The sequence below is a fragment of the Candidatus Symbiopectobacterium sp. NZEC135 genome, from assembly GCF_025962695.1.
Window position 1 is genome coordinate 57,672 of the sequence record NZ_JAGFPF010000002.1, and the last position, 115,343, is coordinate 173,014.

Sequence of the window (115,343 nt, forward strand, 5' to 3'; positions counted from 1 at the left end):
TGGGACAGAGCAAAACCATTCGCCATATTCTCGCCCGCCATGAGCAAGGGGCCGGGTTTATCGCGCAGGGCATGGCGCGCGCCAGTGGCAAAGCCGCCGTTTGTCTGGCCTCCAGCGGTCCAGGAGCCACTAACCTGCTGACCGCGATTGCTGATGCGAAACTCGATTCCATCCCACTGGTATGCATTACCGGTCAGGTCCCTTCGACCATGATCGGCACCGATGCCTTTCAGGAAGTGGATACCTATGGCATTTCCATCCCCGTCACCAAACATAACTATTTGGTGCGGGACATCAACGAACTGCCGCGCGTGATTTCAGACGCGTTTCGCATCGCGCAATCAGGGCGCCCCGGCCCGGTGTGGATCGACATTCCGAAGGATATTCAAACCGCTACCATAGAATTGTCCGAACTGCCTGCCATTGCTGAATCCGATCTCACGCCCGCCATCGATACACAAGCCATCGCACAGGCCGCCGCGATGATCAATGCGGCCGAGCGCCCAATCCTCTATCTGGGCGGTGGCATCATCAGCGCCGAGGCCCATAAACAGGCGATTGAACTCGCCGAGCGCGCCAATCTGCCGACCACCATGACACTGATGGCGCTTGGCGCCATGCCGACCGATCACCCGCTGTCACTCGGCATGTTAGGCATGCATGCTGCCCGCTCCACGAACCTGATTTTGCAGCAGTCAGACTTGCTTATCGTACTGGGCGCACGCTTTGACGATCGCGCAATCGGTAAAGCGGAGCAGTTCTGCCCGGATGCCAGCATCATCCATATCGATATCGATGCGGCGGAACTGGGAAAAATTCGTCAGGCACACGTTGGGCTGCATGCCGATGTGGGTGAAGCGCTGACACAGCTGTTGCCGTTGATTGAACCGCAAAAGCGGGAGAAATGGCATCAGACGGTATCCGCGTTACAGCACACCTATCCGTTCCGCATGCCGGGTGCAGACGATCCGCTGAGTCACTATGGGCTGGTACAAGCCACAGCGCAGGCGCTGACGGACGATGCCATCATCGCTACCGATGTGGGCCAGCATCAGATGTGGGTGGCACAGAGCTATCCGCTGCGCCGACCGCGCCAGTGGCTGACCTCCGGCGGCCTCGGCACCATGGGATTTGGCCTGCCCGCTGCAATGGGTGCCGCGCTGGCAGAACCCGACAAAATTGTGGTGTGTTTTTCCGGCGACGGCAGCATCATGATGAACATTCAAGAGATGGCGACGGCGGCCGAAGAAGGGCTCAACGTTAAAGTCATCCTGATGAACAATCAGGCATTGGGGCTGGTGCACCAGCAGCAAGACTTGTTCTATGGGCAGCGCATCTTCGCCGCTGACTACCGCTATCAAACCGATTTTATCAGCATCGCACGTGGCTTTGGCTTCGCCGCGTATGACCTGAATAACGCAGACGATCCGGCCGCCATGCTGGCAGATGCCCTGCACACGCCGGGTCCGGCGCTGATTCATGCGGCCATTGATGCCAACGAAAAAGTATACCCGATGGTACCGCCGGGCGGGGCCAACATCGATATGATTGGAGACTGACACCATGCAAAATCAATCAACTTCGTCTCACGTAACGCTGGAACTGGCGGTACGCAACCACCCAGGCGTCATGTCGCATGTGTGCGGACTGTTCGCCCGTCGCGCTTATAACGTAGAAGGTATTCTGTGTATGCCACTCGCCGGGGGAAAAGAGAGCCGCATCTGGCTTCTGGTGCAGGAAGACAGCCGACTACCGCAAATGATAAGTCAGGTGGAAAAGCTGGAAGATGTGCTACAGGTGCGCCGCCACGGTGCCGACATGCGCATTTTTGATCAGGTGGCTGAGTTTTATCGTTAACGCCTTACCGACGGCTTCGATGAGCAGGATGCGTGAGTCATCCTGCGAAAAATTACTCAGTAATCACTTGCAGAGTTCCTGACCTTCCACCATGAAATCCAGGGTAGACATCTGATATCCCTGCAATTGTGGGTGGGGTTTGGTAACGGCTTTGGTATCCAATATCGCTGCGCCGCCGAGTTCACGGCCAACGAAGGCATTTGCCATGCCATTAAGCGCATACACTTTGCCGTCTTTACTGTTTTTCACCACCACGGCCGAGCCAGACAAACAGGCAAGTTCCCCTTTGACAAACGTGAACGGCCACTTGTCACCGTAGTCTTTTTCGGTAACCGTTTTCGTTTTATTCCCAGCGGCATAGGCCCCTGCGCTCATCAACAGCACCAGTGCCGTAATCACGATCTTTTTCATTGTTTTTCCATCCATTGGTTATGGTATTAACGTGAACAACAGCAATCCGGTGGACTGCCGCCGCCTTCACGCGGGGATGATAGTAAAACAACGTTTCAAACAGATCTAGTTTCGTGACACATCAGCAGGTGAATTAACCCCGCAACACCACTTTTCCGAGTAGGTGGCTGTACACCGGCATCATCGGGTGTTGAAGTAACATCACCACCCCCGCGACGGCAGCCGTCATGGTCAACGGGGCCAACCAGCGTAAACGCGCCACGGTTAACCATATCAAGCGTTTACGGCTTTTGGTTTGCTTGCGGCTGTTCCACCAGTGCCAGCCTAGCCATCCAGCAAGCCACACCAGTATTGCTACCCCCAGCAACAACCAGCGGAATGACGCACTGTTACCACCGGACGGAATGTCATACGCGACGCCCGCCAGAATGCCCGGCATAAAATAGACCGGCGGCCAGACAACGCAACCGATGATATTCGGCAGCGCAAAGCGTGCGGGGGGAAGCGCCAGCATCCCCGCCACCATCGGGATCAGAGGGCGGGTTGGGCCCACGAAGCGCCCGATGATGATCGTGGGCATCGGATGTTGGTGCAGGGCGTGCTCCGTGCGACGTAGTAAAGTCTGGTGTCTGTTTAAAAACGACCAGTTGTGCAGCGGCGTTTTGAATTTCCAGCCGATGAAATAGGATATCCAATCGCCGAGCAGGCAGCCCACCAACCCGGCACCCCACGCAGCGTACAGGCTCAGTTGCCCGCTACCGATGAGCGCGCCCAGTGTCGCCATCATCACTGTGCCGGGCAGCAACAGCCCTACCAGCGCCAGCGATTCCAAAAAAGCCACTAACATCACCGCAATCAGCGAATAGGTGACAGATTGGGTCACAAAATGATCCAGCCACGCTTCCATAAAGTCCTACCGGGTTATCAACGGCACCTTTGGTTTACTAAACAGTATGTTCGATAAACAGGACGTTGGAGAAAAGGGAGAGCATTGTCAGGATCATAGCAGACGGCGTCAATGGCGGGTTTTTCTATACCTACAATTATGTGAGAGCGCATGATTTCCGCTCACGCGGAAATCATGCGTAAAAGGGCTCTCGTGCGGGATCATCCCCCGAGATACATCCGTTTCACCTCAGGGTTAGCGAGAATATCCGCCGCCGCACCGTGCAGCACGATGTTACCATTCTCCAACACATAGGCACGATCGGCGATTTTCAATGCCGCCGTCGCGTTCTGTTCCACCAGCAGAATGGTCATGTTCTCCTTCTGCAACTGCTTGATGATGTTGAACACCTCACCCACAATCTTCGGTGCCAAGCCGAGGCTGGGTTCATCCAGCATCAGCAAGACAGGCTCGCTCATCAGGGCGCGCGCAATCGCCAACATCTGCTGCTCGCCGCCGCTCATGGTGCCCGCCATCTGATGACGGCGCTCTTTTAAGCGTGGAAACAGGGCGTACATCTTTTCGCACAGATAATGAAAATTGACCGGGTTGTTGTACGCCCCCATTTTCAGGTTTTCTTCAATCGTCAGGTTGGTGAACACCTTGCGCCCTTCCGGCACCAGCGCCAGCCCTTTACGCACAATTTGGTGCGTTTGGCTGTGCGTAACCTCTTCATTGAGAAAGGTCACCGTGCCCGACGATTTCACCATGTTCAGGATGCCGCTCAGCGCCGAGGTTTTACCTGCGCCGTTACTGCCGATAAGCGTAACGATTTCGCTGTTGTTGACCTCGATATCGATGCCTTTCAGTCCCTGAATCAACCCGTAAAATACCTGTAGATTTTCGGCCTTAAGCATAGTCGATGTCCCCCAGATAGGCGGCGATCACCGTTTTGTCGTTGATCGCATCCTGCGTCTTTCCGCTAAACAATGGCTTGCCGTAGTCCAGCACCATGACGCGCTCACACAACGTATTCACAAATGACATGTCATGTTCGATCAACAACACCGTCAGTTTGAAGTCATCGCGCATTTTGAAAATCAGCTGTGCCAGTTCGCTGGTTTCTTTTGGGTTCATGCCGGCGGCGGGCTCATCCAACAGCAGCAATGATGGTGACGTCGCCAATGCACGGGCGATCTCTACCTTGCGCTGATTCCCGTAGCTGAGGTTAGTGGCCAGGGCATTAGCATGCTGGGCAATACCGATGTACTCCAGAATCTTCATCGCGTCTTCTTTGGCTTTGCGTTCTGCCGAAAAGAAACGCCCCATATGCAGTGCCGCTTCAATAAATGAGTAGTGAATCGCGCGATCGAAACCGATCAGGACGTTCTCCAGCACGGTCATGGAACCGAACAGGCGGATATTTTGAAACGTGCGCGCAATCCCCTTGTTAACCACTACATTAGGTTTAAGCCCAGTGATGGTGGTATCCCCTAAACTGACGCAGCCCGAGGTCGGGTTATAGTTCGAGGTGATCACGTTGAACAGGGTGGTTTTGCCCGCACCATTCGGGCCGATAAGCCCAAAAATCTCGGCTTCATTGATGCTGAAACTGACGCCATCAATCGCGCGTAGCCCGCCAAACTGCATCACAATGTTGTCGACGTTAAGAACCGTTTTATTTTCCATGACGGCGCTTCCTGTTGATTTCCCAAATCTCTTGTTTTCCCAGCAGCCCTTCGCGGGCAAACAGCATGATGACCAGCAGCACCAAGGAGAACACCACCATACGTAAGCCGGGGTGTGAGCCCAGATCCTGACCGAACAGGTTCAGCGGCTGATCGAGGAAGCGCAGCCATTCACCGCTACCTACCACAATGATGGTGCCAAGGATCGCCCCGGTGGTGCTGCCCAAACCACCCAGCACGATGATGATCAGCAGTTGGAACGTCAGCATGAAGTCAAACAGGTCGGGCGAAATAATGGTCAGCAGCGATGCCAGCAGGCCACCGCCGATACCTTCGAAAAAGGCGCTGGTGGCAAAGGCATAGGTTTTCATGCGAAAGGTGTTGATGCCCATGGCAATCGCCGCATCTTCATCATCACGCACTGCTTTCATGGCGCGGCCGTATTTGGAATACACCACCTGCAACACCAGCACGATGGCGGCCAGCGCCACCAATCCACACCAGAACAACATATTGCTGGCCTGAGGGATCTCGTTGATGCCGATAGCACCGTTGGTGATTTGCGGGTTATTGATCGCCAGGATTTTGATAATAAAGCCAAAACCCAAGGTCACAATTGCCAGGTAGTCGCCGCGCACCCGGAACACCGGGAACGAGAGACACACCGCCAACACGGCAGCACACAGGCCGCTGATCAACAGAGCCGGTAAAAACGAAGTATGGATAGCCAAAATGAACGGGCTGGGCGCGGCCATTTCGTACATGTTGGTTTTGGCATCGGCGGTTAACAGCAAAATCGCCGTCACGTAGGCCCCTACCGCAACAAAGCCGTTTGGTTCCAGAGAGAGCTGCCCGGTGACGCCGTTAATCAGGTTATAGCTCACCGCCAATATCATAAAAATGAATATGTTGCAGATAATGCGGATGATGTAGTCGTTAAACAGGTTCTGGAAAACGCTCAGCATCAACACACTGACCACCAGCAGCGCTGCATAACAAAAAAGCTGAGAGAGAGACGTGGCTGGCATTTTCATCAGAAGCGACTCCTTTCCAACCGTTCGTCGCCCATGATGCCGACCGGTCTGAATAACAAAACCAAAATCAAAAACATAAATGCAAAGGCGTCTTTATAGCCCCCCAACTCCGGCACAGCGGCAACTGCCACCACTTCGGTGAACCCCAAAATAAAACCGCCGATCACTGCGCCTGTGACGCTGCCGATCCCGCCGAGTACTGCTGCGGCAAAGGCTTTCAGACCGATCAATACCCCCATTAGCGGATCGATGGTGGGGTAGCTGGTGGCGTAGAAAATCCCGCCGAGCGCCGCCAACGAGCTGCCGAGCGCAAACACGAAGGCGATGATATGGTTGGCATCGATCCCCATCAGGCGCACGGTGTTGACATCGAAGGCCACGGCGCGGATCGCCATGCCTTGTCGGGTGCGGTAGAGAATGAACAAGATCCCGGCCAGCAATACCAACGTCACCAGCGGCACAATCCAGGCCACGTTGGTAATGATGATGCTGCCGAACGTGATAGTACGGTTGAAAAACGGCGGCGTTTCAAAGAAACGCGGGCTACCGCCGAACAGCACGTTGAACAGGTTTTCCAAAAAGAAGCTGACACCGATGGCGGTGATCAGCATGGAGATTTTTGACGCGCCGCGCAGTGGTCGGTAGGCAATCTGATCGATACAGACCCCGAGCAGCGCAGAAAACAGCACGGCAAACAAAATTGCTGCCCCGAAGGGCAGCGCAAAATAGGTGGTACCAAACAGGGCAAGAAATGCCCCCACCATCATGATATCGGCATGGGCAAAGTTGATCAGACGCAGTACGCCATACACCATGGTATAACCGATGGCGATCAGCGCGTACATACTGCCCAAACTCATGCCGTTAACGACCTGTTGGAAGAAAATGGCTGCATCCATTTTTTAATCCTTATTTTCCCGCGATTACGGGTTTACCACCGTTTTGAACGCCAGTTCGCCGTTTTTCACTTCGTTGATCACCGCGCTGCGGATAGCGTCGCCATCTTTCAGCGTCAGCGTGCCGGTGATGCCGGTGAAGCCGCTGGTAGCACGGATTTTGTCATTGACGCAGACACGATCTTTCGGGTTATCACACTGGTTCATGGCATTGATGATCATCTTGTAGGCATCGGCCGTCATCGCGCCCCAGGTGTGGGTCGGTTCGCTGTATTTTTCCGTCCAGGCTTTGATGAATTTCTCCCCTTCCGGCGTTTGCTCTTTGGCATTCGGTGAGTAGTAATCGGTGGTCATGTAACCTTCTACCGCATCCTGACCCAGTTTAAAGAACACCGGATCCGCAGCCAGACCGTCACCGCCCACGACCGGCACCTTCAAGCCCAACTGCTTGGCTTGAACCGCAATCAGCGCCCCTTCGGTGTAGTAGATCGGCATGTAAATCATGTCGACATTTTTGGCTTTGACCGAGGAGAGTTGGGCTTTGAAATCTTTGCTGCCGCCCGGTGCCTGCACTTCGATAGGAATAGTGCCGCCGTTTTTCAGGAATTGAGTACGGAAGGCTTTGGCGAGGCCAACGGAGTAGTCGTTGCTGCTGTCATACATAATCGCCGCGGTTTTGGCACCCAGATCGCGTGAGGCCAGGTTAGCGCCGACAATCCCCTGGAAGCTGTCAGAGAAGCACACGCGGCTCACATATTGACGGCCACGGGTGACGCGGTCGTTGGTAGCGGTGGGAGAAACCAGCGGCGTTTTGGTGTCTTCCGCCATTTTGGTCATCGCCAGCGTGTTGGTAGAGGTGACTTCGCCGATCACCGCATCGACTTTATCGCTCGAGACCAGACGTTGCATGGCGTTAGCCGCTTCTACCTTGTCGCTTTTGTCATCGATAATGATCAGTTTGACGGTATCGCCATTTTTCAGCGTCGGCTCCATGCTGTTTACCAGCTCAACGCCTTTCTGAGAGGGCTGACCATATCCGCTGAGCGGGCCGCTTAACGGTAACACTACGCCGATTTTAATTTCTTCCGCCATGACGTTGGCGGCACCCATGACAGAGGAAACCAATGCTGCTGCTACCGTCAGTTTGACCAGTTTGTGATTCATATCATCGCCTCATCAGTAATAAGAGATTACGTCCCTTTAGTAGAATGGAGCCACAGAGTTGGCCCAGTGCGTCGATCAGTTAGCGTGCCACAGGGATATATTCTGTTAGCGAAGAAAGAATCAGCAACAAATGTGCCAGAAGTAAAAAGCAGCAATCAATTGATTGATTATCATGGATAAAACAAGAGAAGGAATGCGAGATAATGGGCAATTAAAAAAGCACCGTTGAGTCGGTTGCACCAATTCGATTCGTGCATGCCAGCTAAAAGTGCAGCCAGCCAAAATATAACTTTTTATTAAAAATCAATTAACCTTTTTGTCAGTCATCGTCCTTATTCTTATTTTCGATACCGATGAATGCTGATCCCATGCTAATTCGTTATCACGTTTATATTTCAACATGGGCAGTATTCATCGGGTTGTTAAATGCTACAAAAATACCATTAGTCCCTATTTTTATTTTCTGCCTCATGACGCCACTGTAAGGTTGCGGGCAAATAACGTTGCAACGCGCTGGGCTCTTCATCATTGACTAACTGCGTAATCATTTCGAAGCAGTGATAGGCCAGTTGGCGGCAATCCTGTTGCACGGTATCGATACGAATAGACAGCGAATCATACAGATAATGATCGTCGAAACTCGCCAAATGAATATCACTATTAAGCAGGTTGTGTTGGCTCATATAGCGCAGTACCCCTTCGAGCAAACCACAGGCGGCGGTAAACAAGGCCTTGGGTGGGCGCCCGAGCCGTGCGCATAATGAAGCGAACATCTCATAGCCGCTGCTGGGGTGGTAATTGCCATGAATAATCCATTCCGGTTTCAGCTCAACACCGGCACGTGCCAAACCCTGTCGAAACCCTTCCAACCGATCTCGCGTAGGTGACAGGCGGGATTGCCCACCAAGAAAATAAAATTCGTCAGGGTGCTGGCGCGCAATACGCTCAACCAATTGGGCGGTAGGCGTGATGGAATCCGTGATCACCAGCGGCAGCGTGGTGTCATTCATGTGCCTGTCGAACAGCACCACCGGCAGTTGCTCATTGAGCTTGATATAATCACTGTCACTCAACATGCTGGATGCCACAATCAGCCCATCCACCTGACGTGCGACCAGATTGTTCACCACCACCGTTTCCTGACCGGGGTTCTCATCGGTACAGGAGATCAGTAGCTGTAGCCCCGCTTCCCGACACAAGTTCTCCAGTTCGTGAGAAAAAACCGCAAACCCATAGTTGGTGATTTCTGGCACCACCAGCCCCAGCGTATGACTGCGGTTATCGCGCAGCAGCCGCGCATGAATACTGGGTTGATAATGCTGCTGCTGAGCAATAGTCAGGACGCGTTCGCGCGTTTCCTGCGCGACACGCAGCTCTTTACCGCGCCCGTTAAGCACCAGACTGGCGGTTGCCTTGGAGACGCCTGCCAGCGCGGCGATATCACTAATGGTGATGCGTTTGGTTTTTCTCACAACAATGCGTCAGTTAGTAAAATAATCCCTTATTCTACCATGCATGATCGCAACGACCAGTAGCGCGCTCGCAGATTCGTACCACCGCTCAACACCAGAGTGGCAGGATGCGCAGGGAAATAGCGGCTGCTCATCACCCCTTCCCCGCCGTTAATAAAGATTTCTACGCTGGAGCGATCGCACAAGATGTGCAATTCGCGCACGTCTCCCGGCCAATAGCGGTATTGCCACTCGCCGGTCATGCGGCTAAGCCTTGCCAGACGCAGGCCATCGGGTTGCCACGTCAGTATCAACGTGTCGGCAAAATTGAGCATGACCGGCCCTTGACCAGCAAGCTCCAACTCCAGAGCCTGTGCATCCAGCACCGGAGCGTCATCAGCCAACCCCTGCCAGTGTTGCTCATCCTCACGCAGCCCTTGTAATTCACGTATTGGACGTTGGTAAAGCTTGCCATGGCGTTGCGACAGCTCGCGCACGCAGGTCATCTGGTGGATCCAGCCGTACGCGGTGGTAGGTTGGGACATCTCTTCACCATCCGGCACGCCCATCCATCCCACCAGCAAACGTCGCCCGTCTGCGCTCTGCGTCGTTTGCGGAGCGTAAAACTCAAACCCGGCATCCATCTCCACCAGCGGGCCATGGTGGTATGTGGCACTGTCATAATCGAGCGCACCGCACACATAGGCGCTCGGGTAACTGTTGAGAAAACGCTTCTCTTCCCGCGCCACGCCCTGCGGGCAGACAATCAGAAAATCGTTATCCCCCAGAGTGAAAAAGTCAGGGCACTCCCACATGAATCCGGCATCGCCAAGCCCGCCGATGCCGCTACCGGCTATCTCACCCAACCGTTGCCACTGCATGAGATCGTCAGAGCGTAGGAGCAACACCTTTCCCTGTTTTTGCTGGTCCTGCGCCCCCAGCACCATGTACCACTGCTGCTGGTGATACCACACTTTCGGATCGCGCACGTGACCGGTGTAGCCTTCCGGCAGTGGGATAACCGGCCCCCGCTTATCGAAACCGCCGTTGGCATTTTGTACCGCCAGACACTGCCAGGCCGTGCGCTCACCGTTATCAAACTTGACGTTGCCGGTGTAGCACAGCGTCAGCATGCCGTGATTGTCCACCGCGCAGCCGGAGTAACAGCCGCTGCGATCGTACTCACTGTCCGGCATCAGCGCGATAGGCTCATGCTGCCAGTGCAGCAGGTCGGGAGAACTCCAATGCCCCCAGCATTTATTGGCATGCTGGCAGCCCAGGGGATTCCATTGATAAAACAGGTGATAACGCCCCTGGAAGTGAATAAAGCCATTGGGATCGTTCAGTAATCCGGTCACCGGCGCCAAATGCCAGCCGGGATAGTGACTGTCTTGTTGAGCCCGTAATTGACCTTTCATCACTGCCTGCAAAATGGCAGGCAACAGAGGCTGTCGCGTCATTACTCTGAATCCGTTTTATATTTGAGCAGATAAGAGACAACAAAGGCCGTCCCGAAAGCGATGACCATCCCGATGATATAATTCATCAACGAATTGGCCTGTACGATAGCCATGCCCGGTATGCCGGTTAATCCCACGGCCGTCATGTACACATGCACAGAAACCACCCAGGCACCGCCTGCCGCCCCCCCGATCAATGCCGCAATAAACGGCTTCATAAAGCGCAGATTGATACCGAAAATGGCCGCCTCCGTAATCCCCAGCAGTGCGGAAAATGCGGAAGGCAGCGCAATCGCTTTGATTTTCACGTCACGGGTTTTAAACCATACCGCCAGGCAAGCCCCGCCCTGTGCCACGTTCGCCATTGCCCAGATAGGCAACAAAAAGTTGACACCAATCGACGGATTGCCGAGCAGCCCGGCTTCAATGGCATGGAAACTGTGGTGCACCCCGGTAATCACAATAGCGGAATAAAGCCCACCAAACAGCAATCCTGCCAGCCAACCGGCGTGCGCGATCAGGGTGCTGAGCACAAACGAGATGCCATCTCCCAGCGCGCGGCCCGCAGGCCCGATGATCAGCAAGGCAACAAACCCGGAGATAATCACCGTGAGGAAAGGCGTCAGGATAAGATCGAGTGCATCAGGAATCACCCGGCGCAGTTGCCGCTCCACGATACTCATAAACCACACTGCCAGCAGAACGGGAAAGACCGTGCCCTGATAGCCAATCATCGCCACTTCAATGCCGAAAAAGTTCATAGTATGGAAGCCAGCAGCCACTCCCCAGGCGTTCGTGAGCGCAGGGTGCGTCAAAATCCCGCCAAGCGTAGCACCGAGATAGGGGTTACCGCCAAACTCACGCGCTGCGGTAAAGCCGATCAAAATAGGCAGAATGATAAACGCGGCGGAACTGCACATATCCAGCATGATGTAGAGGGCATTATCGGCACTCACCCACCCATAGGTTTTCACCATGCCAAGCAGGCCCATCAGCAAACCGGAGGCAACGATGGCAGGGATAATCGGCACAAAAATATTAGAAAGCAATCGGGCCACACGCTGGAGCGGATTCAGTTTGCGCGCAGCCATTTTCGCGGCGTCGGCTTTGCTGGTTTCCCCCATCCCCGTAACCTGAATCAGTGCGGCATAGACCTTGTTAACAATTCCGGTACCGAAAATAACCTGCAGCTGTCCGGCATTACGAAAACATCCCTTAACCCCGTCGACTTTACCGATAGCCGTAATATCCGCCTTGGCATCTTCCACCAGGACCAGGCGCAGGCGCGTCGCGCAGTGCGCGGCGCTGGCAATGTTCTCTTTTCCGCCCAGTAACGGCAACAATGACCGGGCAATCTGTTCAAAGTCCATAGCAACCTCTGTGTTTTCGTTATTGTCGTTGTCAGTACCCTGGCGAAGTCGCCTTCGCCAGGGTGATGTCAATCAGAACCAGGTTTCCATCTGTACGCCAAAATTCCACTCGCCGCCGGCGACAAAACCATTGCTGCCAAAGCTATCGCTTTTGGCATAGTTATCCAGCCGGTGATCCCAATCCATCCAGGTAGCAAACAGACGGATCTCGGGACGCTTGAGGAATTCGCCAATGTCTCCGGCTTTTAGCGTCGGTGCGACGGTAAGCTTGTAGAAATTACCGTTTACCGCATTGCGACTGTTGTAGCCCTGCGGCCGCAAATCCATATATTGATAGCTGCCTTCATATTGCATTTCAAAGTTACTGGTGATTTCTTGAATCAGCCTCAGGTTGAGGGTTGCCCATTCGTAGCTATCCCCTTTTACGTAGCGATCCTTGCTGGTCTGCGCCAGCAGCGCGGGGGCGATGTGCCAGCCGCCGCCGAGGGGAGTGATACCGTAGCTCGCCAGCCGCCAGGTATTCGCGTCTGGCAGCAGGGCACCGTCAGAGCCTATCGACTTCACCTCAGCCCCCAACCCGTGCCCGTACAGCAACGCGGTTTTTGAGCTCCCTTCGCGCACGCCATAGAAACTCTCATTGTGCAATCCCAGCAGCGCGTGGACCCCATTGTTAGCAGCATCATGTTTCACCAGATGATTATCCAGATCGCGTCGCTCATCGTTATCCTTGGCACGCATACCACTAACCATCAGTTGAACCGGTCCCTGGAAGTGATTGAGGCTAAGAATGTAATTCTGCGCCGTATTTTCGCGGTTCTCGATGTCCCCAAAGGTACGGCCATAAACCGAGAAATTGCTACGCGCGTTATCATCCCAACGCATATCGTAGATACCGGCACCGGTTCCTGCGAGGAATACCACATCGGAATCAATCCAATGGATATCGAAGTTATCGCGATCGAAGCGTTTCCCCGCCCACACCGTACTGTCTTTAAATGCCCCGGTGAACGTCGGCAAATGACCCAGTTCAGTAAACGCCTGACGCAGGTTGAGATCGCTGCTGGAGGCTGTCCAGTCGTTATAACTGCGCTGTCCATCGGCCAGCATCACCTTGAAACGGGTCGTGGCGCCACTTGCCAATGTCTGTTTATGTTCAAGATTTAATTCAACGTAGGTATCCGGTTCATTGCCCAGACGTCCGACATGACCACCGGTTTCTCCCGCAGGCGTCACCGAGGGGCCGCCCTGTGTTTTTGCCGCTGAATTGTTCATCAACAGGCCGGAGCGTGCATAGCCATGGAACTCGAAACCGCCCTTGTCGCTGGCCTTCTGCTCTAGCTTCGCCGTGCGCTGCTCAACCTGCGCCGTGGTGGTTTGCGTTTTCTGCTGCACGGCAGCCAGCTCACGTGCCTGCTTTTCCGCCGCATCAGCCCGGTTTTCAGCCATGCTCGCGCGCTGCTCTGCGGCCTGAAGCCGCTGCTCCAGGGCCATCAGGCGCGCTTCAATACTGCTCTTGCCGGAATCTGCAAGGGCAGTACCTGAGCCCATTAACAAGCCGAGGGTGAGAGTAAGAGTACTTTTTTTCATTATTGTGTCTCCCTAAGGAAGCATAAGTATCGGTGCATTAACTGGCTAAACCGGTTTAGGTGGAAATCATAGACAGGGTTATTTTTTCCGCGCAATGAAATTTGCTAAACCGGTTTAGTCATTGTGAAGCAAGTCGCAAAATGCCGATCGAATGCGAGGTTCCTCAGGGAAGCTGTTGCTGAAGTTGTTCAAGATAAGGCAGCGCAGTCATTGCGCCTTTTGCTGTGGTTGCCAGTGCACCGCAGAGCTGTGCGTAGCGAAGGTGTTTGGCGAGCGCGCTCACATCGTGTGGCAAACCGTGTTCAGCCAATCCCCACAGCAGCCCGGCGACAAAAGCATCTCCAGCGCCCGTGGTATCCACACTCTCCACGGGGAACGAGGGATAATGGTGAATTTCACCGTTAAACCACGCGAGCACGCCAGACCTACCCTGAGTGACCAATAACAGTCCGATGCCATTTTCCTGCGCAAGCCTGGCCATACTATGCGGTACGTCCTCACTGCCGGATATAAACAACCGTTCCTCCTCCGACAGCTTCACCACATCAGCCAGAGGCAGCGCCTGGCGCAGACACGCTCTCAGTAACGTTTTGTCTGGCCAGAGATCTTCACGGATATTCGGATCGAAACTGACGAAACCACCCTGAGCGCGCATCCGCGCCATTGCGGTATAGGTTGCCGTACGCGATGGCTCGGCAGACAGGGCTATCGAACAGGCATGCAGCCATTCGCCGGTCTGAAAAGCAGGTAAATCCGCAGTTTCAAGAAACAGATCGGCACTCGGGCGCACCATAAAGGTAAATGAGCGCTCCCCCTGTTCGTCCAGTGCAACAATCACGGTTGAGGTACGGTGCGCAGAATCGCCACACAGAAAGCGGATATCAACCCCCTCTTCGTGTAATGTTTGCCGCATAAAATGACCAAAGGGATCGTCCCCCACGCGGCCAATAAAACTGCTACATCCCTTCAGCCGCGCAATGCCCACGGCCACATTGGCAGGCGCACCGCCGGGGCACTGTAACAGCCGGCCCTGGCCTTCAGGGAGTAAGTCCACCACCGCATCGCCCAGCACCCACACTCTTGCCGTCATGATTGTCTCCTAATAAACCGCAAGCTAAACATTAATTAAAACGGTTTAGCTATGCAATAGACATTCAGTGCGCCTCGGCAAAATCAGCATCCAATATTGTGATACCGGTCACAATAAATGCATAAAATATTCATGCTGTTATTATAATAACGAGATGCATATCACAATCATTTTTTAATACAACACCGTGATTATCTCTATTATTTTCACTTCTGCCGTATTCGAAAAGTGTTATGTTTGTTACTAATAAATGACGCATTTGCACCATTTTTTCTTTTCTAAGAAAAATTCGATTAATGAGATTCTAATTATTTCCTATCTGACAGATTTTAAATAAAAAATCGCATCAAAACCTGCGTTATCGAAACACATTGGCGGCAAAGTAAAACAGCAATAATACGGCCATCTTGGAAAAGATGAAGGTATACATAATAGTCAACACCCCTTATCATGAATAACCTTTTTCGCTAGGCTCTTTGTCCCTATTTATGTCTTTTAGCGTATTTCACCATATCGGATTACGCCGTTTAATCCTGCTATTGGCGGTAATGAGCGCCCTGATCACGCTTGCGAATAGCTTTTATGCTACCTATCGCGTACAACGCGAGTTGTTGATTACTAATACGCTGGAATCAAATCGTGTTTACGCCAGCAAGTTAGCCGCCGAAACGCAGACCTTTTTTGAGAATGCGCAACAGCAGTTGGCCTACAGCGCCACCCTCCTGGCAGAAGACTTTAACAACAGGGCTAATCTGGTACAAGAAGCCGATCGGTTACGTTTGCAAACCCACAGTTTTAATTCCGTGCTGGTGGCGGATGCCAAAGGCGTGGTGCGCGCCACGTCTCCGGATACTTTCCAGCTTATCGGGCAGAAACTGACGACCGAGGGCGCGCTGGCTGCGCTTAAAGCGCGCGTGCCGCTGATCAGCCAGCCCTATATCTCTGCGGCGGAAAACCTGATTGTCATGATATCCAGCCCTATTTTCGATCGTTCCGGGCGTTACCTGGGATTTGTCGGTGGGTCTATCTATCTGAAAAAAACCAGCATCCTGAATACGCTGCTTGGGCAACACTACTACCGTGACGGCTCCTATATTTATGTCACCGACGGCCAGCGGCGTATGCTCTATCACAAAGACAACGGGCGTATCGGACAAACCGAAACCAATAACCTGATGGTTCCTCATCAAGGCCCGACGAACGGCAGCCAACAGATGGTGAATTACGTCGGCGAAAAGATGCTGGCGGGCTTTGCCGTCGTTCCCGCTACGGGTTGGGAAGTTGTCGCCCTGCGGCCAACGTTAGAGACGCTGAAGCCACTCGAGGGGCTGATGCTTAACGTTCTTCGTCATACACTGCCGATGGCGCTACTGACCATTTTGTGCGTGTGGCTGCTGGCACGTCTGATTGCCCAACCGCTGTGGCTGCTGGCGCGCAGCGCCAATAAGATGGATGCCAACGACATTTCCGAGGACATCAACAAGATCTCATCCTGGTATTTTGAGGCCACACAGCTCAAACAGGCCATGCTGATTGGCATTAATCTGTTACAGCAAAAGATTGGCAAGCTGCGTTTCGAAGCGCAAACCGACCCCATGACCGGCCTGTACAACCGTCGTGGGCTGGATACCATTCTCAAGTATTGGCACACCCTGCACCGGGATTTCGCCATTGTCGCGCTGGATATCGACCACTTTAAACGCGTTAACGACACTTTCGGTCATGACACCGGTGACACAGTCATCAAATTTATCGCAGAACAGTTAAGAGCCGGTTCGCGCGATAGCGATATTCTGTGCCGCAGCGGCGGCGAGGAATTTTTAGTGCTGCTCCCGGAAACGTCGCAGGAAATGGCTGAGCAGATCGCTGAGCGGCTGCGTATCAACACGGAGGCAATGGCATCGCCTGCGGGTAATATCACCATTTCACTGGGTGTGTCCCTATGGCGCGCGGAAAAAAACGGTGACTTTTCCATCGACCAGGCGCTCAAGCTGGCCGACAAAGCGCTTTATCGCGCCAAGCAGGAAGGCCGTAATCGCGTTGTGCTGGCGCCAGGCGCTTGAAGATAACGGGCGCGAAGATAACACTAGACTATAACTGTATATATAACCATACTTAATACTTCTCTCTTGGCTGAGGTATTTAAGCGTGGCGCAGGCGTCTCAGGGGTTTATTCTTACCCGCCACTGGCATGACACCCCCGCAGGCATTCAGATTGATCTCTGGCTCGCTACCGACGGCGGTCCGGTGCTGGTTGCTTTGCCACCTCAACAGGCGGTGGCCTTCATTCCCGCGCAGCAGCAGGCGCGCGCTGAAGCGCTGCTGAATACCGAGACCTCGGCGCCCCGTAAGCAGCGTCCCCCTTCGCTGCGCCCCTTGACGTTGCACGATTTTCACCATCAACCGCTGCTGGGTCTCTATTGCACTCATTATCGCCAACTGCTGGCGCTGGAAAAGCGATTACAGGAAGCGGGCATTACCGTTTATGAAGCGGACATCCGCCCCCCCGACCGTTATCTGATGGAGCGTTTTATCACCGCACCTGTGTGGTTCAGCGGCCAACCTGCTGGGCCAAATGCGGTGGTTAACGCGCAGATGAAGCCCTGCCCTGACTATCGCCCCAGATTAAAGCTGGTGTCGCTGGATATCGAAACCAGCCGCCACGGAGAGCTTTACTGCATCGGACTGGAAGGGTGTGGTCAGCGCCAAGTGTATATGCTGGGCCCAGAGCCCGATGATGCGCCGCCTGCGCCCGAATTTGCACTGGAATATGTCAACAGCCGTCCGCAATTGCTGGAGAAACTCAACGCCTGGTTTGCAGAGCACGATCCCGATGTGATCATCGGTTGGAATCTAGTGCAATTTGACCTGCGCATCCTGCAAAAACATGCCGAGCGTTATCGTATCCCGCTGCGCTTGGGACGGGGTAATCAGGAACTGGAGTGGCGCGAGCACGGTTTCAAACAGGGGCATTTCTTTGCCAGTACGCCAGGGCGATTGATCGTAGACGGCATTGAAGCCTTGAAATCCGCTACCTGGAATTTTCCCTCGTTTAGTCTGGAGTACGTGTCTCAGACGCTGCTGGGCGAAGGCAAACTGTCAGATAATCCCTACCAGCGCATGGATGAAATCGAGCAACGTTTTGCGCACGACAAACCGGCCCTCGCCCGCTATAACCTTCAGGATTGTGAGCTGGTCACTCGCATTTTTGAAAAAACCGAGCTGATGCCGTTTCTTCTGGAACGCGCCACCGTCACCGGATTGGCGGCAGATCGCAGCGGCGGGTCGGTTGCCGCATTCAGCCACCTGTATCTGCCGCGCATGCATCGTCTTGGCTACGTAGCGCCCAATCTGGGCGACGTTGCCGTGGAGGCGAGCCCCGGCGGCTTTGTGATGGATTCAGCACCGGGACTGTACGACTCGGTGTTGGTGCTCGATTATAAAAGCCTGTACCCCTCAATCATCCGTACCTTTCTTATCGACCCGGTGGGGTTGATTTGCGGCATGCAGCAACCGGATGACGAGGCATCAGTGCCCGGCTTTCGTGGTGCTCGCTTCTCGCGCCAGCAGCACTGCCTGCCCGCCATCGTCGAGCAGATTTGGCAGGGGCGCGATGCCGCCAAGCGCGCCGGGAATAAACCGCTGTCGCAGGCGCTGAAAATCATCATGAACGCGTTCTATGGCGTGCTGGGTGCCAGCGGCTGCCGTTTCTTCGATCCACGTTTGGCCTCCTCTATCACTCTGCGCGGCCACGAGATTATGCAGCAAACCCGTGCCTTGATTGAGGCACAAGGCTATCAGGTGATCTACGGTGATACCGACTCCACCTTCGTCTGGCTTAAACGTGCGCACGATAATGATGAAGCCATCGAGATAGGTCGTAGGCTGGCCCAGTTGGTTAATCACTGGTGGCAAAACCATCTGCAACAAACCTTAGGGCTAACCAGCGCGCTCGAACTGCAATTTGAAACCCACTACTGCCGTTTTCTGATGCCCACCATTCGCGGTGCAGAACAGGGCAGCAAGAAACGCTATGCGGGAATGGCGCAGACGCCTGACGGGGAAAAAATTGTTTACAAAGGGCTGGAAACGGTACGCACCGATTGGACACCGCTGGCGCAACAGTTTCAGCAACAGCTTTATGCGCGGATTTTTCGCCAGCAGCCGTATCAAGACTGGCTGCGAGAATATGTCGAAAAAACCCTGAACGGCGAATTTGACGATCTGCTTGTCTACCGTAAACGACTGCGTCGCCCACTGAGTGATTACCAGAAAAACGTACCGCCGCACGTGCGTGCCGCCCGACTCGCTGATGACTACAACCGCCAGATAGGTCGCCCGCTGCAATACCAGAATGGCGGTTGGATCAGCTATGTGATGACGCAGAGCGGCCCGGAGCCGTTGGAAACCCGGCATGCGACGCTGGACTATACTCACTACGTCGAGCGCCAACTGCAACCGGTGGCTGATGCTATTCTGCCGTTTTTACAGGATGATTTTTCCAGCCTGATTACCGGCCAGATGGGATTATTTTAAGCGTTGAATGGATGACGAATGCCGCGCCTTCCATTACCATACACCCCTTTCTATGCCCTAAATATGCAGCACCACGACTAATCATTCATCTCCAAAGGGATTAACGACAGGCTTTGCCCTGTCCGACATGCCCGACAATGACAAATATCGAGCTACGAATTTATGCTTTTTACACTTGGTCAACGCTGGATCAGCGATACGGAAAGCGAGCTGGGACTGGGCACGGTTGTTGCTCTGGATGTACGCATGGTCACACTGCTTTTTCCTGCAAGCGGAGAAAATCGCCTCTATTCACGAAGCGATGCTCCAATCACCCGTGTCATGTTTAATTCTGGCGATACCGTCACCAGCCACGAAGGCTGGCAGCTCAGCGTCACTGAAACCCGCGACGAAAACGGGCTGATCGTTTATATCGGCGAACGCCTTGATGACGGTACACCGGCAGAGCTGCGCGAAGTGATGCTGGACAGCAAGTTGACCTTTAACAAGCCGCAAGATCGCCTGTTTGCCGGGCAGATCGATCGTATGGATCGCTTTGCGCTGCGCTATCGCACGCGTTTGCACCAACAGGCTCAAGCGTTGCAGCCTTGGGGCGGCCTGCGCGGCATGCGTGCCAGTCTGATTCCCCACCAGTTGCACATTGCGCGCGAAGTGGGTCAGCGCCACGCGCCGCGCGTACTGCTTGCCGATGAAGTGGGCCTGGGCAAGACCATTGAAGCCGGGATGGTGATTCATCAACAACTGTTGGCCGGGCGTGCTGAACGCGTGCTGATTGTGGTGCCGGAAACCCTGCAACATCAGTGGCTGGTGGAGATGCTGCGCCGCTTTAACCTGCTGTTCTCCCTGTTTGATGATGAGCGCTATGCCGAGGCACGACTCGACAGCAGCAACCCGTTTGAAACCGAACAACTGATCATCTGCTCCCTGGGTTTTGTACAGAAAAATGCGGCGCGCTTTGAACAACTGCTGGCGGCACACTGGGATTTGCTGGTGGTCGATGAAGCGCACCATCTCGCCTGGAGCGAAGCCGCCCCCAGCCCTGAATATCAGGCGATTGAACAGCTGGCGCAGCGCATTCCTGCCGTGCTGCTGCTGACGGCAACCCCTGAGCAGCTCGGCCAAGAGAGCCACTTTGCGCGCTTGCGGCTGTTAGATCCGAACCGTTTCCACGACTACCGCGAATTCGTTAACGAGCAACAGCAGTATCGTCCGGTGGCGGATGCCGTGGCACTCCTGCTTGCCGATGAAAACCTCAGCAAAGATGAGATGAACCTGCTCACCGAATTGCTGAGCGAGCAAGACTGCGAACCGCTGCTCAAGGCTATCAATAGCGACACCGCTGATCGCCACACCGCGCGACAAGAACTGATTGCCATGCTGATGGACAGACACGGCACCAGCCGCGTGCTGTTCCGCAATACGCGCCAAGGTGTAAAAGGCTTCCCGCAGCGTGTGTTGCACCAGATTAAGTTACCGCTGCCCGCGCAGTACCAAACGGCCATTAAGGTCTCGGGCATCATGAGCGCCAGTAAAACGCCGGAAGCGCGCGCGCGTGACATGCTGTACCCAGAGCAGATTTACCAAATGCTGGAAGGGGATGATGCCACCTGGTGGAACTTCGATCCGCGCGTGGAATGGCTGCTCGGTTACCTGACCGCCCATCGCGACAAAAAGATATTGGTGATTTGCGCCAAAGCCGCCACGGCCTTGCAGCTTGAGCAGGTATTGCGCACGCGTGAAGCGATCCGCGCCGCCGTATTCCACGAAGGGTTATCTATCCTTGAGCGCGATCGCGCGGCGGCCTACTTTGCCTCGGAAGAGGATGGCGCACAGGTGCTGATCTGCTCGGAGATCGGTTCCGAAGGGCGTAACTTCCAGTTCGCCAGCCACCTGATCATGTTCGATCTGCCGTTTAATCCGGATCTGCTGGAGCAGCGTATCGGACGTCTGGATCGTATCGGACAGACGCAAGAAATTCAGGTGCTGGTGCCCTATCTGGAGAACACCGCGCAGGCGCTGCTGGTACGTTGGTATCACGAAGGGCTCGATGCCTTCGAACATACCTGCCCAACGGGCCGTACCATTTATGATGCCCATTACGGCACGCTGATTGAGCGCCTGAGCGTTCCTACAGAGAGTGATGGGCTGGATGACTTTATCCGTACCTGCCGTCAACAGCACGATGCGCTGAAAGCGCAGCTCGAACTCGGCCGCGATCGCCTGCTGGAAATGCACTCCAACGGCGGTGAAGCCGCGCAGACGCTAGCGCAATCCATCGAGGAACAGGACAACGACGTCAATCTGGTCACGTTCGCCCTGAATCTGTTCGATATCGTCGGCGTGAATCAGGAAGATCGCAGCGATAATCTGATTATTCTGACACCCTCCGATCATATGCTGGTGCCGGATTTCCCGGGGTTGCCGCAGGATGGCTGCACCATCACCTTCGAACGCGAGCAGGCGCTGTCGCGGGAAGATGCCCAGTTTGTCAGTTGGGAACATCCACTGATTCGCAACGGCATGGATCTGATTTTGTCCGGTGATACCGGTAGCTGTGCCGTGTCATTGCTGAAAAACAAAGCGCTGCCCGTGGGAACGCTGCTGGCGGAGTTGGTCTACGTGGTGGAAGCACAAGCACCGAAACAGTTGCAGTTGACCCGCTTCCTGCCGCCAACGCCGTTGCGTTTATTGATGGATCGCACCGGTAAAAACCTGGCTCCGCAGGTGGAGTTTGAAAGCTTTAACCGCCAGCTCAACGCGGTGAACCGCCATACCTCCAGCAAATTAGTGAATGCGGTACAAGCCGATGTTCACAATATGTTGCAACAGGCCGAACCGCTAGTGGCGGCTCAGGCACAGCAGTTGATTATCGACGCGCAACAGCAGGCCGATCTGCAACTGCGCCGCGAACGGGAACGGCTGGAAGCGCTAAAAGCGGTTAACCCGAACATCCGTGACGATGAACTGCTGGCGCTGGAAACGCAGCGGGAGCAGGTGCTGCTCAATCTGCATCAGGCCAACTGGCGACTGGATGCCATTCGTTTGGTGGTGGTCTCTCACCAGTAGTCAATAATGCCGGCGGCAACAGTCTCTGCGTTGCCGCCGCAGGAGCCATCATGGAACCCTATAATCCCCCCCTCGATCCCTGGCTGCACGTGTTGTATCAGGATCAACATCTTATTGTGGTCAACAAGCCCAGCGGCTTGCTCTCCGTGCCCGGCAGAGCGCCTGAGCACCATGACAGCACAATGAGCCGTATTCAGCGGGATTTTCCTCAGGCAGAACCCGTCCATCGTCTCGATATGGCTACCAGCGGTGTGATTGCCGTCGCGTTGACCAAAGCGGCCGAAAGAGAGCTGAAACGCCAATTTCGCGAACGCGAACCAAAAAAATCCTATATCGCACGGGTATGGGGGTGGTTGGAACACGATGAAGGATTGATCGATCTGCCACTGATTTGCGACTGGCCCAATCGTCCAAAGCAGAAGGTCTGTTTTGAACAGGGAAAACCGGCGCAAACTCAGTATCAGGTGCTGGCACGCGAGGCCGATGGCACCACGCGCGTGAAGCTGATGCCCATTACCGGTCGCTCACACCAACTGCGCGTGCACCTGCTCGCCCTCGGGCACCCGATCCTGGGTGACGGTTTTTACGCCCACCCTGAAGCCAAAGCCTTGGCACCGCGTCTGCTGCTGCACGCACAGGAACTGGCTATCACGCACCCCGCGTTTGGTACGCCGATGCACTTTCGCTGTGAGCCTGATTTCTGATTGTTAAGGTGATCGTCAAGAAAAACGTGGGAAAACGGGAGAAGGGTTACTTAGCGACGTGACTGCTTTTCAAAAACTCATAGGCGGCCTGAATGTCTTGCGCCTTGCGTTTTGCCATGTCCATCATGCGCGGAGAGAGCCCCTTACCCGCCAGTTTGTCAGGATGGTGCTCGTTCATGAGTTTACGATAAGCGCGTTTTACCGTCGCCGCATCATCGCTGGTGCGCACGCCCAGCGTACGGCAGGCACTCTCAAGCGTTGGTCCCCGCGTATAAGGCGGCTGTTGACGCTGCCCGCCTTGCGATTGTCCGCCATACGACTGGCCACCATAAGATTGGTTGCGCCGCTGGTAGGATTTGCCATTCTGCCTTGACTGGTGTTGCTTCGATTGCCCCTGTTGCTGAGACTGGCGCTGCTGCCCTTCCATATTACGCATGAAAAATTCGAACTGTTCACGCGTCACGCCCAGCTCATCCGCAAATACGTACAATAACCGCCGTTCGTTCGGGTGCAACGCGCCGTCGTTAAACGCAACCTGAAGCTGGATATCGAGAAACATTCTGATCATATCGAAGCGGCCCAGGCAGGCATCGCGCAGCTTACGCAATTTGGTGCGTACCGGGAACGCATTTGATTTCCCTTCGCGGAAAGCCTGCTGCGCCGCCTGACGCGCCTCACCGAATAGCTCCAGCCGGTCCATCATCAAGGTGGCCGCCTGAATATCCGCTTCGGTGACGCGCCCTTTGGATTTGGTCAGGTGCCCCATGGCCTGAAACGTGGTGAGAAAAAACAGCGACTGTCGGGTAGACTGTGCGGAAAAATAATCACGGCGACGCGCAGCCCTGGCTCTATCAACCATATGGCCCATCAGCACGCCCGTAATCACACCCCACACGCCGCCGCCGGACATAATACCCAGTATCAAGCCCAGCAACTTGCCCCAATAGCGCATATACTTCCTCAAATCCTCATGCCGTCGACCAAAAATTGCTTTATCATACCCGTCATTTAGCGTTGCACCTAACGGCAGAGCAGAGAAACAGTGGGGAATTTACACTGGCGCAACGTAAGCCAGTGATATAGTCTCTGACCGTTTGCCGGCATGATGCCCTTGATGACGGAACACCGATACCGCGTATGAAAAAATGTTTTCCAACTCTGCTGGCCACCTTGATTGGGTCGGCGCTCTACAGCCAACACGCGTTGGCCGATCTTGCCGCTCAGTGCCGGCTTGGCGTTCCTACGTTCACTCGGCCGCTGGTCACCGGTGAGCCCAATACGCTCCCGGTACATATTCAGGCGGACAAAAGTGAAGCCAACTATCCGGATAACGCCCGTTTCCTGGGTAACGTCAACATAGAGCAAGGCAACAGTCGCTTGCAGGCCGATCAGGTTGAACTGCGCCAGGCCGGCACTGACGCCGCGGGCACCCCAGTGCGCACCATCACTGCCACCGGTAATGTCAATTATGATGACAACCTGGTCATCCTGAAAGGCCCCAAAGCCTGGTCTAACCTGAATACGCGAGATACCGACGTGTTTCAGGGCGATTACCAAATGGTTGACCGTCAGGGCCGTGGCGATGCCGATAAAATGCAAATGCGCGGTGACAATCGCTACACCATTCTGGAAAACGGTTCCTTCACGACGTGCCTGCCGGGTGATGATAGCTGGAGTGTCGTCGGTTCGGAAGTGATCCATGACAGGGATGAGCAAGTTGCTGAAATTTGGAATGCGCGCGTCAAAATTGGCGACGTTCCGGTTTTCTACAGCCCTTACCTGCAACTGCCCGTGGGTGACAAACGCCGCTCCGGCTTTTTGATTCCCAACGCCCGCTACAGCGGCAGCAGCGGCTTTGAACTGATCACCCCCTACTACTGGAATATCGCACCCAACATGGATGCGACCATTACGCCGCACGTCCTGAGCAAGCGCGGCGTGCAGTTGCAAAACGAGTTCCGTTATCTTGCCACGCCGGGCACCGGTACGGTGCAGTTGGACTGGCTGCCGAATGACAGAGCCTATCGTCGTGACAATCCAGACGACAAAGATACGCGCTGGCTCCTTCATTGGCAGCACGACGGTATCATGGATCAGGTGTGGCGCTTTAACAGCGATTACACCAAGGTCAGCGATATCAACTATTTCAAAGACCTCGATTCTACTTACGGCTCCACGACCAGCGGCTACGTGAACCAAAAATTCAGCGTCGGCTATGCTAACCAGAATTGGGACGCTACGTTATCCAATAAACAGTTCCAATTGCTGGCGGCTAACACCAACAATGATGTTTACCGCGCCGAGCCTCAACTCGACCTCAACTACTACCGAGAGGATATCGGCCCGTTCGATATGCATCTTTATGGGCAGGCGGTAAAATTTACCAACATGAACAACAACCGCCCCGAAGCGACGCGTTTTCATGCTGAGCCAACGGTCAGTCTACCATTGACCAACCAGTGGGGTAGCCTGAACACCGAAGCCAAGCTGATGGCGACCCATTATCAACAAACCAATCTGGAACGCTTCCGTGCCGATCCCAATCCGCAAATCAGCAACATCAAGCGCGATGCGCTGAAGGATTCTGCCAATCGCGTTTTGCCGCAGTACAAAGTTGACGGCAAACTGGTGTTTGAACGCGAAATGGATTGGTCCAACGCCTTTACCCAAACGCTGGAACCGCGCGTACAGTACCTGTATGTGCCTTACCGCGATCAAAGCAGCATTTACACCTATGACTCTACGCTGCTGCAAAACGACTATACCGGCCTGTTTCGCGACCGCAGTTACAGCGGGCTGGATCGCATCGCGTCAGCAAATCAGATTGCAACCGGTTTGACTACCCGCGTTTATGATCAAAACCTGGTGGAACGTTTTAATGCTTCCGTCGGTCAAATCTATTACTTCGATCGCCCCAGAACCGGGGATAGCACCACGGTAATGGATAAAAACGACGATAACGGCAGCCTGGTATGGGCCGGCGACAGCTATTGGAAGATTAACGATCTGTGGGGCATGCGCGGCGGTTTGCAATATGATACGCGCCTTGAGAGCATATCGCAGGGCAACGCAGTGCTGGAATATCGCCAAGATAGCGAGAAACTGGTGCAGTTGAACTACCGCTACGCCAGCAGGGAATATATTCAAAACTCCGTACAGAATCTGTTGGCAAGCCGGGCTTATCAGCAGGGTATTTCGCAAGTGGGGCTCACCGCGGCATGGCCGATTGCCGACCGTTGGTCCGTGGTTGGGGCGTATTACTACGACACCAAAGCGAATCAAACCGCCAACCAGCGTATCGGCTTTCAGTACAATACCTGCTGCTGGGCCGTCAATATGGGCTACGAGCGGAAAATTACCGACTGGAACCTCAATCGGCAGTCCAGTGAGTATGACAACAAGTTCTCGATCAACATCGAGCTACGGGGTTTAAGCAGCAATGAAACGCTGGGTGCGCAAAAAATGCTGCGCTCAGGTATTCTGCCTTATCAGCGCGCCTTCTGATGCGGTCATACGCGCGTGGAATGAACGGTAACACATCAACTTTTAATCCGCCTTGCGGGTGAAACTAACGGGAAAGGTATGAAGAACTGGAAAACGCTTATCCTCGGGCTGGCCCTCAGCGCCAATGCAGTTTTTGCTGCGCCACAGGTTGTTGATAAAGTCGCCGCCGTCGTGGACAACAGCGTCGTGCTTGAAAGTGATGTCAGCACGCTTTTACAGTCCGTGAAGATGAATGCGCAGCAAGCGGGACAACAGTTACCGGATGAGAGTACGTTGCGCCACCAGATCCTCGATCGTCTGATTATGGATAACATCATTTTGCAAATGGCAAAAAAGATGAATATCCAGATCGGTGAGGCACAGTTGGATCAGGCCATCAACAATATTGCGGCACAAAACCGCATGACGCTCGACCAACTGAAAAGCCAGTTGGCTTATGAGAATCTGACCTACAGCGCCTATCGCAACCAGATTCGCAAAGAGATGACCATTGCCGAAGTCCGTAATAACGAAGTGCGTCGCCGCATCACCGTCCTGCCGCAGGAAGTTGACGCGCTGGCGAAACAGATCGCCAACCAGACCGGTGAAGACGCTGAACTGAATCTCAGCCACATTCTGATCCCGTTGGGAGAAAATCCGTCGCAGCAGCAGGTGGACGATGCAGAAAACCTGGCTAACTCTTTGGTTCAACAGCTGAAAGGTGGAGCCGACTTCGCCAAGCTGGCGATCGCTCACTCGGCGGATTCACAGGCGCTGAAAGGTGGTCAAATGGGCTGGGGCAAACTTCAGGAGATCCCGTCTCTGTTCGCTGAACGCCTGACACAAGCCCAAAAAGGCCAGGTGGTCGGCCCGATTCGTTCCGGCGTGGGTTTCCATATTTTGCGCGTTAACGATATTCGCGGCGGCGACAAATCCGTTTCCGTTACCGAAATGCATGCACGCCACATTCTGTTGAAACCGTCAGTCGTCATGAATGACAGTCAGGCGCAGGCAAAACTGGAGGAAGTGGCACAGCAGGTCAAACAGGGGACGACCGATTTTGCGACTCAGGCAAAACAGCTTTCGCAAGATCCCGGCTCGGCCAATCAGGGCGGCGATCTGGGGTGGGCAACGCCGGATATGTACGACCCGTCATTCCGCGATGCGCTGATGAAACTGCGCAAAGGGGAAATCAGCGTCCCGATCCACTCTTCATTTGGCTGGCACTTGATTCAACTGTTAGACACCCGTCAGGTCGACAAAACCGACGCGGCGCAGAAAGATCGTGCTTACCGCATGCTGTTTAACCGTAAATTCTCTGAAGAGGCGCAAACCTGGATGCAGGAACAACGTGCAGCCGCTTACGTGAAGGTAGTCAACGGCAGCGACAGCAGCTCAGCACAATGACCATAACCACGTCTCGTATCGTCATCACGCCCGGCGAGCCCGCCGGGATTGGTCCGGACCTCATCATTCAATTGGCCCAGCGTGACTGGCCAGTTGAGCTGGTGGTGTGCGCCGACCCGGTGTTGCTGCGCAGTCGAGCAACGTTGCTGGGTCTGTCGCTAACCCTGCGAGACTACCAACCCGAAACCCCTGCAAGCGCGCAACGTGCAGGTTCGCTGACGATATTACCGGTTGCCTTATCCGCAGAGGCTTCCCCCGGCGAACTTAACGTCGATAACGGCCTGTACGTAGTCAACACGCTGGCGCGCGCCTGTGATGGCTGCTTGAGCGGAGAGTTCGCCGCACTCGTGACCGGCCCCGTGCATAAAGGCATCATCAATGATGCCGGTGTGCCTTTTAGCGGGCACACCGAATTTTTCGCCGAACGCAGCGGCTGCGAAAAAGTGGTGATGATGCTGGCGACTGAGGAACTACGCGTCGCGTTAGCAACCACGCACCTGCCGCTGGCCGACGTTTCCCGTGCCGTTACCCGCGACTGTCTGCATGAGGTGATTGCGATTTTGCAGCGCGATCTCCAGCAGAAGTTTGGGTTGGCCCGGCCGTGCATTTACGTGTGTGGACTTAATCCCCATGCGGGCGAAGGCGGTCATATGGGGCGTGAGGAGTTGGATATCATCATTCCTGCGCTGGATGAACTGCGCGCGCAGGGGATAAATCTGGTGGGCCCGTTGCCCGCAGATACGCTATTCCAACCCAAATACCTGAAAGAAGCAGACGCCGTACTGGCGATGTATCACGATCAAGGGCTGCCGGTATTGAAATACCAGGGGTTTGGCCGAGCGGTTAACATTACGCTAGGCTTACCCTTTATCCGAACCTCTGTCGATCACGGCACCGCCCTCTCCCTCGCGGGAACGGGTGACGCAGAACCGGGCAGCTTTATCACGGCATTGCAGCTTGCCATCAACATGACTCAACACCATAACGAAACACCGTAATGAATAATCGCGTCCATCAAGGCCACTTCGCCCGTAAACGTTTCGGGCAGAATTTTTTAAACGATCAGTTCGTGATCGAGAGTATTGTCTCCGCCATTCATCCCCAAGCCGATCACGCTATGGTGGAGATTGGCCCCGGCCTCGGTGCATTAACGCTGCCCGTTGCCGAGCACCTTACCCAGTTTACCGTTGTCGAACTGGACCGCGATCTGGCGGCTCGCTTAACGGTGCATCCGCAACTCAAAGATAAACTCACTGTTATTCAGCAAGATGCCATGACGGTGAATTTCGCCGAGCTGTCGCAACAGATTGGCCAGCCGTTACGTGTGTTTGGCAACTTACCTTACAACATATCAACGCCGTTGATGTTCCATCTGTTTAGCTATACTCACGCTATTCGCGATATGCACTTTATGTTGCAAAAGGAAGTGGTGAACCGCCTTGTTGCTGGCCCGAACAGCAAAGCCTATGGTCGGTTAAGCGTGATGGCACAATATTACTGCCAGGTGATCCCGGTACTTGAAGTGCCGCCTACCGCTTTTACACCACCACCCAAAGTGGATTCTGCTGTCGTACGTCTTGTTCCTCATGCCGTACAGCCTTATCCTGTTGCTGATGTCCGCGTGCTGAGCCGTATTACTACCGCCGCCTTTAACCAGCGCCGTAAAACATTGCGCAACAGCCTGGGTAATGTGTTCAGCGTCGAGCAGCTTATCGCGTTAGAGATTGATCCCGCGGCCCGTGCGGAAAATGTCTCTGTAGAGCAATACTGCCGGCTAGCCAACTGGCTGTCTGAGCATCCGCCAACGCAGGAATAACAGGAAGTGTCGCGATGATTAATATGCCCCGTGTTTGTGTTCAGGTTCAGAGTTTCTATGTTGAAGCGCAGTCCGAGCCCGATGAGAGCCGCTTTGTCTTTGCTTACACCATCACAATCCGCAATCTGGGGCGTAATCCTGTCCAACTTATTGGGCGTTACTGGATGATCACCAACGCCAACGGGCGTCAAACGGAAGTTCAGGGCGAAGGCGTGGTCGGTGAGCAACCGGTCATCGAACCTGGCAGTGAATTTCAGTACACCAGCGGTACGGTGCTGGAAACGCCGCTGGGCACCATGGAAGGCCATTACCATATGATCGATCATCAGGGCGATACCTTTCAGGTCCCTATTTCTGTTTTTCGTTTAGCGATCCCCTCACTGATACATTGATGATGTCTACCTACTTAATTGGCGATGTGCACGGCTGCTTTGACGAGCTAATGGCGTTGTTGGCGCAGGTTTCTTTCAATCCGGAACACGACAGGCTGTGGTTTACCGGCGATCTGGTGGCACGCGGTCCGGCCTCATTGGAGGTGTTGCGTTATGTGCGTTCGTTAGGCCCTGCTGCACAGATGGTGCTGGGTAACCACGATCTTCATTTGCTGGCGGTTTATGCGGGTATCAGCAGGAACAAGCCGAAAGATCGTCTCAACGATCTGCTGAACGCACGGGATGTCGATACCCTGATCAACTGGCTGCGCCGCCAACCGGTAATGCTGGTTGATGACGACCTTAAACTGGTGATGGCCCATGCCGGTGTAACGCCGCAGTGGGATCTGGCGACCGCGCAACTGTGTGCTCGTGAAGTGGAAGCCATACTCAGCAGTGACAGCTATCCGCTGTTTTTGGATGCGATGTACGGTGATATGCCCAATCACTGGAGCCCGGAACTGAGTGGTTTGCCGCGTCTGCGCTTTAGCACTAACGTATTTACCCGCATGCGTTACTGCTTCTCCGGCGGGCAGCTAGACATGATATGCAAAGAGGCACCGTCACAGGCACCTTCGCTGCTTAAGCCGTGGTTCTACTTGCCAAGCCCTATCGTAGAAGGGAATGCAGAAACGCCAGGCTATGCCATCGCCTTCGGGCACTGGGCTTCACTGGAAGGAAAAGGGACGCCTGATAACATTTATGCGTTGGATACGGGGTGCTGCTGGGGAGGCGAACTGACAATGTTGCGCTGGGAGGATAAGCAGGTCTTTACTCAGCCGTCATTGGTGCAAGGCATGGCAGTCGTCGGTGCAGAATAAGTAAAATACGCGCGGCCTGATTGCACCGCGCGTATGTCTATCCTGTTAACGCCGTTCGAGAATCTCAAAGCAATAGCTGTGCGAATTCTTTTCATCCGCATCATGAAACTCGCTGAACACCGATGACCACGCATCCGGCTCATACTCTGGGAAATGGGTATCCCCCTCCACTTCTGCATCAATGTGCGTCAGATACAGACGTGAAGCCTGAGGCAGCATTTGCTGATAAATACTGCCGCCACCGATAACCATCACCTCTTCTGCGCCTGAAGCAGCCTCCAGCGCCGCTTCTAAGGTCGACACCCAGGTCACACGCTCATCGTCGCCAACGCGGCTGCTGACAACAATATTTTTTCTCCCCGGCAATGGCTGGCCGATAGAACGAAACGTGTTACGCCCCATAATAATGGGCTTATTTAACGTCTGGCGCTTAAACCACGCCAGATCTGCCGGCAAATGCCACGGCATGGAGTTTTCCATGCCGATAACACGATCCACCGCCAGTGCTGCAATCAAACTAATCACCATGGTAAAGCCCTATAGCTCAAAAATTGCAGACACTATACGGAAAGGTGATGGGTACGTCGATACGGCGATTTTCTGATGGGCAAAATAAGCAAAATCTTAATGCCACTACACGCCCGGACGTTTGCGATACAACCAAATCCCCGGCAGAGACAACCCTATCGACAGCGCGCCGACAATAAAAGAGGCCTTGAGGAAATGCGTGATCAGCACGCGCATCAACGCTTCGCTGTATCCCTGATGGGAAAGCTCCACCAGCGAAATCATCGCCGTATACGCTGAAATACCCGGGAACATCGGGATCACCGCCGCTACGGTAAACACTTTCGGGTGCGCCAACAGCCAGCGCGACCAGCGAATCCCAATGATACCGATCAATATGGCCGCCAAAAACGATCCCCATTCAACAGGCATGCCCATCTGAACGCACAGGAAACGCACTCCGTGGCCTACGCCGCCCAGCAGCGCACAATAAGGCAGCGCCTTGACGGGCACATTGAACACCATCGCAAAGCCCAGCGCAGGCACTGCCGCCAGCAGGACATCCTGCAACAGCCCCCACAGCAGCATTAAGCCCATGTGCGTAACCCCCATATTGCCATTGCAGCCACGACGCCAATACAAGTTGCCAGCGTCAACAGGCTGGCAACCGCCCAGCGCGCCAGACCGGTATTCACATGCCCTTTGAACATATCCGCTACCGCGTTAATCAGCGGAAACCCGGGCACCAGCAGCAGCACACTGGCCGCCATCGCCACCGTCGAGGTTTGATGAAACGCGGGAACGCGCAGCAACAGCCCGGACACCGACGTGGCGACAAAGGCGGTAATACAGAAGTTGATCAAAGGATTGAGATGGCGCGAGGTCAATACCTGACGCACATACATGGCTACACCGCTGGCAAGCATGGTGACCACAAAGGCATCCCAACCGCCGCCGTTAAGCTTACTAAAACAACCGCATGAGAGCGCGACAATGGTCACCACCAGCCAGCGCGGATAGCGCAACGGCTTGATGCCCGTCAGGCGTTTTTCAACGCCAGCCACATCCAGCAGCTTGTGCTCGGTCATGATCACGACATGCTGCACTTCGGTCACCACATGCATATTGATGCCGCGATCGACGTTCTTGCGCGTCGAGGTCAGACAGTGTCCATTCATGATGGTGGTAAGGACGATGGCATTGGCAGAAATGGAGCTTTCTACGCTATCCACCCCGAGCGCCAGCCCCAGGCGCGAAGAGAGTTGCTCAACTACTGTGCTCTCCGCACCGTGCTGCAATAGCATCAGTGCGCATTGGATACACAGCCGGGTGATTTCCCGCTGCTGTGGTGTTTCGCTGACCATACGAATACCCTGACTGATAAAAGTAAGACACGCAAATAAGTAGAAATGAAAACGGATATAACCATAAATAAAGCAAGGAGACTTGTTAACACAACGCGCTCTGATTGCCAAGATTGCTGATAAGAATAAAATCTTATGAGTGCATCACACGCGTTACCGCGCTAAGATCGCCCGCATATCCTTTTTCTGCTCTGTCACCCATTTGGATGCTGTTGATGCTTGAAACCTCACTGTTTGTCGCCACCATCGCAACGCTGGGTATGCTCTCGCCCGGCCCCGACTTCTTTCTAGTGATTAAAAACGCCGCACGCTATGCGCGTCTGCCAGCCATGATGACGGCGTTGGGCGTTATCTCCGGTGTCGCGACGCATATGGCCTATTGCGTCGCCGGATTAGCGGTGGTGATCACCACCACACCGTGGCTGTTTAACATTTTAAAATATGCGGGTGCGCTTTACTTGATCGCGATCGGTATTCAGGCATTACTTTCTCGGGGCGGCAGCAAGCTGAATGTCGCTTCACTACCGCGCCAGGACGTCAGCTTGAAAAAGGCCTTCCTGCAAGGCTACCTGTGCAATCTGCTTAACCCAAAAGCTACACTGTTCTTTCTTGCCATGTTCACTCAGGTGCTAAGCACCCACTCGAGCGTGGGAGAAAAACTGTGGTATGCCTTTATTATCTGGGGGCTGGCAGTGGTATGGTGGCCCCTGCTGGTTCTGCTGTTCCAAAGCGGACCGGTACGTCGCGCATTGGAAAAAGCGCAAAAGCTGGTGGATAAACTGCTGGGTACGGTATTGATTGCACTCGGTATTAAGGTGGCACTGGGGTAACGCGTTCCCGACACCCGTCAGAGATAAAAAAGCCAGCGCACTCGCGCTGGCTTTTTCTTGGTTAGCGCAGATTAACCTTTAATTTGCGCATGCATTTCCTGCACCGAGGTTACCTTCTCGGTTGGATCTGCATTGAGCGCCATCGCCGTGGCAAAGCCACCGTTCATGGTCGTATCGTAGTGCACCTTGTACTGCAACGCGCTGCGGCGAATCAGCTTGGAGTCTTCAATCGCCTGACGCCCTGCGGTGGTGTTGACGATATACGTGTACTCGCCGTTTTTGATACGGTCCTGAATGTGCGGACGTCCTTCATGCACCTTGTTAACCAGACGCGGGTTAATGCCCGCTTCACCCAGCTCAATGGCGGTGCCGTGAGTCGCGTCCAGCTCAAAGCCGTGTTTCAACAGCTTGGCCGCCAAATCGACAACCCGTGCTTTATCGCCTTCACGAACCGAGAGCAGGGCACGTCCTGATTTCTTCATCGGTGAGTTGCTGCCCAGCATCGCCTTGGCGAACGCTTCGGCAAAGGTACGGCCCACCCCCATGACTTCGCCGGTAGAGCGCATTTCTGGCCCTAAAATCGGGTCAACGCCGGGGAACTTGTTGAACGGCAGCACCACTTCCTTCACGGAGTAATACGGTGGGATAACCTCTTTGGTGACACCTTGCTCTGTGAGCGTCTTGCCTGCCATCACACGCGCGGCTACTTTCGCCAACGGTACACCGGTCGCCTTGGAGACAAACGGCACGGTACGCGCAGCACGCGGGTTCACTTCAATCAGGTAGACTTCGTTGTTCTTCACAGCGAACTGTACGTTCATCAATCCACGCACGCTCAGTTCGAAGGCCAGTTTTTCTACCTGCTGGCGCATCACATCCTGAATTTCTTTGCTCAGCGTATAAGCCGGCAATGAACAGGCAGAGTCACCGGAGTGCACGCCCGCTTGTTCGATGTGTTCCATAATGCCGCCAATCAGCACGCGCTCGCCGTCACAGATAGCGTCCACGTCCACTTCAATGGCATCATCGAGGAAACGGTCCAGCAGCACTGGCGCATCGTTGGACACGCTGACCGCGTTCTGGAAGTAACGGCGCAAATCGACTTCGTCGTAAACGATTTCCATCGCACGACCGCCCAGCACGTAAGAAGGACGAACCACCAGCGGATAACCGATGCCGCGCGCCTTTTCCACCGCTTGTTCGATGGAGGTGACGGTGGCGTTTTCCGGCTGTTTCAGGCCCAGACGATTCACCGCCTGTTGGAAACGCTCGCGGTCTTCTGCACGGTCGATAGCATCCGGGCTGGTGCCAATGACCGGCACACCCGCTGCCTCCAGTGCACGCGACAGTTTCAGCGGCGTTTGACCACCATACTGCACGATAACGCCTTTCGGTTTCTCAATACGGACGATTTCCAGCACGTCTTCCAGCGTTACCGGCTCGAAGTAGAGGCGGTCAGAGGTGTCGTAATCGGTTGAAACCGTTTCCGGGTTACAGTTGACCATGATGGTTTCATAACCGTCTTCACGCAGCGCCAGCGCCGCATGCACACAGCAGTAGTCAAACTCGATGCCCTGTCCGATACGGTTCGGTCCGCCACCCAACACCATGATCTTGTCACGATCCTGATTCGGATTCGCTTCGCACTCTTCATCGTAAGTGGAGTACATATACGCGGTATCGGTCGCAAATTCTGCGGCACAGGTGTCCACACGTTTGTAGACCGGGTGCAGATCATATTTGTCGCGCAATTTGCGAATTTCGTTTTCAGACACACCGGCCAGCTTCGCCAGACGCGCATCGGCAAAGCCTTTACGTTTCAGGGTACGCAGGAAATCAGCCGTCAGCGCCGTCGCGCCCTTCTCAGCCACCTGCTCTTCCAGACGCACCAGCTCTTCAATTTGCACCAAGAACCAACGATCGATATTGGTCAGGTTAAACACGCCGTCCACAGACATGCCTGCGCGGAAGGCATCCGCGACGTACCAGATACGCTCAGCGCCCGCGTCTTTCAACTCGCGGCGGATTTTGGTCAACGCTTCCGGATCGTCCAGATCCACTTTCGGATCAAAGCCCGTTGCACCCACTTCCAGACCGCGCAGCGCTTTTTGCAGCGACTCTTGCTGGGTGCGGCCAATCGCCATCACTTCACCGACCGATTTCATTTGGGTGGTCAGGCGATCGTTGGCACCGGCAAATTTTTCGAAGTTAAAGCGCGGGATCTTGGTAACAACATAGTCAATGGACGGCTCGAACGACGCCGGAGTACGGCCGCCGGTGATGTCGTTCATCAGCTCATCCAGCGTGTAGCCCACCGCCAGCTTGGCGGCAATCTTGGCAATCGGGAAGCCCGTCGCTTTGGAAGCCAGCGCCGAGGAGCGCGATACACGCGGGTTCATTTCGATAATGATCAGGCGACCGGTTTTCGGGTTAACCGCAAACTGCACGTTGGAGCCGCCGGTTTCTACCCCGATTTCACGCAGTACCGCCATGGAGGCGTTACGCATGATTTGGTATTCCTTGTCCGTCAGGGTTTGCGCAGGCGCAACGGTAATGGAGTCACCGGTGTGGATACCCATGGCATCCAGGTTTTCGATGGAACAGACAATGATGCAGTTGTCTTTCTTATCGCGCACCACTTCCATTTCGTACTCTTTCCAACCGATGAGGGATTCATCAATCAGCAGCTCTTTGGTCGGTGACAGATCCAGACCGCGCGCGCAAATTTCTTCAAACTCTTCCCGGTTATACGCGATGCCGCCACCGCTACCGCCCATGGTAAAGGACGGACGGATAATGCAGGGGTAACCCACATCGGCAGCCACACCCAGCGCTTCTTCCATGGTATGCGCGATACCGGAACGCGCGGTTTCCAAGCCAATTTTCTTCATGGCGATATCGAAGCGGCGGCGATCTTCCGCTTTATCGATAGCATCGGCAGTCGCACCGATCATGGTGACGCCAAACTCCGCCAGCACGCCTTGGCGCTCAAGCTCGAGCGCACAGTTCAGCGCCGTCTGGCCGCCCATGGTCGGCAGTACCGCATCAGGACGCTCTTTTTCGATGATTTTACGCACCACTTCCCAGTGGATCGGCTCGATATACGTCGCATCAGCCATTTCCGGGTCGGTCATGATGGTCGCCGGGTTGGAGTTCACCAGAATGACGCGATAACCCTCTTCACGTAACGCTTTACACGCCTGCGCACCGGAGTAGTCGAATTCACAGGCCTGACCGATAACGATCGGGCCAGCACCAAGGATCAGGATGCTTTTAATATCAGTACGTTTTGCCATTTTTCTGCTCCCGATTATTTACCATTGGCACGAAAAGATTGAATCAGCTCGATAAAGTGATCGAACAAAGGGGCCGCGTCGTGCGGACCCGGGCTTGCTTCCGGGTGTCCCTGGAAACTGAATGCCGCTTTATCCGTGCGATGAATCCCTTGCAGGGAGCCGTCAAACAGCGATTTATGCGTCGGGCGCAGCGTCGCAGGCAGCGAGTTTTCATCCACCGCGAAACCGTGGTTCTGCGCGGTGATCATCACACAGTCGGCATCCAGATCTTTCACCGGGTGGTTACCACCGTGGTGACCAAATTTCATTTTGACCGTTTTAGCACCGCTTGCCAGCGCCAGCAGTTGGTGACCCAGGCAGATGCCAAATACCGGAATGTCGGTCTCCAGGAAGGTTTTGATTGCCTTGATGGCGTAGTCGCATGGCTCCGGGTCGCCAGGGCCGTTGGAGAGGAAAATACCGTCCGGATTCAGTTTGAGCACGTCTTCAGCAGATGTCTGGGCAGGCACAACCGTCAGACGGCAGCCACGATCGACCAGCATACGCAGAATGTTGCGTTTCACACCGTAGTCGTAAGCCACAACATGGTAAGGCAGTTCGCTTTCCGTTTTGGCAGCAGGCAGGTCGCCGGTCAACGTCCAGCTACCTTGCGTCCAACCGTAACGTTCCTGCGTCGTCACTTCTTTTGCCAGATCCATGCCCTTCAGGCCAGGGAACGCTTTGGCTTTTTCCAATGCCAGTGCCGCATCCGGCGAATCCCCGGCAATAATGCAGCCATTCTGCGCGCCTTTCTCACGCAGCAAGCGCGTCAGCTTACGCGTATCGATATCGGCGATGGCAACGATGTTATTGCGTTTCAGATAATCCGAGAGGTTCTCTTCATTACGGTAGTTGCTGGCAATCAGAGGCAGATCGCGAATGACCAGACCTTGAGCATGAACAGAGGGGGATTCTTCGTCGCTGGCGTTAGTGCCGACATTACCAATATGGGGATAAGTGAGAGTGACAATCTGGCGGGAATAGGAAGGATCAGTGAGGATTTCTTGATAACCGGTCATCGACGTATTGAAGACCACTTCCCCCACTGCCGCTCCCTCTGCCCCGATGGCACGACCGTGGAATTGGGTTCCGTCTTCCAGAACCAATAGCGCTGACTTAATCAAAACACCCTCCAAGGAATAAACAATCATGTTATCTGCATATTAATTCAGATTAACCACTCCAAATCAATGCAAAAATTACCTTTTTGGTAAACTTTTGGCAAATTGCGCGCATTTTAATGATGGTCGTTCAACTTGTCCACTCTAACCGCTATTTTTCTCCATTTTTTATGGCTTACGGCCTCACTAACTTACCACAGCCACAAAAACAGCCATCAAACAGGCAAAGTAAACGGTTGCCTGGTGACATTATTAGCCAGAAGGACATATTTGACCAGTAGATGCCTGACACGGCAATGGGCGGTTAAAAAAACGTCAGCGAACACTCTAAAATGAAGGGAAAACACAAACTTATACCAGTTATGATTTAATAAAAAATAAAACAACATTAAAAAGAAAAAGGATGGCAGATAAGCCACCCAATTCAATAAGTTATAAAACAAATAAAATCAAAGATCATTGAGAGAAAGCACATCCCTCATATCGAAAAGACCTAATTTTTTATCTTTCAACCAAATTGCAGCACGAACCGCACCATTAGCGAAGGTCATACGGCTGGAGGCCTTGTGGCTAATCTCAATACGCTCACCAACATCGGCAAACATGGCAGTGTGCTCACCGACGATATCTCCGGCACGCAAGCTGGCAAAACCAATGCTGTTTGGCACACGTTCACCGGTGTGGCCTTCACGCGCGTAGACCGCACAGGTTTTCAGATCGCGACCTAACGCTCCCGCAATGGCTTCACCCATCGCTAACGCCGTCCCTGACGGGGCATCCACTTTATGGCGGTGGTGCGCTTCCAGAATCTCGATATCCGTGTAGTCGCCCATCACCGTGGCCGCTTTCTCCAGCAATTTCAGCATCACGTTGACACCCACGCTAAAGTTGGCGGCAAACACAATGCCAATCTCTTGGGCAGCTGCGCTGATGGCTGCTTTGCCTGCATCATCAAACCCTGTAGTACCGATAATCATGCCCTTGCCATGTTGGCGGCAGAATGCCAGATGCGCCAATGTGCCTTCTGGGCGCGTGAAATCGATGAAGATATCAAAATCATCACGTACTGCATCCAGCGAATCTTGTACGGTAACGCCCAGGGTACCCAGCCCTGCCAGCTCTCCGGCATCAACCCCAACCAGTGATGAGCCCTCGCGCTCTAGCGCGGCGCCGAGCACAGCGCCTTCCATCTGCGAAACCGCCTGGATCAGTTGACGCCCCATTCGACCACCGGCACCGGCAATCGCTACACGTATTGCATCCTTCATCGTTATCTCTCTTTTTTCACTTGCGCCGTAAAAACGTTCTCAGGTTAGCGGGCCAGCGCGATGGCTGCCAGCAGATTTCATACAGGATTAGAAATTTCTGACAAAAAGGAGGAATAATCAGTAAAAGCTATCCCTCGGAAGGCGTTCGAAGCGCAGGGGCCGGAAAATTCAACCCAATATGCAAAATAGGTAATGACGCATAATCATGCAGTTTTTATGCATTCGAAAAAGGTGAAAATTCAGGCAAAAAAATAGCAGGGATATTACCCTGCTAGTTTCACCCGTCTCATTCCCGTATCAATCGATCTGCTTCACGTCCACACGCAGCTCTTTCGGTACTTCAAAGACAATGTTCTCTTCACGGCCTTCCAGCTCGAGCGCGACTTTTCCCCCGAAGGATTTAAGGCGTTCAATCACCTGCTGAACCAGAATGTCCGGCGCAGAAGCGCCCGCCGTCACCCCCACGCATGTCGCATCGCTGAGCCAACGTTCCTGAATATCATTCGCTGAGTCGATAAGGTAAGCGGGGATGCCCGCTCGCTGGGACAGCTCAGCCAACCGGTTGGAGTTGGACGAGTTTTTCGACCCCACCACCAGCACAACGTTGGCGCGTTCCGCCAGATAACGCACCGCTTCCTGACGGTTCGTGGTGGCGTAGCAGATATCGTCTTTACGCGGGCCGATAATTTTTGGGAAACGCTCACGCAGTGCATCGATCACCGCAGAGGTGTCATCTACTGACAGCGTGGTTTGCGTCATAAAGCAGAGGTTACCCTCATCTTTAACCTGCAAATTCCACACATCTTCCGGCGACTCTACCAGATACATGCCACCATCGTCGTTACTGTACTGCCCCATGGTGCCTTCTACTTCAGGGTGGCCCGCATGACCGATCAGGATAGCTTCCACCCCTTTACGGCTGGCACGCGCCACTTCCATATGGACCTTGGTCACCAATGGGCAGGTGGCATCAAAGACGGTCAGATCGCGATTCTTCGCCTCCGCCCGTACTGCCTGGGACACGCCGTGCGCAGAAAAAATCAGGATCGCGCCATCAGGCACTTCGCCAATCTCTTCAATAAAGATCGCACCGCGGTCACGCAAGCCATCGACCACATAGCGGTTATGCACCACTTCGTGGCGCACATAAATCGGCGTGCCATAAATTTCCAGCGCACGCTCGACAATGCTGATTGCGCGATCGACGCCCGCGCAAAAACCACGCGGATTAGCCAGTAAGATTTGCACGCTCAACCTCCTGCGCAACAGGGTCGATATCCATCACCTCAACATCAAAACTTACGTGATGACCCGCCAGCGGATGATTGAAATCGACCGTAATCGATTCTTCCGCCACTTCACGAATCACGCCGGGCATGTCATTTCCCGCCACGCCGCTGAACAGCATGATGGTGCCCACGTCCGGTACGCCGGTTTCGGCAAAATCGCGGCGTAGGAAGAACTGAATCAAATCTGGGTTGGACGGCCCGAAGGCCGATTCCGGTGGCAACGTGAAACGGTGTTTATCTCCCCGGCGCAAGCCGAGGAGTTGCTGTTCCAGTGCCGGAGACAGGCTTTCATCGCCCAGGCGAAACAGCGCGGGCTTACCCCGTTCACGGGTCGATTCCGCAACGCTGCCATCTTCCAGCGTCAGCACAAAATGCAGCAGTACGGCGCTGGTATTCTGTACGCTTTGCGTCATACCTGCCCCTTCGGCTTGGCCGAGGCATCATGAGGTGCCAGAAAGCCTTCCAGCACCACCAGACCTGCCCCGATACAGATAGCCGTATCCGCCAGATTGAACGTCGCGAAGTGCCAGTCACCGACATAGAAGTCAATGTAATCGACCACAAAACCGTGCCAGGTTCTGTCGAACAGGTTCCCCAGCGCACCGCCGATAATCAGCGCATAGGCAATATTACTCAGCTTCTGATCGGCGCGGTTGCGGTACATCATCACCAACAGCGCCACCACGATCATGATGGCAACACCGGCAAAGAACCAGCGCTGCCAGCCGCCTTTATCTGCCAGGAAGCTAAACGCTGCACCGTAGTTACGGGCATAGTGCAGGTTCAACGAGGGGAACAGCGCCCAGGTTTCACCCAGTTCAAAATTCGCCAGCACCCAGTATTTGACGCCAAGATCCACCGCTAACACTACCAGCACCAGCCACAGCCAGCGCAACCCGCTTGAACAGATCGATTTATTCATCAGACAAATTTACGCTCTTCGCCATTACCGCCCACATTCGTGGCACAGCGTCCGCATACCTCTGGGTGTGCAGCATCCACACCGATATCGGACTCATAGTGCCAGCAACGCGGGCACTTGTGCCCATCCGCTTTGCTTAAGGCAATTTTCAGGCCAGAGAGTTCACTCGCCTGCGCATCCGCCGGGGCATCTTCATAGCGTTCAACCCGAGCCTTGGAGGTCAGCAATGCAAAATGCAGTTCCTGTTGCAAACGGCCCAGCTTCTCGGACAGCGCTGCATCGGCATACAACGTTACCGCCGCTTCCAGCGAACCACCAATACGCTTGTCGTTACGCGCTTGCTCAATCACCTTGTTCACTTCGGCACGCACTTTCAGCATGTCAGCCCAGAACGCATCGTTCAGGGTTTCTTCTTCAGCCAGCCCGAACAGACCGTCATACCACTCTTCGGTAAACACGTATTGTGCGCGTTCGCCCGGCAGGTAGCCCCAGACTTCATCGGCGGTGAAGGACATGATCGGCGCCATCCAGCGGACCAACGCTTCCACAATATGGAACAGCGCAGTCTGGCAGCTACGGCGCGCCACGCTGTCATGCTTGGCGGTGTATTGGCGATCCTTGATGATGTCCAGATAGAACGAGCCCATTTCGATGGAGCAGAACTGCATCAGGCGTTGCACCACACGGTGGAAATCGTAGCTTTCATAGGCTTCAACAATCTCTTGCTGTGCGGCTTGTGCGCAACCTACGGCCCAACGATCCAGCACCACCATCTCTTCCGGTTTCACACTGTGCAATTCCGGGTCGAACCCGTTCAGGTTCGCCAGCAGGAAACGCGCGGTATTGCGGATACGACGATAGGCATCAGCAGAGCGTTTGAGGATTTCATCGGACACCGCGATCTCACCAGAATAGTCGGTGGAACCGATCCACAGACGCAGAATATCCGCACCCAGCTTGTCCATCACATCCTGCGGCGCAATGGTGTTGCCGATGGATTTAGACATTTTGCGGCCCTGACCATCGACGGTGAAGCCGTGAGTCAGCACCTGACGATACGGGGCTTTACCCTTGATCGCCGTAGAGATCATCAGCGAGGACATGAACCAGCCGCGATGCTGGTCAGATCCTTCCAGATACATATCGGCAGCATGCCCAGCAAATTCCGGGCGCACATCCACCACTGAAGCGTGGGTTGATCCGGAATCGAACCACACATCGAGCGTGTCCGGCACTTTGACATAATTGGCAGCATCAGCGCCCAGCAGATCGGCCGGATCGAGATCCCACCATGCCTGAATGCCGTCCTGCTCAACGCGTTTAGCCACCGCTTCGATCAGCTCCGGTGTGCGCGGGTGCAGTTCTTCAGTCTCTTTATGTACAAACAGCGACATCGGCACGCCCCAGGTACGCTGGCGTGAGATACACCAGTCTGGGCGGTTGGCAACCATGGCCTCGATGCGCGCCTGACCCCAATCAGGGATCCACTGTACGCCTTTGATTTCAGACAGCGACTGCTGACGCAGCCCTTTTTGGTCCATGCTGACGAACCACTGTGGCGTGGCACGGAAGATGATCGGCGACTTGTGACGCCAGCAGCACGGATAGCTGTGTTGCAGTTTTTCCACATGCAGCAACGCGCCGCTTTCACGCAGCATATCAACGATGAGGTCATTGGCTTTGAAGACGAACTTGCCGTCCAGATTCGGGTGCGTACCCGGCAGATAGCAACCGTTCGGTCCCACCGGGTTGGCGATTTCGAGCTGGTATTTCTGGCTGATGACGTAGTCATCCGGGCCATGGCCGCCCGCAGTATGCACCGCACCGGTACCGGCATCCAGCGTGACGTGGTCGCCCAGAATCGCAGGCACATCGAAATTCAGGAACGGGTGGTTGAAACGCAACAGTTCAAGACTGGAACCCTTGCACTCGCCCAGCACGGTCCAGCGTGTTACGCCCAAGCGCGCCATCACGCTTTCCACCAGATCGGCGGCCAGAATCAGCGCTTTACCTTCGATTTGCACGAGTTGGTAAACGAAATCCGCATTCAGTGAGATCGCGCGGTTTGCGGGCAGCGTCCACGGGGTGGTGGTCCAGATAACCAGTGCAATCGGGCCTGCAACAGAAGCGACACCGAATTTCGCCGCCACAGCTGCCGCATCGACGGCAGTAAAAGCGACATCAATAGACGGGGAGGTTTTGTCGTAATACTCCACCTCGGCTTCCGCCAGTGCAGAACCGCAATCGGCACACCAGTGCACCGGTTTAGCCCCTTTGTGTAGATGCCCGTTGTCGATGATCTTGCCGAGGGCGCGAATGATATTCGCCTCGGTGTTGAAATCCATGGTCAGGTACGGGCGATCCCAGTCGCCCAGCACACCGAGGCGGATGAAGTCTTTCTTTTGCCCTTCCACCTGCTCCGCCGCATACTTGCGGCAGGCCTGACGAAATTCAGCCGCGCTCACCTTCTCGCCCGGCTTGCCAATCAGTTGTTCGACTTTCAGTTCAATTGGCAGACCGTGGCAGTCCCATCCCGGTACGTACGGCGAATCATAGCCAGCCAGCCCTTTGGATTTGACAATAATATCTTTCAGAATCTTGTTAACTGAGTGACCAATGTGAATGTTGCCATTCGCATACGGAGGGCCGTCATGCAGAATGAAGGTTTTCTTGCCCTTTTTCGCCTGACGAATAATTCCGTACAAATCCTGTTCATACCAACGTTTCAGCATGTCAGGTTCACGCTTGGCCAGATCGCCACGCATCGGGAACCCTGTTTCCGGCAAATTCAGGGTAGTTTTGTAGTCACTCATTAGATTCTCGATTTAGTTTCGGCCATACCTTGGGGTATGAATATTACACCGGTGCTGCTAACCCGAAAAACGTCCGGGCCGTCACCACATCCTCGGCGATTTGCTGCGTCAATGCCTCTAGCGACGCAAACCGCTGCTCATTTCGTATTTTCTTACACAACGCCACTTCTATATGACGCCCGTACAGATCCATGGCGACATCCAGCAGGTGCACTTCCAACTGCTGGCGTTTATCGCCGTCTACCGTTGGTCGGGTACCAATATTGGCGACGCCGGGAAACGGCGTCGGGCCCAGGCCGTAGACTTCAACGGCATACACGCCACTGACCGGCGATACCTGGCGTTTCATCGGCAGATTCGCGGTCGGAAACCCCAACGTTCGGCCCAGCGCTTTACCGTGCACCACGCGCCCGGAAATACTGTAGGGGTGGCCCAACAATTCCTGCGCCAGAGGCAGATCGTCATGCAGCAAAGCGTCACGCACTGCGGTACTGCTTACGCGCCTACCGCCATTGCAGAACGTCGCCGTGCTGATAACCTCGAAGCCATGGGCACGCCCTGCCTCCTGTAATAACAGGAAATCACCGCTGCGACCAGCCCCGAAACGGAAGTCATCCCCGACAACGAGGAATTTCACACCCAGTTTTTCCACCAGAAGGTGACGCACAAAGTCTTGCGCATCGTGCGCAGCGAACGCCGCATCAAACTTCACGCACAATAGCGCGTCAACGCCTGCGCGCGCCAGATAGTTCACCTTGTCACGCAGTCGGGTAAGCCGTGCAGGCGCCTGATCGGCTGCAAACAGTTCGAGCGGCTGCGGCTCGAAAGTCATCACCATCACCGGCAGACCACGCGCCATCCCCTCCTGCTTGAGTCGCTCAAGCAGCATTTGATGCCCACGGTGTACACCGTCAAAATTGCCGATGGTGAGCACACAACCATAATGGCGTGCCCGGAGATTGTGTATACCGCGGATTAGCTGCATGGCGACTCAGGAACAGTTTGGTTAACGATATGGAAATCGGCGGATTATACCTTGTACAGCGGTTAAGGTTAAGGCGCGATTCACGCCTTTTGTCACGCAATTGCTCGGTAGAGCCTACCGCGCTCTCCCCGCATTGCCCCGACGGCGTTGCTTCGCGTGAGCAAAAATTCCTCTTTCTTATCAAAAGTTCGTCAGGTAAACGCGAATTTCTGTCGGGAAACGCTGTATTCCCGAGCGCGAAGCTGTTAAAATCCTGCGCCATCACAACGTAACAAGCGTCGGCGTACAAACGGCGCTTATTTGCACAAATCCATTGACAAACGAAGGCTAAACGGGCATATTCCTCGGCCTTTGAATTGTCCTCGATAGAATATATTTGGGAGTTGGACCTTGGCTAATATCAAATCAGCTAAGAAACGCGCCGTACAGTCTGAGAAGCGTCGCAAGCACAACGCTAGCCGTCGTTCCATGATGCGTACTTTCATCAAGAAAGTATACGCCGCGATCGCTACTGGCGATAAAGAAGCTGCACAAAAAGCGTTTAACGACATGCAACCGATTGTGGATCGTCAGGCTAGCAAAGGTCTGATCCACAAGAACAAAGCATCTCGTCATAAATCCAACCTGGCTGCTCAGATCAACGCACTGTAATCATTACTTGCGTAGACATCTGTCTTCCTCGTTGTAAGAAAAAACCGGCTCTGGCCGGTTTTTTTGTTTCTACGCATTCAAAGCATATCCCGCATGTTTCCCCTAGCGTTACCTCGCCCTTACCCTCTCCTTATGATGATTCAATCTGTAAGGCGCTTTTTTTATAGTCGAAATTAACCGCTACTTTATGCTGGCGCGCATACAGCATCCAGAATTCATGAGGTTCTCTATGGTAGCGCCAGTAGCCAAAAAATCTTCCCCCATCATTTTGACAAACCATGAGCCAAAAACACAACAAGCGGCACTGATAACATCACAAAGCCCCCCTGGGTTAAACGCCTTGAACGGGCTTGGCAACAGAGCACAACTCGCCAACGTGCCGAGCGGCAAACCTGCTACAGACGGGGTGATACCGCAGCCCAAAAATAACGCGTTAGTACAGTTTATCAACCCCTTCACGCAGTGTATCAATGTGCGTGCGATGGCTATGTTTAATCAGTCAAAACAGGCCGCAGCTGCGTCTCAACCCCCGGGTACAGGGCAACAGGCTCGCGCAGCAAAACCAACCCATGCGCATTCCGCTCGACAAAAAATCATGGCTACCCTCGCACGCGAAGCTGAGCAGCAGATCAATAAGAGTCATTTACGGAAACTGGACACAGGAAAACGATTGACCCGACAGGCCATCTCGGGGCCGATTATGGGTCGACCACCCACGCAGCATACGGCAACCGCACTGGTAACCAACACCATCAGCCGGGAAGCACTGACAAAAGCCAAAACCCTTGTCGATAGCGCCGTAACGGAATTTGGGATTGTTGAAAAGGGCATGGCAGATAGCCACTATGCCAGCCAGGCAATCGACTCAGCCCTGTGCGCTATCTATAGCAACCATAAAGACAACTTCTTAAAGCGTCTGGAACACAGCGCCAAACCCGTTCAGAGCCAACTGCTCAATACCCTTCCCGCTGATGCGCAACAGGAAATTCGGCAGGCGCACTCCCATGCTCAAACATCGCAGCCACAGCAAGCCCAGACAAAAGTCACCGGTGCGTTGGACAAGCTAGAAAAAATAAAAGACAAACCGATGGTGAAAGCGTTTGGCATGAGCCACATCGTCACGCTGTTGCAGAAAGGGATAGTCAAAATGGCGGGTCGCAGTTTGCTCAGGAACAGTCTGCAAGATACGGTTGCCACGGCCTATCAGAAGGGATGCAATGTCAGTCTGGCCACGGGATCGCTACAGGCTCTTGATGCCGTAACGCAAAAAATTACTCAGCATCAACGGGGTTCCGCTGACGCACGCGCAAATAATATGCCGTATCCACACACGGAGCTTGAAATCGTTAGCCACGAAGCGGTGCTGAATCATCTGTTAAAAACCAAAGGCCACGCACGCCATGATGGAAACGTTCTCTCAGCCGCTGCGCAAATTGCCTACCATAAAGGATTGTGTGACGGCATTCGTAATGCCTACCTACATACCATAGGCAGCGCCGCACAGGACGCAGGGCTTTCAGGCAACGCTCCACAGCGTGATAAAGCCTTCACGCCGACGGGCGCTGGCGCGAATCCGTATATCAGACCAATGCTAGACGCAGTAACTCGACACTATCCCGATGCCTTGATGAACCCGGAAATTAAAGACCAACTGTCAAAACATGCGCACAATCGGCTAATGGCAGAAATAGAGACGTTATCAAAGCATTTAAAACCCAAGCTTGAGAGCTTTCCATCCTCGGATAGGGATAACGACTCGGCGTTGAAAGTTAAATTACAAAACTTAGTGAAATATTCTCCCGACAATTTCGACGATAGTCTGGTGAAGATATCTGAACGTTTTGAAGGGGGCATCGCTTATTAACGCTATGGATTCAGCGGATTATTAAAGCGGTACAATTTTCACTCAATTAATATTTCATTTAATTTTTAAAAATTAATCTCGCTTTTAGGAGGCCATATGCGAGCCATATCAAGTAACATTGGCACATTGATGAAAAAGTTCATGCCCCCCTTACCGCCAGCATCGACAAAAAACACGTCTACTGGCAGTATAAAACATGATTTTCAAAAAGCGTCAAACATTGCAATAAAGTTTATACCTTCAGACAGTTTCGTGAGAAAACACGGTAAACTCCTACAGGATCTGAATAGCCGTTTAGCAGCAGGTCGCCCTTTGCCGATTAAAAAGCCTCTCATTGCCACACCTGCGCCAACATCTGTCTCGCTGAGCACATTCACGCCGCCAGCGCCGATAAAACCGGGTCAAATGGGGATGCCGCCGCCACCGCCGCCGATGCCACCCGCATCGTATGTACCGCCAAGAATCATTCAGACGGATACTGTAAGTACAGCCCCAGTGGTACGTGAAAAGAAAGGTATAAAACCTGAAACGACACCACAATATAACTCAGTCATGGATGAACTCAAAAAGAGACTGGAAGCTTCATCCCTTAAAATGCAGACCGTAAACCACTAAACTTCATCAAGAAATAAATATGGCGCGAAATCTCGCGCCATTGTTGAGAAAGACCATTACCTGGAAAAAATAGCGTTATTGCTTCCTTAGCAATATAGTATCCATCAAGATAACCATCGCGGCCCCTATTTCCATATTCACCTTCATAAGATAGGTGTCTGGCAACAATGTAATCCTTACCCTTATATTTTATATAATAAGGATGCACCAAGCCTTCAACGGGCAATATTCTTGTCGTCGTTTTCTTTTCGATATCGGTTTTCCAAACGCAGGCAACACCACCATCATTATCAAAATAGAACGAATTTTTATCCCCCCACGTATAACGACGATCGTAAGCCCATTGCGATGATTTATTATCATTTGGATCTAATTGAGGAAGAAAAACATCAACACCGAGATCGGGCCGTTCTGATGGGAAATAGTAAATACTGTCCGTTGCCGCAATACGCCATTTTCCATCGGGAGAACCACCTCGGCTGGTGCAGGTGTCAATACCACAATATCCCGTCCACGCCCCCCCCCCTTCCTCATCGTAATCTCTGACGGTGGTTGCAGGGACTTATTTAGGGGCTGATAGCCCTTTATCAGATACTTCTATCTCAAATTGCTTTTCATAATGGTAATCACCGCGACCGTAACTGATGGAATAGCTAAGGATATTGTCGTCCGTGACATGATAGCTCACCACCGGGGTATATACGGTGCTCATCTTGTAATCAAAAAGCGCAACCAGCGTTAAGTCATTGCGGTGAGGTGCCGCATCGGTGTACATGTAGATTTTGGTATTGGTCGAATTCGCCACCGCAAAAAATATGGCTAAATCACCATTGATAATCCGATGCGTTAACAGACGCCAGTAACCATCATTACTTTTATCATACTGCCGTACCTCACCGTGAAAACGAAACAGCCTTTTTATCTTCCACGGCGCTTCCTCAATGGCGAACCCCGACGCGGTTTTCATCCCTTTTTCTAACGGTTTATCCAGCCATTTGCCAAATAAATTTTGGACAGAGGAAAATGGATGAACCATTTCAAGATAGCGAATCTGCTGCTGGTATTCAGATTTTATGCAGTCAACGTTAGTGCCGCACGCATTTCTTTGTGCCAGCCATTCGCGTTGTTCCCTCATTAGAGAACCTTTAGCAACGCTATTCTCCATCGCGATGGTATAACGCATTCGCAATGGAGTCGATACCGCTCAGCGCAGGCGTACTGCATATTGTTTTTTCAGTTTCATTGAGGTTTTCGAGCGAGCAGTTAAATCCGGCGGCCTGAACATTTGCATAGCAGGCTACCAGTGCCGAAAATAACACTATTTTTCCCAGTCTCATTATTTTCCCTAATTATTTCCCTATAAAATCCAATGATATCGGCTCAAATAAGTCATTAGCAAGCGTAGGGATATCGGTTTAATCGATGAGGGCCATGTTGATGGGAACGATGGACATAAAAAAACCGGTGATGCATCACCGGCTTTTTTGCTTGATCCTGTAACCTTAGCGGGTCAGATCATCGAAAAACTTCTTCACACCATCAAAGAAACTTTTAGAGCGAGGGCTGTTTTTCTCTCCAGAGGGCCCACCAAAGCTCTCTTCCAGCTCTTTTAGCAGTTGCTTCTGGCGCTCATTAAGATTAACCGGCGTTTCAACCACCACGCGACACAGCAGATCGCCCTGCGCACCGCCGCGTACCGATTTCACACCTTTGCCACGCATGCGGAACAATTTTCCGGTTTGCGTTTCCGCTGGCACCTTCAATTTCACACGGCCATCCAGCGTCGGCACTTCAATCTCACCGCCCATGGCAGCCATAGCAAAGTTGATGGGAACTTCACAATAGAGATTGTTCTCTTCACGCTGGAAGATAGGATGCTGTTTTACCTGCACCTGAACGTACAGATCGCCCGCAGGTGCACCGTGCTCTCCAGCCTCACCTTCACCGGACAAGCGGATACGATCGCCTGTATCCACGCCCGCAGGGATTTTCACCGACAGCGTTTTGCTGGTTTCAACGCGACCATGACCATGACACTTGTTGCAAGGATCTTTGATTATCTTGCCACGACCATGACAGTGCGGACAGGTTTGCTGAACGGTAAAGAACCCTTGACGCATCTGCACCTGACCATTGCCATGACACGTTGGGCAGGTTACCGGCGAGCTGCCCGGTTTTGCGCCACTGCCATGGCAGGAGTCGCACTCTTCAAGCGCCGGAATGCGGATCTCTTTGGCGACGCCACGAACCGCTTCTTCCAGCGTCAACTCCATGTTATAGCGTAAATCGGCCCCGCGGCTGGCACGTTGACGACGTCCACCGCCGAAAATATCGCCGAATACGTCGCCAAAGATATCGCCAAAATCTGCGCCGCCGAAACCGCCAGGTCCGCCGCCGCCGCCCATACCGCCTTGTTCGAACGCGGCATGACCGTATTGATCGTAAGCCGCCCGTTTCTGCGCATCCGTCAGAATTTCATAGGCTTCTTTGATCTCTTTAAATTTTGCTTCAGCGTCTTTATCACCGGGGTTACGGTCCGGGTGAAACTTCATCGCCAGGCGCTTATAGGCCTTTTTGATCTCTCGCTCATCGGCGTCTTTGGCAACGCCTAGCGCTTCGTAATAATCTTGCTTCGCCATGTTTTTTCCTGCCCTCAACATGCGTGCACGGGCGCAGAGTTTCCTCGACGCCCGTGCCTGGTTTGCCAGCAACGGCTTATCACCGTTGTTGCGCCCGCCTAAGGGCGATTATTTTTTGTCTTTCACTTCTTCGAATTCAGCGTCTACAACGTCGTCTTCTTTGCGCGCAGCGTCATCTGCACTGCCTGCACCTGCGCCAGCTTGTGCCTGCTGTTGCGATGCTTCCAGCAGTTTGGCAGACGCTTCGATCAACGTTTGGATCTTCGCTTCGATTTCCGCTTTATCTTCACCTTTCAGCGCACTTTCCAACGCTTTCAGGGCATCTTCAATCGCGGTTTTATCATTAGCGGCCAGCTTGTCGCCAGACTCTTCCAGCTGTTTACGGGTGCTATGCAGCAGGTGATCGCCCTGATTGCGCGCCTGTACCAGCTCTTCAAATTTACGGTCTGCTTCCGCATTCGCTTCTGCATCGCGTACCATCTTCTGGATTTCATCTTCGTTCAAGCCAGAAGAGGCTTTGATGGTGATGTTCTGCTCGCGGCCGCTGTTTTTGTCTTTAGCGGAAACGTGCAGGATACCGTCGGCATCGATGTCAAAAGTCACTTCAATCTGCGGCATACCGCGCGGCGCGCCCTGAATACCATCCAGGTTAAACTGACCCAGTGATTTGTTGTCGTGCGCACGTTTACGTTCACCCTGCAACACATGGATGGTTACCGCGGACTGGTTATCTTCCGCCGTAGAGAACACCTGGCTGTGTTTGGTCGGGATAGTGGTGTTTTTGGTGATCAGCGGCGTCATCACGCCACCCATGGTTTCGATACCCAGTGACAGCGGGGTAACGTCCAGCAGCAGCACGTCTTTAACGTCACCGGCCAACACACCGCCCTGCACCGCAGCACCGATCGCCACAGCCTCATCCGGGTTAACGTCTTTGCGCGGTTCTTTGCCAAAGAAGTCAGCCACTTTCTTCTGCACCAGCGGCATACGGGTTTGACCACCCACCAGAATCACGTCCTGTACGTCAGAAACGGACAGCCCGGCATCCTGCAATGCAACTTTCAACGGCTCCAGAGAACGGGTCACCAACTCTTCTACCAGCGACTCCAACTTGGCACGCGTCACTTTGATGTTCAGGTGTTTCGGACCGGTCGCATCCGCCGTGATGTACGGCAGGTTAACGTCGGTCTGTTGCGCAGAAGACAGCTCAATTTTCGCTTTTTCTGCGGCTTCTTTCAGGCGCTGCATCGCCAACGGATCGTTGCGCAGGTCGAAGCCTTGCTCTTTCTTAAATTCGTCAACCAGATAGTTGATCATACGGCTGTCGAAGTCTTCGCCACCCAGGTGGGTATCACCGTTGGTTGCCAGTACTTCAAAAGTTTTTTCGCCGTCAACTTCATCGATTTCGATGATGGAAATATCAAACGTACCGCCGCCCAGGTCGTAAACCGCAATGGTACGGTTGCCCACTTCTTTATCAAGACCGTACGCCAGCGCAGCCGCTGTCGGTTCGTTGATGATACGTTTTACTTCCAGACCCGCGATACGGCCTGCATCTTTGGTTGCCTGACGTTGCGCATCGTTGAAATACGCTGGCACGGTGATAACGGCTTCAGTGATCGTTTCACCGAGGTAGTCTTCTGCCGTTTTCTTCATTTTTTTCAGCACTTCAGCAGAGATCTGCGGCGGTGCCATTTTCTGATCCTTCACTTCCAGCCAGGCGTCACCGTTATCTGCTGCAACGATGTTGTACGGCATGATGTTGGTATCACGCTGTACTTCTTCATCTTTGAAGCGACGGCCAATCAGACGCTTGATAGCAAACAGGGTGTTTTTCGGGTTAGTCACAGCCTGACGTTTAGCGGGCTGGCCAACCAGAATTTCACCATCTTGCGTATAAGCAATAATAGAAGGCGTTGTGCGGTCGCCTTCGCTGTTTTCCAGTACTTTAACCTGCGTACCGTCCATAATCGCTACACAAGAGTTGGTTGTACCCAGGTCGATACCAATAATCTTACCCATCTAAACATCTCCACTAAAAAGTCATATTCGGTGTGGTCGTTCAACCTACTATGCGGGCGAAAAGGGGGTTTTCAACTCAGCAAGGTGCAATTATTCAATTTTTGCCCTCACGAGGTCTCCTCATCCACACGGCGTTCTTCGATGCGCCAGGCAAACTCACGCTGCCAGCACATCCCGTTACAAGAGGTCAAACCGTTTCGGTTGGAAATAAGATGGGGACGACAATTTACTCCTCAAGGGGGGGAGCGAAAAAAAAATGCAGGCGATCCCCTTTATGATCAAACTATTCCTCTTGCGCCTTGTTGTATCCGCGCAATCGTCCCGCTATTATGCCGCGCCGCAATTAAAATTTTTTTAGAAAATTTCACCGTTGCGTTGTTTTTACCGTTACAGCGCTTTGATTGTGACATTGCTTGCACAGTTAAATAGCGTTCACAGTGAGACAGCAAGGGTCTATCGGAACGACGAGCAAGGACAGCTCGCCAGAGATCAGGAAACACCGACAGAGCGCGGCATCGAGCAAGCTACACAACTCCACTATTGTATTCTGAGGATTTATGCAAACGAACTCGCTGGCGAATCCCGGTCCGTTAGGACTGATGGGCTTCGGGATGACCACCATTCTTCTTAACCTGCATAACGCAGGCTTTTTCCCACTTTCTTCTATTATTCTCAGCATGGGGATTTTCTACGGCGGCATCGCCCAGATCATCGCAGGGCTGTTGGAATACAAGAAAGGCAACACCTTTGGCGTGACCGCATTCACCTCTTACGGTGCATTCTGGTTGACGCTGGTCGGCATTCTGATGCTGCCGAAAATGGGTCTGGCAGAAGCCAGTGACGCACAGTTCCTCGGGGTATTTCTGGGTCTGTGGGGTGTTTTCACCCTGTTTATGTTCTTCGGCACGCTGTGCGCCAACCGTGCGTTGCAGTTCGTATTTGCCAGCCTGACGCTGCTGTTTGCCCTGCTAGCTATCGGTAACTTCACTGGTAACCACGGCCTGCTGACCATCGCGGGCTACGAAGGCATTATTTGCGGTGCCAGCGCCATTTATCTGGCAATGGCAGAAGTGCTGAACGCACAGTTTGGCCGTACGGTACTGCCGATTGGTGCACGCGGCGCGGCACACTAAGCGCCTCGCACTACTCGCAATAAAAAGCCCGCAACAAAAAGCCCAGCGCATGCGCCGGGCTTTTTGTTTTCTTGCCACAGAGAATGCGCGGAATACTACAGGCTCGGTGCCGACTCGGTGAGCACCACACGACGGCGCGACTGTGTCTGATAAAGATAAAGCCCCAGCAGCAAGCCAAGCCCGGACAGCGCCAGCACATAAACGGCGGGTGCGATAGGCGTTATCTGCATCATCAACGTAACGCTTATCGGCGTCAGGCCACCGAAAATCGCATAAGAGACGTTGTAAGAGAAAGAGATGCCCGAAAAACGCACTTCTGGCGGGAACGCTTGCACCATCACATAAGGCACCGCACCAACGACGCCAACGCATAATCCCGCAACCGCATACCCTAAGAACAGCAACGAGGGATCGCGCGCCGCCACTAGATAGAAGAAAGCACAGCCCGCCGCCAGCAGAATGCTGCCAAAAATAAACGTTTTACCGGCGCCGATACGATCGACGATCATCCCGACGGACACGCAGCCAATCATCAGAGTGATGGTAGCCAGACAGTTGGCCTGCAATGCCATAGACGCGGGGATACCGTGTGCTTTTTGCAAATAGGTCGGAGCCATCAGGATCACCACCACAATGCAGGCTGAGAGCAGCCAAGTCAGCAACATCGACACCACAACCGCCGTTTTATGCTTCATCACTACCGCTTTAAGCGGTAATTCGTCCGCCAGACGTTTGTGCGCCTGCATCTCCATAAACACCGGCGTTTCTTGCAACCAGCGACGCAAATACATGGCAAAGAAACCAAAGATCCCGCCCAGGAAGAACGGAATACGCCAGCCGCCGCCGACAATCTGCTGCGGGGTTAATGTGCTATTGAGCAGCGTCGCAATCGCAGAACCGAGCAAAATACCGAGCGTCAGCCCCGCCGTCAGAATGCCACACGCCAGCCCAATGCGGGAACGCGGCACGTGCTCAGAAACAAACACCCAGGCTCCCGGCACTTCACCGCCAATCGCAGCACCTTGTAAAATACGCATTAACAGCAGCAAGACTGGCGCTGCAATCCCCATACTTTCATAGGTCGGCAACATCCCCATGGCGAGCGTAGGCACCGCCATCAGGAAGATACTCAGGCTGAACATCTTTTTACGCCCCACCAAATCGCCAAAGTGGGCCATGATGATGCCCCCCAACGGGCGGGCCAGATAGCCTGCGGCAAAGATGCCGAAGGTTTGCAACTGGCGCAGCCACTCAGGAATATCAGGCGGGAAAAACAGCTCGCCAATCACCGCAGCGAAAAAGACGAAAATGATGAAGTCGTAAAACTCCAACGCGCCACCCAGCGCCGCCAGAGAGAGCGTTTTGTAATCCTGCCCGTTCAGTTGGCGCTGTTTGTGTGGCAAGGGCTGTGCTGACGATTGTTGTGATGAAAATGATTGTGATGGAGCGTTATCACCGTTCATAAGTTACCGAATAAGGCCAGAGTGAGAGAAAAATAATTTGCCGTCTTTGTGTAAAGCTAAGATTACTATAACGACTAAAATTTTACACTCCAGCGAAGCTGTAGCTTATGTTTAAAATGGGTCAATTTTAGCTTTTTGTGTCGCGGATCGCACTCTTAGGGCGAAATGCTGCTACCACTCGCGGATCGGTTTCGACATAAGGCCCTTCCAGCAACTGTATACAATACGGTACACTGGCAAAAATTCCTGGCACCACTACGTTTCCCGTATCATCCTTCAGCCCTTCCAGCGTCTCTTTGATAGATTTGGGTTGTCCCGGCAGGTTCAGGATTAATGCCTGTTTACGAATCACCCCCACCTGGCGCGATAAAATCGCCGTAGGCACAAAGCGCAAGCTGATCTGGCGCATCTGTTCGCCAAAGCCCGGCATTTCTCGATCGGCCACCGCCAGCGTGGCATCCGGCGTGACATCGCGTCGTGCCGGCCCCGTACCACCGGTGGTCAGCACCAGATGACACTGACGTTCATCCACCAGCTCACACAAGGCCTGTTCAATTAACGGTTGCTCATCGGGAATCAGGCGGGATTCCACCTCAAAGGGCGTCGTCAGCGCAGCCGCAAGCCACTCCTGTAATGCAGGGATGCCCTTATCCTGATATATCCCGCTTGAGGCACGGTCGGAGATGGATAACAGACCAATTCGCAATTCATTCATAACAACATCTCTGTCAGTTAAAATCTGATTTTAACAATCTTTTTCATGCATGAGAGCAGCACACCGTTTAAGGCGCTAGGTTATCAGTAATAATGTGAGATAAGCGGGTTTTTATGCCACCAAAGAAAAAAGATTGCGTTTATATTTAAAGTCACGGTCAGTTAGCGCCGACACTGAGTATGTTAGCGCATTGCTGGCGGCAGCTGTACGCGCGAGTACCAAGGAAACATTCATGGCCGGTCTGAAATATCAATTACTCAAACTCATCTCCCATCCGGTATCTGCGTTCTTTTTCTTTGGTTATGTGGTTTTTTCTGCCGCTCTGTTCGTCATCTACCACGATCGCCAAGTTGAATGGGAAACGCAGCGACACAATCTTGATAGCATTATTCATATTTACCAATCCTATAATACTGGCGATGAGGTCAAAAACAGCGATATCCGTTTTTTGACCGGTGATTTTACGGAGGTACGCGTCAGGACGCTGGGCTTTAATACACGTGACACACTGTCAGAATGCATCACCCATTTATCTCAGTTGGATTTAACGTTCAACGACATGACTGTTCTCCGCCTGTGCAAAGACAGGCTACCCGCTATGGGCGAATACGCAGGCAAAGGCACCTACACCACCATTTTTCCGCTGATGTCGCCGCTGGACGAACTGCACGGTGTTATCATCCGCACCACCGGCATATTGAGTGAACCGACGCTTTATAAAACCGTGAGAGCGTTCCCGTCTCTGCTCATTTCCGCGTTGATGGCGCTACTCGCTGCCATGTTGGGCAGCGCGCTCTCGCTGTTTGCCAAAAAATACCTGATTGAGCTACCCACTACCGCGCGCTACGACGATTTGACGGGCTACCTGCGCCGCGATGCCTTTTACCATGCAGCCAACAAGGTGCTGCAAATCGCCAATGTGACCCGGCGACCAACCTGCGTCATCCTGCTCGATATCGATCACTTTAAAAATGTGAATGACACGCTGGGTCACGACGGCGGTGATGACGCACTGAAAACCGTAGCGACCATCCTGAAAAACTCGTTTCGCAAAGAGGAGATCTTCGGCCGTTTGGGCGGTGATGAATTCGCCATCGTTCTGCCCAATATCGCGTTGGATGACGCTTACTGGGTCGCTGAGCGGGCCAGAGTGGCAGTGAGCAACGCCACCAGCGCCTCGTCATCGGGCCAGAAGATGAAGCTCTCCGTCAGTATCGGGTTGGTGGAATATCACATCGCACAGGAAGATCTTACCCAGGTGATGAAGCGTGCCGATGAGAAACTCTATCTGGCGAAACGAGAGCGTAACCGCGTTGCGTTATAACCTGAACGGCAAGTACAAAAAGGCCGGGGAAACCCGGCCTTTTGCGTTTTCTGCGTTAATTACAGCAGATCTTCAATCATTTTTTCCAGCTTGCCCTGATCGATAGCAAACTTGCGGATACCGTCTGCCAGTTTATCCACTGCCATCGGATCCTGATTGTGCTGCCAGTAGAACTCGGCTTCCGTCATTTTCGCCGGACGCGCTTTGATCTCACCGCTGTAAGCCAGTTTGCGCGGCACATCACCGGTAGATTCCGACAACTCTTTCAGCAACGCTGGCGCAATGGTCAGGCGATCGCAGCCCGCCAGCTCAAGAATTTCGCCGCTGTTACGGAAGCTGGCACCCATTACCACAGTTTCATAACCGTGCGCTTTGTAGTACTCGTAGATTTCAGTAACGGAGATAACGCCCGGATCTTCCTGCGGCGCGTACTCCTTCTTATCCGTGTTGGCTTTGTACCAGTCCAGAATACGGCCCACAAACGGAGAGATTAGGAAGACACCGGCTTCCGCACAGGCACGCGCTTGTGCAAAAGAGAACAGCAGCGTCAGGTTACAGTTGATGCCTTCTTTTTCCAACTGCTCAGCGGCACGGATGCCCTGCCAGGTTGAAGCCAGTTTGATCAGAATGCGATCGTTACTGATGCCCGCATCGTTATAGAGCTTGATCAGATGTTTGGCTTTGGCGACGCTCGCTTCGGTGTCATAAGAGAGGCGTGCGTCCACTTCCGTAGAGATACGTCCCGGGATCAGTTTCAGGATTTCCAGACCAATATTGACGGCCAGTTTGTCCGTGGCATCGACAAGCTGCTGTTCCCGTTTGCTGCTCTGCTCACGCGCCCATTTCACCGCGTCTTCAATCAAAGAGCGGTATTCAGGAATTTGCGCCGCGTTCAGAATCAGGGAAGGGTTGGTGGTAGCATCCTGCGGTTTGTAGAGCTTCATCGCGGCGATATCACCGGTATCAGCCACGACCGTGGTCAATTGGCGTAAGGAAGTCAGTTTATCCGTCATGTTGGCATATCTCGTTGTGGGTATATGAACGTCGTCTTGTGTTTCGCACTTATAAATTACTTATGTTTCGATAATAACACGCACCGCCCCCCGCGCAAGACAGCCTTTTCCTGTTGCAGCCATCGCCCCTTTTTTCCGTGTTTTTTGCTACAGTACTTGCAACAAAAACAGGGGAGCCATGCCATGTTGATCACCATTTCGCCAGCGAAAACGCTGGATTACACCAGCTCGTTAGCCACCGAGCGTTACACACAGCCCGCGTTGCTGGACCACGCCAGCGAACTGATCGCACAGTGTAAACGGCTCACACCGGCACAGATCGCCTCGTTGATGGGCATCAGTGACAAACTGGCGGATCTCAACGCGGGACGCTTTAGTGAATGGCAGCCCCATTTCACCCCCGACAATGCGCGCCAAGCGCTGTTGGCCTTCAAAGGCGACGTGTATACCGGGATTGCCGCAGAAGATTTCAGCGAGGCGGATTTCGATTTTGCCCAGCAGCACCTGCGCATGTTATCCGGGCTGTATGGCGTACTGCGTCCGCTGGACCTGATGCAACCCTATCGTCTGGAAATGGGTACGCGGCTGGAGAACAAGGCTGGTAAAGATCTTTATCACTTCTGGGGCGATATCATCACGCAGCACCTCAATCAGGCACTACAGGCACAGGGGGATGACATTCTCGTTAATTTGGCGTCAGATGAATACTTCAAATCCGTCAATGTCAAAAAGCTTAACGCAACGCTGATAAAACCGGTGTTTCTGGATGAGAAAAACGGCACATTCAAGGTGATCAGTTTCTACGCTAAAAAGGCGCGCGGTTTGATGAGCCGCTTTATTATCAAAAATCGGCTGACGCAGGTTGAGCAGTTGCAAGATTTTAATCTGGAAGGTTATCGCTTTGCGGAATATGGTGCGACCCAGCAGGAGCTTGTCTTTAAGCGCCACGCGCAGTGAAGGTATCGCTCCCCGCACGGCGCGGGGAACGATGAGCATCGACAGTTATAACATCGGCGGTTATAACAACAACGCTTATAACAACAGGGATTATTCCGGCAACGCCATCAGGAACTGACGCAGTTGTGCGAAATCGGGTGCAAAGTTGTGCGAGAGCAATTCCAGATCCGCACGCTGCGCCAGTGCTTCCGGCAGATCCAAGGTTTTATCCAGAATAGCTTCTACGCTCTCTTTGAATTTCGCTGGATGCGCCGTGCCCAGGAACAAACCGAACTCGCCCGGCTGAAGTTGGTCGCGCAGCAGACGATAAGCAATCGCCGCATGGGGTTCAGAGGTATAGCCCAGCGCTTCCAGTTCATGCATGGTCGCTTTGGTCACGTCATCACTCACCGCACCAAATCCCAGCGTTGGCAGCGCCCAGTTTTTACGGCGGAACAGTTCCTCGACGCGCGGCCAGTTGTTTGGCTGGCTGACATCCATGGCGTTAGACAGCGTTGCCACTGTCGGGTTAGGTGCCCATTCGCCGTTGCTGAGATAACGTGGCACGGTGTCGTTGGCATTGGTGGCAGCGATAAAGCGCTTGATCGGTAAGCCAAGGGATTTAGCTAACAGGCCAGCGGTCAAATCACCAAAGTTGCCACTCGGCACTGACACCACCAGTTGTTGACGCGCGGCGGCAGGCAACTGCGCCACAGCTTCAAAGTAATAGCAGATTTGTGCCAACAAGCGGCTGATATTGATGGAGTTGGCTGAGTTCAGGCCAATAGCCTGTTTCAGTTCTTCATCGTCAAACGCCTGCTTCACCAACGCCTGGCACGCATCGAAATCGCTGTCGATCGCGATGGTATGGATGTTACCGCCCAGCGTACAGAACAACTTCTCCTGCAACGGGCTGATTTTGCCGCGTGGATACAGAATCACCACTCGCACGTTTTCCAGACCGTAAAACGCGTGTGCAACCGCTGCACCGGTATCACCGGAGGTTGCCGTCAAAATGGTAACTTTTTCTCCGTTGGAAACCTGTGCCAGCATTTGCGCCATAAAGCGCCCGCCAAAATCCTTAAACGCCAGCGTCGGGCCGTGGAACAGCTCCAGAGAGGCAATGTCTTCAGAGACCGTGGCAACCGGAGCCGGGAAGGTAAACGCCGCTTTAACACGTTGATAAACGGTTTCCGGCGCAATCTCATCCCCCAGATAGGCAGAAAGAATGCGGCTACTGCGCGTAACCAGATCCAGTTCCAGCAGGTCATCGATTTCCGTCGAACTGAACTCAGGCAGTTCCAGCGGGAAGAACAGCCCTTGCTGGCGTCCAAGCCCCTGTTTGATCGCCTGCGCGAAGCTGACCTGCTCGTTGTGATCTTTTAAGTTGTAAAGTTTCATGCCTTATCCCAATTGACGTGCGCCTGTCGTGTCCAGACGGCAAATATGAACAAACCCTTCATCGTTCTGCAAATAGTTATCTTGCAGCCAACTGGCCAAACGCTGCGCCTTTTCCATATCGTCGCACACGGAAAACAGCGTCGGCCCAGAACCGGAGATACCGCACGCCAGCGCACCGATATCTTTTGCCGCCTGACGTGCATCGGCAAAGCCGGGCAGCAGGCGCGTACGGTACGGCTCGGCGATCACATCCTGCATCAACGCCGCCGCCAGCGCAGGCTGCCGGGTGTGACAAGCGTGAATAAAGCCCGCCAGATAACGGCCATGGCTGATGCAATCCTGACGGCGATACTGCGCGGGCAGAATGGCACGCGCTTCCGCCGTGGACACTTTGATCCCCGGATAGGCCATCACCCACAGCCAATCGTCAAACGCAGGCACTGGCTGGCTGATGATACCGTTTTGCTCGATCATCAGTTGAATACCGCCCAGGAAACACGGCGCGACATTATCGTAGTGCACGCTGCCGGAAATACGCCCTTCCAGCTCACCCATCAGCGCCAGCAAACGCGTATCATCCAGCGGTTTGCCACAAAATTCGTTCATCGCCATCAGACCCGCAACCACGGAACAGGCGCTAGACCCCAAACCCGAACCGATCGGCATGTTCTTTTCCAGCGTCATGGCGACAGGAATGGTTTTCCCCACTTCCTGACAAAACCGTTCCCAACACTGGTAGACAATGTTCTCTTTCGGCTCACTCGGCAGTTTGCCGACAAAACGGCCTTCATTGCGTAAGCTGAAGCGCTCAGCCGCCGTTACGGTCACGCAATCGCCCAACAGTGAGCCATCAACAGGCGTAACCGCCGCGCCCAGTACATCAAACCCAACGCTGACGTTGCCGATCGACGCGGGCGCATAAATTTTAACCATCATTATACTCCTGACTTCCATGACAGCGTGCGCAACAGATCGGCAAACACACCGGCTGCTGTCACATCATTACCCGCGCCATAACCGCGCAGCACCAGCGGCAATGGCTGGTAATACTGGCTATAGAACGCCAGCGCATTCTCACCGTCTTTCACTTTGAACAGCGGATCGTTACCGCCCACTGCGCTAATTTGTACTTTGCAGCGCCCTTCTTCAATCACGCCGACATAACGCAACACTTTACCTGCTTCCCGCGCTTGCGCCACCTTTTCACTGAATAGCACATCCAACTCGGGTAAACGCGCCATAAAGGTGTCGACATCACCCGAGGCATCAAAGGACGGCGGCAGCACCGACTCTACGTCGATATCGGCCAGTTCCAGCTTATAGCCCGCTTCACGCGCCAGAATCAGCAACTTGCGCGCCACATCCATGCCGGACAGATCGTCACGTGGATCGGGCTCGGTGTAACCATTGGCTTTCGCCTGCAACGTCGCCTGCGACAAACTCATTCCTTCATCCAGCTTACCGAAGATAAAGGAGAGCGATCCCGAGAGAATGCCGGTGAAACGCAGCAGTTCATCCCCGGCATTCAGCAGGTTTTGCAGGTTTTCAATCACCGGAAGCCCGGCACCAACGTTGGTGTCATACAGGAACTTACGGCGTGATTTACCGGCAGCGCTGCGCAGTTGCTGGTAATAGCTCATGGAACCGGTGTTAGCCTTTTTGTTGGGCGTAACCACATGGAAGCCATCGGCCAGGAAGTCAGCATACTGATCGGCCACCGCCTGATTAGAGGTACAGTCCACGATAACCGGGTTAAGCAGATGATACTCTTTCACCAGACGAATCAGGCGCCCCAGATTGAAGGGTTCACGCGCCTCATTCAGCGCTTCACGCCATGAATCCAGCGCAATGCCGTTAATATTGGTCAGCAAGGCTTTGGAGTTGGCAATTCCACAGACGCGCAGATCGATATGTTTCTGCTTCAGCCACGGCTGCTGGCGGTGAATCTGCTCCAGCAAGGCACCGCCTACGCCACCTACGCCGATAACGAACACATCGATCACCTGATCGGTATTAAACAGCATCTGGTGCGCCACACGCACGCCCGTCACCGCCACGTCGTTATCCACCACCACCGAGATAGAGCGCTCAGAGGACCCCTGCGCAATCGCGATGATGTTGATATTGGCACTGGCCAATGCGGAGAACAGGCGGGCAGAAAGGCCGCGCAGCGTGCGCATACCGTCGCCTACTACAGAAATGATCGCCAGACGTTCGGTGATATCCAGCGGCTCCAGCACACCGTCTTTCAGTTCCAGATAGAATTCATCTTCCAGCGTTTTCTTGGAACGGGCCAGTTCGCTTTGCGACACGCAGAAGCTGATGCTGTACTCGGAAGAGGACTGCGTGATCAGCACCACCGAAATGCCCGCACGGGACATCGCCGCAAACACGCGCGCCGCCATCCCCACCATCCCCTTCATGCCGGGGCCGGAGACGTTAAACATCGCCATATTGTTCAGGTTGGTGATGCCTTTTACCGGATATTGGGTATCGGAGCTGTCTAAACCAATCAGGGTGCCGGGCGCTTGGGGATTTTCGGTATTTTTAATCAGGCAGGGAATTTGGAACTGAGCGATGGGAGCGATGGTGCGGGGGTGAAGTACTTTGGCACCGAAGTAGGAAAGCTCCATCGCTTCCTGATACGACATCGACTTCAGCAGTCTCGCATCAGGCACCTGACGCGGGTCACAAGTGTAGACACCGTCCACGTCAGTCCAGATTTCACAACAGTCAGCGCGTAAACAGGCGGCCAACACGGCGGCAGAATAATCAGAGCCGTTGCGGCCCAGTACCACCAGTTCCCCTTTATCATTACCCGCCGTAAATCCTGCCATCAAAATGACGTGATCGGAAGGAATGCCTTGATCAGCGATACGGCGCGTGGATTCCGCGATATCCACGGTAGACTCCAGATAATGCCCCTGTGCCAGCAAGCGTTTTACCGGGTCGATAACCGAGACCTGATAACCGCGAGCCTGAAATACCGCTTCCATGATAGCGATAGAGAGTTTCTCGCCACGGCAGATAATGCTGGCGTTGACGCTGTCTGGGCACTGCCCCAACAGAGAAATGCCGTGCAAAACCTGTTTCAACTGGCCTAGTTCTTGTTGTACCAGCGTGGACAAGCGCTCATACGGGAAACCCGGCTGGGATTCCGCCAGCCCTTTCAGCAGAGAAGAAAAGATAGCTTCGGCATCGTTGATATGCGGCAGAATATCTTGGCCAGCAACGGTTTTATCAATCATCGCCACCAGGTGATTGGTGATTTTCGCCGGGGCAGACAGCACGGTGGCTACCTGTCCCTGACGCGCATTGCTCTCGATGATATCGGCAACGCGCGCAAAACGTGCCGCATTCGCCACGGAAGTCCCGCCAAATTTCAACACTCGCATTTTTATCTCTTCTCCTGAGTTTCAGTCACCAAAACACGCCGTGCGCTTTTGGCTGCCGCCGCTGGCGGCCCGGGTCGGCGGAACCTGCTCTTCGCCGTAAAAAAAAAGCCCGCACTGTTTAGGTGCGGGCTTTTTCAGATTCTTATCTACGCGTCAGCCCGCACCGTTACTGGTAGTAATGGTGGTGGTAATAATGGTGGTGGTCAGGCTGATTTGACGCATGCGTAAAGGACTCTCGATCAACAAATCGGTTTCTATCCTCTATTAGTTAAGGCAATCGCGACATGAAGTCAATGGATTTCTTTTTTTCATCTCACTTCAGTGCTTTCTCAATATCATGCAACAGCGTATGCAACATGGCTGTATCCCGCTGCTGTAACAGCCCAATGCGCTGCATTAACCAGTCACGCAATTTCTCGTCATCGTCTACTTGCAACGTCACCAACAGCTTTTCCAACCGATGACGCAGCGCGACCAACTGCCCAGCTTGAGCCGCTTCGGCAGTCTCTGCCTGTACCTGCATCAGTTGCGCCAACTGGTAACAATAGACCATGACGGCTTGTCCTAAATTCAGTGATGGGTAGTCTGCTTGCATCGGCACCCCTGTCAATATATCCGCCAGCGCCAACTCGTCGTTGGTGAGGCCAGAATCTTCACGGCCAAACACCAGCGCAGCCGAACCAACCCACTGCTGTTTCTCCTGCATCAGCCCGAGCAATTCTGCCGGCGTGCAGTAATAGTGAAACCTGGCTCGCGAGCGCGCCGTCGTCGCGACGGTAAAATCCACGTCGGCCAACGCATCAGCAAGCGTAGGGTAGCAGGTCACATTATCCAGAATATCACCGGCCCCGTGCGCCACCCGGCGTGCACCAGGCTCAAGGTGCGCCTGACTGTCAACGATACGCAGTGAATGAAATCCCATGGTTTTCATGGCTCTGGCGGCCGCCCCCACGTTCTCTGGGCGGGCTGGCGCGACCAGCACAATAAAAAACTGCACAAAACCTCCAAAGAAGAGAAAATGGCTGGCGGACGTGCGATACCGAGTATGCCCCGCCCTCCCATACCTCTTTTAACTTAACAGAAATGAAACATTCGAGCGCCACATTACGGTAAAAAACGCGGGTCAGGCCTAAAAAACGGTAAAAACAAAAAAAACCATTACATATGCTTTAATATCAATGCATTATATAACGGCTATTGCTAAATGACGTTCCGTGTTCATTGCACCCGTTTGCGCTGCTGAATCGTATCCAAATCAGGCAGATTGTGACTTAAGCTGGCAATCTTATAAGTATTTTTCACAAAATAGTTAACGTGCTACAATGAAATTTGATATATGTCAACGGAACCGTAGATTTGTGAGCGATCAAAATCGGCGCTTACTGTTATGTTGCTGTTAATAAGGTTAAACTATGCACCACTTTAGGCGTAGTTGAGTTAGCCTGATTATCATCTGATATCGCCGGTTATCACTTAGAAAGCACTGGCACTGCCCGCGCAACTGATTCACGCGGAATTTTGTCAGCGTCAGGCAACCGATACGCGGAGATGTCGTTGCTATAGCAACGTGCCGCATCGGGTGAAGTCAGGCATGCACCAGGAACGTATTTGCGTACTTTAGTCTACATTGCGAGTGTGAGCGTGTCCTTTGCGCCCCGAACTCCGGTAAGAGCCCTATAACCTCGCACCGCGCGTGCGGGAACGAAAAGACCGATGGCGACTTCTGTACTTCCGAATTCTATAATTAGTTGGCAATTTTAGGTAGCAAACATGCAGACCCCGCACATTCTTATCGTCGAAGACGAGTTGGTAACTCGCAACACCCTCAAAAGCATCTTTGAGGCTGAAGGATATGTCGTTCACGAAGCCACTGACGGCGCTGAGATGCACCATATCCTGTCCGAACATGATATCAATCTGGTGATCATGGACATCAATCTGCCCGGCAAAAATGGCCTGCTGTTGGCACGCGAACTGCGTGAACAGGCGAGCGTCGCGCTGATGTTCCTGACCGGACGTGATAACGAAGTGGATAAGATCCTCGGCTTGGAAATCGGTGCGGATGATTACATCACCAAACCCTTTAACCCACGTGAATTGACGATCCGTGCGCGCAATTTGCTGTCCCGTACCATGAATTTGGGCGGTGTGAGCGAAGAGCGTCGTCTGGTAGAAAGCTACCGCTTCAATGGTTGGGAGTTGGACATCAACAGCCGTTCGCTGATCAGCCCTGCGGGTGAGCAGTACAAGCTGCCGCGCAGCGAGTTCCGCGCGATGCTGCACTTCTGCGAAAACCCCGGCAAGATTCAGACCCGTGCCGAGCTGTTGAAGAAAATGACCGGCCGCGAGTTGAAACCGCACGACCGCACCGTGGACGTGACGATTCGCCGCATTCGTAAGCATTTCGAATCCACGGCCGATACGCCGGAAATCATCGCCACCATTCACGGCGAAGGCTACCGTTTCTGCGGCGATCTGGAAGACTAACGCACGTCGCCCGTCATTAAAAAAGGCCGATACCTTCTGGGTTCGGCCTTTTGTTTTTAACTCAGGCTCCGCTCTCGCCAATTGCTTTTATACCGTTTTCCGTTCGCACCCAGCGCGGTGCGTTGAGTTCAGCAGCAAAAAACCACACCAGTTCAGCAAGTAACCCCGTCAACGTTCTTTCCGCTTCTGACGGCAGTGCCTGAGTCATCAAAAGTTGCGATAGTGCAACGCAGTAATCGCAGAGTTGTTCTGAATCGGGTTCAAAATGGGGCGGCATGACAGGAAGGCTTTCAACGGTAAGGCTTTCTTTTATATGCGGCGGCACAGGGTCGTTTAGCGTAGAGCGCAGCAGCGTAAGGCAGATAGCAAGCCGCACGCATAATACTATTTTTAGCGTGGGATCGTCGCTTTCAATGAGCGTATCCGCGAAGCGTTCACAGTGTTGTGAAAGCGTAGTGAAATCCGTGGCAGCGCTAAAGGGAACGGTAAGTAATGGGTGTGTCTGGGTGAGGGTTGTAGCCATAAGGCAGCCTCCGATGAGTAATATTTATTACCACCACCGGAGAGGTCAATCTCACGGGTGGTGGAACCGGACGGAGTTGACCTTACCGGCCTCATCGACACCGGCGCGTCTTGCGACGCCCCCGCCCGGTCCACCATTGAGATGTAGCCGTGCGAACGACATAAAAAGGCACAAACGCACCTTATGTCGTCGATGAAGTGTTTTCAGGAGGTCAAGCCCGACGCCTGATGTTGCAGGCGCGGGTAAAAGATAGCGTTATCCGTAAAGGGCTGCAAGGGGTTTTGCCCACGTGTATACCCCTCATTGTTGCATTCCCCTGACATCTGATTTCGGAGGTAAGGAGGGAGTCGTGAACGAGCCTAGATGGATGTTAAGAGACAAGTCTTCTGTGAAGCCCACAACAAGGAATGTTATCAAGTAAACTTTGATAATTTTCAACTCCAAAAAATAATTCTAGCGTTGTCTTCTCGGGGCTTTTATTCATTTTCATTTCCCTTATAAAATGCTTCCGGATAAGTTTTTTCATAGTATCCGTTCATCTCGAACTCATTCAATGAGAGGGCTTTCCTGAGATGTAAAGAACATAATATTATGGGCGAAATTAAAATCACTACAAGGCCAGAACCAAGTGTGAAAGGAATAACACCTAACCAATTTATGTACCACCCAGCAATAGCTGCACCAAAGGGATTAGCAATACTGGATAGAAACACTGCCATTGCACTCATTCTTGTACGATAATTCCGTGGTGTTGCTGCAGAGCGCAGCGCACTGAGATTAACATTTATAAAAATGAATGCCATGCCACAAAAGGAAGCTAACAAAATGGAAAAATAAATATTGCTAGTAGCGACAATTGCCATAACACAACTACCAAGTAAAACAAAACCAAAAAAAACATTATATAAACGACCTATCAATCTATTTAATAGACCATTTATATAAAGACTACCAACAATGAGTCCTAATGCAAAAGAAAACTCAAATGCGCCGAGAAAAAAAGCTGAAAGTTTCAACTCGGAATTTATCCAATAGGGGGCCGTTATGGAGAAAAAGGGAAACATAACGAAGTTGATTATTGCACAGACTAGTGCGATATAGAGTTCGGTTCTAACATGAAAAATTAAGATGAATGCTTCTTTCGTATTATAAAACCATGATTTGTTTGCTGTGGGGCGATGAGATGATGCACAATAATTTCGCGATAATAGAATAAATGCAAAACAGGATAAAACAAGAAATAAAGCAGAAATATAAAATGCGTAGTTTGTCGAAAATATAGAAATTATCAGAGTAGCGAGCACAGGCCCCAACAACATCATTATAGAATTAACTGCAGTTCTACTTGATATGGCTTGAGTTACCTTTCCTTCGGGGACAACGTCTGGGATCAGCCCCATAATAGTTGGCTCACGGACAGAAATAACTGTACTGATGATAATCAGCCCAATCGTAATAGCTATCAAATTAAAATGGCCAACTGCACTCGAAACACTCAAAGAGATAACTACCGACAGTATTGCCACCTGACAAAAAATGATAAACTTGATACGGTTAAATAAATCACCAAAAAATGACAAAAATGGCTTAAAATATATTTCAGCAGCAACCGAAAGTGCTATAACAGATGAAAATACTGCTGCGGATTTTGTTTCTTTAAGACACCACCACGCTATTGCCAGTCTGAAGATGTGACCAGACAGCAGGCCTAGCGACGTTCCCGTCTGGAGAAGAAAAAAACATAAACCAAATGTTTTAAATTTCATTATTCCAATCCATATTTTGTAGAAATTCCTTTTCACTCTTTGTCAAACCCATAACACCTCCAGTGAGGTTGCATATATTGCTAACATCCTGATCTTGTAGAAACATTACAGCACGTTTACTGCGTCCGCCTGATTTGCAGTAGCAGACAATTTGCCGTTCCCGCGGAAGCTCGCCAAGGCGGTCGGGTAATTCCCGCAGAGGAATATGAATACCACCTATAGAAATTATTTCGCGCTCGGATTTTTCTCTTACATCGAGCAAAAGAAAACCAGAAATTCGTTGATGCTGAGATCTAATGTGGTTGCATAATCTTAAATCCGATGAAGTGGTTGATTAATGACTCACATTCTATCCGTGCTCATTACGTCCATGTCACATAATAAACCCTGAATGTTTTAAATGTGTCAAATTGTATTTGAGAGATTATTGTTTTTTGATATATGTAGAAACATGAAACCAATGAAATCAAGAAAATGACCGGCCGCGAGTTGAAACCGCACGACCGCACCGTGGACGTGACGATTCGCCGCATTCGTAAGCATTTCGAATCCACGGCCGATACGCCGGAAATCATCGCCACCATTCACGGCGAAGGCTACCGTTTCTGCGGCGATCTGGAAGACTAACGCACGCCGCCTGTCATTAAAAAAGGCCGATACCTTATTGGGTTCGGCCTTTTTTCTCTTTCAGCACCGGTTCACGAAGATGCTACTCGCTCTTGCCCCAGGGGATGATCGGTACCGCGCTCAAGGCATTTTTTGGTGAGCCGTCGACCAAACGATCTGAATAAGTCAGGTAGACCAACGCATTGCGTTTTTCATCGTAAAAACGGACCACCTGAAGTTTTTTGAACACCAGTGACGTACGCTTTTGGAACACTACCGTGCCGCTATCACCACTTTTCTTTATCTTATCCGACAGCGTAATCGGGCCAACCTGCTGACAGGAAATAGCAGCATCGGAGGTATCCTCCGCCAAGCCTAATCCCCCTTTGATGCCGCCAGTTTTGGCACGACTCAAATAACAGGTCACGTTCGCAACGTCAGGATCGTCAAAGGCTTCCACCACAATTTTATGGTCTGGCCCCAGCAGTTTGAAAACCGTATCGACAGAACCAATCTGCTCTGCCCTGGCGACGCTGCCCACACTCAGCAACGCCATACAGGCTCCCATGATTAATGCGTTTTTCATCGATATTTCTCTCTGTCTGGAAACAAGTTACAGGGGCTTTTCCCCCACTGACGATGCCGCTACTAGATATAGGGCTAAAGTATGCAAATTTCACCTGATTGTTTGTATAAATTATTCAAAAATCTTAAGCGGTGACAACAGCAAAAAGTTGCTATGATGCCTGATCTCTATGCGCTTCGTGCTTTGTGTGTTCTATCGAGGATGTTCTATGGATCAAGCCAGTATCATACGTGACCTGCTCAATTGGCTGGAAAATCATCTTGACCAGCCACTGTCGCTGGATAACGTGGCAGCAAAAGCCGGCTACTCCAAATGGCACCTGCAACGTATGTTCAAAGATGTCACTGGGCACGCTATCGGCGCGTATATTCGAGCACGCCGGTTGACCAAAGCCGCGATGGCACTGTGTATGACCGGCAGACCGATCCTCGATATCGCGCTGCAATACCGCTTCGATTCACAGCAAACGTTCACCCGCGCGTTTAAAAAGCAGTTTGCACAGACGCCAGCCTCTTACCGCCGTGCCGAAGAGTGGAATACCTATGGTATTCGCCCTCCGTTGCGTTTAGGTGAATTCACACTGCCGCAGCCTGAGTTTGTCACGCTACCGGATACGCAACTGGTGGGTGTCACGCAAAACTGCAACTGTTCTCTGGAACAGATCTGTAATTTCCGTACAGAAATGCGCGTGCACTTCTGGCGTCAGTACTTGGGTGAAGCCAAATGCATTCCTCCTTTGCTGTATGGCTTGCATCACGTGCGTCCGAGCAAGGATAAAGAAGACGAACATGATGTGCTCTATACCACCGCAGTGGAGCCAGAGCATGTTCCTGAAGGGGTTCACCCCGGCGAGCCAATCACGCTCCCCGGCGGCGAGTATGCTTTGTTCGTCTATGAAGGCCCCACGGATGCACTACAGGATTTTATTATCAGCCTGTACGATACCTGTCTGCCCACCTTCGGGCTGACGCGTCGTGATGGCAGCGACGCAGAACGTTTTACCCCGAATGGGACGAAAGAAGACGGACCACCAAAAGTGCTTCGCTGTGAATACCTGATCCCTATCCGTCGCTAAGCGCGCAAACCGTTAACGCTGGAGTTCATCCAATGCCGGGGTATCAAGATGAGAAACATCCCCGGCGGTTTCCACGACCCAGCCGGACGCCAACCACGCACTCTGCTGATAATCGATGCGGGAAAGCGAGCAGTTACGCAACCGCAAACGACGTTCTGCGCTGGCAGGCAGACCAAGGATGGTGCTTAACAAGCAGCCGAGGGCCATACCATGGCTGACCAGCAGCGGACGACTGCCGGGCGGCAGCGCCAGACAGCGATCGAGCACCTGATGCATACGCGCTGCCATCTCCGCCATGGATTCCCCGTCAGGAATACGGCCATCCGGCGTACCGTCCACCAGTTGCTTGCGCCAGGTTTCCTCCTGCGGACTGAGCGTGTCTATGTCGCGCATTTCCAGCACGCCCATATTCAGCTCACGCAAATTAGGGTCTTCAACCACTTCACAGTGATGGCAAGACTGCGCAATAATCTCTGTGGTGCGGCGCGTCCTCCCTAAATCGCTGGTAAAGATATGCGTAATACCTAGTGCTTTAACACGGTTCGCAACCTGATAGGCCTGCTGTTCGCCTTGTGCGGTCAACGGGCTGTCGGATTGTCCCTGAATACGCCGAGCCACGTTCCATTCCGTTTCACCGTGGCGAACAAGATATACCTGTAACATCGCTTTTTTCCATTATACTGCGTCAAATTAACTAAAAGAGTATGAACCGTTATGTACCATGTTGTCGCTGCCACTACCAACCCGGCAAAAATTAAGGCTATTACACTCGCATTCACGGATGTCTTTGGCGAAGAGAACTGTCGCATCGAAGGTGTTGATGTCGACAGCGGCGTTTCTCATCAGCCCTTAGGTTCCACCGAAACACGTACAGGAGCCCGTAACCGCGTTATGCGCGCCCGTCAGGTTCGGCCCGAGGCCAATTTTTGGGTCGGCGTAGAAGCTGGCATTGAAGAGAGCATGACGTTCGCCTGGATGGTGATTGAAAACCCACATCTGCGTGGTGAATCACGCTCCGCCAGCCTGGTGCTGCCGGAAAGTATATTACAAGGAATCAAGGAAGGAAGAGAGCTGGGAGACGAAATGGCACGTTTGACCGGCATTCAGGACATTAAACATCAGGGCGGTGCGATTGGGGTGTTCACCGACGGTAAACTGACACGCACCAGCGTCTACTATCAGGCACTGTTGTTAGCGTTAGTGCCCTTTCACAACCCCATTTACAGCCAGCCGAGCTAGCCCGTTTAAGGGGCGCGATGCCCCTTAACCTCTACGACAATCCACAGACCTATTTGCCCTCAGGCAGCAGTTGTGCGTCCAGCCACTGTTTCAGTGCGGGCGATGCCGCTTTTAAACTGTTAGACCCGCGCGTGATGGTAGCAATACCGGCACCCAATTCGTTTTTTAATTCACGCTGGCTCATCTCTCCTCGCATCAACTCCTGAATAATGCGCACACGCGTAGCAAGCGCCGTGCGTTCGTCCGGCGTCAACAACAGTTGCAACAGAGAGTGATGCAGACCCTCCGCCACGGAGAGCTTCAATAACTCAACAAACTTAAGCCAATCTTCATTGCCGTGTTCGGAAAGCGCGGGATCGGTATGTGATAAAGGGGTCATAGCGGGCTGCCATACTCGTTAACGAGTACAGCAGCATAGCATAGTCATTGGGAAATCACCGATATCGTGCGTGAAAAATCGCATCGGTAACGCAGCACCTAGTAACGCTGTCCCCACTCTGCTGACGTCAATACGCTGTCATTCTGATGCAAGAAGTAGCGATAGAAGGCATCGTAAGCCAGCACGTTTTTCACATAGCCACGCGTTTCGGTAAACGGAATGCTTTCAATAAAAGCAACCGGATCGAGGCGCCCTGCGCTGTTTTTCAGCCAGGTATTCACGCGCGAAGGGCCGGCGTTATAGGCTGCGCTGGCAAGGATACGGTTGTTATTGAAAGTCTGATAGACATCATCCAGATAAGTGGTGCCCAGCAGAATATTGGTTTCGGGATCGAACAACTGGCTGCTGTTGACATAGCCGCTCAGATTGCCCTTTTTCGCGGTATGCTGCGCGGTGGCCGGCATCAGTTGCATCAGTCCAGAAGCCCCCACCGGAGAGCGCGCCTGCGGGTTCCACGCGCTTTCCTGACGAGCGATCGCCATCGCATAGCTCTGTTGAATGGCGCGCCCTTGCGTCATTCGCTGGAAGGTGTCACGCCATGCCAGCGGGAAACGTTCTTCCAGATTGTCCCACAGCTTGGCCACGATGGTCGCCTGCACGCTGAGGTCAGCCCAACCTTGATCAAACGCGTAACGCGCTAACGCCCCCTGACGTGGCTTATCGCTGTTCGCCACCAGTTCACCCCATTCGCTGCGCGCCAGATTGTCCATGTTCCAGTACATCAGTTCGCGCACGCGAGCAATTTCCGGCCGTTGTGCCAATGTCTTATCCGGGATCGACGAGGTAATGGTCAACGCATAAGGGATACCGAGCTTCTGCGCAGCAACCATCGGGTAGAAGCCCCGCCCCTGCATCAGCGATCGCAGTATCGCCTCCCCATCCTGACGTTGCCCGTTATCTAACAGCAACATCGCTTGCCAGTAGCGCCATTCTTCTTTCTGTAACGCCTCAGCCGGCAGTTTCGCGAGCCAGAAGCGCAGCCCCGCTTTATCCCCCTCCCCGAGCGTCATACGCACCCGGCGCTCAATCAGGCTGGTGGATTGGCTGCGCTGCGTAACGGCATCACGCCAGGCAGCCTGTTCTGGCGTCGCGCCGGTTCCCATCCAACGCCAGGCTACCGCTTCTTCCATCTCGCGGCGATCGGCGTCGCTCATCTTTTGCAGCCGCACCAAGACACTGATAAGCGCACGAGCACCCTCTTCATCCTGGCGCGCCAGTTGGCGGAAGGCAACCAGCGTGGCATTGCGCGTAAAATCGGTTGGCCCCACGCTACGCGCAAAGCGCTCTACGGTTTTGGGGTCGCTCTGCAACTTCATCAACGCATCGCTGATGGTGCGGTAATCAGGCGGGAGCTGTTTCACCAGATGGTTCACCAATCCGGTACTGCCTTCGTTCATTGCCAGCCGAATGCGCTCCAGTACAGCGATCGGCGTTTTTTCACCGGCGGCCTCCCAGACGGCAAACAGCTTATCGCAGGTGGTGGGCAGGGAACGGCCGGTCAGCCAGATGGCCTTTGTGTCATCCCACACCCCCTGACGCTGCCCCGTTGCGTAGCGGGCATAGAGATAATTACAGTGCGCCGCAACCGGTTTGGGTGAGGTGGGCGCAAACGCCAGCAGGCCCGCCCAATCCTCGCGGCGCGCCAGTTCATTCACAAACAGGGATTTCAGGTTACGCGCAGGCGGTAACGTTGGATAACGCGCCGAGAATGCGCTGACATCGCTGCTGTTCACCTGCCCCAGCGATTGTGTCAACGCGCGGTATTCCAGATAAGGATAAAGCGGGTAATCGCGCAACGTTGGCATCAGCGCCTGCACGGTATCCATCTGATTACTGTCCCACGCCTGCTTAACCTGCTGGTAGCGCTGGCGTTGAGCATCCAGCGTATCGGCCATAGTGGCGCTGGTCATCCCCGCCAGACACAGGATGGCAATGCGCGCCCAGCGCCCCATGTTACCCTTCATCCAAACCACCTCATCCCAAACGGTTACCGACATGCAATGTGCACATCACTGATCTCTTTTGCCTCAGAATGCCGCCATCAGTGCAAACACACGGTTCGCATCAGCAAAATTTGCATCATCCAGACGACATTTGCTGCCCTCCAGTGTGGCACAGGATGCGCGGCGGCGATATGTCGTAAAAGGGAATAAAATGTCAAGCAACGTAAGGATCACCGTTTATCACGTCGGGGTAGGATGCCGTGCGCCAAAACACAGCCCTGAGCGCCATTTCACAGAGTGACAGACAGTAAGGGATGATGGCTGGGATCGCACGGCGAAACCAGCTACACTCCGCATCAGCATAACGATAAATCGAAGAGGGCGACGCCCCACCTTCATCGTTAACCTCGATGCAGCGCGGGCTACGCACTGCATCCTTTAACCCATAGAGAGGCGAAGTCGCAACGTGGCTCAATACGTCTATACCATGCACCGCGTCGGCAAAGTGGTTCCGCCGAAGCGCCATATTTTAAAGAATATCTCCCTCAGCTTCTTCCCAGGCGCAAAAATTGGCGTGCTGGGTCTGAACGGCGCAGGGAAATCCACCTTGCTGCGTATCATGGCTGGGATCGATAAAGACATCGAAGGGGAAGCGCGCCCGCAACCCGGCATAAAAATCGGCTATTTGCCGCAGGAGCCGCAGCTCAACCCGGAACACACGGTACGTGAATCCGTCGAAGAAGCAGTATCGGAAGTGGTCGGTGCGCTCAAACGTCTGGATGAAGTGTATGCCCTGTACGCCGATCCAGATGCTGATTTCGACAAATTGGCCGCTGAGCAGGGTAAGCTGGAAGAGATCATTCAGGCGCACGACGGTCACAATCTGGATAACCAGCTAGAACGTGCTGCGGATGCACTGCGCCTGCCGGAATGGGATGCGAAAATCGCCAAGCTGTCCGGGGGCGAACGCCGTCGCGTGGCGCTGTGTCGTCTGCTGTTGGAAAAACCCGATATGCTGCTGCTCGATGAACCAACCAACCACCTGGATGCGGAATCCGTGGCCTGGCTGGAACGCTTCCTGCACGACTTCGAAGGCACCGTGGTTGCCATCACCCACGACCGTTACTTCCTCGATAACGTGGCTGGCTGGATTCTGGAACTGGACCGCGGCGAAGGCATTCCGTGGGAAGGCAACTACTCTTCCTGGCTGGAGCAGAAAGACCAGCGTCTGGCGCAGGAAGCCTCTCAGGAAGCAGCCCGCCGTAAATCCATTGAGAAAGAGCTGGAGTGGGTGCGTCAGGGTGCCAAAGGCCGTCAGGCCAAGGGCAAGGCCCGTTTGGCGCGCTTTGAAGAGCTTAACAGCACTGAATACCAGAAACGTAACGAAACCAACGAATTGTTCATTCCACCAGGTCCACGTCTTGGCGACAAAGTGGTGGAAGTCACTAACCTGAGCAAAGCTTACGGTGAACGCCAACTGATTGACGGCCTGTCGTTCGCGGTGCCCAAAGGGGCGATTGTTGGGATTATCGGCCCGAACGGTGCCGGTAAATCAACGCTGTTCCGTATGATGTCCGGTCAAGAGCAGCCCGATGGCGGCACGATTGAACTGGGTGAAACAGTAAAACTGGCGTCGGTCGATCAGTTCCGCGACAGCATGGACAACAGCAAAACCGTGTGGGAAGAAGTCTCCGGCGGGCTGGACATCATGCGTATTGGCACCACCGAGATGCCAAGCCGCGCCTATGTTGGCCGCTTTAACTTTAAGGGCACCGATCAGGGTAAACGCGTCGGCGAGCTGTCCGGCGGTGAGCGTGGTCGTCTGCATTTGGCGAAGCTGCTGCAAGTCGGTGGCAACGTGCTGCTGCTCGACGAACCGACCAACGACCTGGATATTGAAACCCTGCGCGCACTGGAAAACGCCTTGCTGGAGTTCCCCGGCTGCGCCATGGTCATTTCCCACGACCGTTGGTTCCTCGACCGTATTGCTACCCACATTCTGGATTATCAGGATGAAGGCAAGGTGGAGTTCTTCGAAGGTAACTTCACCGAATACGAAGAGTACAAGAAGCGTACCCTGGGTGCCGACGCGCTGGAACCCCATCGCATCAAGTACAAACGTATCGCGAAGTAATGTGCGGTAGCGGTGGGGAATAAAAAACCCTGCCATACCCAACGCCCCGGTTATGCCGGGGCGTTTTTTATGACAGCAACGACTCAATCGCGATCAAAAGGTTTCCCAATTCTGATTGTCATCCGCTTTGACCCGCTTTGTGCCTGTCGCAGGCAACGCAGGGTTGCTGCGCACTGGCGTTGACACAGCGGCCGCGCCCGCCAACGCGCGGGTGGGAACTGACGAGGCTATCTGGAATACCGCAACCGCCTGCGTTAAACGCCCAGCCTGATCCTCCAGCGATACCGCTGCGGCAGAGGCTTCCTGCACCAACGCGGCATTCTGCTGCACGGCGCTATCCATTTCCGAGACCGCCTGACTCACCTGACTGATACCCCGGCTTTGTTCATCAGACGCGGAGGCGATTTCCCCCATGATGTCGGTCACGCTGGTGACCGCCTGGACGATTTCACCCATGGTTTCTCCCGCCTGCGACACCAGATGCGCACCGGTATCAACCAAGCGTCCTGACTCACCAATCAGGGATTCAATCTCTTTTGCCGCCTGTGCGCTGCGCTGTGCCAGGTTGCGCACTTCACCGGCCACCACGGCAAACCCGCGCCCTTGCTCACCGGCACGGGCGGCTTCAACGGCGGCATTCAGCGCCAAGATATTGGTCTGGAAAGCGATGCTGTTAATCACGGAGGTAATGTCCGCAATCTTGCGTGAACTGGTAGAGATATCGCTCATGGTGGTCACCACGTTATTTACGATATCACCGCCCTTCTCCGCTTTGGTGGAGGCATTTTTCGCCAGTTGGCTGGCATGATGGGCGTTATCCGAGTTTTGCTTCACCGTGGCAGTCAACTGTTCCATACTGGCTGCCGTCTCTTCCAGCGCGGCAGCCTGCTGCTCCGTACGTGAAGAGAGATCGACGTTACCCGCAGAAATTTCCGTAGCCCCCAGATGAATCGCCGTTGCCCCTTCGCGCACCACGCTAACCGTTTCTGCCAATGCGGCCTGCATGTTCTGGACATTCTGCCCCAGAATACCGATTTCGTTACGCCCCATCTCACTGGCGCGTTGGGTTAAATCTCCAGCGGCAATACGTTGAATACGCGACACTAACCGATCCAGTGGAGCCAATAGTGCATTGCGGATAATCACATAGATAATTGCTGCCATCACAATGGAGGCCACAAAAGAGAGCGCCATCAGCATAAAGCCGCGACGAGAGTTGGCCTCGGCATTCTGGTTGATTTGCGTGGCATTATCCGTCAGATAACGCACCGCTTTACGTACCGATTGCGCGTAGTTCTCATCAAGTTTGCGCGCTTCATCGCTTTCCAGAGAAATGACTTGCTCAAATTCGCCTCGCTTCGCGGCCTCGATAATCAGCTTAACGGCCTTGTCGCGGTACGCGGCATAATTCACCGCCAGTTCATCATCCAATCCTGCCGGTGCATTGAATTTATCCGGCCGTGCCAAATATTCATCAAAGCGTTTTTGTGAGCTTTTTACCCGATTTTCCGCCAGTGACAGCGCGCTTTTATAGCCTTCCGCATCACCAACACGTTGCGTCGCCGCCGCCTGCACTAACAGTTGGCGAGCAACACGCAACTGATCCATGCTGCTGCTGATACCGGCTCGCACATCAGAGACCAGATTGGCCCGGTCCAGTGCATCATTACTCTGTTTGAGAAAATAACTCGCCGTACCGATAGAGATAGCGAACAGTAATAAAATAATCGTTAACAGACTAATAAATAGCGTAACAAGTCTGATGTTGTTGATATAACCTGAATTTCCTTTTATCTCGGACATGACTGTTATTCTCACTTCGACAACGGCTGGTATGGATATCCCTTCCGCAACGCATAGCAAACAACCTCAGCGTTACTAAAAAAACATCTTCGGATTCATGTTTTATCGGCAATGGCGTGAAAACATCCACTGCCTGGCAGTGATCATAATCACATTTCAAATAAAGTGGAGTTACATTCCTAAAAATAAGAAATACTTTTTCATATTATATGACATGAACACTGTCAGGATAAAGGTGTGGTCGGCGTGACATATTCAGCCAGCGCATCATGTTGCAATACAAATTCGATAAAACAGGCCATTGCGGGAGAATTGAGTTTCCTGCTGGGATAAACCAAATAGAGTTCATTGGGTTCTGCACGCCATTCAGGCAACACGCGCACCAACGGTCGGGATAGATCAACACCATCAACAAGAAACGCGGGTAGCAGGGTAATGCCCGCGCCCGCCATCGCGCATTCACGGGCATAGAGTAAATTGTCCGTGGTGTGCGTCAGCGGAAGCAGCCAACGGTAATCCTCACTGCCGCGCTGCAATGCCCACTCCGCCCAGGCACGATGGGCGATGCATTGGTGAGACTGAAGCTGCTGCGGATGCACCAATACCGGGTGGCTCGCCAGGTAGTGCGGCGATGCTACCAGATAACGCGGCGTCACCCCTAACGGTCTGCCAATCAGAGACGAATCCAGCGGCTTGCCGGTGCGAAATGCCACGTCAAACCCTTCATCGACTAAATCCACCAAGGTGTCAGAGATGGCAATTTCCAGAGATACGGCGGGAAAGCGGCGCTGAAATTCAGTGGTCAAGCGCGCCAGCAGCGTGGCACCGAAGCCAGCCGGGCTGGTGATGCGAAGCCGCCCGCTCGGATTATCACGCAAATGTTGAATGGCGAGATCGGCCCGCTCACTGGCCTGCATCATCTCCTGACAATGGATCAAATAGCGCTCGCCAGCAAACGTCAGGCTGATCTTGCGCGTAGTGCGGTTTAGCAGCCGTAGCCCAAGTTGCTGTTCAAGCTGGCTGATACGCAAGCTGAGGCTGGATTTAGCCATGCCAGCCTTGAGCGCGGCCTGTGTCACACTGCCACATTCAGCCACCAGCGCAAACAGCGCCATATCTTGCCACTGCCTGAACATGGCGGGTTTAAACATAACTGTTCGCCTATAACAAACACTTCGTTAATGATTGTCCATCTTATCAGCACGGTGAGTTCGTTCTACACTTTTCTCATCGAAACAATGAGGAACCGATCATGACCGTACAGGCTATTGCCGTTGACCCACAACATCCCGAACGTTTTATCGCCATTACCCAAGCGCAGTCGCAGCCAGGCCCGCACGATCTGCTGGTCGAGGTAAAAGCGGTATCTGTCAATCCCGTTGATACCAAAGTCCATGCCGGTTTGCGAAAAAACGGGCTGGTTGAGCCGCGCGTATTAGGCTGGGATGCCAGTGGCACCGTGCTTGCCATTGGCGATCGCGTCAGCAGTTTTCAGGTGGGCGATGAAGTGTGGTACGCGGGCGATATCACGCGCGCTGGCAGCAACAGCTCACATCAGCTCATTGATGCACGGATTGTGGCACACAAGCCGGTATCCCTCGACTGGGCGGCCGCCGCTGCGCTGCCGTTGACCGCGCTCACCGCCTGGGAAGGGCTGTTTGAACACCTCGAAATTCAGGACGCTGACGCAGGGAAAAACCTGCTGATTATCGGTGGCGCGGGCGGCGTTGGCTCTCTGGCTATTTCACTGGCGGCACTGCGCAGTGAGGTCAATGTCATCGCCACAGCATCCCGTCCTGATTCGGCAGAATGGTGCCGTCAACGCGGTGCGGATCTCGTGGTTGATTATCGCGATTTGGTCGGGGAGTTGAAAAACGCAGGCATTACCCAGGTGGATTATATTTTCTGTCTGAACGACACCGATGGACACTGGAGCGCAATAGGCTCCTTGATTGCACCGCAGGGCAAGATTTGCACCATCGTGGAAAACGAACGTCCGCTGGATCAGAACGAACTGAAGCGCAAAAGTGCCTCACTGCATTGGGAATTCATGTTTACCCGCAGCATGTACCAAACGCCAGATATGGAACAACAAGGGAAAATTCTGCAAGAAGTGGCACATCTGGTGGATGCGGGCAAACTGCAAGGCACCGCCAGCGAAGTATTGAACGGGTTAAGCGTTGAAACACTGCAACAGGCTCACGCCAAGGTGCAGGAAGGGCATATGCGTGGCAAGGTGACTATTGCGTTATAAACTCACGCGTTATAACCCCGCGCATTATCGGCCCCTTTAAGCAAACAGCCCCAAAGGGGCTGTTTGTCATGGCGCTAAACGCTCGACGCGCACTTAGAACAGCAGGCGGGCACGAATGGTGCCGGGGATCGCCTTCATCAGTTGCAGCGCGGTATTCGCCGCATCCGTTTCCACGTCGATCACCACGTAGCCGATATCTGCGCTGGTTTGCAGATACTGGGCGGCAATGTTGATACCTTGCTCGGCGAAAATGGTGTTGATGGCTGTCAGTACGCCTGGGCGATTTTCGTGAATGTGCAGCAAACGTGCGCGATCGCTCTGCACTGGCAAGGAAACTTCCGGGAAGTTAACCGCAGACAGCGTCGAACCGTTATCAGAGTATTTTGCCAGTTTACCGGCCACTTCCGTACCGATGTTCTCCTGCGCTTCCTGTGTAGAACCGCCAATGTGCGGCGTCAGCAGCACGTTGTCGAACTCCAGCAGCGGAGACACAAACGGGTCAGAATTGGTTGCTGGTTCTTGCGGGAAGACGTCAATGGCAGCACCGGCAATGTGTTGGCTGCGCAGCACTTCGCACAATGCAGGAATGTCGACGACCGTGCCGCGTGAAGCGTTGATCAGGATAGAACCCGGTTTCATCAGCGCCAGCTCATCCGCGCCCATCATGTTCTGGGTGCTCGCCGTTTCCGGCACGTGCAGGCTGACCACGTCGCTCATGTTCAGCAGTTCGGACAGATGACGCACCTGCTGAGCATTACCTAACGGCAGTTTGCTCTCGATATCGTAAAAATAGACGTGCATCCCCAGGCTTTCTGCCAGGATCCCCAACTGGGTGCCGATGTGGCCATAACCAATGATACCCAACTTTTTGCCGCGCGCTTCAAACGAGCCCACTGCCAGTTTGTGCCACACGCCACGGTGCGCTTTCGCGTTAGCCGCCGGAACGCCGCGTAACAGCAGCAACATCTCACCAATCACCAGTTCCGCCACGCTGCGGGTATTGGAGAACGGGGCATTGAACACCGGGATGCCGCGTTTGGTGGCAGACGGCAATTCAACCTGATTGGTACCGATGCAAAAACAGCCCACGGCAACCAGTTTTTCTGCGGCAGCAAACACTTCTTCCGTCAAATGAGTACGGGAACGCAAACCGACGAAATGCGCGTCACGGATGGAGGCTTTTAACGCTTCCGTATCCAACGCACCTTTATGGTATTCAATGTTGGTGTAACCCGCTGCGCGCAGGTTTTCCAACGCGCTCTGGTGAACCCCTTCCACCAGGAGGAATTTAATCTTGTCTTTTTCCAGTGATACCTTTGCCATTTCCCGACCTTATTTTCAGACTTCAGATGCCAATGAACCCATTTGCCAAATAGCTTCTGCCAACATAACAAAAATTACGCCAGCAGCAAGACAATCGATTGCTTCCCCGATGCTGCCAACGGCGTCACAAATGCCCTTTTACAGTAAAAAATAGGGATAACGCGCCGCCTTGCCAGATGCCAAGGGAACAAAATAAGAAAAAGTGATATTAAGTACCAAAAGTGAGACTTTAACAATGGTGGGGTTTTTAAGCAAAAAAAATCGGACGTTAGCACCTTCAATGCCAACGTCCGATGCATAGGGGAGAAATTACTTCAGGGTTTTTACCCCGTCAGCGGTACCAACTAGCGCAACGTCAGCGCCACGGTTGGCAAACAGACCGACAGTCACCACGCCCGCAATCCCATTGATACGGTTTTCTACCGCAATGGCATCGGAGATATCGAGGTTGTGCACATCCAGAATGACGTTGCCGTTGTCAGTAACCACACCCTGACGATAGACCGGCTGACCGCCCAGTTTCACTAGTTCACGCGCCACATACGCGCGGGCCATGGGGATCACTTCCACCGGCAGCGGGAATGCGCCCAGAATATCCACCTGCTTGGAGGCATCGACAATACAGATAAACTGACGCGCGATGGCAGCAATGATCTTTTCACGCGTCAACGCAGCGCCACCGCCTTTAATCATTTGCATGTGCGGGTTGATCTCATCAGCACCGTCCACATAGATATCCAGCTCATCAACCTCGTTGCTGTCGAACACCGTAATGCCTAAGCTTTTCAGTTTTTCGGTAGACGCCACGGAGCTGGATACGGCGCCTTTAATCTGGTGCTTGATGGAACCCAGCGCGTCAATGAAGTGCGCTGCCGTTGAGCCCGTCCCCACCCCAACAATTGTATCCGGGCGGACATAATCCAACGCGGCCCAGCCGACTGCCTTTTTCAGTTCATCTTGTGTCATGGTCTGTATCGTGCCTGCAATTACAGTGAGAAGAAGTGAGGCGTATTATATACCCTTCATACTTCAAGTTGCATGTGCGTTGGCTGCACTCGCTTACCCGAATCACTTACCTGAGTAAGCTCATCGGGACTCACTCACTTGCCGCCTTCCTGCAACTCGAATTATTTTGGGTATAGAGCAAGCGCCACCGGAAACGACGCCAATCGCCGCGCGTCACCCGATTATTTTCGGCCATCAGTGTGAAATGGGACAGATTTTTAGCGTGTTCCGTCGGAAAAATGTGGCATAGTGCAAAGACCAAGTTTTATCCATAGGAAATGGCACCTTCATGAAACGACCGGACTATCGCACACTTCAGGCTCTGGATGCCGTCATCCGTGAGCGCGGATTTGAACGCGCCGCGCAAAAATTGTGCATTACGCAATCCGCCGTTTCACAACGCATCAAGCAGTTGGAAAACCTGTTCGGACAACCACTGTTGGTCAGAACCATACCTCCGCGGCCCACCGAACAAGGGCAAAAACTACTGGCGCTGTTGCACCAAGTGGAGTTGCTGGAAGAAGAGTGGCTGGGCAACGATGCCAGCAGCGATATCCCGCTATTACTGTCGCTGGCGGTCAACGCCGACAGTCTGGCTACCTGGTTGTTACCTGCGTTGCAACCGGTGCTGGTCGATTCCCCCATTCGTCTCAATCTGCAAGTGGAAGATGAAACCCGCACGCAAGAGCGCTTGCGCCGTGGTGAAGTGGTCGGTGCCGTCAGTATCCAACCGCAGCCGTTGCCGAGTTGTCTGGTCGATAAGCTCGGTGCGTTAGACTATCTGTTTGTTGCCTCACCGGATTTTGCCGCACGCTACTTCCCGAACGGCGTGACCCGCTCCGCGTTGCTGCGCGCCCCTGCGGTTGCCTTTGACCACCTGGATGACATGCATCAGGCGTTTTTGCAGCAGAATTTCGATCTCTCCCCCGGCAGCGTTCCCTGCCATATCGTTAACTCATCAGAAGCGTTCGTACAGTTGGCGCGACAAGGCACCACCTGCTGTATGATCCCGCACCTGCAAATCGAGAGAGAATTGGCAAACAGCGAACTGGTCGATCTGACACCGGGCCTGTTTCAGCGCCGTATGCTCTATTGGCACCGTTTCGCGCCAGAAAGTCGGATGATGAGAAAGGTGACGGATGCCCTGCTCTCGCATGGGCATCGCGTATTGCGCCAGTCCTGACGCGAGTTATTAAGGCATTACTGATTAGGTTGTAGTTCGAACACCACGTCAACCTGATCGTCAAACTGGATGCTTTGCTGCTCGTAAGTCTGCGCCACATCGGCCTCTGCCGCGACGCCCGCTGCTTTAAACATCCGGGCCATTGGCACGGGCTGATAGTTGGCAACCTGATAGCGGATGCTGTAAATCGGCCCCAGCTTGGCGTTGAACCCGGTTGCCAACGCTTTTGCCTGGCTGGTCGCCGTTTCAATTGCCCGCTGACGTGCCCGATCGCGATAGGCTTCCGGATTGGCAACCCCCAGCTCCACGCCGCGGATTTCCGTCAACCCCGCACGCAGCGCACCGTCCAGCAAGTCGTTTAGTTTTTCCAGTTGGCGTACCGTTACCGCCACCTGACGCACCGCACGATACCCTTTCAGTTCAGAGCGGCCATCTTTCAGAAAATCATATTCAGGATGAGTACGCAGGTTAGCGGCACTGATATCTTTTCTCTCAATACCGTGTTTTTCCAGATAGGCAAAATATTGCGCCACGCGATCGTCCACCTGCTTTTTAGCATCGGCCACGTCTTTTGATGACACGCTGACTTCAATCGCCAGATTCGCAATATCCGGCGTGGCATCCACGCTCGCTTTGCCCGATGTCACGATGTGCGGTCCGTTCGGCAATTCAGCGGCCTGACCGGACAGTGGAAGCGTGCTTAATCCTAACAGGGCGGTTAGCGCCAGTGTTTTTAGCTTCACAGTGTCGTTTCTCCTGATTCCATGTAATAGTGCGCCGTTGCCCGCCACAATCACGACTACGCATCTGTGCGATAAAAGGCATACGGCTATTGGTAAGCATAGTGCACGGACGGGCTTGGCGTAACTATAGGCAAATTCCGGAATATCGTAAAAAAACGTCAAGTTACAACACTATTGCAGACCAGAATGTGCGAGTTGCAGCGCAATACTCCACATGATGACGCCCACAAAGGCATTAATCACGCGCTGCGCTTTTGGCGTGTTCAGCCACGGTGCCAGCCAGGATGCCAGCAACGCCAATGCAAAGAACCACAGGAAGGAAGCCGTAATGGAGCCCAAGGCAAACCAACTGCGCGCATCGGGAGCCATTTGCCCACCAATGCTGCCTTGCACCACAAACGTATCCAGATAGACATGCGGGTTCAGCCAGGTGACAGCCAACACGGTCGCGATAACGCGCCAGCGGCTTTGCCGTGCGATATCCACGCTCACCACATCAAGCTGACGTTTGAAGACCACGTTAAACGCGCCCCAGCCATACCAAAGCAGAAACGCCACGCCTCCCCAGGTGATCAGTGACAACAACAGCGATGACTGACTCAGCAACGCGCTGCCGCCAAAAATGCCGGCACAAATTAAAATGACATCACTCAATGCGCACAACAGGGCAATCATCAGATGATACTGACGCCGAATCCCTTGATTCATCACGTAAGCATTTTGCGGCCCCAGGGGCAAAATCATCGCCGCGCCCAGAAAAAATCCCTGCCAATACATGCCAAACATGGTTCTCTACACTCTCCCGAACGAATATTTCGAGGGAGTGTAAGGCGGTTTTTTCATTAATTGAAATTGAAAATTCTAATTATTCATTAGAAAATCTAATTACAAACATCGTGCAATATCAGGCGAGAAACTGGCTGCGTTTAGGCATCCGTGCGCTTAGCACTGGATGCCTAAAAGGGACTAACAAAAATTATGCTTTCGCTGATGTTGACGGGGGTTGATGCAAATGCACATCCATTTGTGGGTAGGGAATGCCGATCTGATGTTCATCCAGCGCCCGTTTAAAACTTTCTAACAGATCCCATTTCACCGCCATGGCATCACCGTTGGTCGTCCAGACCCATACGACAAAATTCAGCGATGACGCCGCCATTTCATTCAAACGGATGGTGACGCCACGTTCATGCTGGATGCGCTTATCTGCCGCGACAATACCCCCCAGCACCGTTTTGACCTGGTCAATATCCGCATCATAGGCCACGCCAACGATAATTTCGGTGCGTCTGTCCGGCTCACGGCTGCTGTTAATGATATTTCCGGCAATGATTTTTCCGTTGGGAACGACGATGATTTTGCCATCTGGCGTGCGCATCGTGGTGGAGAAGATCTGCACCTGTGTTACCGTGCCAGAAACCCCACCCAGATCGACAAACTCACCGGTACGGAACGGGCGGAACATCACCAGCAGCACACCTGCCGCGAAGTTTGACAGGGAGCCTTGCAGCGCCAACCCCACCGCTAAGCCCGCGGCACCCAGCACCGCAATCACCGAGGCGGTTTGCACGCCAATGCGGCTCAATACGGCAATCAGCGTAAAGGCGATAATGCCGTAACGCACCAGTGCAGCGAGAAAATCCGCCACGGTGGTATCAATGCCGCGCGCCACCATCACTCTGCTGATACCGTTAGAGACCACACGCGCCACCAGCAGGCCGATGAGCAAAATGATAATGGCGGCCACCACGTTCACCGCATACTGAATCAGCAGAGCCTCATTATTGACCACCCATTGCCCCATACGGCTCAGGCTTTCGGTTACGTCCAGTTCTTCCATTTGCACTCTCCCCTTTTTTGCATTTCACCCTTTGAAAGGGATGGTTCACACCCAAAATAGCCGCAAAGCAGGCCAGAAAAAATTAAGGCTCCTGATAAAAGGAGCCTCTTATTTTCATGCATTGTTTATCAATGCACTTATTAATATAGATTACAGTACGTCGATCGCGTTCAGTTCTTTAAACGCTTTTTCTAAACGAGCAACCATGGTTGCCTGGCCAGCACGCAGCCAAACGCGCGGATCGTAGTACTTCTTGTTCGGCTTGTCTGCGCCTTCCGGGTTACCCAACTGACCTTGCAGGTAGCCTTCGTTCTTTTTGTAATACGCCAGCACACCTTCCCAGGTTGCCCATTGGGTGTCGGTGTCGATGTTCATTTTGATCACACCATAGCTCACTGCTTCGGCGATCTCTTCTGCCGTAGAGCCGGATCCGCCGTGGAACACGAAGTCCAGGCTGTTGTGCGGCAGATTGAATTTCTTGGAAACATATTCCTGCGAGTTGTGCAGGATTTTCGGCGTCAGTTGCACGTTACCCGGTTTGTATACGCCATGCACGTTACCGAACGATGCCGCGATGGTGAAACGCGGGCTGATGGCGTGCAGTTTTTCGTAGGCGTAAGCCACATCTTCCGGCTGGGTGTAGAGTGCGGAGTTATCCAGGTGGCTATTGTCCACGCCATCTTCTTCACCACCAGTGCAGCCCAGTTCGATTTCCAGCGTCATGTTAATTTTTGCCATGCGCTTGAGGTACTCGCTGCAAATCTCGATGTTCTCTTCCAGAGACTCTTCCGACAGGTCGATCATGTGGGAGGAGAACAGCGGTTTACCGGTCGCAGCAAAGTGTTTTTCACCAGCATCCAGCAGGCCATCCAACCAAGGCAGCAGTTTTTTCGCGCAGTGGTCAGTGTGCAGAATAACAGGGATGCCGTAGTGTTCAGCCATCAGGTGAACGTGTTGTGCGCCAGAGATGGCGCCGAGGATAGCGGCTTTCTGACCTTCCGCTTTCAGGCCTTTACCCGCTGTGAACACGGCCCCGCCGTTAGAGAACTGAACGATAACCGGTGCGCGAACTTTCGCTGCCGCTTCCAGTACCGCATTGACGGAGTCAGTACCGACGCAGTTGACTGCGGGCAGAGCAAAACCGTTTTCCTTTGCTACTGCGAAAACTTTCTGAACGTCATCGCCAGTGATGACACCAGGTTTTACGAAATCAAAAATTTTAGACATGTTACGTGTCCCGTCTCGTTGGCCGTGGAGGGTTGAGATAATTGACTACGGGCCGGACGCACAGCGTCCGAACCCACCGTTGCCCACTCGGCGAGGGAGCAACGGGTTGCCGGGTGACACCCCCGGCAAAGCGGCATTACTGCTTAGCACGCTCTTCCAGCATGACTACCGCAGGCAGTTTTTTCCCTTCCACGAACTCCAGGAAGGCACCGCCGCCGGTAGAAATATAAGAAATCTTGTCTGCAATACCGAACAGGTCAATCGCGGCCAGTGTATCGCCACCACCAGCGATAGAGAACGCGTCGCTGTCTGCAATCGCCTGAGCGATGATTTCAGTCCCTTTGCGGAAGTTCGGGAATTCGAACACGCCAACCGGGCCGTTCCACAGGATAGTCTTGGCATTTTTCAGGATATCGGCCAGACGCTCAGCGGAGACATCACCCAGGTCCAGAATCTGTTCATCATCTTTGATGGCAGTAACAGACTTCAAGGTTGCGGTTGCGGTTTCGGAGAATTCCGTCGCCACGCGCACGTCGCTCGGTACCGGAATATCGCAGGTTTCCAGCAGTTTTTTCGCTTCAGGGATCAGATCCGCTTCGTACAGCGATTTGCCCACGTTGTGACCTTGTGCCGCCACGAAGGTGTTGGCGATACCGCCGCCCACGATCAGTTGGTCAGCGATTTTGGACAATGAGCCCAATACGGTCAGTTTGGTAGACACTTTAGAACCGCCGACAATAGCCACCATCGGACGTGCCGGGTTGCTCAGCGCTTTACCCAGCGCTTCCAGTTCGTCTGCCAGCAGCGGGCCTGCACAGGCGATATCAGCAAACTTGCCGACACCGTGGGTAGAAGCCTGCGCGCGGTGCGCCGTACCAAAGGCATCCATAACGAACACGTCGCACAGCGCAGCGTATTTCTTCGACAACTCTTCGTCGTCTTTCTTCTCGCCTTTGTTGAAGCGAACGTTTTCCAGAACCACCAACTCGCCTTCAGCAACATCAACGCCATCCAGATAATCCTTCGCCAGACGAACCGGAGAAGAAATTTTATCTTTCAGATAGTTAACAACCGGCAGCAGGGAGAATTCTTCGTTGTATTCCCCTTCGGTCGGGCGTCCCAGGTGGGAAGTCACCATGACACGCGCACCTTGTTTCAGGGCGATTTCAATGGTCGGCAACGACGCACGGATACGCGCATCAGACGTCACTTTACCTTCTTTAACCGGCACGTTCAGATCCGCACGAATCAGTACGCGTTTACCCGCCAGATCCAGATCGGTCATCTTAATTACAGACATGGTGAATCCTCTTGTTGATTCTCTTATAAAGTTGTGTGATCGAGATTAAAATCCCTGACAATTCAATTGCATATAACTAAAAACCGCAGGCCGCCATCGCGCGCGTTGTGTCCAGCATGCGATTGGCGAAACCCCATTCGTTGTCGCACCAGACCAACGTTTTTATCAGGTGCGACCCACTGACCCGCGTCTGCGTACCGTCAACAATGGCACTGTGCGGATCGTGATTAAAATCAGCTGAAACTAAAGGTAATTCCGTATAGTCAACTATACCACGAAATGCCCCATGCGCTGATTTTTGAAAAAGCGCATTGATTTCATTAACATTTACCGCTTGTCTTACCGTTACGCTCAAATCAATGGCAGTGACATTGATGGTTGGCACGCGTACAGAAATCGCCTCAAAACGATCGGTAAACTGCGGGAAGATACGCGTAATGCCCGCTGCCAGTTTGGTATCCACGGGAATGATGGACTGACTGGCCGCGCGAGTGCGGCGTAAATCGCTGTGGTACGCATCGATCACCGGCTGATCGTTCATTGAAGAGTGGATCGTGGTGACCGTGCCACTTTCAATACCGAACGATTCATCAAGCAATTTAATAATGGGGATAATGCAGTTGGTGGTACAGGAGGCGTTAGACACAATGTGGTGTTCTGGCTGCAACGCATCGTGATTGACGCCAAACACCACGGTGGCATCAATATCATTGGCACCGGGGTGAGAAAACAGCACTTTCTTGGCACCGGCGGCCAGATGTGCTTCGCCGTGCGCACGGCTGCCATAAACGCCGCTGCAATCAAGCACCACGTCGACGCCCAACTCCCGCCAGGGCAGCCCTTCAATCTCACGCTGATGCAAGAGCAGAATGGCGTCATCGCCCACGTAGAGCTGGTCGCACTCCTGGCGCACATCCCAGGCAAAACGTCCATGGCTGGTGTCATATTTAAGCAGGTGCGCCATACCTTCCGCGCTCGCCAGCTCGTTGATCGCCACCACGCTAATATCAGCCCGGCGCCCGGATTCGTACAGTGCCCGTAACACGCTGCGGCCAATACGACCAAAACCGTTTATCGCAATACGAATTGTCATCGCATTCTCTGTATCAAGCTGAACACTCGAATAGGTAAGCTGTATAGAATAATCAGTACCAACAGCGGAATAAACTGTTAAGTAACACCATTCTCAGGCAACGCCCCTGCCCTTGACGATCCATCTGCGGAGTAATTCGCCGCTATTCGGGATCAATCGCCCTAATTACGACAACTGAAACGCTTCAGCTAGCATAATGCAAATTTTCATCAAAAGAAATATCTCGACCAGAGCGCTTGCAGAACAGTGACGCAGTTCAAAGAAAAGGCCGTATCAGCATGGCAAGAAACGGCGTCTTGCCATGCAAACCGGTGAATCAGGCGGGCTTGGTGCCCAAGAGATTAGGGTGACGCAACATTTCTGCCAACGCCAACATCGCCAATGATTGCCCATAGGAGCGCTGACGAATCGGCACATCGGTATATTCTGGCAATGTCATAAACACCGGCGTACCGGAAGAGACGTCCGCCAGTTGCCCTTGTTGATCGATGCGCGCCAGCAGCGCAGCAATGGCGTTAACCCCCGCATCGGCAAAGCGGCTATCGAGAATGCCGAGGCGATACCCTTTCAGAAAAGCGTAGGCGATCGCCGCCGTCGCCGACGACTCCTGATAACTGTGTGGATCGTTGAGCAGTGTGTGCCACATGCCGTTTTCCGCCTGAGCGCTTAACAACGCCTCGCTCTGGCGCAGGAAGTTCTGCTCAATAAAACGTGACGACGCAGAGTGGCTTGCTCGCGTCAATTCCAGCAGTTCAACCGCCGTTATCGCCGCCCAACCATTGCCCCGACCCCACAGCGCGCCAGCAAAGTGGTGTTTTTCTGTGAAATGCCAGCCGTGCCGCCACAGGCCGCTGACGGGATCGCTTAAAAATTGCGTATGCAGCAAGAACTGGTAGATAACCTCTTCGCAATAGGCTGGCTTGTTGAGCAGTTGTCCGGCCTTAACGTGGAACAGGCCGCTCATAAACAGGGTATCGACCCACAGTTGCCCTTCGTTATTGCGCGTCGCTGTGGTGTGGGCGAAACCGCCCATTTCAGTACGCAGCAGCCCCTGCTCAATCCACTCGCCGTATTCATTCACCAGCGCGCGCCACTGGGCATTTTCCTGTTGCTCCAACAGTGACACCAGCGTCAGCATCGGTGCGACATGGTTGACATTCTTTACTGCCGCCTCTGCCCGATGGCGTTCAAACCAGGCGCTCAGGTAGTCGACATAGCGCTGCTCCCCGGTCGCTTGGTACAAGCGCCAAATGCCATACAACCCGACGCCTTGCGACCAGTCCCACAGTTCGATAGACATATCTGAACCGTAGGCACCGATGGATTTGAGATAAGCGTCATCCTCACGGATGGCAATGATCTCCTGATACAACGCGGCGAGTTTGGTGGTAATGACTGATTTATCCAACATGGATTTCTTCCTGAAGGTTGGGCTACAGAGACGCACTCAGCAACAGCGTCTCTGTAACGTGGGGAGGTTATTCCCCAATAGCGATAGTGGCCTCACGCAGTAGCGCAATTAGGTGCTGTTTCTTTTCCGGGCTGGGCGGCGTCGCAGGTGCGGATACAGCGGCAGAAATTGGCGAACCGGTGAGACGAATTGCTTCTTTTATCAGGCCGGTAAACGGCACTTCCAGGGTATAGATCTTCGACAAGATGGCCAGACGGCGCAGCAGCCCTTGCGCCGCAACCATGTCTTTATCCAAAAAGGCCCGATAGATACCACAGGTGATTTCCGGCGCAAAATTGGAGGTGGCGGGGATCACGCCATCACCGCCGAGCAGCAACGTATCAAGGGCGTATTCATCAAAGCCGCAGAACACCAGAAAATTAGGATGGCGGCCTTTCACTTCCGTGATCACCTGGCGAATATGGCTCATGCAATCAACGGTATCTTTGATGCCCACAATATTGGCGCAGCTGTCTGCCAGACGACCAATTAATTCCACGGACAGATTTTGTCCGGTCAATGCTGGGAAGTTATATAATAATTGCGGAATAGCTACCGCATCGGCAATAGACTTGTAATGATTATAAATACGTTCATCTGACATCAGCGCATAATAGGGATTCACGATCATCACCGCATCCGCGCCAATATCTGATGCATGTTGCGTTAATGCAATGGCTTCCGCCGTTGAGCAGGATGCGGTGCCGATAATAACCGGTTTGCGCCCATTGACTTTTGCGACGCAAAATTCAGCAATCGCTTTGCGTTGTTCCTGGGAGAAATTGGCAAACTCTCCCGCACTCCCTAAAAATAAAAAACCGTTTACGGCAGAATCAATTAATCTTTCAATTAATACGCCCATGCCTTCCGGATCAAATTGACCTTTCGCATCAAGAATCGTTGGAACCGGAGGAATAACACCCGCAAGTGTTTTAAACATAAGTCACCACCTTTTTCCTTATGTGGAAAATAATTATTACTATAATGGGGGTGGGCGCACGGTAGGCCGCCCGAATTAAAACTCAAAATTAATCGCTGTTATTCTCTTTTAACGCTTTCAGACCAGCATTGATAACGTTAAGGATCTTGTCGGTATCATAAATACAGCCCGCCCAGGTTCCGCCACTGACCGCCTGCAAGGCCGCCCATAAGCGCGTATCGTCGGGTAGGTCTGGGTGCGCCTGTAACTCAGGATGTACCGGACGGTTCGCCAGCACGGCTGCACCCTCTTCGGGAGACAACGGGTGCCCTTCTGTACCAATAAAGTTGATGGAGCCGACTAGCTGATTCCGATCAATGATCATTTCGATGATGTCGCCATCGCGCAGCTTGCCGATCGGCCCGCCCGCCAAGGCCTCCGGCCCGATATGACCAATACAGGCACCGGTGGATACGCCAGAGAAACGCGCATCGGTCAGCAACGAAACGAACTTGCCATAGGAGAGGTGTTTCAGCGCTGACGTGAGCTGGTAAGTCTCTTCCATTCCAGTGCCCGACGGCCCGCCGCCGATCACCACCATCATGTCACCTGCCTGAATCGCCCCTTGCTTGATGGCGCGGATCCCCGCTTTTTCAGAGGTGAACACCTTGGCTTTGCCGGTGTGGCGGTAAATCCCCTGTTCATCCACCACCGAGGCATCGATCGCCGTCGACTTAATCACCGAGCCTTCCGGCGCAATGTTGCCGGAAGGGAAGGTAATGGTGGAGGTTAAACCGCGCGCCTTGGCCTGCTCAGGGCTCATGATCACTTCATCTGGCTGAACACCGTCGCATGCTACCAGTAGCTCGCGGAAACGGCGTCGACGTTCCGAGCGCTCCCACACATCGAGATTCTCACCCAGCGTTTCGCCCGTCACCGTGAGCACATCTTCATGCAGCAACCCGAGTTTGCGCAGATGCAGCATCACTTCCGGTACGCCACCGGCCATAAAGGCCCGGACGGTCGGGTGGTAGTCAGGTCCATTAGGTAACACGCTAACCAGGCGCGGCACTTTACGGTTGATGGCCATCCACTGCTCAACGGTCGGCGCTTTGCAGCCCGCCGCATGGGCAATCGCAGGAATGTGCAGTAACAGGTTGGTTGAGCCACCAAAGGCGGCGTGTACCGTCATCGCATTCTCAATGGCTTTGTCGGTGATAATATCTTTGGTAGTCAACCCCTTGAGCTGCATCAGCAGTGCCGCACGGGCAGACTGTCTGGCAATATCCAGCCACACTTCCTGCCCAGAGGGCGCCAGCGCAGAATGGGGCAGCGCCATCCCCAACCCTTCGGCCACCACCTGTGAGGTACCGGCCGTACCGAGGAACTGACAGCCGCCCCCCGGAGAGGCGCAAGCCCGGCAGCCCAGTTCAGCCGCCTCTTTCAGGCTCAGTTCCTGATTGGCAAAACGGGCACCAATCGTCTGGATTTTACCGGCATCCTCACCGTGCGTCGGCGGCAACGTTGCGCCACCGGGCACAATAATGGTCGGTAAATGGTGCGTCGCCGCCAGCGCAATCATCATCGCGGGCAGACCTTTGTCACAGGTTGCCACGCCAATTACCGCTTTGCGGGTCGGCAAGGAGCGAATCAGCCGCCGAAACACCATCGCGGCATCATTGCGGTAGGGCAAGGAATCAAACATGCCGGTTGTCCCCTGCGAGCGGCCATCGCAGGGATCGCTGACATAAGCGGCAAACGGCACGCCATTCTCTTTGGCGATGGTTTCAGCGGCGGCACGCATCTGCAAACCGATTTCCCAGTGCCCGGTATGGTATCCCAACGCAATCGGGCGACCATCTTCTGCGCGAATTCCCCCTTGCGTACCGAGGATCAGCACTTCGGTGCCGAGCAGGCGGTTTGGGTCCCAGCCCATTCCCGCATTCAGCGTTAAACCAAAAATATTGCCGCTGGGTGAATCCACCAGCATTTCTGGTGTTAACGGCAGCGCCCCGGCCGGGCCTTCCGCGTGCGTCTTGATATTGTAGATGCCGGGATCTGCGCTATTAAAGATAACGTTAAGCGACATGATGGGAACTCCTTAATGGCCCGTATGCCTTACCCAAAAATACAACCGAAAAACCATTATCCTGCCGATGGCGCTATTTGGCTGTTAAGCCATCGGCACTTGATGCACGTTATCTACGCCAGCGAAATATTTCGTTCCGTTTTTGCGTCAAAGATATGGCACTTATCCATGTCAAACTGGAAATAGACCGTCTTATGCATCGCGCTGGCGATAATCACTCTGGCCTGTTCGGAAGGCATACGGCAGGTCAGTTCGAAATTATCCACTTTCAGATACATAAAGAATTCGTGGCCCATGTTTTCCACGCGAATCAATTCCCCCTGAGAGTGACTTTCCGCAAACGGGGTTAATGAGACGCTGACATATTCCGGGCGCACGCCAAAAAACACGTCCTGACCGAGATACGCGCGAACGTTATCCTGCTGTGCGGCATTGAGCGCCAGCGTGGAATTTCCGACCACCAATGCCACCTGCCCGTCCCGCTCCACCAGTTTGCTCGGTTTGATGTTCATTTCCGGCGCACCAATAAACCCTGCCACGAACATATTCTTCGGGTAGTGGTACAGGTTGTCCGGCGTATCCACCTGCATGATATGGCCCAGCTTCATCACGCAGATGCGATCGCCCATGGTCATCGCTTCGGTCTGGTCGTGGGTTACATAGACACTGGTGGCGGGTTTACCGCTTTTCTTTAACTGCTTGTGCAGGTCAGAAATACGGATACGCATCGAAGCACGCAGCTTGGCGTCCAGGTTGGATAACGGTTCATCAAACAGGAACACATCCGGCTTTTTCACGATAGCGCGACCGACAGCAACGCGCTGCGCCTGACCACCGGACAACTGGCGCGGCAGACGATCCATCAGCTCTTCCAGTTCCAGAATTTTGGCGGCTTCATTAACCTGCTCGTCGATCTTCTCTTTCGGCAATTTTGCCAGCTTCAGACCGAATGCCAGGTTCTCACGCACCGTCATATGGGGGTAGAGCGCATAGTTCTGGAACACCATTGCAATACCGCGATCTTTCGGCACCAGATTATTCACGATGCGCTCACCGATACGCACTTCACCGCCGCTGATGGTTTCCAGACCTGCCAGCATGCGCAGGGTCGTGGATTTGGCACAGCCGGAGGGTCCGACAATCACCATGAACTCACCGTCTTTGATAGTCAGGTCGATGCCATGCACCGCCTTGAAACCGTTGGAGTAGACTTTTTCCAGTTTGTTGAAAACGACTTCAGCCATGATAAATCCTCAATTAACCTTTAATTCCGCTGCTGGTGACGCCCTGTACGAAGTAGCGTTGAGCAAAGAAGAAAATAATGATGGACGGCAGAATAGAGATACTCGCCATCGCCAGAATTTCATTCCACGGCGCGCCTTCCGTCACGTCGATGGACATTTTCAGCGCCAGTGCAATCGGGTACTTATCCACGCTATAGACGTAGATCAGCGGGCCGATAAAGTCGTTCATCGACCACATGAACTGGAACAACGCCACAGAAATAATGGCCGGTTTGAGGATCGGTACTACCACATACCACAGCACCTGAAAGGAGTTACAGCCATCGATCTGGGCGGCTTCTTCCATATCACGCGGCACACCGCGCAGGAACTGAATCAGCATGAAGACAAAGAACCCCTGCGTGGCGAAGGCACAAGGGATATACAACGGCATATAGCTGTTCAGCATGCCCATTTCACGGAACATAACGTATTGGGGGATCAACAACACCGTGCTGGGCAACAACATGGTGGTTATCAATGTGCCAAACCAGAAATTCTTCCACGGGATCTCAAAGCGAGCAAAACCATAGGCGACGATAACCGACGAGACAATGGTTAAAATCACTTTTGGAATCACATACTTGAGTGTATTTATCATGTAGTGACCAAAATTATATTCCGTCCCGGTTTTCCAGCCGCGAACAAAACCGTCACTGGTGGGATTCTCCGGCCACAACCCCAGCGTGGTGAAGATCTCGTGGTTCGGTTTAAACGACGCCGAAAACATCCACACCAACGGATAAAGCATCAGCAGGCCGACAATCAGCAGAATGGTGTAGCGAATGCTGGCATTGACGCGTTCACGGCGTAACGTCCGGCGCACTTCTGCCGCGGCAATCGCTTCGGCGGACGACACGCCCGCGTGGCCCTGAGGTAAATCAGCCATTTTTGCCCCCTTTATCGGCAGAGTAGAACACCCAGTATTTCGATGATTTAAACGCCACCGACGCAAAGATAGCGACAACCAGGAACAGTACCCACGCCAATGCCGCACCATAGCCCATATCAAAATATTTAAACGCGGTATCATAGATATAGAGCGAGAACAGGTAGGTATAGTGGGTTGGCCCCCCTCCGGTTATCACATAGGGCGCGGTAAACTCTTGGAACGCCTGGGTAGTCTGCATAATAAAGTTAAAGAAGATCACCGGCGTAATCAGCGGCACGGTCACTTTGATAAACATCTGCCATTTGGTGGCGCCGTCAATCATCGCCGCCTCGTACTGCGATTGCGGCACGTTTTGCAAGGCGGCCAGGAAAATCACCATCGCGGAGCCAAACTGCCAGACGCGCAGTAAGGTTACCGACATCAGCGCCAACGACGGTTCGCCCAGCCAGTTCACCGCTTCAATGCCGAGAATGCCAAGGAAACTGTTCAACAACCCATCGATGGCAAACAGAGCGCGCCACAGCACGGCAATCGCCACGCTGCTGCCAAGAATCGACGGAATATAATAGGCAGTACGGAAAAAACCGATACCGCGCAGTTTGAAGTTAAGAACGAACGCAATGCCTAATGCAAACGCCAGTTTCAACGGAATGGTCAGAAAAACATAGGCAAAGGTTACCCCCATGGATTTCCAAAATAAGGCGTCTTCCGTCAACATATAACGGTAATTTTCCACCCCGTTGAATACCGGCGGATTCATTAAATCATATTCAGTAAAGCTCAGTACAAACGATGAGACAAAGGGGAATGCCGTAAATATCAACAGCCCTATAATATAGGGTGAGACATAGGCCAGACCCAATAGCTTGTTTTCATTCATGGGTACTTACCTGTTGAGATGTAACAGAGTAATATTATTTACCCTGTTACAAATAAAAGCCCTGGTGTTGAATATCCCCGCGGATTGACTCATATCAGCGGGAACGTGCGTAACACATTAAAAAAGTACTCTTGTCGCCGGGTGAAGATACGTCATACACCCGGCGTTATTTTTTTGCAGAAAATCGATGTTTTCTGTCAGATTTAATTACATACCATCAGATAATTCTTTTCAGTACACGTTCACCTGCTTTCGGGAAACCGGTAGCAACGTCTTCGATAGACAGTTTTCCATAATCATATTGCTGGAGATAATCCAGGAATACTGACAGCAGTTTTTGGTTCTCAAAATAAGAGGAGACTTTCACATCGCCAGTCAGTTTATTCACTTGCTCCAAAGACTGAGCTTGAATATCACCGCTTTTCAAGATGCCCTCTTTTTCCAACGTCGCTACAGCGATTTTGCTCAGCGGAATACCACGTTGCAGCCCCATGGTTTTGATACCGGCAGGATCGTTAAGCATGTAGTTAATGAACTTGGCCGCTTCTTCTGGGTTTTTGGTGCTATTACCGATAGAGAAAATCTGCGAAGGTTTAAAGAACAAACCGGAATCTTTCGCCCCTGGCAGCATCGGGTACGGCCCCAGCACTAACTTTGACGGCGCTTTGAGGCTGTCGGCGTAGGTGCCTTCTGTGGTCCAGATGTAGGTTCCACCCAGTTTGCCTTCCAGCCACGGGCGGATCTCCCAGGCGTTGGCTTTACCGAAAGCGGTAAAATACTTCATGGAAGGAATAACGTGGTTATCCACCAGCTTTTTATACAAGCCGAAGAATTCCAGCCACTGTTCCGGCGTGTAATTAAACTGCTTTTTCTCTTCATCGATCATGGCGATGTTGTATTTCTGCACCATGTATGAATTGAGGAAGGTCAGAATCGAGGTATCCACCGCGCCGAGGAAGAACGGATAATAGTCATCTCCCAGTTTGCTTTTAAATACCGGACCGGCTTTCAGGATATCATCCCAGGTTTGCGGGTATTCCAACCCAGCCTGCTGCCAGACGTTTGCGTTGTAGTACATTAAACGGGCAGTAAGCGCGATAGGAATACCGTTCAGCTTTCCGCCACGCGTTGCCAGATTTTTACCCTGCTCGGAAAACTGACTCAAATCAATGTACTGAGACAATTTATTCAGATCGTAAAACCCTTCACCATTTTTGGAGAAAAGCTCTAACCAGTTCCAGTTAATCTGCATCACATCGGGCTCTGTTGAGCCTGCAAGCTGAGTACTGGCGCGGGAAAGATAGCCATCCCACCCGCTGGGTTCTGCTTTTATCGTGACAGTAGGATGTAGCACTTTATATTGTTCGATGGTGGCGCGCGTCGCTTCATGGCGTTGGTTCCCTCCCCACCATGAGAAACGCATTTCAGTGTCAGCGTGGCTCAGCGCTGGCGACAACATCATCAACAAAGCGGAATAACGCAGGAGCTTTTTCATTTTCATTTATATCATTCTCCATCATTGATACGTATTGGCAATGTCAGGCATTTATCCGCAGAGTCATATGAAGAAGACCTATTAAGACTCACTGCGTGTAGGGTGCGGATAAAAATCTGTTCTTAAGTATCGCGATACCCTAAATAATTCGAGTTGCAGGACAAAACGTTTACGTTTTGAACAGCGCTTGCGCTGGCCCTTTAGGGCGAGGCTCATTTATGAGTCTCGTAATGCGGCAAGGGAGCGAATCCCGATGCGCTTATATAAGTAAGCGATTCGGGTAAGCGAGTGCAGCCAACGCACATGCAGCTTGAAGTATGACGGGTATATCTATTGGCCTTCCATGTCCTCCGATATTTTCCCCTGTGTAAGATTGACCATCTGGATAGATGGCCAATCATGTTAAATAACCACCTACTTACGCGGTGGCAGTTTTACCGCCAGATCCTTAATCCGCACCGGCAATTCAGTACGCAAAGAGCGGTTGGCCGCAATACCGGTCAGAATGGACAGTGCGCCATCCTGATAATCCGCAGCGCGGTTCAGCGGGTCAGGTTCCGATGTGCCAAACAGATCGCGCAGCATCACATCATCACCGCCGCCGTGTCCGCCAACGCCTTGCACCACGGGCACCACATACGGTTCGTCAAACATCGGGAACACTTTGATTTCACAACCGCGCAGTGCGCCTTCATCGGATTTTTTGCCGCCGCCGTTCACGTAGGATTTTTCGACCAGCTTCATCTCGATACGCCCACGGCTGCCGTTAAACACCACGTTCAGCCCTTCCCACGGCAGATAGGCATTCAGCGAGTAGGTCATGATGGCTTTGCTTTTGTAGCGCACGATCACGCCAAGCGTATCTTCGATATTGATGCCATCGTCAAACACGCTCTTATCGCGGTAATAACCATCCTCATGCTCGGCGTTGAGGTACAGCGACGTCAGTTGCTTGCTGTCTTTCATGTGCAATGCAAAGGGATCGTTGGCCGCTACCTCGCTGCCATGGGAACGGTTATAAAACTCGGTCACGCCGCGTTCTTCCGCATTGGCTTTGCCGTAAAAACGCAAATCGCCCTGTGCATAGACGGTTTCCGGTTCAGAGTTGAGCCAGAAATTGACCAGATCGAAGTGGTGCGTGGATTTATGGACTAACAGGCCGCCGCTGTTACGTTTGTCGCGGTGCCAACGGCGGAAATAATCTGCGCCGTGTTCGGTATTCAGCAGCCATTCAAAATGCACGGAATAGACTTCACCGATAATATTGGCGGCAATCAGTTCACGAATCTTGCTGTGATGGGGTGCATAACGGTAGTTAAAGGTAACGCGCAGGCTACGCCCGGTGCGCGCGACGGCATCGATAATTTCCTGACACTTCTCTTCATCAATGGTCATGGGTTTTTCACTGATAACATCACAGCCCAGTTCCATAGCGCGCACAATATAGTGATGGTGCGTGCGGTCAATGGAAGTGACGATGACAAAATCAGGACGCGTTTCCGCGATCATTTTATCGAATTCATCCGCCTTGTACGTTGGCACGGACTGATGCTCAAACTCGCCAATCATGGCGTTGGCATAATCCATTCGCGTTTGGTTGCTGTCGCAAAAGGCGACCAGACGACCTTCCTGACGGTAATCACGCGCTATTGCGGTCAGGAACAGACCGGAGCGGCCCCCCGTCCCCACTAAGGCATACTTTTTCATAACGACTCCGTAGTTATTAACTGCTTTCACTGGTGTGAACCCTGGCTGAGCATCACCTTGGATCTAAAAAAACGGTATCCCGATATCATTTTCTGTAGCGAATAGCTGACAGCCTGTAACAAGCGCTATCTAATGTGTTGACAGCATCCTATCCGCTCGCTATATTTTCCATATATGGAAATCATTTTTTATATATGGAATTTAAAGTCAGTATAGTGGTCAACAATAAGGTGCACAAGATGAAAAAAAAGCCAGAAACCTGCGTGACGTCTCAAATCATCGAGAAAAACGCCGCTGACAACCCAGAAGCACATGCACCTGTTGACGCTAGCGATGCCCTTTCTCTCGCGACAAAATCCACCGCACCGGCGTTAACCAAAGGGTTTGCGATACTCAATCTGATTGCCAGGGAGCCGGGGCTTAACCTGACGGCGATAAAAGACCGTCTGGGGCTTCCCAGCAGCAGTTGCCACCATCTGGTAACGACGCTATGCCAACTGGGTGCCTTACAGCAGCAACCCGTGCAGGGGGGATATATTCTGGGGCTGAAGCTGTTTGAACTGGGTACTATCGCCGCCAATCAACGACGTATTGAAGAATTTGCCCTGCCCGCGTTGAAAGCATTAGCGCAGGAACTTCAGTTGACGTGCCATCTGGGCGTGATGGAAGGGAGCGAAGCGGTTTATCTTTTGAAGGTTGAAGGCAACAGCAGCATTCAGGTTAATACCTGGGTTGGAAAACGCCTTTCATTGCACAGCTCCTCACTGGGCAAGGTACTGCTTGCCTGGTTACCGGAACAGGCGTTGGAAAAAAAACTCAGTCATATCGGCTGGCAAACGAAAACTGCCAGCACGCTGACCACTCCAGAAGCCTATCGCCAACATCTCATCAGTGTCCGTCAGCAGGGATGGGCGTTTGATAACGAAGAAGATATCGTCAATATTCGTTGCCTTGCCGCGCCGATAACCGACAGCAGCGGGCAGGTCATTGCCGCTATTAGTGCGGTTGGCACGGTGCTGGATATCGATCCGGAAAAGTTACAGTGGATTATCGATCCGCTGTGCCGCACCGCCGCCCATATCTCCCGGCAGTTAGGGAAGTAAATCAGGCATAAAAAAACGGCGTCGATAAGACGCCGTTTTATACGATTAAACGCTAAGACTTACTTCAGCAACGCGCTGGCTTTTGCCACCACGTTATCCACCGTAAAGCCAAACACCTCGAACAGTTTTTCCGCCGGAGCCGATTCGCCGAAGCTCGTCATGCCCACAATCGCGCCGTTCAGGCCAACATACTTGTACCAGTAGTCGGCAATCCCCGCTTCGATCGCCACGCGCGCGCTGACCGCTTTCGGCAGCACCGCTTCGCGGTAGGCCGCATCCTGCTTGTCGAATGCATCGGTGGACGGCATGGAAACCACGCGCACCTTGTGGCCCTGTGCGCTCAGCACGTCGCTGGCGGCAACCGCCAGCTCGACTTCTGAGCCGGTGGCAATCAGGATCAGGTCTGGTTGACCGTCGCTGTCTTTCAGCACGTAAGCGCCTTTCGCCACGTCCGCCAGTTGCTGCGCGGTGCGTGCCTGTTGGGCCAGGTTTTGACGCGACAGGATCAGCGCCGTCGGGCCATCCTTACGCTCGATGGCGTATTTCCACGCCACCGCGGTTTCTACCTGATCCGCCGGACGCCAGGTGCTCATGTTTGGCGTCACGCGCAGGCTCGCCATTTGCTCTACCGGCTGGTGCGTCGGGCCGTCTTCACCCAGACCGATGGAGTCATGGGTGTAAACGTAGATGCTGCGGATTTTCATCAGCGCAGCCATGCGCACCGCGTTACGGGCGTATTCCACAAACATCAGGAAGGTCGCGGTATACGGCAGGAAGCCGCCGTACAGCGCCAGACCGTTGGCGATGGCGGTCATGCCGAACTCGCGCACCCCGTAGTGGATGTAGTTGCCTGCCGGGTCTTTATCCAGCGAGACCGAGCCGGACCAGATGGTCAGGTTGCTCGGTGCCAGGTCAGCGGAGCCGCCAAGGAATTCCGGCAGCAGCTTGCCGTAGGCTTCCAGCGCGTTCTGCGAGGCTTTGCGGCTGGCAATTTTCGCCGGGTTGGCTTGCAGCTCTTCAATGAATTTCTGGGCATCCGCCTGCCAGTTGGCCGGCAGGTCGCCGACGGTGCGGCGTTTGAATTCGGCAGCCAGTTCCGGATAGGCCCTGGCATAGGCGGCAAACGTCTCGCTCCAGGCACTCTCTTTCTGCGTACCAGCGGCCTTGGCATCCCAGGCGGCATAGATATCGGCCGGGATTTCAAACGGCGGGTATTTCCAGCCCAGCTGTTCGCGTGAAGCGGCCACTTCGGCGTCACCCAGCGGCGCGCCGTGGGAATCGTGCGTACCGGCCTTGTTCGGTGAACCGAAACCAATCACGGTTTTGCACATCAGCAGGGACGGTTTGTCCGTCACCGCGCGCGCCTGTTCGACAGCGCGGGTGATGGCATCGGCGTCATGACCGTCGACCCCACGCACCACGTGCCAGCCGTAGGCTTCAAAACGTGCTGCGGTGTCATCGGTAAACCAGCCTTCCACGTGACCGTCAATGGAGATGCCGTTGTCATCATAGAATGCCACCAGCTTGCCCAGCTTCAGGGTCCCGGCCAGCGAACACACCTCGTGGGAAATGCCTTCCATCATGCAGCCATCACCCATGAACACATAGGTGAAGTGGTCAACGATATCGTGACCCGGGCGGTTGAACTGCGCCGCCAGCGTGCGTTCTGCCAGCGCCATGCCGACCGCGTTGGCGATACCCTGCCCGAGCGGGCCGGTGGTGGTTTCCACGCCGTCGGTGTAGCCGTACTCCGGGTGCCCCGGTGTTTTGGAATGCAGTTGGCGGAAGTTCTTGAGCTCTTCAATCGGCAGGTTGTAACCGGTGAGGTGCAGCAGGCTGTAAATGAGCATGGAAGCGTGACCGTTGGAAAGGACGAAACGGTCGCGGTTGGCCCAGTGGGGGTTAGCCGGGTTGTGATTAAGGTAATCGCGCCACAGGACTTCGGCGATATCTGCCATACCCATGGGTGCGCCCGGGTGACCGGATTTGGCTTTTTGCACGCCGTCCATGCTGAGTGCACGGATGGCGTTGGCAAGTTCTTTACGAGAGGACATGCTTTACTCCAGATCGGATTGAACAGATGTCTTGCCAAACATACGTTTAATAATCAATACGTTAGCCAGGAAGACCAAAGAGAGATGGCTATAAATGTACATGAAAATGCGGGCGATTGCACATGGAACCATTGGCGAAATAAGAGGATTTCATGGCTATTTTGCGCCAAACAGGATTTTAACTATCATACATGCAACAAAGCCTGCTGAAAGTGCGAGTGAATTCGCCGTTTTCCGATATTAAGACCATTTGATTTCCTCTACTTTGAAACCGAGTTTCATCATAGTGGTCGATAAAAAAGAACATCGCTTCTGCCTTACCGTAAGCAGAACCTGCATGTGTCCGAAAACCAGTGAGGAAAATAAGGGTATGAGGATCAGAACACCGCTGTTAGCTCTGACTATCACCGGCCTGCTGAGCGGCTGTCAAAATCTGGATAACAACACGCTGATGCAATCTGGGGTGCAGGCGTTTCAGGCGGCAACACTGAGCGATGCGCAAGTTAAAACGCTCAGCGAACAGTCTTGTGCACAAATGGATAAAGAGGCCAACATCGCCCCCGCCGATAGCCGCTATACAAAACGACTGAACAACATCGCCGATGCTCTTGGGCACGATATCAATGGTACTCCCGCCAACTATAAGGTGTACCTGACCAAAGACGTGAATGCCTGGGCAATGGCCAATGGCTGTATCCGCGTCTACAGCGGGTTAATGGATATCATGACGGACAATGAAGTTGAAGGCGTGTTGGGGCATGAAATGGGGCATGTGGCACTAGGTCATAACCGTAAGGCGATGCAGGTTGCTTACGCTACCAGCGCCGCCCGCACTGCTGTCGCCTCGGCGGGCGGCGTAGCGACCTCGTTATCGCAATCCCAGTTGGCGGATATGGGAGAACAGTTGGTGAATGCCCAGTTTTCGCAAACGCAAGAGCGTCAGGCCGACGACTACTCTTTCGACTTGTTAAAACGGCGCGGTATAGACCAACAAGGGTTAGCCAGCAGCTTTGAGAAATTGGCCAAACTGGATGCGGGTCGACAAAGCAGCATGTTTGATTCACACCCTGCCGCCGAAGAACGCGCACAACACATTCGCGATCGTATCGCCGCAGGTAAGTAACCCAACCGATACGCTCACCGCAGCGAAGTATCACATCGGTATGTCGCTGCGATTATCTGCTGGAGGGATTGCTCCCACGTTATTTATTTGTCCTTAACAGGTAATCCATTTGGCTTATAGGGGCAATTCATAATAACGGTGGTGCTCCCTCTGACGGCAGAATAAATAAAAGGTTTTCATCTTCATCAACGCCCCGTTATCATTTCAATAAATAAAAGTAATTAATTATTAAAATTCAATCAATTATAGTAATTAATTATTTCGTCAATACCTATTAATTCAATAGCATAACACGCTGTATTTTCAATACATTATATTTTTTAATAGGAAAATTCCCTAAATTTGATATGATGGTTACGCGAGAATCATAGAAATTTATCAATTTTATCATTGAGATAGGGTGATTATTTTCTTTAGTCCTATTTTTGAGAGAGTGGACCTGTAAAACAGATAAATATTTCAAGTTATTTCACAGTAATTTTGGGATGGCTACTCCGACGAGCACAATATTGACAACAATATTTGAGATATGTTTTTTTTAAATAAACTCATAAAGTCAAAACACCATGGATGTGAGAATTTTTAGCAAATGCAACTTTACGCTTGTCGGCCTACGTGAAATTTTTTCACGTGTTTCTGCGCTGCATGTAAAGTCTGCGAATCGATTTACATTGATACCCCAGGGAAGAAAAAAATGCATTTTTATCATCGATGGCGCAAGTGAAGGCTTCGAGGAATACTACACATCGATAAAATGTCACTTCTATGACATTGTTTCTGTTTTCATCATTATCAATAATTCAAACCATGAGCCCGTTTGCATTGATGAAAAAACGGTGCTTATTCCTAAATCAACGCCCATCAGCTACTTTTCTAACGTATTGAATATAGAAGAAATCCATGAGCGTGGTGCCGCTCAACCCGTTAAACTCTCTAAATCCGAGCATGCGGTATTTCGGTACTGGAGCGAGGGGTATTCACCAGACGTGATCGCGGAACGGGTGGGCATTAATAAAAAGTCAGTACTGAACAGCAAAGCACGGCTGTTAAACAAATACGGCGTGCACGATAAGAACTCTCTGCTACTGATTGCCAGCATCCTGTTTAAGCGAAAAATGATTAAACTGGGTGAAAACAGCGAAAACGCATCTTAAGCGTGCTGGATGTGGTAAACGGGGATAAAAAAGGAGGCTATCGCCTCCTTTTTTTATGCCTTCTGATTAGGCATCTTCCAGATAAGTATAGCCATACAGGCCGCTTTCGAACTCATCCAAGAACTGCGACTGAATGTCAGCAGGCAGGTTGGTCTCCTTCACCTGATCGCGGAAACGGGCCATCAGCACCCCGGGATCCAACTGGACATATTCCAGCATGTCTGCCACCGTATTGCCTTCATCAGACTCTTCCAGTTCGATAGAGCCATCCTGGAACACGTAGACATCCACCGTCGCCGTATCACCAAACAGGTTATGCATGTTGCCCAGAATTTCCTGATAGGCACCAATCATAAAGAAGCCTAGCAGCGGCGGATTTTCCGGATCATAAGGCGGCATGGGCATAGTGGTTGCGATACCATCACCATCGATGTAATGGTCGATCGTCCCGTCCGAGTCACAAGTAATATCCAGCAGGACGGCGCGGCGCTCAGGCAGTTTGTCCAGACCTTCTAGCGGCAGCACAGGGAACAGTTGATCGATCCCCCACGCATCCGGCATTGACTGGAACAACGAAAAATTCACATACAACTTATCCGCCATGCGTTCCTGCAACTCGTCAATAATCGGACGGTGTGCGCGATTGCTGGGATCAAGTTGCTGCTGGATCTGCTGGCAGATGCTGAGGTAGAGCTGCTCCGCTTTTGCACGCTGCGTCAGGTTTAACATCCCGTGCGTATATTGGGTATGCACATCATGCAAATCCATCTGGCTATCGTGCAACCATTCACGCAAGGAACGCCGCGTTCCTGGCATTTTGATCTCCTGCCAGGTTGACCACAAGCTTTCCAACGCACGAGGATCGTCCTCTTCCGGCGGTGTCGGCTCGCTAAACTCGTTGCGTTCCACCCCAATAATATTGGACACCAGCACCGTGTGGTGTGCAGTCACCGCACGCCCGGATTCGGTGATCACCATTGGGTGCGGCAGACCGTGCTCATTACAGGCATCGCCAATGCCCCAAATCACGTTATTGGCGTATTCGTTCAAGCCATAGTTTACCGAGCAGTCGGATTGAGAACGGGTGCCTTCATAATCCACGCCCAGACCACCGCCGACGTCGAAACACTGAATATTGACGCCCAACTTGTGCAGTTCCACATAAAAACGGGCGGATTCGCGCACGCCCGTGGCGATATCACGAATATTGGCCAACTGAGAACCGAGATGGAAGTGCAACAGTTGCAGACTGTCCAAACGCCCTGCTTCGCGCAGCATCTCGACCAGTTGCAGCACCTGCACCGCGGCCAGACCAAATTTGGATTTCTCACCGCCGCTGGATTGCCACTTGCCTGAGCCCTGCGAGGCCAGACGCGCACGCACGCCAAGACGCGGCACCACATTCAGTTGTTCGGCCTCTTCCAGCACCAGTTTAATCTCGGACATCTTCTCGATGACCAGATACACTTTGTGCCCCAATTTCTCGCCGATCAGTGCCAGACGGATGTATTCGCGATCCTTGTAACCGTTACACACGATCACAGTACGCGTCATACCCGCGTGTCCCAGCACTGCCATCAATTCAGCTTTTGAGCCTGCCTCCAACCCCAACGGTTCACCCGAATTCACCAGCGACTCAATCACACGCCGATGCTGGTTGACCTTGATGGGATACACCAGGAAATAGCCGCCTTCATAGCCAAAGGAGTCACGCGCACGACGAAACGCGGCGTTAATCGAACGCAAACGGTGTTGCAGGATTTGCGGAAAACAGAACAATGCAGGCAAACGCTGATTGTCCTGCTGCATCTCTTTCACCAACCGCGCCAAATCGACACGGGCTTCCGGCACGTCCGGATCCGGGCAGACGCTGATATGCCCCAACTCGTTCACGTCGTAATAGTTGTTGCCCCACCAGGCAATGTTGTACGTCCGTAGCATCTCGCTGGCATTGCGGTCATTCATGGCCACCTCTTGCATAGAGCGCAAATATTCACGTTTACCCGTCGCTGACGAGCCATTTTCAATCATATCGTCAGACATAACGAACCTCTCTATTCATTCCACTCATCACATTACGACCTGCCCCAAAACGCTGTGTTACGTCCATCCACGTTGATGGCGACAGCAGTGAGAAAACTGGCTGCATGCAGTATGCCGCCGTTATGTGACCTTTATTAGTGTAGTAAAACACGCTAGCAGACTCCGTCGCACCCGCGAGAGAAAACGTAACAATCCGTGCCTGCGCAATAAAAGCGGCAGCACACGCGTTGGGTTACACACCTAAAAAATATGAGAAAGACAACGCACGCAAACGCGGCAAAAACCCTGAGCATGGGCGTATCAGCCTGCCCGGGAGTCCTGCGTTAAGCTCATGGACACGCGACTTCGGGAAACAGCAGAGTGAGAAGAAAAAAAGAAAGGCTGAGTATTTGACGCCGATACGTCAAAAGAAACCTGTTGCGAATGCAACGGACTCGGCAAACCGTGGATCATTAAACCTATCACCTCCGTGCCGCCGCAACGATTGCGGTCAGGCTATGGGTCAAAACAGAGCACGTATACCCTATTCCGCTACGCTTTACGGCACACAGCGACCGCTCGCCGTTTATACCGATATGTGGGGGGAAAAGCAAAATGAAAATCACATTTCGACGGGCTAAACGGAAAAAAAATGACAATACCAAATTTCGATGATAGCCGCACGGAAATAAAAAACCGCTGGTAATCCGTCCGCCAAGTGACCTAGAATAGCCATCCAGATGTTAATCCATCTATACTGTTTTACTGACACACCGCGACTACTACAGCATTTGCTTTGAAGGTATAAAACGCATGGCTAAACACCTTTTTACGTCGGAATCCGTTTCTGAAGGGCATCCGGACAAGATTGCAGACCAGATCTCTGATGCGGTTCTTGACGCCATTTTGGAACAAGACCCTAAGGCACGTGTCGCCTGTGAGACTTACGTGAAAACCGGTATGGTGTTAGTGGGCGGTGAGATCACCACCAGCGCCTGGGTGGATATTGAAGAGATCACCCGTCGTACAGTGCGTGAGATTGGCTACGTCAACTCCGAGATGGGGTTTGATGCCAACTCCTGCGCTGTGTTAAGCGCCATCGGTAAGCAATCGCCGGATATCAATCAGGGCGTCGATCGCAGCGATCCGCTGGAACAAGGCGCAGGCGACCAAGGGCTGATGTTCGGTTATGCCACCAATGAAACCGATGTGCTGATGCCGGCGCCTATCACCTACGCTCACCGTTTGGTACAGCGTCAGGCTGAAGTGCGCAAGAACGGCACGCTGCCGTGGCTGCGCCCGGATGCAAAAAGCCAGGTTACCTTCCAATATGATGACGGCAAGATCGTCGGTATCGACGCGGTGGTCCTGTCAACACAGCACGCAGAAGATATTGCGCAAAGCGCTTTGCATGAAGCGGTGATGGAAGAGATCATCAAGCCGGTTCTGCCGTCTGAATGGCTCTCTGCCAGCACCAAATACTTTATCAACCCGACAGGCCGTTTTGTTATCGGTGGCCCGATGGGTGACTGCGGTTTAACCGGTCGCAAGATTATCGTGGATACCTACGGCGGTGCCGCACGTCACGGCGGCGGTGCGTTTTCCGGCAAAGACCCGTCCAAAGTTGACCGCTCTGCGGCCTACGCTGCGCGCTACGTGGCGAAGAACATCGTCGCGGCGGGCTTGGCCGATCGCTGTGAGATTCAGGTTTCCTACGCCATCGGCGTGGCCGAGCCGACCTCAATCATGATCGAAACCTTTGGCACTGAAAAAATCCCGGCAGAGCGTCTCACTCAATTGGTACGTGAGTTCTTCGATCTGCGTCCTTACGGGTTGATCCAAATGCTCGATCTGCTGCACCCAATTTACCAGGAAACTGCCGCTTATGGCCACTTTGGCCGCGAGCACTTCCCGTGGGAAAAAACCGACAAGGCCGCACAACTGCGCGCGTCTGCCGGTCTGTAACCACCGCAAGGCATTCCTCTCCGACCTACGGCGGGAGAGGAATGCGCCTTTCAGTTGCATCCTGTTTTGCCTCGTTCTATCCTCAATGCCATGAACTCGCCTCGCATTCCTATCGCGCTCCACCACGCTGTCATGCACTGTCTGCGTGAACGCCTGCAATTCGCCAATCAAGCCTTAGGCAGCCAGTATTCGGAGCCCAGCGTCAGTTATCAGCAGCGCGGTGCAACCGCCGGGACTGCCTGGTTGCAGCAATGGGAGATCCGTCTGAACCCGGTGCTGTTGTTGGAAAACCAACAGGCTTTCATCGATGAGGTCGTTCCCCACGAACTGGCTCATCTGCTGGTGTATGCCCGCTTTGGCCGCGTTGCGCCCCATGGCAAAGAGTGGCGCTGGATGATGGAACAGATTCTGCAAACCCCGGCGAAACGCACACACCGCTTCGCCACCGCCTCCGTGCAGGGCAAAACCTACCCTTACCGTTGCGCCTGTCAGCAGCACCAGTTGAGCGTGCGTCGCCATTACCGCGCCCAACGCGGCGATGCCACCTATCGCTGTCTGAAGTGCGGTAAACCACTCCAGTTTGACGCCATGCCACCAACCTGAGCTTTTATTCTCACGCCACGATAAAACGCACAGTATCCATTTGCGCGATAGGTCGACGTTCGCTACTCTGCGCGTTTTACGCCAATGGGTAGATTTGGAACATGCTTCGCAACATTCTTGTTATTTCCACACTGAGTGGTGCGCTGTTTTCGGCGTTTGCCGCAGCGCAAACCATCAACAATTTCACTCAGGCTAAAGCCGTGGCTGCGCAAATTCATCAGGATGCCCCCGGCTCCTTCTATTGTGGCTGCCGTATTTCCTGGGACGGTAAAAAAGGCACCCCTGACCTCGCCTCCTGCGGTTATACCGTGCGCAAAAACGCCGATCGCGCACAACGTATCGAGTGGGAACACGTGGTGCCTGCCTGGCAGTTCGGTCATCAACGTCAATGCTGGCAAGAGGGCGGTAGAAAGAACTGTACCCGCGATGAAGTGTATCGCGACATGGAAACCGATCTGCACAACCTGCAGCCCAGTATTGGCGAGGTGAATGGCGATCGCGGTAACTTCATGTATGGTCAATGGAACGGCGGCGAAGGCCAGTACGGCCAATGCGCGATGAAGATCGATTTCAAAAACCAACTGGCAGAACCCCCCGAACGCGCACGTGGAGCCATCGCCCGGACCTATTTTTACATGCGCGATCGCTACCAACTGCGGCTTTCCAGCCAGCAAACCCAGCTATTTACCGCATGGGACAAGCGCTACCCGGTGACGTCTTGGGAATGTACCCGTGACCAGCGCATCGCCGAGCAGCAGGGGAATCATAATCCTTACGTTCAGCAGGCTTGCCAGCGCTAGTTCCACTACCTACTATAGAGCGTTCAACCAACGCCGCAGACCACGAGATGTGCTGCGGCGATAGCGTAACAACATCGCCGCCAGACACGCGCTTGTGAATCACCGAAGGCCAAGATAGACCTATGCGAATACCGCGTATTTTTCACCCTGCGACCGTACCGCTCACGGGGGATGACATCGAATTGAGTGAGGATGCCGCCAATCATGTGGGCCGCGTGCTGCGCATGAATCCGGGTGATGCGTTGCAACTTTTTGACGGCAGCAACCACGTTTTTGCCGCTGAGATCCTGTCGGTCAGTAAAAAGCAGGTTATCGTCCGCACACAGCCCGGCGTTTGGCAGGACAAAGAATCACCGCTCCATCTGCATCTGGGCCAAGTGATGTCGCGCGGTGAGAAGATGGAGTTCACCGTGCAAAAATCCATTGAGCTTGGGGTGAATGTCATCACACCGCTGTTTTCTGAACGCTGCGGCGTGAAGCTGGACGGTGAGCGGCTAGAGAAAAAAATCGCGCAGTGGCAAAAAATCGCCATCGCCGCCTGTGAGCAGTGTGGCCGAAACCAGATACCTGAAATCCGGCCTGCTATGTCGCTCGAAGCGTGGTGCTCCGAGCACGATGAAGCGCTGAAATTGAATTTACACCCGCGTGCGACGCACAGCATCAATACGCTGCCTGCAACGCTCTCACGCGTTCGGTTACTCATTGGCCCTGAAGGGGGCCTGTCTGCCGATGAGATTGCGATGACGGCCCAGCACCACTTCACCGACATTCTGTTGGGGCCGCGCGTTTTACGTACTGAAACGACTGCACTTACCGCCATTACCGCCTTGCAGGTGCGTTTTGGCGATGTGGGGTAAAGGAGAAAAACCATGATCAAGCTCGGCATCGTGATGGATCCCATCGAGTCCATCAACATCAAGAAAGACACCAGCTTTGCCATGCTGCTGGAAGCGCAACGCCGCGGTTATGAGCTGCATTACATGGAGATGAACGACCTCTATCTTCATGCCGGTGAAGCCCGTGCCACCACGCGTCGTCTCAGCGTACAGTACGACTATGATGGCTGGTACGATTTTCACGGCGAGCAGGATATCGCCCTGCACGAACTGGATGCGGTCCTGATGCGTAAGGATCCGCCGTTCGATACCGAATTCATCTATGCCACCTATATCCTGGAGCGGGCAGAAGAAAAAGGCACGCTGATCGTCAACAAGCCGCAAAGCCTGCGTGACTGTAACGAAAAGCTGTTTACCGCCTGGTTCCCACACCTGACGCCGGATACGCTGGTCACGCGCCGCGCCGACAAGCTGCGTCAGTTCCACCAGCAGCATGGCGATGTGATTCTCAAACCGCTGGATGGTATGGGCGGCGCGTCGATTTTCCGGTTGAAACAGGATGACGCTAACGTTTCAGTCATCATCGAAACCCTGACCGAACACGGCCAGCGCTACTGCATGGCGCAAAACTATCTGCCCGCCATCAAAGACGGTGACAAACGCATTCTGGTGGTGGATGGCGAACCCGTACCTTATTGCCTGGCGCGTATCCCGAAAAGCGGTGAAACGCGCGGTAATCTGGCCGCAGGCGGACGCGGTGAAGCCCGCCCGCTGACGGAAAGTGATTGGCAAATCGCTCGCGCGGTGGCACCTACGTTGAAACAGAAAGGGCTGATTTTTGTCGGTCTTGACGTCATCGGCGATCGACTGACGGAAATCAATGTGACCAGCCCTACCTGCGTGCGGGAAATCGAAGCGGCATTTCCTGACATTTCCATCACCGGTATGCTGATGGATGCCATTGAGCGCCGCCTGGCAGATCGCCAACGTTAATGTTCCGTGCGTTAAGGTATCTTGCTGTACGGTATCCGCCCGTGGCAACACGGGCTTCTTCTTATTCCTGACAAGAGCGAATAACCACGCACAATGAATTTACAGCATCATTTTCTTATCGCCATGCCAGCCGTTCAGGATCCCGTTTTCAAACGGGCCCTAATCTATATTTTTGAGCACAATGAAGACGGCGCGATGGGGCTTATCGTCAACAAACCGATGGACCAATTTTCGGTAGAAGATATCCTGAGCAAGCTGCATATCGAACCGACGCCGCGCGATCCCGATATTCGTCTGGATAAACCGGTGTTTTCCGGTGGGCCACTGGCGGACGATCGTGGTTTTATTCTGCACACGCCGCAGTCGGGTTTTGGATCCAGCATCAGCATTTCCAGCGATGTCATGGTTACCACATCAAAAGATGTGTTGGAGACGTTGGGCACGCCGACACAGCCCCGTGACACGATGGTTGCCTTAGGGTATTCCGGCTGGGAGCAGGGACAATTGGAATCTGAGCTGCTGGAAAACGTGTGGCTCACCGCCCCGGCAGAAGCCGATATCCTGTTCCATACCCCTATCGCCGAGCGTTGGCGCATGGCGGCTAAAAGGATCGGTATCGATATCCACAATATTGTGGCCGATG

At 53.2% G+C, this 115,343-nt stretch carries 98 protein-coding genes, 2 pseudogenes and 1 other annotated feature (2 of these 101 cut by a window edge); of the genes and pseudogenes, 36 read left to right on the forward strand and 64 right to left on the reverse strand.

Annotated elements, in window-relative coordinates; translation table 11 throughout:
* Both ilvB and ilvN read left to right on the forward strand, forming a co-directional pair.
* Positions 1–1,559: the 3' portion of an acetolactate synthase large subunit gene (ilvB, locus tag J5224_RS01790; RefSeq protein ID WP_264623726.1), read on the forward strand. Its footprint begins 106 nt before the window's first position; only the last 1,559 of its 1,665 coding nucleotides appear in the window; its start codon lies off the left edge, out of view; it ends in the stop codon at positions 1,557–1,559.
* Positions 1,560–1,563: 4 nt separating this feature from the next.
* Complete coding sequence (ilvN, locus tag J5224_RS01795; protein WP_222158218.1) at positions 1,564–1,857, forward strand: acetolactate synthase small subunit; 294 nt, start codon at positions 1,564–1,566, stop codon at positions 1,855–1,857.
* Between the two features lie 63 nt (positions 1,858–1,920).
* On the opposite strand, the gene J5224_RS01800 is transcribed toward ilvN, so the two are convergent.
* From J5224_RS01800 to J5224_RS01855, 12 genes are all read right to left on the reverse strand, one after another.
* The gene (locus J5224_RS01800) at positions 1,921–2,268 is read right to left on the reverse strand and encodes a YebY family protein (protein ID WP_264623727.1); all 348 of its coding nucleotides are present in this window, start codon (positions 2,266–2,268) and stop codon (positions 1,921–1,923) included.
* Between the two features lie 133 nt (positions 2,269–2,401).
* Positions 2,402–3,175, reverse strand: coding sequence for a DedA family protein (locus J5224_RS01805; RefSeq protein WP_264623728.1), 774 nt, complete (start codon positions 3,173–3,175; stop codon positions 2,402–2,404).
* Between the two features lie 200 nt (positions 3,176–3,375).
* The gene (locus J5224_RS01810; RefSeq protein ID WP_264623729.1) at positions 3,376–4,071 is read right to left on the reverse strand and encodes an ABC transporter ATP-binding protein; all 696 of its coding nucleotides are present in this window, start codon (positions 4,069–4,071) and stop codon (positions 3,376–3,378) included.
* Complete coding sequence (locus J5224_RS01815) at positions 4,064–4,843, reverse strand: ABC transporter ATP-binding protein (RefSeq protein WP_264623730.1); 780 nt, start codon at positions 4,841–4,843, stop codon at positions 4,064–4,066. The genes J5224_RS01810 and J5224_RS01815 overlap by 8 nt, the downstream gene beginning before the upstream one ends.
* A complete protein-coding gene (locus J5224_RS01820; protein ID WP_264623731.1) occupies positions 4,833–5,876 on the reverse strand; it encodes a branched-chain amino acid ABC transporter permease in 1,044 nt (347 codons plus the stop codon). Before J5224_RS01820 ends, J5224_RS01815 begins: the two co-directional genes overlap by 11 nt.
* Positions 5,876–6,775 carry a branched-chain amino acid ABC transporter permease gene (locus J5224_RS01825; protein ID WP_264623732.1) on the reverse strand — a complete coding sequence of 300 codons (900 nt, stop codon included), beginning with the start codon at positions 6,773–6,775 and terminating at the stop codon, positions 5,876–5,878. Before J5224_RS01825 ends, J5224_RS01820 begins: the two co-directional genes overlap by 1 nt.
* A 24-nt stretch (positions 6,776–6,799) precedes the next feature.
* Positions 6,800–7,882, reverse strand: coding sequence for an ABC transporter substrate-binding protein (locus J5224_RS01830; protein WP_413544635.1), 1,083 nt, complete (start codon positions 7,880–7,882; stop codon positions 6,800–6,802).
* Positions 7,883–8,379: 497 nt separating this feature from the next.
* Entirely contained in the window at positions 8,380–9,408 is a 1,029-nt protein-coding gene (locus J5224_RS01835; RefSeq protein WP_264623734.1) for a substrate-binding domain-containing protein, read from the reverse strand.
* 29 nt (positions 9,409–9,437) lie between these two features.
* Positions 9,438–10,847 carry a sucrose-6-phosphate hydrolase gene (locus tag J5224_RS01840; protein ID WP_264623735.1) on the reverse strand — a complete coding sequence of 470 codons (1,410 nt, stop codon included), beginning with the start codon at positions 10,845–10,847 and terminating at the stop codon, positions 9,438–9,440.
* Positions 10,847–12,217 carry a sucrose-specific PTS transporter subunit IIBC gene (locus J5224_RS01845; RefSeq protein ID WP_264623736.1) on the reverse strand — a complete coding sequence of 457 codons (1,371 nt, stop codon included), beginning with the start codon at positions 12,215–12,217 and terminating at the stop codon, positions 10,847–10,849. The genes J5224_RS01840 and J5224_RS01845 overlap by 1 nt, the downstream gene beginning before the upstream one ends.
* A 72-nt stretch (positions 12,218–12,289) precedes the next feature.
* Positions 12,290–13,804: a carbohydrate porin gene (locus tag J5224_RS01850; protein ID WP_264623737.1), complete on the reverse strand. Its 1,515-nt coding sequence runs from the start codon at positions 13,802–13,804 to the stop codon at positions 12,290–12,292.
* A 163-nt stretch (positions 13,805–13,967) separates the two neighbouring features.
* Complete coding sequence (locus tag J5224_RS01855) at positions 13,968–14,894, reverse strand: aminoimidazole riboside kinase (RefSeq protein ID WP_264623738.1); 927 nt, start codon at positions 14,892–14,894, stop codon at positions 13,968–13,970.
* 488 nt (positions 14,895–15,382) lie between these two features.
* Here J5224_RS01855 and J5224_RS01860 point away from each other — a divergent pair, with 488 nt between their 5' ends.
* The 4 genes from J5224_RS01860 (at position 15,383) to rluA (ending at position 23,200) form a co-directional block, all read left to right on the forward strand.
* Positions 15,383–16,957, forward strand: a complete 1,575-nt coding sequence (locus J5224_RS01860) for a sensor domain-containing diguanylate cyclase (RefSeq protein ID WP_264623739.1) — start codon at positions 15,383–15,385, stop codon at positions 16,955–16,957.
* A gap of 85 nt (positions 16,958–17,042) precedes the next feature.
* Complete coding sequence (locus tag J5224_RS01865) at positions 17,043–19,430, forward strand: DNA polymerase II (RefSeq protein ID WP_264623740.1); 2,388 nt, start codon at positions 17,043–17,045, stop codon at positions 19,428–19,430.
* Between the two features lie 162 nt (positions 19,431–19,592).
* Positions 19,593–22,496 carry an RNA polymerase-associated protein RapA gene (rapA, locus tag J5224_RS01870; protein WP_264623741.1) on the forward strand — a complete coding sequence of 968 codons (2,904 nt, stop codon included), beginning with the start codon at positions 19,593–19,595 and terminating at the stop codon, positions 22,494–22,496.
* 50 nt (positions 22,497–22,546) lie between these two features.
* Positions 22,547–23,200, forward strand: a complete 654-nt coding sequence (rluA, locus tag J5224_RS01875) for a bifunctional tRNA pseudouridine(32) synthase/23S rRNA pseudouridine(746) synthase RluA (protein WP_264623742.1) — start codon at positions 22,547–22,549, stop codon at positions 23,198–23,200.
* A gap of 46 nt (positions 23,201–23,246) precedes the next feature.
* Here rluA and djlA read toward each other — a convergent pair whose 3' ends face one another.
* Positions 23,247–24,152 (reverse strand): co-chaperone DjlA, encoded by a 906-nt coding sequence (gene djlA, locus J5224_RS01880; protein ID WP_264623743.1) that lies wholly within the window; start codon positions 24,150–24,152, stop codon positions 23,247–23,249.
* A gap of 185 nt (positions 24,153–24,337) precedes the next feature.
* Here djlA and lptD point away from each other — a divergent pair, with 185 nt between their 5' ends.
* The 6 genes from lptD to apaH all read left to right on the forward strand — a co-directional run bounded on the left by lptD (position 24,338) and on the right by apaH (position 31,158).
* Positions 24,338–26,704: an LPS assembly protein LptD gene (lptD, locus tag J5224_RS01885; RefSeq protein ID WP_264623744.1), complete on the forward strand. Its 2,367-nt coding sequence runs from the start codon at positions 24,338–24,340 to the stop codon at positions 26,702–26,704.
* Positions 26,705–26,782: 78 nt separating this feature from the next.
* On the forward strand, positions 26,783–28,090 hold the full coding sequence (surA, locus tag J5224_RS01890; RefSeq protein WP_264623745.1) for a peptidylprolyl isomerase SurA: 1,308 nt from the start codon (positions 26,783–26,785) through the stop codon (positions 28,088–28,090).
* A complete protein-coding gene (pdxA, locus tag J5224_RS01895; protein WP_264623746.1) occupies positions 28,087–29,088 on the forward strand; it encodes a 4-hydroxythreonine-4-phosphate dehydrogenase PdxA in 1,002 nt (333 codons plus the stop codon). Before surA ends, pdxA begins: the two co-directional genes overlap by 4 nt.
* Positions 29,088–29,906, forward strand: a complete 819-nt coding sequence (gene rsmA, locus J5224_RS01900) for a 16S rRNA (adenine(1518)-N(6)/adenine(1519)-N(6))-dimethyltransferase RsmA (RefSeq protein ID WP_264623747.1) — start codon at positions 29,088–29,090, stop codon at positions 29,904–29,906. Before pdxA ends, rsmA begins: the two co-directional genes overlap by 1 nt.
* Before the next feature lie 14 nt (positions 29,907–29,920).
* Positions 29,921–30,298, forward strand: coding sequence for a Co2+/Mg2+ efflux protein ApaG (gene apaG / locus J5224_RS01905; protein ID WP_264623748.1), 378 nt, complete (start codon positions 29,921–29,923; stop codon positions 30,296–30,298).
* Between the two features lie 2 nt (positions 30,299–30,300).
* Complete coding sequence (gene apaH / locus J5224_RS01910) at positions 30,301–31,158, forward strand: bis(5'-nucleosyl)-tetraphosphatase (symmetrical) ApaH (RefSeq protein WP_264623867.1); 858 nt, start codon at positions 30,301–30,303, stop codon at positions 31,156–31,158.
* A gap of 45 nt (positions 31,159–31,203) precedes the next feature.
* Here apaH and folA read toward each other — a convergent pair whose 3' ends face one another.
* From folA to J5224_RS01925, 3 genes are all read right to left on the reverse strand, one after another.
* Positions 31,204–31,683, reverse strand: coding sequence for a type 3 dihydrofolate reductase (gene folA, locus J5224_RS01915; RefSeq protein ID WP_264623868.1), 480 nt, complete (start codon positions 31,681–31,683; stop codon positions 31,204–31,206).
* Positions 31,684–31,791: 108 nt separating this feature from the next.
* Positions 31,792–32,262: a threonine/serine exporter gene (locus tag J5224_RS01920; protein ID WP_264623749.1), complete on the reverse strand. Its 471-nt coding sequence runs from the start codon at positions 32,260–32,262 to the stop codon at positions 31,792–31,794.
* Positions 32,253–33,029 (reverse strand): threonine/serine exporter family protein, encoded by a 777-nt coding sequence (locus tag J5224_RS01925; RefSeq protein WP_264623750.1) that lies wholly within the window; start codon positions 33,027–33,029, stop codon positions 32,253–32,255. The genes J5224_RS01920 and J5224_RS01925 overlap by 10 nt, the downstream gene beginning before the upstream one ends.
* 215 nt (positions 33,030–33,244) lie before the next feature.
* Here J5224_RS01925 and J5224_RS01930 point away from each other — a divergent pair, with 215 nt between their 5' ends.
* Complete coding sequence (locus J5224_RS01930) at positions 33,245–33,859, forward strand: LysE family translocator (protein WP_264623751.1); 615 nt, start codon at positions 33,245–33,247, stop codon at positions 33,857–33,859.
* A gap of 71 nt (positions 33,860–33,930) precedes the next feature.
* On the opposite strand, the gene carB is transcribed toward J5224_RS01930, so the two are convergent.
* The 8 genes from carB to ribF all read right to left on the reverse strand — a co-directional run bounded on the left by carB (position 33,931) and on the right by ribF (position 45,592).
* Entirely contained in the window at positions 33,931–37,155 is a 3,225-nt protein-coding gene (gene carB, locus J5224_RS01935) for a carbamoyl-phosphate synthase large subunit (RefSeq protein ID WP_264623752.1), read from the reverse strand.
* A 14-nt stretch (positions 37,156–37,169) separates the two neighbouring features.
* Positions 37,170–38,318, reverse strand: coding sequence for a glutamine-hydrolyzing carbamoyl-phosphate synthase small subunit (gene carA / locus J5224_RS01940; protein ID WP_264623753.1), 1,149 nt, complete (start codon positions 38,316–38,318; stop codon positions 37,170–37,172).
* A 446-nt stretch (positions 38,319–38,764) separates the two neighbouring features.
* On the reverse strand, positions 38,765–39,583 hold the full coding sequence (gene dapB / locus J5224_RS01945) for a 4-hydroxy-tetrahydrodipicolinate reductase (RefSeq protein ID WP_264623754.1): 819 nt from the start codon (positions 39,581–39,583) through the stop codon (positions 38,765–38,767).
* Between the two features lie 297 nt (positions 39,584–39,880).
* Positions 39,881–40,831, reverse strand: a complete 951-nt coding sequence (gene ispH, locus J5224_RS01950) for a 4-hydroxy-3-methylbut-2-enyl diphosphate reductase (RefSeq protein ID WP_264623755.1) — start codon at positions 40,829–40,831, stop codon at positions 39,881–39,883.
* Positions 40,812–41,285, reverse strand: coding sequence for an FKBP-type peptidyl-prolyl cis-trans isomerase (fkpB, locus tag J5224_RS01955; RefSeq protein ID WP_264623756.1), 474 nt, complete (start codon positions 41,283–41,285; stop codon positions 40,812–40,814). Before fkpB ends, ispH begins: the two co-directional genes overlap by 20 nt.
* Positions 41,282–41,794: a signal peptidase II gene (gene lspA / locus J5224_RS01960; protein ID WP_264623757.1), complete on the reverse strand. Its 513-nt coding sequence runs from the start codon at positions 41,792–41,794 to the stop codon at positions 41,282–41,284. The genes fkpB and lspA overlap by 4 nt, the downstream gene beginning before the upstream one ends.
* Positions 41,794–44,607 carry an isoleucine--tRNA ligase gene (gene ileS / locus J5224_RS01965; protein WP_264623758.1) on the reverse strand — a complete coding sequence of 938 codons (2,814 nt, stop codon included), beginning with the start codon at positions 44,605–44,607 and terminating at the stop codon, positions 41,794–41,796. Before ileS ends, lspA begins: the two co-directional genes overlap by 1 nt.
* 43 nt (positions 44,608–44,650) lie before the next feature.
* Positions 44,651–45,592 carry a bifunctional riboflavin kinase/FAD synthetase gene (gene ribF, locus J5224_RS01970; protein WP_264623759.1) on the reverse strand — a complete coding sequence of 314 codons (942 nt, stop codon included), beginning with the start codon at positions 45,590–45,592 and terminating at the stop codon, positions 44,651–44,653.
* Between the two features lie 390 nt (positions 45,593–45,982).
* Between ribF and rpsT the strand changes: the two genes are divergently transcribed.
* From rpsT to J5224_RS01985, 3 genes are all read left to right on the forward strand, one after another.
* Positions 45,983–46,243 (forward strand): 30S ribosomal protein S20, encoded by a 261-nt coding sequence (rpsT, locus tag J5224_RS01975; RefSeq protein ID WP_222158249.1) that lies wholly within the window; start codon positions 45,983–45,985, stop codon positions 46,241–46,243.
* Positions 46,244–46,472: 229 nt separating this feature from the next.
* The gene (locus tag J5224_RS01980) at positions 46,473–48,107 is read left to right on the forward strand and encodes a hypothetical protein (protein WP_264623760.1); all 1,635 of its coding nucleotides are present in this window, start codon (positions 46,473–46,475) and stop codon (positions 48,105–48,107) included.
* A 129-nt stretch (positions 48,108–48,236) separates the two neighbouring features.
* On the forward strand, positions 48,237–48,722 hold the full coding sequence (locus J5224_RS01985; protein ID WP_264623761.1) for a hypothetical protein: 486 nt from the start codon (positions 48,237–48,239) through the stop codon (positions 48,720–48,722).
* A 562-nt stretch (positions 48,723–49,284) separates the two neighbouring features.
* On the opposite strand, the gene J5224_RS01990 is transcribed toward J5224_RS01985, so the two are convergent.
* From J5224_RS01990 to dnaK, 3 genes are all read right to left on the reverse strand, one after another.
* Positions 49,285–49,905, reverse strand: coding sequence for a hypothetical protein (locus J5224_RS01990; protein ID WP_264623762.1), 621 nt, complete (start codon positions 49,903–49,905; stop codon positions 49,285–49,287).
* 319 nt (positions 49,906–50,224) lie between these two features.
* Entirely contained in the window at positions 50,225–51,361 is a 1,137-nt protein-coding gene (dnaJ, locus tag J5224_RS01995) for a molecular chaperone DnaJ (protein ID WP_264623763.1), read from the reverse strand.
* 108 nt (positions 51,362–51,469) lie between these two features.
* Entirely contained in the window at positions 51,470–53,383 is a 1,914-nt protein-coding gene (dnaK, locus tag J5224_RS02000) for a molecular chaperone DnaK (protein WP_264623764.1), read from the reverse strand.
* 141 nt (positions 53,384–53,524) lie between these two features.
* Between dnaK and J5224_RS02005 the strand changes: the two genes are divergently transcribed.
* Together J5224_RS02005 and satP are read left to right on the forward strand one after the other, a co-directional pair.
* A complete protein-coding gene (locus J5224_RS02005; RefSeq protein WP_264623765.1) occupies positions 53,525–53,812 on the forward strand; it encodes a hypothetical protein in 288 nt (95 codons plus the stop codon).
* Between the two features lie 128 nt (positions 53,813–53,940).
* Entirely contained in the window at positions 53,941–54,516 is a 576-nt protein-coding gene (satP, locus tag J5224_RS02010) for an acetate uptake transporter (protein ID WP_222158255.1), read from the forward strand.
* 95 nt (positions 54,517–54,611) lie between these two features.
* On the opposite strand, the gene J5224_RS02015 is transcribed toward satP, so the two are convergent.
* On the reverse strand, positions 54,612–55,979 hold the full coding sequence (locus J5224_RS02015) for an MFS transporter (protein WP_264623766.1): 1,368 nt from the start codon (positions 55,977–55,979) through the stop codon (positions 54,612–54,614).
* Positions 55,980–56,106: 127 nt separating this feature from the next.
* On the reverse strand, positions 56,107–56,694 hold the full coding sequence (mog, locus tag J5224_RS02020) for a molybdopterin adenylyltransferase (RefSeq protein WP_264623767.1): 588 nt from the start codon (positions 56,692–56,694) through the stop codon (positions 56,107–56,109).
* A 232-nt stretch (positions 56,695–56,926) separates the two neighbouring features.
* Between mog and J5224_RS02025 the strand changes: the two genes are divergently transcribed.
* The gene (locus tag J5224_RS02025) at positions 56,927–58,018 is read left to right on the forward strand and encodes a GGDEF domain-containing protein (protein ID WP_264623768.1); all 1,092 of its coding nucleotides are present in this window, start codon (positions 56,927–56,929) and stop codon (positions 58,016–58,018) included.
* Between the two features lie 59 nt (positions 58,019–58,077).
* On the opposite strand, the gene tal is transcribed toward J5224_RS02025, so the two are convergent.
* A complete protein-coding gene (gene tal, locus J5224_RS02030; protein WP_222158259.1) occupies positions 58,078–59,031 on the reverse strand; it encodes a transaldolase in 954 nt (317 codons plus the stop codon).
* A gap of 183 nt (positions 59,032–59,214) precedes the next feature.
* Between tal and yaaA the strand changes: the two genes are divergently transcribed.
* A complete protein-coding gene (yaaA, locus tag J5224_RS02035; RefSeq protein WP_264623769.1) occupies positions 59,215–59,988 on the forward strand; it encodes a peroxide stress protein YaaA in 774 nt (257 codons plus the stop codon).
* A gap of 90 nt (positions 59,989–60,078) precedes the next feature.
* On the opposite strand, the gene thrC is transcribed toward yaaA, so the two are convergent.
* From thrC to J5224_RS02060, 5 genes are all read right to left on the reverse strand, one after another.
* On the reverse strand, positions 60,079–61,368 hold the full coding sequence (gene thrC, locus J5224_RS02040; RefSeq protein WP_264623770.1) for a threonine synthase: 1,290 nt from the start codon (positions 61,366–61,368) through the stop codon (positions 60,079–60,081).
* A 3-nt stretch (positions 61,369–61,371) separates the two neighbouring features.
* Positions 61,372–62,301, reverse strand: a complete 930-nt coding sequence (thrB, locus tag J5224_RS02045) for a homoserine kinase (RefSeq protein ID WP_264623869.1) — start codon at positions 62,299–62,301, stop codon at positions 61,372–61,374.
* A gap of 2 nt (positions 62,302–62,303) precedes the next feature.
* Positions 62,304–64,763 (reverse strand): bifunctional aspartate kinase/homoserine dehydrogenase I, encoded by a 2,460-nt coding sequence (gene thrA, locus J5224_RS02050; RefSeq protein WP_264623771.1) that lies wholly within the window; start codon positions 64,761–64,763, stop codon positions 62,304–62,306.
* Positions 64,764–64,861: 98 nt separating this feature from the next.
* Positions 64,862–64,978, reverse strand: a sequence feature (Thr leader region).
* Positions 64,917–65,009 (reverse strand): thr operon leader peptide, encoded by a 93-nt coding sequence (thrL, locus tag J5224_RS02055; protein ID WP_264623772.1) that lies wholly within the window; start codon positions 65,007–65,009, stop codon positions 64,917–64,919. It overlaps the preceding feature by 62 nt.
* A 67-nt stretch (positions 65,010–65,076) precedes the next feature.
* Entirely contained in the window at positions 65,077–65,760 is a 684-nt protein-coding gene (locus tag J5224_RS02060) for a tRNA/rRNA methyltransferase (protein WP_264623773.1), read from the reverse strand.
* Between the two features lie 773 nt (positions 65,761–66,533).
* On the opposite strand from J5224_RS02060, the gene arcA reads away from it, so the two are divergent.
* Positions 66,534–67,250, forward strand: a complete 717-nt coding sequence (arcA, locus tag J5224_RS02065; RefSeq protein ID WP_195311984.1) for a two-component system response regulator ArcA — start codon at positions 66,534–66,536, stop codon at positions 67,248–67,250.
* A gap of 61 nt (positions 67,251–67,311) precedes the next feature.
* Here arcA and J5224_RS02070 read toward each other — a convergent pair whose 3' ends face one another.
* The 4 genes and pseudogenes from J5224_RS02070 to J5224_RS02080 form a co-directional block, all read right to left on the reverse strand.
* Positions 67,312–67,773 carry a hypothetical protein gene (locus tag J5224_RS02070; protein WP_264623774.1) on the reverse strand — a complete coding sequence of 154 codons (462 nt, stop codon included), beginning with the start codon at positions 67,771–67,773 and terminating at the stop codon, positions 67,312–67,314.
* 47 nt (positions 67,774–67,820) lie between these two features.
* A pseudogene (locus tag J5224_RS35750) lies at positions 67,821–67,910 on the reverse strand (hypothetical protein); the annotation flags it as partial.
* Positions 67,911–68,249: 339 nt separating this feature from the next.
* Positions 68,250–69,539, reverse strand: a complete 1,290-nt coding sequence (locus tag J5224_RS02075) for an MFS transporter (RefSeq protein ID WP_264623775.1) — start codon at positions 69,537–69,539, stop codon at positions 68,250–68,252.
* Positions 69,529–69,801: a rhodanese-like domain-containing protein gene (locus tag J5224_RS02080; RefSeq protein WP_264623776.1), complete on the reverse strand. Its 273-nt coding sequence runs from the start codon at positions 69,799–69,801 to the stop codon at positions 69,529–69,531. Before J5224_RS02080 ends, J5224_RS02075 begins: the two co-directional genes overlap by 11 nt.
* A 203-nt stretch (positions 69,802–70,004) precedes the next feature.
* Here J5224_RS02080 and J5224_RS02085 point away from each other — a divergent pair.
* A pseudogene (locus J5224_RS02085) lies at positions 70,005–70,166 on the forward strand (winged helix-turn-helix domain-containing protein); the annotation flags it as partial.
* An 82-nt stretch (positions 70,167–70,248) separates the two neighbouring features.
* Here J5224_RS02085 and creA read toward each other — a convergent pair.
* Positions 70,249–70,731, reverse strand: coding sequence for a protein CreA (gene creA / locus J5224_RS02090; RefSeq protein WP_413544633.1), 483 nt, complete (start codon positions 70,729–70,731; stop codon positions 70,249–70,251).
* Positions 70,732–70,939: 208 nt separating this feature from the next.
* On the opposite strand from creA, the gene robA reads away from it, so the two are divergent.
* On the forward strand, positions 70,940–71,806 hold the full coding sequence (gene robA, locus J5224_RS02095) for an MDR efflux pump AcrAB transcriptional activator RobA (protein WP_264623777.1): 867 nt from the start codon (positions 70,940–70,942) through the stop codon (positions 71,804–71,806).
* Between the two features lie 12 nt (positions 71,807–71,818).
* Here robA and gpmB read toward each other — a convergent pair whose 3' ends face one another.
* A complete protein-coding gene (gene gpmB, locus J5224_RS02100) occupies positions 71,819–72,469 on the reverse strand; it encodes a 2,3-diphosphoglycerate-dependent phosphoglycerate mutase GpmB (RefSeq protein WP_264623778.1) in 651 nt (216 codons plus the stop codon).
* 51 nt (positions 72,470–72,520) lie between these two features.
* Between gpmB and yjjX the strand changes: the two genes are divergently transcribed.
* On the forward strand, positions 72,521–73,045 hold the full coding sequence (gene yjjX, locus J5224_RS02105) for an inosine/xanthosine triphosphatase (RefSeq protein ID WP_222158267.1): 525 nt from the start codon (positions 72,521–72,523) through the stop codon (positions 73,043–73,045).
* 49 nt (positions 73,046–73,094) lie between these two features.
* Here the strand turns inward: yjjX and trpR are convergent, their stop codons facing one another.
* From trpR to J5224_RS02120, 3 genes are all read right to left on the reverse strand, one after another.
* The gene (trpR, locus tag J5224_RS02110; protein ID WP_264623779.1) at positions 73,095–73,424 is read right to left on the reverse strand and encodes a trp operon repressor; all 330 of its coding nucleotides are present in this window, start codon (positions 73,422–73,424) and stop codon (positions 73,095–73,097) included.
* A gap of 98 nt (positions 73,425–73,522) precedes the next feature.
* Positions 73,523–75,436: a murein transglycosylase gene (gene sltY, locus J5224_RS02115; protein ID WP_264623871.1), complete on the reverse strand. Its 1,914-nt coding sequence runs from the start codon at positions 75,434–75,436 to the stop codon at positions 73,523–73,525.
* Positions 75,437–75,641: 205 nt separating this feature from the next.
* Entirely contained in the window at positions 75,642–75,857 is a 216-nt protein-coding gene (locus tag J5224_RS02120) for a hypothetical protein (protein ID WP_264623780.1), read from the reverse strand.
* Between the two features lie 36 nt (positions 75,858–75,893).
* On the opposite strand from J5224_RS02120, the gene ettA reads away from it, so the two are divergent.
* On the forward strand, positions 75,894–77,561 hold the full coding sequence (ettA, locus tag J5224_RS02125; RefSeq protein WP_264623781.1) for an energy-dependent translational throttle protein EttA: 1,668 nt from the start codon (positions 75,894–75,896) through the stop codon (positions 77,559–77,561).
* A 93-nt stretch (positions 77,562–77,654) separates the two neighbouring features.
* Here ettA and J5224_RS02130 read toward each other — a convergent pair whose 3' ends face one another.
* Complete coding sequence (locus J5224_RS02130; protein ID WP_264623782.1) at positions 77,655–79,364, reverse strand: methyl-accepting chemotaxis protein; 1,710 nt, start codon at positions 79,362–79,364, stop codon at positions 77,655–77,657.
* A 224-nt stretch (positions 79,365–79,588) separates the two neighbouring features.
* Positions 79,589–80,500 (reverse strand): LysR family transcriptional regulator, encoded by a 912-nt coding sequence (locus J5224_RS02135; RefSeq protein WP_264623872.1) that lies wholly within the window; start codon positions 80,498–80,500, stop codon positions 79,589–79,591.
* Between the two features lie 116 nt (positions 80,501–80,616).
* Here J5224_RS02135 and J5224_RS02140 point away from each other — a divergent pair, with 116 nt between their 5' ends.
* The gene (locus tag J5224_RS02140) at positions 80,617–81,618 is read left to right on the forward strand and encodes a zinc-binding alcohol dehydrogenase family protein (RefSeq protein WP_264623783.1); all 1,002 of its coding nucleotides are present in this window, start codon (positions 80,617–80,619) and stop codon (positions 81,616–81,618) included.
* A 93-nt stretch (positions 81,619–81,711) separates the two neighbouring features.
* Here J5224_RS02140 and serA read toward each other — a convergent pair whose 3' ends face one another.
* The gene (gene serA / locus J5224_RS02145; protein WP_222159879.1) at positions 81,712–82,941 is read right to left on the reverse strand and encodes a phosphoglycerate dehydrogenase; all 1,230 of its coding nucleotides are present in this window, start codon (positions 82,939–82,941) and stop codon (positions 81,712–81,714) included.
* Positions 82,942–83,250: 309 nt separating this feature from the next.
* The gene (gene rpiA, locus J5224_RS02150) at positions 83,251–83,907 is read right to left on the reverse strand and encodes a ribose-5-phosphate isomerase RpiA (protein WP_264623784.1); all 657 of its coding nucleotides are present in this window, start codon (positions 83,905–83,907) and stop codon (positions 83,251–83,253) included.
* 328 nt (positions 83,908–84,235) lie between these two features.
* Here rpiA and J5224_RS02155 point away from each other — a divergent pair, with 328 nt between their 5' ends.
* Complete coding sequence (locus J5224_RS02155; protein ID WP_264623785.1) at positions 84,236–85,129, forward strand: LysR family transcriptional regulator ArgP; 894 nt, start codon at positions 84,236–84,238, stop codon at positions 85,127–85,129.
* 17 nt (positions 85,130–85,146) lie between these two features.
* Here the strand turns inward: J5224_RS02155 and J5224_RS02160 are convergent, their stop codons facing one another.
* From J5224_RS02160 to J5224_RS02225, 14 genes are all read right to left on the reverse strand, one after another.
* On the reverse strand, positions 85,147–85,872 hold the full coding sequence (locus tag J5224_RS02160; RefSeq protein ID WP_264623786.1) for an oxidative stress defense protein: 726 nt from the start codon (positions 85,870–85,872) through the stop codon (positions 85,147–85,149).
* Between the two features lie 171 nt (positions 85,873–86,043).
* The gene (argO, locus tag J5224_RS02165) at positions 86,044–86,658 is read right to left on the reverse strand and encodes an arginine exporter ArgO (protein WP_264623787.1); all 615 of its coding nucleotides are present in this window, start codon (positions 86,656–86,658) and stop codon (positions 86,044–86,046) included.
* A gap of 190 nt (positions 86,659–86,848) precedes the next feature.
* The gene (mscS, locus tag J5224_RS02170) at positions 86,849–87,712 is read right to left on the reverse strand and encodes a small-conductance mechanosensitive channel MscS (protein ID WP_264623788.1); all 864 of its coding nucleotides are present in this window, start codon (positions 87,710–87,712) and stop codon (positions 86,849–86,851) included.
* Positions 87,713–87,862: 150 nt separating this feature from the next.
* Positions 87,863–88,939, reverse strand: coding sequence for a class II fructose-bisphosphate aldolase (fbaA, locus tag J5224_RS02175; protein WP_264623789.1), 1,077 nt, complete (start codon positions 88,937–88,939; stop codon positions 87,863–87,865).
* A gap of 136 nt (positions 88,940–89,075) precedes the next feature.
* Complete coding sequence (gene pgk, locus J5224_RS02180; protein WP_264623790.1) at positions 89,076–90,239, reverse strand: phosphoglycerate kinase; 1,164 nt, start codon at positions 90,237–90,239, stop codon at positions 89,076–89,078.
* A gap of 76 nt (positions 90,240–90,315) precedes the next feature.
* Positions 90,316–91,332 (reverse strand): erythrose-4-phosphate dehydrogenase, encoded by a 1,017-nt coding sequence (gene epd / locus J5224_RS02185; RefSeq protein ID WP_264623791.1) that lies wholly within the window; start codon positions 91,330–91,332, stop codon positions 90,316–90,318.
* Positions 91,333–91,648: 316 nt separating this feature from the next.
* Positions 91,649–92,743 (reverse strand): glycoside hydrolase family 105 protein, encoded by a 1,095-nt coding sequence (locus tag J5224_RS02190; RefSeq protein WP_264623792.1) that lies wholly within the window; start codon positions 92,741–92,743, stop codon positions 91,649–91,651.
* A 67-nt stretch (positions 92,744–92,810) separates the two neighbouring features.
* Positions 92,811–93,722 (reverse strand): dihydrodipicolinate synthase family protein, encoded by a 912-nt coding sequence (locus J5224_RS02195; RefSeq protein ID WP_264623793.1) that lies wholly within the window; start codon positions 93,720–93,722, stop codon positions 92,811–92,813.
* 88 nt (positions 93,723–93,810) lie between these two features.
* Positions 93,811–95,790, reverse strand: coding sequence for a YjhG/YagF family D-xylonate dehydratase (locus J5224_RS02200; protein ID WP_264623794.1), 1,980 nt, complete (start codon positions 95,788–95,790; stop codon positions 93,811–93,813).
* Positions 95,791–95,903: 113 nt separating this feature from the next.
* Positions 95,904–97,034, reverse strand: coding sequence for an ABC transporter ATP-binding protein (locus J5224_RS02205; protein WP_264623795.1), 1,131 nt, complete (start codon positions 97,032–97,034; stop codon positions 95,904–95,906).
* 13 nt (positions 97,035–97,047) lie between these two features.
* Entirely contained in the window at positions 97,048–97,962 is a 915-nt protein-coding gene (locus tag J5224_RS02210; RefSeq protein ID WP_264623796.1) for a carbohydrate ABC transporter permease, read from the reverse strand.
* Positions 97,955–98,845: a carbohydrate ABC transporter permease gene (locus J5224_RS02215; RefSeq protein ID WP_264623797.1), complete on the reverse strand. Its 891-nt coding sequence runs from the start codon at positions 98,843–98,845 to the stop codon at positions 97,955–97,957. The genes J5224_RS02210 and J5224_RS02215 overlap by 8 nt, the downstream gene beginning before the upstream one ends.
* A 217-nt stretch (positions 98,846–99,062) precedes the next feature.
* Positions 99,063–100,340: an ABC transporter substrate-binding protein gene (locus tag J5224_RS02220; RefSeq protein WP_264623873.1), complete on the reverse strand. Its 1,278-nt coding sequence runs from the start codon at positions 100,338–100,340 to the stop codon at positions 99,063–99,065.
* Between the two features lie 414 nt (positions 100,341–100,754).
* Positions 100,755–102,047, reverse strand: a complete 1,293-nt coding sequence (locus J5224_RS02225) for a Gfo/Idh/MocA family protein (RefSeq protein ID WP_264623798.1) — start codon at positions 102,045–102,047, stop codon at positions 100,755–100,757.
* A 239-nt stretch (positions 102,048–102,286) separates the two neighbouring features.
* Between J5224_RS02225 and J5224_RS02230 the strand changes: the two genes are divergently transcribed.
* Positions 102,287–103,150, forward strand: coding sequence for an IclR family transcriptional regulator (locus J5224_RS02230; RefSeq protein ID WP_264623799.1), 864 nt, complete (start codon positions 102,287–102,289; stop codon positions 103,148–103,150).
* A 59-nt stretch (positions 103,151–103,209) separates the two neighbouring features.
* Here the strand turns inward: J5224_RS02230 and tkt are convergent, their stop codons facing one another.
* Positions 103,210–105,204 carry a transketolase gene (gene tkt / locus J5224_RS02235; protein ID WP_264623800.1) on the reverse strand — a complete coding sequence of 665 codons (1,995 nt, stop codon included), beginning with the start codon at positions 105,202–105,204 and terminating at the stop codon, positions 103,210–103,212.
* 370 nt (positions 105,205–105,574) lie between these two features.
* On the opposite strand from tkt, the gene J5224_RS02240 reads away from it, so the two are divergent.
* Positions 105,575–106,327, forward strand: a complete 753-nt coding sequence (locus J5224_RS02240) for a M48 family metallopeptidase (protein ID WP_264623801.1) — start codon at positions 105,575–105,577, stop codon at positions 106,325–106,327.
* Positions 106,328–106,893: 566 nt separating this feature from the next.
* A complete protein-coding gene (locus J5224_RS02245) occupies positions 106,894–107,481 on the forward strand; it encodes a helix-turn-helix transcriptional regulator (protein ID WP_264623802.1) in 588 nt (195 codons plus the stop codon).
* Between the two features lie 66 nt (positions 107,482–107,547).
* Here J5224_RS02245 and speA read toward each other — a convergent pair whose 3' ends face one another.
* Entirely contained in the window at positions 107,548–109,524 is a 1,977-nt protein-coding gene (speA, locus tag J5224_RS02250) for a biosynthetic arginine decarboxylase (RefSeq protein ID WP_264623803.1), read from the reverse strand.
* A 792-nt stretch (positions 109,525–110,316) separates the two neighbouring features.
* On the opposite strand from speA, the gene metK reads away from it, so the two are divergent.
* From metK to J5224_RS02280, 6 genes are all read left to right on the forward strand, one after another.
* Positions 110,317–111,468 (forward strand): methionine adenosyltransferase, encoded by a 1,152-nt coding sequence (gene metK / locus J5224_RS02255; protein WP_264623804.1) that lies wholly within the window; start codon positions 110,317–110,319, stop codon positions 111,466–111,468.
* A gap of 90 nt (positions 111,469–111,558) precedes the next feature.
* Complete coding sequence (locus tag J5224_RS02260) at positions 111,559–112,071, forward strand: SprT family zinc-dependent metalloprotease (protein ID WP_264623874.1); 513 nt, start codon at positions 111,559–111,561, stop codon at positions 112,069–112,071.
* 101 nt (positions 112,072–112,172) lie between these two features.
* Positions 112,173–112,871, forward strand: a complete 699-nt coding sequence (endA, locus tag J5224_RS02265; protein ID WP_264623805.1) for a deoxyribonuclease I — start codon at positions 112,173–112,175, stop codon at positions 112,869–112,871.
* A gap of 122 nt (positions 112,872–112,993) precedes the next feature.
* Positions 112,994–113,728 (forward strand): 16S rRNA (uracil(1498)-N(3))-methyltransferase, encoded by a 735-nt coding sequence (gene rsmE / locus J5224_RS02270; RefSeq protein ID WP_264623806.1) that lies wholly within the window; start codon positions 112,994–112,996, stop codon positions 113,726–113,728.
* A gap of 12 nt (positions 113,729–113,740) precedes the next feature.
* Positions 113,741–114,700, forward strand: coding sequence for a glutathione synthase (gene gshB / locus J5224_RS02275; RefSeq protein WP_264623807.1), 960 nt, complete (start codon positions 113,741–113,743; stop codon positions 114,698–114,700).
* 93 nt (positions 114,701–114,793) lie between these two features.
* Positions 114,794–115,343: the 5' portion of a YqgE/AlgH family protein gene (locus J5224_RS02280; RefSeq protein WP_264623808.1), read on the forward strand. The gene runs 14 nt beyond the window's last position; only the first 550 of its 564 coding nucleotides appear in the window; it begins with the start codon at positions 114,794–114,796; the stop codon falls past the right edge of the window.

Excerpts from the sequence above, each read along its gene's own strand:
- ilvN (WP_222158218.1), top strand. The coding sequence starts at position 1,564 with ATGCAAAATCAATCAACTTCGTCTCACGTAACGCTGGAACTGGCGGTA.
- J5224_RS01800 (WP_264623727.1), bottom strand. The coding sequence starts at position 2,268 with ATGAAAAAGATCGTGATTACGGCACTGGTGCTGTTGATGAGCGCAGGG.
- J5224_RS01805 (WP_264623728.1), bottom strand. The coding sequence starts at position 3,175 with ATGGAAGCGTGGCTGGATCATTTTGTGACCCAATCTGTCACCTATTCG.
- J5224_RS01810 (WP_264623729.1), bottom strand. The coding sequence starts at position 4,071 with ATGCTTAAGGCCGAAAATCTACAGGTATTTTACGGGTTGATTCAGGGA.
- J5224_RS01815 (WP_264623730.1), bottom strand. The coding sequence starts at position 4,843 with ATGGAAAATAAAACGGTTCTTAACGTCGACAACATTGTGATGCAGTTT.
- J5224_RS01820 (WP_264623731.1), bottom strand. The coding sequence starts at position 5,876 with ATGAAAATGCCAGCCACGTCTCTCTCTCAGCTTTTTTGTTATGCAGCG.
- J5224_RS01825 (WP_264623732.1), bottom strand. The coding sequence starts at position 6,775 with ATGGATGCAGCCATTTTCTTCCAACAGGTCGTTAACGGCATGAGTTTG.
- J5224_RS01830 (WP_413544635.1), bottom strand. The coding sequence starts at position 7,882 with ATGGGTGCCGCCAACGTCATGGCGGAAGAAATTAAAATCGGCGTAGTG.
- J5224_RS01840 (WP_264623735.1), bottom strand. The coding sequence starts at position 10,847 with ATGACGCGACAGCCTCTGTTGCCTGCCATTTTGCAGGCAGTGATGAAA.
- J5224_RS01845 (WP_264623736.1), bottom strand. The coding sequence starts at position 12,217 with ATGGACTTTGAACAGATTGCCCGGTCATTGTTGCCGTTACTGGGCGGA.
- J5224_RS01850 (WP_264623737.1), bottom strand. The coding sequence starts at position 13,804 with ATGAAAAAAAGTACTCTTACTCTCACCCTCGGCTTGTTAATGGGCTCA.
- J5224_RS01855 (WP_264623738.1), bottom strand. The coding sequence starts at position 14,894 with ATGACGGCAAGAGTGTGGGTGCTGGGCGATGCGGTGGTGGACTTACTC.
- J5224_RS01860 (WP_264623739.1), top strand. The coding sequence starts at position 15,383 with ATGTCTTTTAGCGTATTTCACCATATCGGATTACGCCGTTTAATCCTG.
- rapA (WP_264623741.1), top strand. The coding sequence starts at position 19,593 with ATGCTTTTTACACTTGGTCAACGCTGGATCAGCGATACGGAAAGCGAG.
- rluA (WP_264623742.1), top strand. The coding sequence starts at position 22,547 with ATGGAACCCTATAATCCCCCCCTCGATCCCTGGCTGCACGTGTTGTAT.
- djlA (WP_264623743.1), bottom strand. The coding sequence starts at position 24,152 with ATGCGCTATTGGGGCAAGTTGCTGGGCTTGATACTGGGTATTATGTCC.
- lptD (WP_264623744.1), top strand. The coding sequence starts at position 24,338 with ATGAAAAAATGTTTTCCAACTCTGCTGGCCACCTTGATTGGGTCGGCG.
- surA (WP_264623745.1), top strand. The coding sequence starts at position 26,783 with ATGAAGAACTGGAAAACGCTTATCCTCGGGCTGGCCCTCAGCGCCAAT.
- pdxA (WP_264623746.1), top strand. The coding sequence starts at position 28,087 with ATGACCATAACCACGTCTCGTATCGTCATCACGCCCGGCGAGCCCGCC.
- rsmA (WP_264623747.1), top strand. The coding sequence starts at position 29,088 with ATGAATAATCGCGTCCATCAAGGCCACTTCGCCCGTAAACGTTTCGGG.
- apaG (WP_264623748.1), top strand. The coding sequence starts at position 29,921 with ATGATTAATATGCCCCGTGTTTGTGTTCAGGTTCAGAGTTTCTATGTT.
- apaH (WP_264623867.1), top strand. The coding sequence starts at position 30,301 with ATGTCTACCTACTTAATTGGCGATGTGCACGGCTGCTTTGACGAGCTA.
- J5224_RS01920 (WP_264623749.1), bottom strand. The coding sequence starts at position 32,262 with ATGGGCTTAATGCTGCTGTGGGGGCTGTTGCAGGATGTCCTGCTGGCG.
- J5224_RS01925 (WP_264623750.1), bottom strand. The coding sequence starts at position 33,029 with ATGGTCAGCGAAACACCACAGCAGCGGGAAATCACCCGGCTGTGTATC.
- J5224_RS01930 (WP_264623751.1), top strand. The coding sequence starts at position 33,245 with ATGCTTGAAACCTCACTGTTTGTCGCCACCATCGCAACGCTGGGTATG.
- carB (WP_264623752.1), bottom strand. The coding sequence starts at position 37,155 with ATGGCAAAACGTACTGATATTAAAAGCATCCTGATCCTTGGTGCTGGC.
- dapB (WP_264623754.1), bottom strand. The coding sequence starts at position 39,583 with ATGAAGGATGCAATACGTGTAGCGATTGCCGGTGCCGGTGGTCGAATG.
- fkpB (WP_264623756.1), bottom strand. The coding sequence starts at position 41,285 with ATGACGCAAAGCGTACAGAATACCAGCGCCGTACTGCTGCATTTTGTG.
- lspA (WP_264623757.1), bottom strand. The coding sequence starts at position 41,794 with ATGAATAAATCGATCTGTTCAAGCGGGTTGCGCTGGCTGTGGCTGGTG.
- ileS (WP_264623758.1), bottom strand. The coding sequence starts at position 44,607 with ATGAGTGACTACAAAACTACCCTGAATTTGCCGGAAACAGGGTTCCCG.
- ribF (WP_264623759.1), bottom strand. The coding sequence starts at position 45,592 with ATGCAGCTAATCCGCGGTATACACAATCTCCGGGCACGCCATTATGGT.
- J5224_RS01980 (WP_264623760.1), top strand. The coding sequence starts at position 46,473 with ATGGTAGCGCCAGTAGCCAAAAAATCTTCCCCCATCATTTTGACAAAC.
- J5224_RS01985 (WP_264623761.1), top strand. The coding sequence starts at position 48,237 with ATGAAAAAGTTCATGCCCCCCTTACCGCCAGCATCGACAAAAAACACG.
- J5224_RS01990 (WP_264623762.1), bottom strand. The coding sequence starts at position 49,905 with ATGCGTTATACCATCGCGATGGAGAATAGCGTTGCTAAAGGTTCTCTA.
- dnaJ (WP_264623763.1), bottom strand. The coding sequence starts at position 51,361 with ATGGCGAAGCAAGATTATTACGAAGCGCTAGGCGTTGCCAAAGACGCC.
- dnaK (WP_264623764.1), bottom strand. The coding sequence starts at position 53,383 with ATGGGTAAGATTATTGGTATCGACCTGGGTACAACCAACTCTTGTGTA.
- J5224_RS02005 (WP_264623765.1), top strand. The coding sequence starts at position 53,525 with ATGCGCCAGGCAAACTCACGCTGCCAGCACATCCCGTTACAAGAGGTC.
- satP (WP_222158255.1), top strand. The coding sequence starts at position 53,941 with ATGCAAACGAACTCGCTGGCGAATCCCGGTCCGTTAGGACTGATGGGC.
- J5224_RS02015 (WP_264623766.1), bottom strand. The coding sequence starts at position 55,979 with ATGAACGGTGATAACGCTCCATCACAATCATTTTCATCACAACAATCG.
- mog (WP_264623767.1), bottom strand. The coding sequence starts at position 56,694 with ATGAATGAATTGCGAATTGGTCTGTTATCCATCTCCGACCGTGCCTCA.
- J5224_RS02025 (WP_264623768.1), top strand. The coding sequence starts at position 56,927 with ATGGCCGGTCTGAAATATCAATTACTCAAACTCATCTCCCATCCGGTA.
- tal (WP_222158259.1), bottom strand. The coding sequence starts at position 59,031 with ATGACGGATAAACTGACTTCCTTACGCCAATTGACCACGGTCGTGGCT.
- yaaA (WP_264623769.1), top strand. The coding sequence starts at position 59,215 with ATGTTGATCACCATTTCGCCAGCGAAAACGCTGGATTACACCAGCTCG.
- thrC (WP_264623770.1), bottom strand. The coding sequence starts at position 61,368 with ATGAAACTTTACAACTTAAAAGATCACAACGAGCAGGTCAGCTTCGCG.
- thrB (WP_264623869.1), bottom strand. The coding sequence starts at position 62,301 with ATGGTTAAAATTTATGCGCCCGCGTCGATCGGCAACGTCAGCGTTGGG.
- thrA (WP_264623771.1), bottom strand. The coding sequence starts at position 64,763 with ATGCGAGTGTTGAAATTTGGCGGGACTTCCGTGGCGAATGCGGCACGT.
- arcA (WP_195311984.1), top strand. The coding sequence starts at position 66,534 with ATGCAGACCCCGCACATTCTTATCGTCGAAGACGAGTTGGTAACTCGC.
- J5224_RS02070 (WP_264623774.1), bottom strand. The coding sequence starts at position 67,773 with ATGGCTACAACCCTCACCCAGACACACCCATTACTTACCGTTCCCTTT.
- J5224_RS02075 (WP_264623775.1), bottom strand. The coding sequence starts at position 69,539 with ATGAAATTTAAAACATTTGGTTTATGTTTTTTTCTTCTCCAGACGGGA.
- creA (WP_413544633.1), bottom strand. The coding sequence starts at position 70,731 with ATGAAAAACGCATTAATCATGGGAGCCTGTATGGCGTTGCTGAGTGTG.
- robA (WP_264623777.1), top strand. The coding sequence starts at position 70,940 with ATGGATCAAGCCAGTATCATACGTGACCTGCTCAATTGGCTGGAAAAT.
- gpmB (WP_264623778.1), bottom strand. The coding sequence starts at position 72,469 with ATGTTACAGGTATATCTTGTTCGCCACGGTGAAACGGAATGGAACGTG.
- yjjX (WP_222158267.1), top strand. The coding sequence starts at position 72,521 with ATGTACCATGTTGTCGCTGCCACTACCAACCCGGCAAAAATTAAGGCT.
- trpR (WP_264623779.1), bottom strand. The coding sequence starts at position 73,424 with ATGACCCCTTTATCACATACCGATCCCGCGCTTTCCGAACACGGCAAT.
- sltY (WP_264623871.1), bottom strand. The coding sequence starts at position 75,436 with ATGGGGCGCTGGGCGCGCATTGCCATCCTGTGTCTGGCGGGGATGACC.
- J5224_RS02130 (WP_264623782.1), bottom strand. The coding sequence starts at position 79,364 with ATGTCCGAGATAAAAGGAAATTCAGGTTATATCAACAACATCAGACTT.
- J5224_RS02135 (WP_264623872.1), bottom strand. The coding sequence starts at position 80,500 with ATGTTCAGGCAGTGGCAAGATATGGCGCTGTTTGCGCTGGTGGCTGAA.
- J5224_RS02140 (WP_264623783.1), top strand. The coding sequence starts at position 80,617 with ATGACCGTACAGGCTATTGCCGTTGACCCACAACATCCCGAACGTTTT.
- serA (WP_222159879.1), bottom strand. The coding sequence starts at position 82,941 with ATGGCAAAGGTATCACTGGAAAAAGACAAGATTAAATTCCTCCTGGTG.
- rpiA (WP_264623784.1), bottom strand. The coding sequence starts at position 83,907 with ATGACACAAGATGAACTGAAAAAGGCAGTCGGCTGGGCCGCGTTGGAT.
- J5224_RS02155 (WP_264623785.1), top strand. The coding sequence starts at position 84,236 with ATGAAACGACCGGACTATCGCACACTTCAGGCTCTGGATGCCGTCATC.
- argO (WP_264623787.1), bottom strand. The coding sequence starts at position 86,658 with ATGTTTGGCATGTATTGGCAGGGATTTTTTCTGGGCGCGGCGATGATT.
- mscS (WP_264623788.1), bottom strand. The coding sequence starts at position 87,712 with ATGGAAGAACTGGACGTAACCGAAAGCCTGAGCCGTATGGGGCAATGG.
- fbaA (WP_264623789.1), bottom strand. The coding sequence starts at position 88,939 with ATGTCTAAAATTTTTGATTTCGTAAAACCTGGTGTCATCACTGGCGAT.
- pgk (WP_264623790.1), bottom strand. The coding sequence starts at position 90,239 with ATGTCTGTAATTAAGATGACCGATCTGGATCTGGCGGGTAAACGCGTA.
- epd (WP_264623791.1), bottom strand. The coding sequence starts at position 91,332 with ATGACAATTCGTATTGCGATAAACGGTTTTGGTCGTATTGGCCGCAGC.
- J5224_RS02190 (WP_264623792.1), bottom strand. The coding sequence starts at position 92,743 with ATGTTGGATAAATCAGTCATTACCACCAAACTCGCCGCGTTGTATCAG.
- J5224_RS02195 (WP_264623793.1), bottom strand. The coding sequence starts at position 93,722 with ATGTTTAAAACACTTGCGGGTGTTATTCCTCCGGTTCCAACGATTCTT.
- J5224_RS02200 (WP_264623794.1), bottom strand. The coding sequence starts at position 95,790 with ATGTCGCTTAACGTTATCTTTAATAGCGCAGATCCCGGCATCTACAAT.
- J5224_RS02205 (WP_264623795.1), bottom strand. The coding sequence starts at position 97,034 with ATGGCTGAAGTCGTTTTCAACAAACTGGAAAAAGTCTACTCCAACGGT.
- J5224_RS02210 (WP_264623796.1), bottom strand. The coding sequence starts at position 97,962 with ATGGCTGATTTACCTCAGGGCCACGCGGGCGTGTCGTCCGCCGAAGCG.
- J5224_RS02215 (WP_264623797.1), bottom strand. The coding sequence starts at position 98,845 with ATGAATGAAAACAAGCTATTGGGTCTGGCCTATGTCTCACCCTATATT.
- J5224_RS02220 (WP_264623873.1), bottom strand. The coding sequence starts at position 100,340 with ATGAAAAAGCTCCTGCGTTATTCCGCTTTGTTGATGATGTTGTCGCCA.
- J5224_RS02225 (WP_264623798.1), bottom strand. The coding sequence starts at position 102,047 with ATGAAAAAGTATGCCTTAGTGGGGACGGGGGGCCGCTCCGGTCTGTTC.
- J5224_RS02230 (WP_264623799.1), top strand. The coding sequence starts at position 102,287 with ATGAAAAAAAAGCCAGAAACCTGCGTGACGTCTCAAATCATCGAGAAA.
- tkt (WP_264623800.1), bottom strand. The coding sequence starts at position 105,204 with ATGTCCTCTCGTAAAGAACTTGCCAACGCCATCCGTGCACTCAGCATG.
- J5224_RS02240 (WP_264623801.1), top strand. The coding sequence starts at position 105,575 with ATGAGGATCAGAACACCGCTGTTAGCTCTGACTATCACCGGCCTGCTG.
- J5224_RS02245 (WP_264623802.1), top strand. The coding sequence starts at position 106,894 with ATGGATGTGAGAATTTTTAGCAAATGCAACTTTACGCTTGTCGGCCTA.
- speA (WP_264623803.1), bottom strand. The coding sequence starts at position 109,524 with ATGTCTGACGATATGATTGAAAATGGCTCGTCAGCGACGGGTAAACGT.
- metK (WP_264623804.1), top strand. The coding sequence starts at position 110,317 with ATGGCTAAACACCTTTTTACGTCGGAATCCGTTTCTGAAGGGCATCCG.
- J5224_RS02260 (WP_264623874.1), top strand. The coding sequence starts at position 111,559 with ATGAACTCGCCTCGCATTCCTATCGCGCTCCACCACGCTGTCATGCAC.
- endA (WP_264623805.1), top strand. The coding sequence starts at position 112,173 with ATGCTTCGCAACATTCTTGTTATTTCCACACTGAGTGGTGCGCTGTTT.
- rsmE (WP_264623806.1), top strand. The coding sequence starts at position 112,994 with ATGCGAATACCGCGTATTTTTCACCCTGCGACCGTACCGCTCACGGGG.
- gshB (WP_264623807.1), top strand. The coding sequence starts at position 113,741 with ATGATCAAGCTCGGCATCGTGATGGATCCCATCGAGTCCATCAACATC.